At 73.4% G+C, this 112869-nt stretch carries 104 protein-coding genes (1 of these 104 only partly in view); 31 read left to right on the top strand and 73 right to left on the bottom strand.

The window, feature by feature from the left end; genetic code table 11:
- From AB0M99_RS23175 to AB0M99_RS23135, 9 genes are all read right to left on the bottom strand, one after another.
- Positions 1-1636, bottom strand: the 5' portion of a protein-coding gene (locus AB0M99_RS23175) for a phenylacetate--CoA ligase family protein (RefSeq protein WP_365923328.1). Its footprint begins 323 nt before the window's first position; the window shows 1636 of its 1959 coding nt (coding positions 1-1636); its start codon is at positions 1634-1636; the stop codon falls past the left edge of the window.
- A gap of 41 nt (positions 1637-1677) precedes the next feature.
- Positions 1678-2073: a hypothetical protein gene (locus AB0M99_RS23170; protein ID WP_365923326.1), complete on the bottom strand. Its 396-nt coding sequence runs from the start codon at positions 2071-2073 to the stop codon at positions 1678-1680.
- Positions 2074-2565: 492 nt separating this feature from the next.
- A complete protein-coding gene (locus tag AB0M99_RS23165) occupies positions 2566-3294 on the bottom strand; it encodes a hypothetical protein (protein ID WP_365923324.1) in 729 nt (242 codons plus the stop codon).
- Positions 3295-3322: 28 nt separating this feature from the next.
- On the bottom strand, positions 3323-4951 hold the full coding sequence (locus AB0M99_RS23160; RefSeq protein ID WP_365923323.1) for a PQQ-binding-like beta-propeller repeat protein: 1629 nt from the start codon (positions 4949-4951) through the stop codon (positions 3323-3325).
- 138 nt (positions 4952-5089) lie between these two features.
- The gene (locus AB0M99_RS23155) at positions 5090-6298 is read right to left on the bottom strand and encodes a cytochrome P450 (protein WP_365923321.1); all 1209 of its coding nucleotides are present in this window, start codon (positions 6296-6298) and stop codon (positions 5090-5092) included.
- 180 nt (positions 6299-6478) lie between these two features.
- Positions 6479-7525, bottom strand: coding sequence for a 3-oxoacyl-ACP synthase (locus AB0M99_RS23150; RefSeq protein ID WP_365923319.1), 1047 nt, complete (start codon positions 7523-7525; stop codon positions 6479-6481).
- A 153-nt stretch (positions 7526-7678) separates the two neighbouring features.
- Positions 7679-9352, bottom strand: coding sequence for a phospholipase D-like domain-containing protein (locus tag AB0M99_RS23145; protein WP_365923317.1), 1674 nt, complete (start codon positions 9350-9352; stop codon positions 7679-7681).
- Between the two features lie 192 nt (positions 9353-9544).
- Positions 9545-9757, bottom strand: coding sequence for a hypothetical protein (locus tag AB0M99_RS23140; protein ID WP_365923315.1), 213 nt, complete (start codon positions 9755-9757; stop codon positions 9545-9547).
- A gap of 192 nt (positions 9758-9949) precedes the next feature.
- Positions 9950-10339: a hypothetical protein gene (locus AB0M99_RS23135; protein ID WP_365923313.1), complete on the bottom strand. Its 390-nt coding sequence runs from the start codon at positions 10337-10339 to the stop codon at positions 9950-9952.
- Between the two features lie 177 nt (positions 10340-10516).
- On the opposite strand from AB0M99_RS23135, the gene AB0M99_RS23130 reads away from it, so the two are divergent.
- Both AB0M99_RS23130 and AB0M99_RS23125 read left to right on the top strand, forming a co-directional pair.
- Positions 10517-10678 carry a hypothetical protein gene (locus AB0M99_RS23130; RefSeq protein ID WP_365923311.1) on the top strand — a complete coding sequence of 54 codons (162 nt, stop codon included), beginning with the start codon at positions 10517-10519 and terminating at the stop codon, positions 10676-10678.
- 119 nt (positions 10679-10797) lie between these two features.
- Positions 10798-10950 carry a hypothetical protein gene (locus tag AB0M99_RS23125; protein WP_365923309.1) on the top strand — a complete coding sequence of 51 codons (153 nt, stop codon included), beginning with the start codon at positions 10798-10800 and terminating at the stop codon, positions 10948-10950.
- Here AB0M99_RS23125 and AB0M99_RS23120 read toward each other — a convergent pair whose 3' ends face one another.
- Together AB0M99_RS23120 and AB0M99_RS23115 are read right to left on the bottom strand one after the other, a co-directional pair.
- The gene (locus AB0M99_RS23120; RefSeq protein ID WP_365923307.1) at positions 10951-11178 is read right to left on the bottom strand and encodes a hypothetical protein; all 228 of its coding nucleotides are present in this window, start codon (positions 11176-11178) and stop codon (positions 10951-10953) included.
- Between the two features lie 52 nt (positions 11179-11230).
- The gene (locus AB0M99_RS23115) at positions 11231-11827 is read right to left on the bottom strand and encodes a hypothetical protein (RefSeq protein ID WP_365923305.1); all 597 of its coding nucleotides are present in this window, start codon (positions 11825-11827) and stop codon (positions 11231-11233) included.
- Positions 11828-11984: 157 nt separating this feature from the next.
- On the opposite strand from AB0M99_RS23115, the gene AB0M99_RS23110 reads away from it, so the two are divergent.
- The gene (locus tag AB0M99_RS23110; protein ID WP_365923303.1) at positions 11985-12365 is read left to right on the top strand and encodes a hypothetical protein; all 381 of its coding nucleotides are present in this window, start codon (positions 11985-11987) and stop codon (positions 12363-12365) included.
- A complete protein-coding gene (locus AB0M99_RS23105) occupies positions 12283-12678 on the top strand; it encodes a GNAT family N-acetyltransferase (protein WP_365923301.1) in 396 nt (131 codons plus the stop codon). The genes AB0M99_RS23110 and AB0M99_RS23105 overlap by 83 nt, the downstream gene beginning before the upstream one ends.
- A gap of 57 nt (positions 12679-12735) precedes the next feature.
- On the opposite strand, the gene AB0M99_RS23100 is transcribed toward AB0M99_RS23105, so the two are convergent.
- The 7 genes from AB0M99_RS23100 to AB0M99_RS23070 all read right to left on the bottom strand — a co-directional run bounded on the left by AB0M99_RS23100 (position 12736) and on the right by AB0M99_RS23070 (position 20264).
- Positions 12736-13605, bottom strand: a complete 870-nt coding sequence (locus tag AB0M99_RS23100; RefSeq protein ID WP_365923299.1) for an alpha/beta hydrolase — start codon at positions 13603-13605, stop codon at positions 12736-12738.
- 26 nt (positions 13606-13631) lie between these two features.
- A complete protein-coding gene (locus tag AB0M99_RS23095) occupies positions 13632-14471 on the bottom strand; it encodes an isocitrate lyase/phosphoenolpyruvate mutase family protein (RefSeq protein WP_365923297.1) in 840 nt (279 codons plus the stop codon).
- A 51-nt stretch (positions 14472-14522) separates the two neighbouring features.
- The gene (locus AB0M99_RS23090; RefSeq protein WP_365923295.1) at positions 14523-15485 is read right to left on the bottom strand and encodes a DMT family transporter; all 963 of its coding nucleotides are present in this window, start codon (positions 15483-15485) and stop codon (positions 14523-14525) included.
- A gap of 50 nt (positions 15486-15535) precedes the next feature.
- A complete protein-coding gene (locus AB0M99_RS23085) occupies positions 15536-16879 on the bottom strand; it encodes an AMP-binding protein (protein ID WP_365923293.1) in 1344 nt (447 codons plus the stop codon).
- A 108-nt stretch (positions 16880-16987) separates the two neighbouring features.
- On the bottom strand, positions 16988-18346 hold the full coding sequence (gene gdhA / locus AB0M99_RS23080) for an NADP-specific glutamate dehydrogenase (protein WP_365923291.1): 1359 nt from the start codon (positions 18344-18346) through the stop codon (positions 16988-16990).
- Between the two features lie 68 nt (positions 18347-18414).
- Positions 18415-18693, bottom strand: coding sequence for an acyl-CoA carboxylase epsilon subunit (locus AB0M99_RS23075; RefSeq protein ID WP_365923289.1), 279 nt, complete (start codon positions 18691-18693; stop codon positions 18415-18417).
- A complete protein-coding gene (locus tag AB0M99_RS23070; protein ID WP_365923287.1) occupies positions 18690-20264 on the bottom strand; it encodes an acyl-CoA carboxylase subunit beta in 1575 nt (524 codons plus the stop codon). Before AB0M99_RS23070 ends, AB0M99_RS23075 begins: the two co-directional genes overlap by 4 nt.
- 150 nt (positions 20265-20414) lie before the next feature.
- On the opposite strand from AB0M99_RS23070, the gene AB0M99_RS23065 reads away from it, so the two are divergent.
- Positions 20415-20900, top strand: a complete 486-nt coding sequence (locus AB0M99_RS23065; protein WP_365923285.1) for an anthrone oxygenase family protein — start codon at positions 20415-20417, stop codon at positions 20898-20900.
- Positions 20901-20937: 37 nt separating this feature from the next.
- On the opposite strand, the gene AB0M99_RS23060 is transcribed toward AB0M99_RS23065, so the two are convergent.
- Positions 20938-22107, bottom strand: a complete 1170-nt coding sequence (locus tag AB0M99_RS23060; RefSeq protein WP_365923283.1) for an aminotransferase class V-fold PLP-dependent enzyme — start codon at positions 22105-22107, stop codon at positions 20938-20940.
- Positions 22108-22487: 380 nt separating this feature from the next.
- Between AB0M99_RS23060 and AB0M99_RS23055 the strand changes: the two genes are divergently transcribed.
- Together AB0M99_RS23055 and AB0M99_RS23050 are read left to right on the top strand one after the other, a co-directional pair.
- The gene (locus tag AB0M99_RS23055; protein ID WP_365923281.1) at positions 22488-22691 is read left to right on the top strand and encodes a hypothetical protein; all 204 of its coding nucleotides are present in this window, start codon (positions 22488-22490) and stop codon (positions 22689-22691) included.
- A 146-nt stretch (positions 22692-22837) separates the two neighbouring features.
- Positions 22838-27790, top strand: a complete 4953-nt coding sequence (locus tag AB0M99_RS23050; protein ID WP_365923279.1) for an AMP-binding protein — start codon at positions 22838-22840, stop codon at positions 27788-27790.
- Positions 27791-27819: 29 nt separating this feature from the next.
- Here the strand turns inward: AB0M99_RS23050 and AB0M99_RS23045 are convergent, their stop codons facing one another.
- The 4 genes from AB0M99_RS23045 to AB0M99_RS23030 form a co-directional block, all read right to left on the bottom strand.
- Positions 27820-28692, bottom strand: coding sequence for a 4'-phosphopantetheinyl transferase superfamily protein (locus AB0M99_RS23045; RefSeq protein WP_365923277.1), 873 nt, complete (start codon positions 28690-28692; stop codon positions 27820-27822).
- Entirely contained in the window at positions 28689-29897 is a 1209-nt protein-coding gene (locus AB0M99_RS23040; RefSeq protein WP_365923275.1) for a hypothetical protein, read from the bottom strand. The genes AB0M99_RS23045 and AB0M99_RS23040 overlap by 4 nt, the downstream gene beginning before the upstream one ends.
- A gap of 20 nt (positions 29898-29917) precedes the next feature.
- Positions 29918-30886 (bottom strand): SRPBCC family protein, encoded by a 969-nt coding sequence (locus tag AB0M99_RS23035; RefSeq protein WP_365923273.1) that lies wholly within the window; start codon positions 30884-30886, stop codon positions 29918-29920.
- 83 nt (positions 30887-30969) lie between these two features.
- Positions 30970-32181: a helix-turn-helix transcriptional regulator gene (locus tag AB0M99_RS23030; RefSeq protein ID WP_365923271.1), complete on the bottom strand. Its 1212-nt coding sequence runs from the start codon at positions 32179-32181 to the stop codon at positions 30970-30972.
- 269 nt (positions 32182-32450) lie between these two features.
- On the opposite strand from AB0M99_RS23030, the gene AB0M99_RS23025 reads away from it, so the two are divergent.
- Positions 32451-32609 (top strand): hypothetical protein, encoded by a 159-nt coding sequence (locus tag AB0M99_RS23025; RefSeq protein WP_365923269.1) that lies wholly within the window; start codon positions 32451-32453, stop codon positions 32607-32609.
- Between the two features lie 58 nt (positions 32610-32667).
- Positions 32668-33153 (top strand): GNAT family N-acetyltransferase, encoded by a 486-nt coding sequence (locus AB0M99_RS23020; protein ID WP_365923267.1) that lies wholly within the window; start codon positions 32668-32670, stop codon positions 33151-33153.
- An 18-nt stretch (positions 33154-33171) separates the two neighbouring features.
- On the opposite strand, the gene AB0M99_RS23015 is transcribed toward AB0M99_RS23020, so the two are convergent.
- The 4 genes from AB0M99_RS23015 to AB0M99_RS23000 all read right to left on the bottom strand — a co-directional run bounded on the left by AB0M99_RS23015 (position 33172) and on the right by AB0M99_RS23000 (position 37215).
- Positions 33172-34077, bottom strand: a complete 906-nt coding sequence (locus AB0M99_RS23015) for an AraC family transcriptional regulator (protein ID WP_365923265.1) — start codon at positions 34075-34077, stop codon at positions 33172-33174.
- A 71-nt stretch (positions 34078-34148) separates the two neighbouring features.
- A complete protein-coding gene (locus tag AB0M99_RS23010) occupies positions 34149-34991 on the bottom strand; it encodes an NAD(P)H-binding protein (RefSeq protein WP_365923263.1) in 843 nt (280 codons plus the stop codon).
- 88 nt (positions 34992-35079) lie between these two features.
- Positions 35080-36858 carry an FAD-dependent oxidoreductase gene (locus tag AB0M99_RS23005; RefSeq protein WP_365923261.1) on the bottom strand — a complete coding sequence of 593 codons (1779 nt, stop codon included), beginning with the start codon at positions 36856-36858 and terminating at the stop codon, positions 35080-35082.
- 147 nt (positions 36859-37005) lie between these two features.
- Positions 37006-37215, bottom strand: coding sequence for a DUF4287 domain-containing protein (locus AB0M99_RS23000; RefSeq protein ID WP_365923259.1), 210 nt, complete (start codon positions 37213-37215; stop codon positions 37006-37008).
- Positions 37216-37366: 151 nt separating this feature from the next.
- Between AB0M99_RS23000 and AB0M99_RS22995 the strand changes: the two genes are divergently transcribed.
- The gene (locus tag AB0M99_RS22995; RefSeq protein WP_365923257.1) at positions 37367-37909 is read left to right on the top strand and encodes a flavoprotein; all 543 of its coding nucleotides are present in this window, start codon (positions 37367-37369) and stop codon (positions 37907-37909) included.
- A gap of 22 nt (positions 37910-37931) precedes the next feature.
- Here the strand turns inward: AB0M99_RS22995 and AB0M99_RS22990 are convergent, their stop codons facing one another.
- From AB0M99_RS22990 to AB0M99_RS22965, 6 genes are all read right to left on the bottom strand, one after another.
- The gene (locus tag AB0M99_RS22990; RefSeq protein ID WP_365923255.1) at positions 37932-38438 is read right to left on the bottom strand and encodes a DinB family protein; all 507 of its coding nucleotides are present in this window, start codon (positions 38436-38438) and stop codon (positions 37932-37934) included.
- A gap of 41 nt (positions 38439-38479) precedes the next feature.
- Positions 38480-39682, bottom strand: coding sequence for an epoxide hydrolase (locus AB0M99_RS22985; RefSeq protein ID WP_365923253.1), 1203 nt, complete (start codon positions 39680-39682; stop codon positions 38480-38482).
- 27 nt (positions 39683-39709) lie between these two features.
- Positions 39710-40531, bottom strand: a complete 822-nt coding sequence (locus AB0M99_RS22980; protein ID WP_365923251.1) for an AfsR/SARP family transcriptional regulator — start codon at positions 40529-40531, stop codon at positions 39710-39712.
- 382 nt (positions 40532-40913) lie between these two features.
- A complete protein-coding gene (locus AB0M99_RS22975; RefSeq protein WP_365923248.1) occupies positions 40914-41573 on the bottom strand; it encodes a ScbR family autoregulator-binding transcription factor in 660 nt (219 codons plus the stop codon).
- Between the two features lie 74 nt (positions 41574-41647).
- Positions 41648-42481 carry an AfsR/SARP family transcriptional regulator gene (locus AB0M99_RS22970; RefSeq protein WP_365923246.1) on the bottom strand — a complete coding sequence of 278 codons (834 nt, stop codon included), beginning with the start codon at positions 42479-42481 and terminating at the stop codon, positions 41648-41650.
- Positions 42482-42839: 358 nt separating this feature from the next.
- Positions 42840-43553: a ScbR family autoregulator-binding transcription factor gene (locus tag AB0M99_RS22965; RefSeq protein WP_365923244.1), complete on the bottom strand. Its 714-nt coding sequence runs from the start codon at positions 43551-43553 to the stop codon at positions 42840-42842.
- Between the two features lie 641 nt (positions 43554-44194).
- Between AB0M99_RS22965 and AB0M99_RS22960 the strand changes: the two genes are divergently transcribed.
- Positions 44195-45154, top strand: coding sequence for a ScbA/BarX family gamma-butyrolactone biosynthesis protein (locus tag AB0M99_RS22960; RefSeq protein ID WP_365923242.1), 960 nt, complete (start codon positions 44195-44197; stop codon positions 45152-45154).
- A gap of 84 nt (positions 45155-45238) precedes the next feature.
- Here AB0M99_RS22960 and AB0M99_RS22955 read toward each other — a convergent pair whose 3' ends face one another.
- Positions 45239-46174: an NAD-dependent epimerase/dehydratase family protein gene (locus tag AB0M99_RS22955; RefSeq protein ID WP_365923240.1), complete on the bottom strand. Its 936-nt coding sequence runs from the start codon at positions 46172-46174 to the stop codon at positions 45239-45241.
- 54 nt (positions 46175-46228) lie between these two features.
- Between AB0M99_RS22955 and AB0M99_RS22950 the strand changes: the two genes are divergently transcribed.
- Positions 46229-46987: a glucose 1-dehydrogenase gene (locus tag AB0M99_RS22950; protein WP_365923238.1), complete on the top strand. Its 759-nt coding sequence runs from the start codon at positions 46229-46231 to the stop codon at positions 46985-46987.
- Between the two features lie 84 nt (positions 46988-47071).
- Here AB0M99_RS22950 and AB0M99_RS22945 read toward each other — a convergent pair whose 3' ends face one another.
- Together AB0M99_RS22945 and AB0M99_RS22940 are read right to left on the bottom strand one after the other, a co-directional pair.
- Positions 47072-48316, bottom strand: a complete 1245-nt coding sequence (locus AB0M99_RS22945) for a cation:proton antiporter (protein WP_365923236.1) — start codon at positions 48314-48316, stop codon at positions 47072-47074.
- Positions 48317-48406: 90 nt separating this feature from the next.
- Positions 48407-49180 carry a TetR/AcrR family transcriptional regulator C-terminal domain-containing protein gene (locus AB0M99_RS22940; protein WP_365923234.1) on the bottom strand — a complete coding sequence of 258 codons (774 nt, stop codon included), beginning with the start codon at positions 49178-49180 and terminating at the stop codon, positions 48407-48409.
- A 209-nt stretch (positions 49181-49389) separates the two neighbouring features.
- On the opposite strand from AB0M99_RS22940, the gene AB0M99_RS22935 reads away from it, so the two are divergent.
- The 5 genes from AB0M99_RS22935 to AB0M99_RS22915 all read left to right on the top strand — a co-directional run bounded on the left by AB0M99_RS22935 (position 49390) and on the right by AB0M99_RS22915 (position 55502).
- On the top strand, positions 49390-50064 hold the full coding sequence (locus tag AB0M99_RS22935; protein ID WP_365923232.1) for a ScbR family autoregulator-binding transcription factor: 675 nt from the start codon (positions 49390-49392) through the stop codon (positions 50062-50064).
- A 103-nt stretch (positions 50065-50167) separates the two neighbouring features.
- Positions 50168-51481: a ParA family protein gene (locus tag AB0M99_RS22930; RefSeq protein WP_365923230.1), complete on the top strand. Its 1314-nt coding sequence runs from the start codon at positions 50168-50170 to the stop codon at positions 51479-51481.
- Entirely contained in the window at positions 51478-52419 is a 942-nt protein-coding gene (locus AB0M99_RS22925; RefSeq protein WP_365923228.1) for a ParB/RepB/Spo0J family partition protein, read from the top strand. The genes AB0M99_RS22930 and AB0M99_RS22925 overlap by 4 nt, the downstream gene beginning before the upstream one ends.
- Positions 52420-52541: 122 nt before the next feature.
- On the top strand, positions 52542-54938 hold the full coding sequence (locus AB0M99_RS22920) for a helix-turn-helix transcriptional regulator (protein WP_365923226.1): 2397 nt from the start codon (positions 52542-52544) through the stop codon (positions 54936-54938).
- 9 nt (positions 54939-54947) lie between these two features.
- On the top strand, positions 54948-55502 hold the full coding sequence (locus AB0M99_RS22915) for an XRE family transcriptional regulator (protein ID WP_365923224.1): 555 nt from the start codon (positions 54948-54950) through the stop codon (positions 55500-55502).
- Between the two features lie 144 nt (positions 55503-55646).
- On the opposite strand, the gene AB0M99_RS22910 is transcribed toward AB0M99_RS22915, so the two are convergent.
- A complete protein-coding gene (locus AB0M99_RS22910; protein WP_365923347.1) occupies positions 55647-57791 on the bottom strand; it encodes a condensation domain-containing protein in 2145 nt (714 codons plus the stop codon).
- A 367-nt stretch (positions 57792-58158) separates the two neighbouring features.
- Positions 58159-58980 (bottom strand): AfsR/SARP family transcriptional regulator, encoded by an 822-nt coding sequence (locus AB0M99_RS22905; RefSeq protein ID WP_365923222.1) that lies wholly within the window; start codon positions 58978-58980, stop codon positions 58159-58161.
- 261 nt (positions 58981-59241) lie between these two features.
- Here AB0M99_RS22905 and AB0M99_RS22900 point away from each other — a divergent pair, with 261 nt between their 5' ends.
- On the top strand, positions 59242-60099 hold the full coding sequence (locus tag AB0M99_RS22900) for an AfsR/SARP family transcriptional regulator (protein ID WP_365923220.1): 858 nt from the start codon (positions 59242-59244) through the stop codon (positions 60097-60099).
- Between the two features lie 12 nt (positions 60100-60111).
- Here the strand turns inward: AB0M99_RS22900 and AB0M99_RS22895 are convergent, their stop codons facing one another.
- Genes AB0M99_RS22895 through AB0M99_RS22885 form a run of 3 tightly spaced genes read right to left on the bottom strand, consistent with a single transcriptional unit; the run spans position 60112 to position 62004 of the window.
- Positions 60112-60396: an acyl carrier protein gene (locus AB0M99_RS22895; RefSeq protein ID WP_365923218.1), complete on the bottom strand. Its 285-nt coding sequence runs from the start codon at positions 60394-60396 to the stop codon at positions 60112-60114.
- Positions 60397-60437: 41 nt separating this feature from the next.
- Positions 60438-61133, bottom strand: a complete 696-nt coding sequence (locus AB0M99_RS22890; protein ID WP_365923216.1) for a ScbR family autoregulator-binding transcription factor — start codon at positions 61131-61133, stop codon at positions 60438-60440.
- 1 nt (position 61134) lies between these two features.
- Entirely contained in the window at positions 61135-62004 is an 870-nt protein-coding gene (locus AB0M99_RS22885; protein WP_365923214.1) for an AfsR/SARP family transcriptional regulator, read from the bottom strand.
- A 327-nt stretch (positions 62005-62331) separates the two neighbouring features.
- On the opposite strand from AB0M99_RS22885, the gene AB0M99_RS22880 reads away from it, so the two are divergent.
- A complete protein-coding gene (locus AB0M99_RS22880) occupies positions 62332-62790 on the top strand; it encodes a carboxymuconolactone decarboxylase family protein (RefSeq protein ID WP_365923212.1) in 459 nt (152 codons plus the stop codon).
- A gap of 22 nt (positions 62791-62812) precedes the next feature.
- On the opposite strand, the gene AB0M99_RS22875 is transcribed toward AB0M99_RS22880, so the two are convergent.
- The 15 genes from AB0M99_RS22875 to AB0M99_RS22805 all read right to left on the bottom strand — a co-directional run bounded on the left by AB0M99_RS22875 (position 62813) and on the right by AB0M99_RS22805 (position 81831).
- Positions 62813-64285 carry an adenylosuccinate lyase family protein gene (locus AB0M99_RS22875; protein ID WP_365923210.1) on the bottom strand — a complete coding sequence of 491 codons (1473 nt, stop codon included), beginning with the start codon at positions 64283-64285 and terminating at the stop codon, positions 62813-62815.
- Positions 64282-66240, bottom strand: coding sequence for an FAD/NAD(P)-binding protein (locus AB0M99_RS22870; protein WP_365923208.1), 1959 nt, complete (start codon positions 66238-66240; stop codon positions 64282-64284). Before AB0M99_RS22870 ends, AB0M99_RS22875 begins: the two co-directional genes overlap by 4 nt.
- A 280-nt stretch (positions 66241-66520) precedes the next feature.
- A complete protein-coding gene (locus AB0M99_RS22865) occupies positions 66521-68419 on the bottom strand; it encodes an FAD-dependent monooxygenase (protein WP_365923206.1) in 1899 nt (632 codons plus the stop codon).
- Between the two features lie 164 nt (positions 68420-68583).
- Positions 68584-69216 carry a hemerythrin domain-containing protein gene (locus AB0M99_RS22860; RefSeq protein ID WP_365923204.1) on the bottom strand — a complete coding sequence of 211 codons (633 nt, stop codon included), beginning with the start codon at positions 69214-69216 and terminating at the stop codon, positions 68584-68586.
- A gap of 189 nt (positions 69217-69405) precedes the next feature.
- Positions 69406-70923 (bottom strand): FAD-dependent monooxygenase, encoded by a 1518-nt coding sequence (locus AB0M99_RS22855; protein ID WP_365923202.1) that lies wholly within the window; start codon positions 70921-70923, stop codon positions 69406-69408.
- Between the two features lie 39 nt (positions 70924-70962).
- Positions 70963-71892, bottom strand: coding sequence for an alpha/beta hydrolase (locus AB0M99_RS22850; RefSeq protein WP_365923200.1), 930 nt, complete (start codon positions 71890-71892; stop codon positions 70963-70965).
- Between the two features lie 65 nt (positions 71893-71957).
- Positions 71958-72794, bottom strand: coding sequence for an NAD(P)H-binding protein (locus tag AB0M99_RS22845; protein ID WP_365923198.1), 837 nt, complete (start codon positions 72792-72794; stop codon positions 71958-71960).
- Between the two features lie 172 nt (positions 72795-72966).
- A complete protein-coding gene (locus AB0M99_RS22840) occupies positions 72967-74487 on the bottom strand; it encodes an FAD-dependent monooxygenase (RefSeq protein ID WP_365923196.1) in 1521 nt (506 codons plus the stop codon).
- Positions 74488-74542: 55 nt separating this feature from the next.
- Positions 74543-75946, bottom strand: a complete 1404-nt coding sequence (locus AB0M99_RS22835) for a nucleotide pyrophosphatase/phosphodiesterase family protein (protein ID WP_365923194.1) — start codon at positions 75944-75946, stop codon at positions 74543-74545.
- Positions 75943-77121, bottom strand: coding sequence for a metabolite traffic protein EboE (eboE, locus tag AB0M99_RS22830; protein ID WP_365923192.1), 1179 nt, complete (start codon positions 77119-77121; stop codon positions 75943-75945). Before eboE ends, AB0M99_RS22835 begins: the two co-directional genes overlap by 4 nt.
- 4 nt (positions 77122-77125) lie before the next feature.
- Positions 77126-77977: a TatD family hydrolase gene (locus AB0M99_RS22825; RefSeq protein ID WP_365923190.1), complete on the bottom strand. Its 852-nt coding sequence runs from the start codon at positions 77975-77977 to the stop codon at positions 77126-77128.
- Positions 77977-78585: an EboA domain-containing protein gene (locus AB0M99_RS22820; protein WP_365923188.1), complete on the bottom strand. Its 609-nt coding sequence runs from the start codon at positions 78583-78585 to the stop codon at positions 77977-77979. The genes AB0M99_RS22825 and AB0M99_RS22820 overlap by 1 nt, the downstream gene beginning before the upstream one ends.
- Positions 78582-79424: a sugar phosphate isomerase/epimerase family protein gene (locus AB0M99_RS22815; protein ID WP_365923186.1), complete on the bottom strand. Its 843-nt coding sequence runs from the start codon at positions 79422-79424 to the stop codon at positions 78582-78584. Before AB0M99_RS22815 ends, AB0M99_RS22820 begins: the two co-directional genes overlap by 4 nt.
- Positions 79421-80647, bottom strand: a complete 1227-nt coding sequence (locus tag AB0M99_RS22810; RefSeq protein WP_365923184.1) for an SCO3242 family prenyltransferase — start codon at positions 80645-80647, stop codon at positions 79421-79423. Before AB0M99_RS22810 ends, AB0M99_RS22815 begins: the two co-directional genes overlap by 4 nt.
- On the bottom strand, positions 80644-81831 hold the full coding sequence (locus AB0M99_RS22805) for an inositol-3-phosphate synthase (RefSeq protein WP_365923182.1): 1188 nt from the start codon (positions 81829-81831) through the stop codon (positions 80644-80646). The genes AB0M99_RS22810 and AB0M99_RS22805 overlap by 4 nt, the downstream gene beginning before the upstream one ends.
- A 221-nt stretch (positions 81832-82052) precedes the next feature.
- Between AB0M99_RS22805 and AB0M99_RS22800 the strand changes: the two genes are divergently transcribed.
- Positions 82053-83135, top strand: coding sequence for a methyltransferase (locus tag AB0M99_RS22800; protein ID WP_365923180.1), 1083 nt, complete (start codon positions 82053-82055; stop codon positions 83133-83135).
- Between the two features lie 50 nt (positions 83136-83185).
- Here the strand turns inward: AB0M99_RS22800 and AB0M99_RS22795 are convergent, their stop codons facing one another.
- The 12 genes from AB0M99_RS22795 to AB0M99_RS22740 all read right to left on the bottom strand — a co-directional run bounded on the left by AB0M99_RS22795 (position 83186) and on the right by AB0M99_RS22740 (position 95955).
- Positions 83186-84550, bottom strand: a complete 1365-nt coding sequence (locus AB0M99_RS22795) for an MFS transporter (protein WP_365923178.1) — start codon at positions 84548-84550, stop codon at positions 83186-83188.
- Positions 84551-84560: 10 nt separating this feature from the next.
- A complete protein-coding gene (locus tag AB0M99_RS22790; RefSeq protein WP_365923176.1) occupies positions 84561-85451 on the bottom strand; it encodes an alpha/beta fold hydrolase in 891 nt (296 codons plus the stop codon).
- Between the two features lie 57 nt (positions 85452-85508).
- Positions 85509-87014 carry an FAD-dependent monooxygenase gene (locus tag AB0M99_RS22785; RefSeq protein WP_365923174.1) on the bottom strand — a complete coding sequence of 502 codons (1506 nt, stop codon included), beginning with the start codon at positions 87012-87014 and terminating at the stop codon, positions 85509-85511.
- A gap of 53 nt (positions 87015-87067) precedes the next feature.
- Positions 87068-88564, bottom strand: coding sequence for an FAD-dependent oxidoreductase (locus AB0M99_RS22780; RefSeq protein WP_365923172.1), 1497 nt, complete (start codon positions 88562-88564; stop codon positions 87068-87070).
- A gap of 2 nt (positions 88565-88566) precedes the next feature.
- Positions 88567-89502: an aromatase/cyclase gene (locus AB0M99_RS22775; protein WP_365923170.1), complete on the bottom strand. Its 936-nt coding sequence runs from the start codon at positions 89500-89502 to the stop codon at positions 88567-88569.
- Between the two features lie 94 nt (positions 89503-89596).
- Complete coding sequence (gene fabG / locus AB0M99_RS22770) at positions 89597-90385, bottom strand: 3-oxoacyl-ACP reductase FabG (RefSeq protein ID WP_365923168.1); 789 nt, start codon at positions 90383-90385, stop codon at positions 89597-89599.
- A gap of 16 nt (positions 90386-90401) precedes the next feature.
- Positions 90402-90677: a phosphopantetheine-binding protein gene (locus AB0M99_RS22765; RefSeq protein ID WP_365923166.1), complete on the bottom strand. Its 276-nt coding sequence runs from the start codon at positions 90675-90677 to the stop codon at positions 90402-90404.
- 58 nt (positions 90678-90735) lie between these two features.
- Entirely contained in the window at positions 90736-91947 is a 1212-nt protein-coding gene (locus AB0M99_RS22760) for a ketosynthase chain-length factor (RefSeq protein ID WP_365923164.1), read from the bottom strand.
- Positions 91944-93215, bottom strand: a complete 1272-nt coding sequence (locus AB0M99_RS22755; protein ID WP_365923162.1) for a beta-ketoacyl-[acyl-carrier-protein] synthase family protein — start codon at positions 93213-93215, stop codon at positions 91944-91946. The genes AB0M99_RS22760 and AB0M99_RS22755 overlap by 4 nt, the downstream gene beginning before the upstream one ends.
- The gene (locus tag AB0M99_RS22750) at positions 93212-93541 is read right to left on the bottom strand and encodes a TcmI family type II polyketide cyclase (RefSeq protein ID WP_365923160.1); all 330 of its coding nucleotides are present in this window, start codon (positions 93539-93541) and stop codon (positions 93212-93214) included. Before AB0M99_RS22750 ends, AB0M99_RS22755 begins: the two co-directional genes overlap by 4 nt.
- Before the next feature lie 179 nt (positions 93542-93720).
- Entirely contained in the window at positions 93721-94419 is a 699-nt protein-coding gene (locus AB0M99_RS22745; protein ID WP_365923158.1) for an antibiotic biosynthesis monooxygenase family protein, read from the bottom strand.
- 60 nt (positions 94420-94479) lie between these two features.
- Positions 94480-95955, bottom strand: coding sequence for an FAD-dependent monooxygenase (locus tag AB0M99_RS22740; protein WP_365923156.1), 1476 nt, complete (start codon positions 95953-95955; stop codon positions 94480-94482).
- Positions 95956-96099: 144 nt separating this feature from the next.
- On the opposite strand from AB0M99_RS22740, the gene AB0M99_RS22735 reads away from it, so the two are divergent.
- Entirely contained in the window at positions 96100-96549 is a 450-nt protein-coding gene (locus AB0M99_RS22735) for a nuclear transport factor 2 family protein (RefSeq protein WP_365923154.1), read from the top strand.
- An 82-nt stretch (positions 96550-96631) separates the two neighbouring features.
- Here the strand turns inward: AB0M99_RS22735 and AB0M99_RS22730 are convergent, their stop codons facing one another.
- The 3 genes from AB0M99_RS22730 to AB0M99_RS22720 form a co-directional block, all read right to left on the bottom strand.
- On the bottom strand, positions 96632-97048 hold the full coding sequence (locus AB0M99_RS22730; RefSeq protein ID WP_365923152.1) for a TIGR03618 family F420-dependent PPOX class oxidoreductase: 417 nt from the start codon (positions 97046-97048) through the stop codon (positions 96632-96634).
- A 162-nt stretch (positions 97049-97210) separates the two neighbouring features.
- A complete protein-coding gene (locus tag AB0M99_RS22725) occupies positions 97211-98722 on the bottom strand; it encodes an MFS transporter (protein WP_365923150.1) in 1512 nt (503 codons plus the stop codon).
- A gap of 210 nt (positions 98723-98932) precedes the next feature.
- A complete protein-coding gene (locus AB0M99_RS22720; protein ID WP_365923148.1) occupies positions 98933-99064 on the bottom strand; it encodes a hypothetical protein in 132 nt (43 codons plus the stop codon).
- A gap of 185 nt (positions 99065-99249) precedes the next feature.
- Here AB0M99_RS22720 and AB0M99_RS22715 point away from each other — a divergent pair, with 185 nt between their 5' ends.
- Together AB0M99_RS22715 and AB0M99_RS22710 are read left to right on the top strand one after the other, a co-directional pair.
- Positions 99250-100188 (top strand): sigma-70 family RNA polymerase sigma factor, encoded by a 939-nt coding sequence (locus AB0M99_RS22715; protein ID WP_365923146.1) that lies wholly within the window; start codon positions 99250-99252, stop codon positions 100186-100188.
- 526 nt (positions 100189-100714) lie between these two features.
- Positions 100715-101809, top strand: a complete 1095-nt coding sequence (locus AB0M99_RS22710) for a ScyD/ScyE family protein (RefSeq protein ID WP_365923144.1) — start codon at positions 100715-100717, stop codon at positions 101807-101809.
- A gap of 228 nt (positions 101810-102037) precedes the next feature.
- On the opposite strand, the gene AB0M99_RS22705 is transcribed toward AB0M99_RS22710, so the two are convergent.
- Positions 102038-102742 carry a gamma-glutamyl-gamma-aminobutyrate hydrolase family protein gene (locus AB0M99_RS22705; RefSeq protein ID WP_365923142.1) on the bottom strand — a complete coding sequence of 235 codons (705 nt, stop codon included), beginning with the start codon at positions 102740-102742 and terminating at the stop codon, positions 102038-102040.
- Positions 102743-103119: 377 nt separating this feature from the next.
- On the opposite strand from AB0M99_RS22705, the gene AB0M99_RS22700 reads away from it, so the two are divergent.
- From AB0M99_RS22700 to AB0M99_RS22665, 8 genes are all read left to right on the top strand, one after another.
- Positions 103120-103449: a 4Fe-4S dicluster-binding protein gene (locus tag AB0M99_RS22700; protein ID WP_365923140.1), complete on the top strand. Its 330-nt coding sequence runs from the start codon at positions 103120-103122 to the stop codon at positions 103447-103449.
- Positions 103446-105383 (top strand): hypothetical protein, encoded by a 1938-nt coding sequence (locus AB0M99_RS22695; protein ID WP_365923138.1) that lies wholly within the window; start codon positions 103446-103448, stop codon positions 105381-105383. The genes AB0M99_RS22700 and AB0M99_RS22695 overlap by 4 nt, the downstream gene beginning before the upstream one ends.
- 64 nt (positions 105384-105447) lie before the next feature.
- Positions 105448-106821 carry an amidase family protein gene (locus tag AB0M99_RS22690; RefSeq protein ID WP_365923136.1) on the top strand — a complete coding sequence of 458 codons (1374 nt, stop codon included), beginning with the start codon at positions 105448-105450 and terminating at the stop codon, positions 106819-106821.
- Positions 106822-106838: 17 nt separating this feature from the next.
- Positions 106839-108359 carry a glutamine synthetase family protein gene (locus AB0M99_RS22685; RefSeq protein WP_365923134.1) on the top strand — a complete coding sequence of 507 codons (1521 nt, stop codon included), beginning with the start codon at positions 106839-106841 and terminating at the stop codon, positions 108357-108359.
- A gap of 41 nt (positions 108360-108400) precedes the next feature.
- Positions 108401-109681, top strand: coding sequence for an adenylosuccinate lyase (gene purB / locus AB0M99_RS22680; protein ID WP_365923132.1), 1281 nt, complete (start codon positions 108401-108403; stop codon positions 109679-109681).
- Positions 109665-110066 (top strand): GNAT family N-acetyltransferase, encoded by a 402-nt coding sequence (locus AB0M99_RS22675; protein ID WP_365923130.1) that lies wholly within the window; start codon positions 109665-109667, stop codon positions 110064-110066. The genes purB and AB0M99_RS22675 overlap by 17 nt, the downstream gene beginning before the upstream one ends.
- Positions 110067-110220: 154 nt before the next feature.
- Positions 110221-111006, top strand: a complete 786-nt coding sequence (locus AB0M99_RS22670) for a response regulator transcription factor (RefSeq protein ID WP_365923128.1) — start codon at positions 110221-110223, stop codon at positions 111004-111006.
- A 199-nt stretch (positions 111007-111205) separates the two neighbouring features.
- Entirely contained in the window at positions 111206-111832 is a 627-nt protein-coding gene (locus AB0M99_RS22665; RefSeq protein ID WP_365923126.1) for a carboxymuconolactone decarboxylase family protein, read from the top strand.
- A 17-nt stretch (positions 111833-111849) separates the two neighbouring features.
- Here AB0M99_RS22665 and AB0M99_RS22660 read toward each other — a convergent pair whose 3' ends face one another.
- Positions 111850-112491, bottom strand: a complete 642-nt coding sequence (locus tag AB0M99_RS22660; protein ID WP_365923124.1) for a ScbR family autoregulator-binding transcription factor — start codon at positions 112489-112491, stop codon at positions 111850-111852.
- Positions 112492-112869 lie beyond the last annotated feature (378 nt).

The following is a 112869-nucleotide window of genomic DNA, read 5'->3' as shown; positions in this document are numbered from 1 at the left end:
AGAACAGCTCCTCGTACAGGAGCGCCGCGCCCTTGATGCGGATCGCTCCGTCCGAGCGGCCGTGGTATTCGAGGGTGCGGCCGGAGATCCCGCAGGGGCAGTCGTGGTGGACGATGCGGCCGCGGTCGCCGATCCGGTAGCGGATCAGCGGGCCCTCGGTCTTCTGGAAGGTGGTGGTGAGCAGTTCGCCCGCCCGGCCGTCGGGGAGCGGGGCGCCGTGTTCGTCGACGACCTCGATGTAGTTGTAGTCGTCGTTGACGTGGTGGAGCATGCCGCCGAGCTCGGGGCACTGGTAGCCCAGCTGGGCGCCGTCGTTGGCGCAGAGCACGCTGGTGACGACGCGGGTGGCGAGGTTCTCGCGCAGCCAGCCGCGGTCGGCGGGGCTCATGGCCGTTCCCAGGTAGAGGACCTTGTCGAGGCGCAGCGACGGATCGGCTGCCTTGGCCCGGCGCAGCAGCGGCAGGATGAGGGTGGGTACGCCGATGAGCGCGTTGGCCCGGAAGCTGCGTACGAGCATGAGCAGGCTGTCCGGGGTCACGGCCTGGGCGGTGGTGCAGGTCTCGACGGGCATGCGGCTGAACTCGGTGACGGTGGTGGTGATGCCGCCGTAGAGGTCGCCGCAGAAGAGGGTGTTGACGAGGCGGTCGCCGGGCTCCAGCCCCATGGCGTAGAAGAGGGGGACGGCCTCGCGCACCATGTTGTTCCAGTCGGCGCGGGAGTACACGATGTAGCGCGGTGTGCCGGTGGTGGAGCCGCTGCGCAGGACCTCGCCGGTGGGTGTGGCGCCGCTGGCGAAGGCGCGGCTCGCGGGCAGCGAGTGCGCGGCGAGTGCCTCCTTGTCCAGCTGCGGGAGGCCGGGCAGGTCCTCCAGGGTGCGTACGTCGGGCAGTTCGCGGTAGTACGGGGACCTGCGCGCGCGGGCCGCGAGGTAGCGCAGCCGGGCGTCCAGCCGGCCGGTGCGGCGGTGGTCCTCGGCGGCGCGGGCGGCGGCGAGGGTGGTGCCGCGCAGGTGGGTGCGGTGCTGGAGGCGGCCGGTCCAGTCGGCGCGGCAGTCGGCGCGCAGGACGGACGCGGTGACGGTGTCCGGGTCGGGCAGGGGGCGGCCGGCCGGGAAGCGGGTCTCCAGGGCGTCCGGGCCGGCGGTGCCCGCGGTGGCGTACAGCGCGGGGTCCCAGGCGACGGCGGTGCCCGTGCCGGTGGGGAGCAGGTCCGGGACGCGCAGGAGGGTGCCCGGTGCGGGGGCGCCGGGGTCCGTGACGCGGGCCCCGGGGAGGGGGAAGCCGGGGCGGTGCAGGAGGTCGGCGAGGTCCCGCCAGAGGCCGGGGCGGGTGGTGCGCACGGTGACGTGGCTGCCGGTGGCCCAGGCCAGGAGCAGTCCGCGCAGGGTGTTGCCGGGCCGGTCGTCGTCGAGGACGACCTCGCCGAGGGGCCGGAACTCGTCCACGTCGTTGCTGTCGGTCAGCGGTGACCAGGGGTACTGGGCGAGGCCGCCGAAGAGTTCGTCCAGGCCCTCGGTGAGCTGGTCGACGTCCAGGAGCGGGCGCAGGGAGCCGAGGGCGGCGGCGGTCAGGAGCCCGTCCAGGCCGGGGGCGGCCGCTTCCAGGGCGAGGAGCAGGTCGGTGGGGTAGTGCCTCACGGGCCTCTCGCGCGTTGCAGACCTCTCGCGCCTCTCGTGTCTCATGCCACGCCCTCCGCCCGCACCGAGACGGTGTCGGCGCATTCGCGCAGGTAGTCGCGGAGCACGTCGGGGTCGGGGTGCGAGGCTTCGAGGGCGAGCGGCACGAGCCATTCCTGGTAGGTGATGTGGGCGGCCGGCGGGATCCCCGGAGCGAGGCTGTGGATCCGGTCGGCGCAGGGGTGCCGCAGCAGGTGCGGGGGCACGGTGACGGTGTGGCCGCGGCCGTGCGGGAGGTGGTGGCCGGGGAAGACGAGCCAGCCGTGGTAGCGGCCCGTGGGGGTGTCCGGGGCGGGGGCGCGGCGAACTCGCCGGGAAGCAGCTGCTGCTGCGCGGAGCCGCCGGCTGACGGCGCTCCGATAGCGACCGGGTAGCGGTCGGCCGCACTCTGCGGGCATCGGGGCAGGCGGCCCCGCTCGCAGGGAGGCGCCCCCATGCCCGGTCCCGTCAGTCCGGCCCCCTCGTACGACAGCGGCGAGAGGTATGGCGAGAGCCACGAGTACTCCGACGGCCGCGACGGCTACGAGGACGCGGCGCAGCTCTCCGTGTCGGCCGCGTGCGAGCTGGTGGTGCCCCGGGTCAGTTCCGCGACGGTCGTGGGCACGGGTCCGGCGGTCGCGGCGCATGTCGCCGGGCTCGCCCGCCGGATGCCCTGCCTCGGCAACATCACCGTGTACCCGGGGCCGGCGTACGGGCCCCCGCGCTGGCCCAGTGCCCGTATCGCCGCCCTCGCGGCCGAGCAGGGCATCGCCCTGCTCGGCGCCGACACCCTGGACCGGGCGCTGCTCGGCGCCGACCTGGTGGTGCTCACCGACGGGCCGCCGCGTCGGCGGGCTCCTCGGCCCGCCGCCGCGCGCTGCTGGCGCCGGACGCGGTGGTCGTGCGCGCGGTCACTGTTCCTTCGGCTTCGGGTCCCCTTCCAGGCGGACCGTGCTCATGATCCGCATGACCAGTTCGTCGCTGACGGCGCCGGGCACGCCGGTGCGGCCGTAGAAGTCCCAGGCGACGAAGTCGCCCTTGGAGTTCTTGAAGCCGAAGGCGACCGCCTTGCCGTCGCCCTCGCAGCGGTTGGGCGCCGGGGCGCCCTCGGAGCGGGCCTTGACGTAGCTCCCCCTGACTCCGGACTTCGTCGTGAACTCCACCGGCTTGTCCCACTTCACCAAGGACTTGTCCGGCTGGGTGTACGCGGCGTAGACCCAGGTCGGCGCGGTCTTCTCGGCGACCTCTTCGGTGGACTTGGCGCCGTCGGCGCCCTTGCTGCCGGTGGTGGCGAGCCTGGTGTCGGTGACCACGCCGTCGCCGTTGCCGTCGATGCTGCACCACTTGGACTTGTAGAACGCGGGTGCCGTGTGCCCGATGAGGTGCTTGTCCGGGTCGTTGTGGTCGGTGTAGCCGCTGAAGACGGTGGGCGAGACCACCTCCCAGTCCGGCGGGACGTCGAACGCGATGCCGTGCGCGGGGTTGACCACGGTCTTCCAGCCCGCCGTCGAGGTCGCGGCGGCGTCGGCGTCCTCGGCCCTGTGGACGATCACCAGGGCGCCGGCGACGGCGGCGGTGGCCGCCACCGCCGTCACCGCGTAGATCCCGATGACGGTTCTCCACCTCTCGGCGTCCTGCATGGTGTCCTTCCTGCTTCCGTGCGTCGGGTTACTTGCCGAAGGAGAGGAGCGCGCGGCTCTGCTTCCCGGGGGCCGGGCTGTAGGCCCTGCCGTTGAGCAGGAACATCCGCCCGCCCGCCCAGGCGAGCTGCAGGCCGGAGTTGTAGAAGACGCCCTCGGCGCCCGCGGCCGCGGCCGGGGTCCGCAGGAGCGGCTGCGCGCTGCCGTCGGCCGGCGCGAGGGAGACGACCGAGGCCGCCTCGACCTTGCCGGGCGAGACGTACACGACGACGCGGCCGCCCTCGACGGCGAGCGGCCACACGCTGCGGCCCTTGGACTGCTCGGCGGTGCGCCACTTCTCCTTGCCCGTGTTCAGATCGACGGCGACGACCTGGTTGGCGGCGTCCGCGTCGATGCCGAGCTCCTTGCCGGGCTTGCCCCCGGCGACGTAGAGGGTGTCGGCGTCGGCCGTGGAGGCGAGGCACTCCTGGAGGCCGTCCGCGGAGCCCCATCCGTTGCACCGGCCGGGGACCCCGAACGCCGGCTCGCTCTGCGAGCGGATCTTTCCGTCGGCGGCGAAGGCCGTGATGCTCCAGACCTTCCTCTCCGAGTGGTAGGCGGCGACGACGAGCGGGTCCATGGACAGGACGCGGCCGAGCTTCCAGCCCTTGTCGTACGTGTGGCTCCACTTGGGGGCGGCCGTCACCGGGTCCACTTCCTGGAGCATCACCTGTTCGGCGCCGGCGCAGCTGCGCTTGAGGAGCAGGCGCGAACCGCCGGCGAACTCGGACGGGTAGCAGCCGTTCTCGTTCGAGGTGCCGAAGAGCTTCCTGCCGTCGGTGACCGAGAAGCCGCTCATGCTGGTCGACCGGGCCACGGCGACGGTGTCACCGCTGATCGCCAGCGTGAACGGGCCCGTGGAGTCGAACTTGGTCTCCTGGGGCACCGCCGTCTTCCATCCGGCCTTGCCCGTGGTGAGGTCGATCTGCTGGAGGTCCGTGCAGTGCGAGGTCAGCGAGTCGCTCTCGTGGACGGCGACGACCAGTTTGCCGTTGGCGGAGGGGGCCGGCGGAACCCCGCACAGGGGCGTCGGCAGCGCCACCTTCCACTTCTCCTGGCCGTCGGCCACCGCGTAGGCGGTGACCTCCTTGAACATCGCCTTCACGACCACCTCGCCCACCCGCCACGGGCCGAACTGGTTGGTTCCCGCGCCCGCGACCTCGGTCTGGTTGTCGCGCAGCCAGACCCTGGCCTCGCCTGGCTTGATATCGCCGTTGGGGTCGTAGGTGTCGCGGCCGACGCCGGGGCCCTTGCCGTCGCCCTGGTCGACCGAGGGCGAACCGGAGGGCGCGGCCGGGTTCTTGCCGTCCTGCGCGGCGGGCGTGCCGCGGTCGGTGCGGACGGTGACGTACACGCCGGCGCCGATGGCGAGCAGGACGGCGACCAGCACGGCGAGCACGACGCTTCCGGGGCGGTCCGTGAACCGGCCGCCCGTACGGGCGGGCGCGGCGGCGGGGACGGGGACGGTCGCGGGCGTATCGGGTGCGACCTGCCAGGGCTGCGGCGGTGGCCCGAACGTGCCGTAGCCGCCGGGTCCGGGCGGGGGCCCGAAGCCGGCGGGTGCCGGGGGCCACTGCCCATCGGGATTCGGCTGTTCGCCGGAGGTGCGACCGGTCATGGGGAGAGTGTGCCGGTCAGGCAGGATTTCTAGAATAGATTTTTAGACTACTTCCTCGCCGGAGCGATCATCGCGCGCAGCTCGACCGGCTCGGGATGCGGTGGTCGCAGCCGGCCCACCGCATCACGAGCCAGGGCGTCACCAGCGGACGGGCAGCTGCCGTACGCCCCGGATCAGCATGCCGGGCAGCCAGGACAGCTCCGCCCCGTCGGTGTCGGCGGTGAGTTCCGGCAGGCGCTCCAGCAGCGAGCGGAGCGCGATGCGGCCCTCCAGCCGGGCCAGCGGCGCACCCAGGCAGTGGTGCAGGCCGTGCCCGAAGGCGATGTGGCCGCGGGCGTCGCGGCGGATGTCGAAACGGTCCGGGTCCTCGAAGCGGGCCGGGTCGCGGTCCGCGTCGGCCATGGAGATCAGGACGGTGGAGCCCGCCGGGATCACCACCCCGCCCATCTCCACGTCCTCCAGGGCGAGCCGCTCGGTGGAGGTCTCGACCGGGCCGTCGTAGCGGAGCATCTCCTCGATCGCACCGTCGAGGAGGCCGAGGTCCGCGCGCAGGTCGGCGAGCTGGTCGGGGTGGGCGAACAGGGCGCGCATCCCGTTGCCGATCAGGTTGACCGTGGTCTCGTGCCCGGCGATGAGCAGCAGGACGCTCATGCCGATGAGCTCCTCCGGCGAGAGCCGGTCGCCGCCCTCGTCGACGGCGTGGATCATCCCGCTGAGCAGGTCGTCGCCGGGTGCGGCGCGCTTGGCCTCGATGAGCCCGGTCAGGAACCGGGGCATCTCCGCGTACGCGGCAGCCTCGGCCTCCGGGCTGGTACGGGCGACCATCTCGCTGGACCAGGCGCGGAACGACTCGCGGTCCATCTCCGGCACGCCCAGCAACTCGCAGATGACGGTGATCGGCAGCGGGAACGCGAACAGGTCCACCAGGTCGCCCCGGCGCTCCTCCCTCGCCTCCATCGCGTCCAGCAGCTCGTCGGTGATCTGCTGGATGCGCGGCGCCAGCGCCTCGATGCGGCGCGGGGTGAACTCCCGGGACACCAGGCGGCGCAGCCGGGTGTGGTGCGGCGGCTCGGCCATCAGCATGTGCGCGAGCGAGGGGTCGTCCTGGCCGGTGTTGATGATCTGGCCGATGTCACCGGACCGGAGCCAGTCGCGGCTCAGCCGCGGGTCGGTGAAGGCGCTGCGGCAGGCCTCGTGTCCGACGACCAGCCAGGCTTCCCGGCCTTCCGGTGTGCGAACGAGGTGGACGGGTCCCTGTTCCCGGAGTTTCGCGTAGACCGGGTAAGGGTTGCTGACGAAGTCCGTGCCGAGTTCAGGCAGTTCCACGATGGCAGGCCTGAGCACCATTTCATTCCCCCTGGATCGAGCGCGCGTTGTGACGTCACGCTTGGCGGTGCGTAACTTCCCCACAGTAGCCGCGCCCGTCCGCCACGGGGTGGCCGGCCTCCCGTATTACCGCTGTTGACCTGGAATTCTTCCGCGAAGCGGAAGTACGGGAGGACCGGGCACCCCGGCTCTGCTGCGGGGTCAGGCCGCCTGGACCACGGCGCAGGACCAGGTGAAGCCGCCGCCTCCGCCGATCACCACCGCGAACTCGCCGGGCTCCAGGCCGTGGGAGGACGAGATGTGGGCCAGGTTGGCCAGCAGGTCCCCGGCCCCGAGGTGGCCGCTGCCCTCGCGCAGCTGGAGGATCTCCACGCCCAGGAGTTCGTCGAGGAGGGCGTGCGTGATGGACAGGACGTGCTCGCCGAGGCGGGGCAGCGCCACGCAGCGGATGCGCGGGTCGCCGGGCTCGACGCCCGACTCCGCGAGCGACTGCAGGAGGGTGGAGCGTACGGCGTCGGCCGCGGACTTCAGGAAGGGCCCCATCCCCCCGTGCTCCTCCAGGTACGCCTTCTTGGGCCGGCGGATGTCGATGGGGCTGCCGGCCTCGAGGGGCGCCTCGGTGAAGGGGTCCCGGCCCCGGTACATGGCCTCGTACTCCGCGGCGGTCGCGAAGGTGAGCGAGCGCAGCAGCAGGAGGGGCCGCGAGCGCTCCGCGTCGCGGCGGTCCGGGTCGTGGCGGTGCAGCAGGGCCGCGGTGCCGGCGTCGCCGTAGACGGCTCCGTAGTCCGCCGTCCAGCGGTTGAAGGCGGGCGGGACGAAGCGGTCGCCGGTGGTGACCAGCGCGGCTTCCACCTCGGGGTCGGCGATGAGCCGGTCCACGGCGACGCCGAGGGCGGCGACGCCGCCGTTCGACATCTGCCGTACGCCGAGCGGGAGCGCGTCGTGCGCGCCCACCTGGTCGGCGACGTAGTGCGGGGGCGACCAGAAGTCGTGACCCTGGTGGAAGAGCCAGGCGTGTGCCACCAGGCCGATCCTCGCGGGGTCGAACTCGGCTGCGGCCAGGGCGCGCTCCGCTGCGCGCACGGCCAGCTGCGGTCCCGGTATGTCGGACACCGGTACCTCGGTCAGGCCGAACTGCTCGGCTTCCGCCTCCGTGATGCCGCCCGACGCCAGGACGTCGGACACCCGTTCCCGTTCCTCGGGCAGCCAGGTGGCTGCCTCCAGAGCAAGAGGTTCGATGATTTTCATGGAGCCCCCGTACGTTTCTTGCCGTGCACTGTCCCTGTCGCAGCAGGGATCCGTCTCGTTCAAACCTAGGCACGGATCTCGACCACGGGTGGAACCCTGATCGACTGCGCCTTGCCCGGTGCACGACCGGGCAAGGCGGCGGGGGCCGGCGGGTCAGGCCTGGCAGATGCCGCGCTCGTAGTCGAACGTGGCGGTGGCCTGCGAGTACTGCCACTGCGGGGCCAGCAGCTGGGTGGTGAGCTGCTGGGCGGCCGCGGGGCTCTCGACGACGTAGCCGAAGTCCTGGAGCCAGGACGGGTAGAGGTTCTTCGAGCCGATGTAGAACGTCGAGTCGTCGACGGAGACCAGCTTGTGGTGCTGCGCGTACGGGCTGCCGTCGGCCCACTTCGGGCTCGCCGAGCTGCGGAAGGTGGCCAGCTGGAGGTTGGAGCACATCGCGGCGCGGGCGCGCTGCTGGTCGCCGGTGACGAGGGCGAGGCGGCCCCGCAGGGTGTCGCTGATCTCGGAGAGCGACTTGATCTGGGAGTAGCCGCCGCTGCCGACCGCGCCCCGGTTGGCGGGGTCGCTGACGACGATGCGGACCTTGACGCCGGCGGCGAGCTTGGCGGCGAGGGCGTCGTAGAGGCGGATGTCGTAGCGGGGCAGCGGCGGGCAGGTCGCGTTGACGTCCTGCTGGGAGATCTCGATGTGCGTCTTCGCGCTGGAGACGAGCGTGCGCAGGGCGCTCTCCTCCGGGTTGACCGTGTCGTAGTCGCGGTCGGCGTTGGTGTTGTCGTGCAGGCCGACGGTGCACTTGGTGTCGGGGGCGGTGGGGAGGGTGGGGCGGAAGGCGGAGGTGGGGTCGCTCTGCCTGATGCCGACGCCGAGGCCGCCGACGGCGATGACCGGGACGTTGCCCGGGGCGGTCCCGGTCCCGCTCCCGGTCCCGCTCCCGGTCCCGGGGGTGTTCGCCGGGGCGGCGGGGCCGGCCGCCGGGGCCAGGGCCGGCAGGCAGGGGGCGTTGTTGGAGGAGGCGAACCAGACGCTGGTGAAGCTGCTCTTGTTCTGGCAGGTCCAGGACCACAGCTGGTCGAGGTAGCGGCCGGCGGACGCGGCCGCGGGGCCCTTCAGCGCGAGGTCGACGTCGGCCACCGGGTGGGTGGTCTCCAGGTAGTCGTCCTTCCAGCTGTTGATGCCGCCGGTGACCACGGACTGGTTGTCGACCACGAGGAGCTTGGAGTGGTTCCAGGAGAACGCGGTCTTCGAGGTCGTCATCGACGCCACGTTGAGGGTGATCCGCGAGGCGTCCGGGCCGAGCTTCGCGACGAGTTCGTCGCGGTACTTCGAGGGCACCACGTTGAGGTGGTACAGGGGGGCCGCGCCGACGAGGACGCGTACCGTCAGCTTGTTGCCGCGCGCGGCCGAGTTCTTGAGGCCGGCGACGACGGCGTCCTGGAACGCGCCGTTGGGGAAGGGCGCGAGGGTCGATATGTCGACGGTGCTCGTCGCCGCCGAGATGTTCTCGGTGATCTTCGACAGCAGGCGCTGGGTGCCCGGCCGCGTGGCGCAGGTGTCATCGCCCCAGCAGCCGGGGGTCTGCAGCAGCCAGTCGCCGCCGCCGGGGGTCGAGGCGTCGAGGGTGTTGCCGGCGGTGCGCTCCCACACCTGGCCCTCCAGCCCGGGCGAGACCTGGCGCAGGGTCTGCTCGACCGCGTCGAGGTGGGGCGTCGCGGGCGTCTCGGCCGCGGCCGCCGGGAGGGCGGGCAGCAGCAGGGCGAGGAGGGCGGCCGGGGCGGCGGCGCGGGCGAGGAGGGCGACGGGCGCCCGGTGCGGTGCGTGGCGGTGCAATGTGACTTCCTTGTGCGAGGGGACCGCCGTCGGCGCGGTGCGGCGCAGCGACGGGCGGGATCGAGATCGATGTCAAGATCAACTCGCGGAAGCTATCAGCCGGGTGGAAGGGGCGGAAGTCGGGTATGCCGGAATCGGCCACCCCGCTTCCACACCCCGAACCGGGCGCCCCGTCCGCCCCCGGACGGGCCGTCAGGAGGCCCGGGCGCGCGGCGGGTCGTAGGCGGGAGCGGGGTGCCGCCGCAGCGGGACGGGCGCGGGCGCCTGGGGTTCGGACGGCGCCGGGGCCTGCGCCGGGGCCTGGAGCCGGGCGTTGAGGAATCCGGCGAGCACGGCGAGCTCCTCCATCGAGGGGGCGCCGTTGAGGATCCGGAGCGAGGCGAGGGTCAGTTCTGGATGCGTCATGGCGGCAGGCTTCCGTGGTTGCGGGCAGGGGGTGGTGCCGTGCCTTCTTCGCGCGGCGCGGCCCGTTGCGGGCGCGGGTGTCGTCGCCCGGGCCCGCCCTGCGCTCCGCCGCGCAGCCAGGGTGCACGAGCCCGGTCGCATCCCCCTCGACCTGCCCTGGACCAGCGGGATGGGCCGGGGCCCGGGTCCGGCCTACGGGATGGGTTCGGTGACGATGCCGGCGTCGATCTGCTTGTAGCGGTCAGCCTGGCGGGTCAGGACGGGGAGTCCGGAGCCGAGGGCGATGTACGCCGCGTGGGCGGTCGGCAGATCGGCGGCCCGTTCCCGGGCGAGCTGCGCGGCCGCCCAGCAGCCGGCCTCGTCCAGGGCGCGGAAGACGAAGCAGGGGGCGCAGAGCGCGTCCCGCAGCATCTGCGCCACGTCGCCCCGGGCGACTCCGGTGAGGCCTTCGGCGAGCGCGACGGCCGGCACGTACAGGGGCTGGACCTGCCGGACCGAGCGGAACACGCGGGCGGCCATGTACACGTCGCCGTGGGCCAGGGCCGCGATCGCGGTGTGGTCCAGGATGTAGCCGGTGTTCACGCGGCGCTCTGCCTGCTCCCGGCCCGACGCCGGGCCGACGGGGCCGGCCCGTTCTTCGCCATGCCGACACCATACGACTCGCCGGGCGGCGATCTGGCCGGTTTTCCGGGTTGGCACTCCCCCGGACGGGAACGGACATCCGAGAGGACCGATGGACGACCTGCGGAGTGCCCCGGCGTGAACCCTGAGATCGAACGCATGCGGCGCGCCGACCCCGCAGCCACCCGGTTCAAGGCGGCCACGGCCGGCATGTCCCTGCTGAGACTGGTGCTCCCCGACGGCCTCGTGGAACACCGCGAGCGGTTCCTGCGGGCCGCGGAGCGGTGCGGGCACGGGTGAAGCGGGGTCTTTCCGATACCTCGGCGCCGGGCGGATTCATCAAGGACCACGTGTGCCTGGCGGGTTACCGCATGCTCAACGAGCATGCGGAAGCCCGTCCGGGCGACCACGGCCTCCTGATGAGTTCGAAATGGCCGCTCCACCGCCTGGACCTGCTCCGGGAATCCGGGGTCGCCGCCCACCTCGGCGACGACCTCAGGCGGCCCGACGCGGAATTCACGGAGCGGGCGAGGGCGCTCGTACGGAAAAGGCTCGGACGTCCGGCGGAGTAGTCAGCGACCGGGCTCCTCGGCAGCGGCTCCGCTCACGCCGTCGTCCGGCGCCGGGGCGCTGTCCCGGCGGGCCCCGGGAACAGTGCTGCGGGAATCCCTGCCCCGCCCGAACGTCTCGGCCAGCTTGTCCGTCCAGCGGTCGGCCGGCTCCTCGGGGACGATCTTCATGCTCCTCCCCTTCTCGAAGCTCCCGTAGACGATCTTTTCGAGGGGCGCCTCGTACTTCATCCCGCTCGCTCGGATTTGGCGTGAGCAGCCTCCCGAAGAGCCGGTACGAGTCCTACGCCCGACGCCGCCCGGATCGCGCCACCGCCCCGGGCTCCTGGTCCGGAGCCTGCACCTGCACCTGCTGCCACGTCCGGGGCCAGTTCCCGGAGGGCGGAGGCGGCCCCGCGATCCCGAGGTCGCGCCGGGCGCACACGTAGAACGCGTCGCGGGCCCGGCTCACCTCCTTTTCCGCGCTGGCCCACCCGTCCGCGTCGTCCCTCAGCCCGCGCGCGTACAACTCGACGTTCCACACGGCCTCGTGCCAGGCGCGAGCGGCTCCGATGGCTTCGGCGTCCCCGACGAGCAGCACCGACTCCCACTCGGCCGCGCGCCGCGACTCGGCCTCGGCCAGCAGCGCAAGGCCTTCGACCGGCTCCAGGGGATCCGCCACGTTCTCGAAACCCCTGGCCGCCCCGATGCGCTGTGCGATGCGTATCTGTTCCTTCAGGGTGCTCGCGTAGTTCGCGTAGGTGAGGAACCTCTTCTCGTCCCAACACTCCGCCCGCGCCCGCCGCCAACGGCTCCGCTCGGTGAGGCCGGCCACGGCGTAAGAGCCGACGGCTCCGACGACGACGCCGATCAGCGCCGGAAGCTGGTCCAAGATCCCCATCGATCCCCCGTTCGAGAGCACACCGGACGACAGCACAATGCCGCGTCCGGGTGCCCCGGGGAAGGTGGCGCGGTTGAGTACGCGCACTCATGACCCGGCCGCGTTGTCGCCGGGAGGATGGGCCGTGGCCACACCGCCGAGCCGAGGAGCAGTCGCGATGAACGCGCCGTCGTACGGACCGCCGCGGGGGCGCGTCCGGCCCCACGTGGCCTGGTACGCGCTCCCCGCCGCGTCGCTGCTCGCCGCCCTGGCCTTCGCCGGGCTCGGCGTGGTCGCGGGGCTGTTCCTCACCGCGGGCAAGAGGTACGCCTGCGACGCCACCACCGCCTGCACGAAGACCCCGTACGAGGCCGGCTACCACGACCCGGCCTGGCCCCACTGGCCGTTCGTCACCGCGGCCGTCTGCGCGGCCGTCGCGGTCGCGGCGTTCGCCGCGATCCTGCTGGCCCGACGCCGTGCGCGGCGCGCCGCGCTACCCGCTCCGGTCCCGTCATGGGCGGCCGCGCCCCGGGGCCCTGGCGCAGGATGGACCGTATGACTTCCGCGTCGGCGACGCGCTGGTGGGCTGCACGACGGTGCGTCCGCCGGCGGACGACCCGACGGCCGCCACGGTGATCGCGCGGGTGCTGCCCGGGCACCGCGGCCGGGGCCTGGGCGGTGCGCTCTACGCCCACGGGCTGGAGCAGGCGCGGGCGCTCGGGGCCACGGTGATCGAGACGGTGGTCCTGGCCTCCACCACGGAGGGGCTGCACTTCGCCCGCCGCCGCGGCTTCGCCGAGGTCGACCGGTACGTTCTGCCGGGCCACACCGTGGCCTTCGTCGACCTGCGCCTGGAGCAGCACCACGGCTGAGGCGTGGGCGGGTGGGCGGGCAGGCGGGCTTCCCGTGCCCCGGGTGCCGACAGCGCCTCAGACGAGGCCGGCCAACAGATCCGCGAAGTCCCGCGGCCGGCTGAAGTAGCCGACGTGCGAGGCGTCGAGGGTGTGCACCTCGAAGGGGTTGTCCGGGGTCAGCGCGTCCGCTGTGCGGATCATGTGGTCCTGGACGGCCGGAGGGATGCTCCGGTCCGCGGCGAGCCGGACGAAGGTGTGCGGGACACGCCCCCAGCCGTCGGCCCGGACCACCGCACCCGGCTCCAGCATCGCGTAGTTCTCGTCCGGGTCCAGGGAGTCCAGCAGCAGCCGGAACTGGTGGTCGGTGGAGTCGGCCATGACCGCGGCCTTCAGCTCCGCGAACAGCTGCGGGTCGGCGTGCGCACTGCGCCAGTTCAGCCGGACCACGTCCTGGTCGGCCCCGTCCGCGCGGGGCACGGTGATGCGCGCGGCCAGGGCGTCGAGCAGGTTGTCGTCGACCACGTCCCACGGCTCGGTGAGCATGGCCGGGTCGCTGAGGCAGACCGCCGACAGGTAGACGGTGCGGTGGAGCAGTTCCGGTGCGGCGTTGGCGACGGCGCTGACCGTCAGACCGCCGAAGCTGTTGCCGACCAGGACGACGGGCCCCGCAGCGGCGAGGCGGCGTACGACGGTGAGCACGTGGCGCACGTTGTCCTGCAACGTGACACCTCGCATCGGCGACGGGTCGGCGGCCAGTGCGGTGACGTCCTGCGGCTGCCGGTAGTAGGCGGCCGGACCGTCGGCGAGGTCGCCGTGGCCGGGCAGGTCGACGGCGTGCGAACGGTGCCCGAGCAGGGCCAGTTCGTTCTGCAACGGGCCCCAGGCCCGGGCGTTGCTGGAGCCGCCGTGAACGAATACGAACGTAGGGCTCAAGGTTGCGCGCATGGTGAAGGTCCTCGCTGGTCACGGCACTAGGCGAGCCGGGTGTTGGCGTCGGCGTACGGGAGGGCGTCCGCGCCGAAGGTGAAGGTGCCGTGCTCGGTGATCTCCCGCGCGGCCCGGGTGAGGGCGCCCAGCGCCGCGCGGGACAGGGCGGAGCCGGTGCTGACGCGGCGCACGCCCAGGGCGCCGAGGTCGGCGACGGAGAGGTTCAGGGCGCCGCCCATCAGGACGTTGACGGGGCGGGAGAGCGCGGAGCAGACGGCGCGGACGGCCTCTGCGTCGGGCAGGGCGGGGGCGTAGAGCACGTCGGCGCCGGCCTCCTCGTAGGCCCGGAGGCGGCGGATGGTGTCGTCGAGGTCGGGGCGGCCCTGGAAGAAGTTCTCGGCGCGGGCGGTGACGGTGAAGGGGAAGTCCAGCCGCGCGGCCGCTTCGACGGCGGCCGCGACCCGTTCCACGGCTTCGCCGAGCGGGCGCACGGGGTCCTCGTCGCGGCCGGTGGAGTCCTCGATGGAGCCGCCGACCAGGCCGGCTCCGGCGGCGAGCCGGATGGTCTCGGCGACGTCCTCGGGGCGTTCGCCGAAGCCGCTCTCCAGGTCGGCGGTGACCGGCAGGCCCGTGGCGTCCACGATGACGCGGGCGTTGGCGAGGATCTCGGTACGGCTGACCCGGTTCGCGCCGTCGGGGCGGCCCAGGCTGTGGGCGAGGCCGGCCCCGGTGGTGGCGAGGGCGGCGAAGCCGAAGCCGGCCAGGAGGCGTGCGCTGCCCGCGTCCCAGGGGTTCGGTACGACGAAGGGGCCCGGGCCCGCGTGCAGGTCCCGGAAGGCGACGGCCCGCTGGTACTGGGCTTCGGCGGCGGCGGTGCGGTTCATGTCGTTCCTCGTGGGAGTGCGTCGGACGGGCTGACGGGCGCGCCGACGCCCTCAGTCGGCGGCGCGCACCGGCTGCTCGCCGCTCGGCAGGGCGGCCGGCAGGGCGGCCGACGGGGCAGCCGGCGGGGCAGCGGGGCGCCTGCGGGAGACGCCGACTCCGGCCAGGCAGATCGCCCCGCCCAGCAGGGTCAGCCAGCCGGGGATCTCGTCGAGGGCGGCCCAGGCGATCAGCACGACGGTGGCGGGCACCGCGTACGTGGTCGCGCCCATCTTCCCGGCGGTGGTCCGCGCGAGCGCGTACGTCCAGGTCGTGAAGGCCAGGGCGGTCGGGAAGAGCCCCAGGTAGAGCATGTTGAGGGTGGCGGAGAGCGGGGCGTCGGGCAGCTCGCCGGCGAGCTGCCAGGCGAAGGGCAGGGTGACGGCCGTGCCGACGAAGCAGCCGTACGTGGTCACCTGGATCGGGGTCGCGTACTTCAGCGCCGGCTTCTGCGAGACCACCCCGGCCCCGTAGGCGAGGGCCGCGACCAGGCAGAGCAGCACTCCGGACAGGGAGGCGGATTCACCGTTGGAGGTGGACACGCCCACGATGGCGGCGCCCGCGAAGGAGACCCCCATCCCCGCCAACAGCATGCGCGGGAAGCCCTCCTTGAGCAGCCAGCCGCTGAGCAGCGCGATCACGATCGGGCCGATGTTGACGATCATGGCCGCCGTCCCGGCGTCCACGAGCTGCTCGCCCCAGTTCAGCGTCACCATGTACAGGCCGAACCAGAGCACCCCCGAGGTCAGAATGCCGGGCCATGCCTGCCGCGCGGGCAGCGGTACGCGCTTGATGACCAGTACGAGCCCGAGCGCGGCCGAAGCCGTCAGCAGCCGTCCCAACGCCAGTGCCCCGGGGCTGAAGTGAGCGGCCGCGGAACGGATCGAGACGAAGGCCGAGGCCCACAGCGCGACGGTGACACATGCGGCTAGGAGGGCACGCCGATCAGTTCTGGCATCGCCAGCCGTTTGGTCCATGCGAGCAAGCTACTCACAGCGGTCCCGCCTGCACACTCGGTTTCTCCGCGTCATGGTCCCTCGTCCGTCAGCAGCAGCTTCTTCTGCGGCTTGCCCATCGCGTTGCGCGGCACCGCCTCGACGAAGCGGACCTCGCGGGGGCGCTTGTGCACCGACAGGTGCGCGGCGACGAAGTCGGTCAGTTCGGCTCCGGTGACCCCTTCGGCGACGACGAAGGCGACGATGCGCTGGCCGAGGTCGGCGTCCGGCACGCCGACCACGGCCGCCTCGGTGACCTTGGGGTGGTCCAGCAGGGCGTTCTCGATCTCGCCGGCGCCGATCCGGTAGCCCCCCGACTTGATCATGTCGATGGAGGCGCGGCCGACGATGCGGTGGACCCCGTCCGCCTCGTCGACGGCCGCGATGTCGCCCGTACGGAACCACCCGTCTTCCGTGTACGCGGCGGCCGTGGCTTCCGGGCGGCCCAGGTAGCCCGAGAACAGCGTCGGCCCGGTGAGCTGGAGTTCGCCGATCTCGGCGCCCGGCTCGGCGGCGATGCGGGTACGGATGCCGGGCAGCGGGGTGCCGACGGTGCCGGGGCGGACCGCGCCGCCCGCGCGGCCGCTGACGGTGATCAGGGTCTCGGTCATGCCGTAGCGCTCCACGGGCCGCAGGCCGGTGAGGCGTTCCAGGTCCCGGAAGACGGGCGCGGGCAGCGCGGCGCTGCCGGAGACGAGGAGCCGGGCGCCCGCGAGGGCGGCCGCCTCCCGCGGGGCGCGGGCGATGCGGGACCAGACGGTGGGGACTCCGAAGTAGAGGCTGCCGCCGGCCGCGGCGTAGGCCTCGGGGGTGGGGCGGCCGGTGTGGACCAGGCGGCTGCCGGTGCGCAGGGCGCCGAGGACGCCGAGGACGAGCCCGTGCACGTGGAACAGCGGCAGTCCGTGGACGAGGGTGTCCTCGGCGCTCCACTGCCAGGCTTCGGCGAGGGCGTCGAGGTCGGCGGTGACCGCCTCGGCGGACAGGACGACGCCCTTCGGGGGCCCGGTGGTGCCGGAGGTGTACAGGACGAGGGCCGGGTCCGCGGGCCCCGCGGCCGACGCGGGCGTCGCCCCGGAGCGCCGGGCGAAGTCGACGTCGAGGAGCTCGGCGCCCGAGTCCCGCAGGATGTGCTCGCGCTCCGCGGGCCCGGCGTCGGGCGGCAGCGGTACGAAGGGCACTCCGGCGAGCAGCGCGCCGACCGCGGCGGCGACGGTCTCCAGGGTGGGGGTCGCGGTGACGGCGAAGGCCGGGGCGCCGGCGACGTCCGCGGCCACGGCCCGGGCCGCGCCGAGCAGTTCCTCGTACGACGCGGCGCGCCCGGCCACGCTGATGGCGTCCGGGCGGTCTCCGTACGTGCCGGTGAGTGCGGTGAGCACGAGCGGCGTCCCCCTGCGGTGTGCGGCGCGGCTGATCGGTGGTCGGGGCCAGGGTACGGCGCGCACGCGCGCACCCCGGCCGCCGAGGTCCACGACGGCCGGCGGGCGTCAGATCACTCCCTGCGCCAGCATCGCGTCCGCCACCCGCTCGAAGCCGGCGATGTTCGCGCCCGTCACGTAGTCGCCCGGGGCGCCGTAGCGGGCGGCCGTCTCGTACGAGACCTCGTGGATGTCGCGCATGATCGAGGCGAGTTCGTCCTCGACGCGCTCCGCGCTCCAGGCCACGCGGCCCGCGTTCTGGCTCATCTCCAGGGCGCTGACCGCGACTCCGCCCGCGTTCGCCGCCTTGCCCGGGCCGAAGGCGACCCCGGCCTCCTGGAGCAGGCGGACGGCCTCGGGGGTGGTGGGCATGTTGGCGCCCTCCGAGACCGCGCGGACGCCGTTCGCGATCAGCAGGCGGGCGTCCTGCGCGTCCAGTTCGTTCTGGGTGGCCGACGGGAAGGCCACGTCCGCGGGGACCTCCCAGACCCGGCCGCCGGGGACGTAGCGGGCGGAGGAGCCGCGGCGCTGCGCGTACTCGCTCACCCGCCCCCGTTCGACCTCCTTGATCTGCTTCAGCAGGGCGAGGTCGATGCCCTTGTCGTCGATCACGTAGCCCCGGGAGTCGGACGCCGTCAGCGGGTTGGCGCCCAGCTGCTGGAGCTTCTCGATCGTGTGGACGGCCACGTTGCCGGAGCCGGAGACGACGGCGGTGAGGCCGTCCAGGGCGGCCCCGCGCCGCGCCAGCATCTCGGCGGCGAACAGCACGCTGCCGTAGCCGGTGGCCTGGGGGCGGATCGCCGAGCCGCCCCAGCCGCGGCCCTTGCCGGTCAGCACCCCGGCTTCCCAGCGGTTGGTGATGCGCCGGTACTGGCCGAAGAGGAAGCCGATCTCGCGGCCGCCGACGCCGATGTCGCCGGCCGGGACGTCGGTGTGCTCGCCGATGTGGCGGTGGAGCTCGGTCATGAAGGACTGGCAGAAGCGCATGACCTCGGAGTCCGACCTGCCGTGCGGGTCGAAGTCGCTGCCGCCCTTGCCGCCGCCGATGCCGAGGCCGGTCAGCGCGTTCTTGAAGATCTGCTCGAAGCCGAGGAACTTCACCACGCCGATGTCCACGGACGGGTGAAAGCGCAGGCCCCCCTTGTACGGTCCGAGCGCGCTGTTGAACTCGATGCGGTAGCCGCGGTTGACGTGGACGCGGCCGTGGTCGTCCTGCCACGGGACCCGGAAGATGATCTGCCGCTCGGGCTCCACGAGCCGCTCGACGAGACCCGCCTCGGCGTACTCGGGGCGCGCCGCGAACACGGGGGCCAGGGTGTCCAGGACCTCCCGTACCGCCTGGTGGAACTCGGGCTGGGCGGGGTTGCGGCGTTCGATGTCGGCCCGCAGCGCGTCCAGGCGGTCCTTCGGGTCCTTGGGGTCCTTCACGATCTGCTCCTCCTGGAGGTCGGGCCGGGGCCGGGGGGGCCGGGCCCGGGGGCCCGGCCGGGGCCGGCTCAGGCTGGTCTGCGCCAGCTCCCGGCATGGCGGAATTCGCTGTTCCGGGTGCGGTCCCAGCCGGAGGCTACCGTGCGCTGCTGCTCCGTTCCCGGGTCTTCGGACCTGCTCAGCAGGGCCGTCAGGACCGCCATCACGGCGGCCGTCTCCGCCGCGTCGGGATGCCCGCCGGTGATCCGCCACGGCTCCCCGGCCGCGGCCGGGACCTGCGCGACGTCCTGCGCGACGGCCTGCCCGGCGCCCTGCTCCGGGGCCCCGGCCCCCTCCGCGGCCGTCATACGGGCGGGTTGCCGTGCTTGCGCGACGGCAGGTCGGCGTACTTGGTACGGAGCATCGCGAGCGCCCCGACGAGCACCGAACGGGTCTCCGCCTGGTCGATGACGTCGTCGACGAGGCCGCGCTCGGCCGCGTAGTACGGGTGCATCAGCTCGGTCGTGTACTCCTTGATCTTCTGCGCGCGCATCGCGTCGGGGTCGTCGGCCCCGGCGATCTCGCGGCGGAAGATGACGTTCGCCGCGCCCTCGGCGCCCATCACCGCGATCTCGTTGGTGGGCCAGGCCAGCGCCAGGTCCGCGCCGATGGACCGGGAGTCCATGACGATGTACGCGCCGCCGTAGGCCTTGCGCAGCACGAGCGAGATGCGGGGCACCGTCGCGTTGCAGTAGGCGTAGAGCAGCTTGGCGCCGTGGCGGATGATGCCGCCGTGCTCCTGGTCGACGCCGGGCAGGAAGCCGGGCACGTCCACGAGGGTGACGATCGGGATGTTGAAGGCGTCGCAGAACTGCACGAAGCGCGCGGCCTTCTCCGAGGCGTGGATGTCCAGCACGCCCGCGTAGCTGGCGGGCTGGTTGGCGATGAAGCCGGTGACGTGGCCGTTCATCCGGGCCAGGGCGCAGATGATGTTGGTGGCCCAGGCCGACTGGACCTCGAAGTAGTCCCCGTCGTCGACGACCTCCTCGATGACCTTGCGGATGTCGTACGCCTGCTGCGGGTTGGCGGGGACGATGCCGCTGAGGGCCTCGGTGCGCCGGTCCGCGGGGTCGTCGGTCGGCTCGTGCGGCGCCATCTCGCGGTTGTTGGCGGGCAGCAGCGAGAGCAGGTGGCGCACCTCCTCCAGGCAGGTCTCCTCGTCGTCGTACGCGAAGGCGGCCACCCCGGAGGTGCCGGCGTGCACGTCGGCGCCGCCGAGGCCGTTCTGGGAGATCTCCTCGCCGGTGACGGCGCGTACGACGTCGGGGCCGGTGATGAACATCTGCGAGGTGTCGCGGACCATGAAGATGAAGTCCGTGAGCGCCGGGGAGTACGCGGCGCCGCCCGCACAGGGGCCGAGCATGACCGAGATCTGCGGGATGACGCCCGAGGCCTTGGTGTTGCGCTGGAAGATGCCGCCGTAGCCGGCCAGCGCGGAGACGCCCTCCTGGATGCGGGCGCCCGCGCCGTCGTTGAGCGAGACGAGCGGGGCGCCGGCCGCGAGGGCCATGTCCATGATCTTGTGGATCTTCGTGGCGTGGGCCTCGCCGAGCGCCCCGCCGAAGATCCGGAAGTCGTGCGCGTACACGAAGACCGTGCGGCCGTCCACCGTGCCCCAGCCGGTGATCACACCATCGGTGTAGGGGCGCTTGGCCTCCAGTCCGAATCCGGTCGCGCGGTGTCTGCGCAGGGCCTCGATCTCGTGGAACGAGTCCGGGTCGAGCAGCAGGTCGATGCGCTCGCGGGCGGTCAGCTTGCCCTTGGAGTGCTGGCGTTCGGTGGCCCGCTCGTCCGGCCCGGCGAGCACCTGGGCCTTGATCTCGGCCAGTTCTGCGGCACGGTCCTGGGCGGGTATGGGTGGCGCGTCGATGATGGTCATGTGGCTCCTCCAGGTCTGCGGCCGGATTCCAGCCACCGTCGCTGGCGGGGCTCAAGAGGCCTTGGAAACACGCTCGAATCCCACGCGATACCCGGTCCTGAAGCCCTTATGATCAGCGGACTTGACGTTCCGATGACCTTGGGGGCCGGCATGGGGATCGCAAGGCTCGTCTCGCTCGTCGCCGCCACCGTCACCACGGGCCTGATGGCAGGCCTGTTCTTCGCCTTCGACGTGTCGGTGATGCCCGCGCTGAAGCGGTCCGACGACCGGACCTTCGTCGCGGTGATGCAGCGGATCAACGTCGCGATCGTCAACGGCTGGTTCCTGCTGGCCTTCCTCGGCGCCCTCCTCTTCACGGGGCTGGCGCTGGCCCTGCACCTGCCCGCCGACGGGCACGACGTGCTGGCGCCCCTCATCGGGGCGTTCGTCGCCTACGCGCTCGCGCTGGCGGTGACGGGGCGGGTGAACATCCCGCTCAACAACGCCCTGGAGGCGGCCGGTCCGGCCGAGCGGACCGCCGACCCCGCCGCCGTGCGCCAGGCGTTCGAGAAGCGCTGGGTTCCCGCCAACCGGTGGCGCACCGTGCTGTGCACGGCGTCCCTCGGCTTCCTGGTGTGGGCCCTGCTGGCGCGCTGAGCGCCCGACGGGCACCCGGCACGCCGCGGGCGCGCCGCTACGGAGCCACCGCCGCGAGCGCCCGTGCCGCAGGGGCCGCCGCCCGCCCGGCGGCCGGCCTCTCCTCGCGCAGTACGTCCCGCAGCGCGAGCGCGAAGCGGTCGATGTCCGCGGGGGTGTTGTCGTAGTGGACGGAGGCGCCGACGGCCGTGTCGCCCCCGGCCGAGGCCGGGTGCAGCGGGGTCTCCTGCGCGACCGCCTTGCGGACCACCACCCCGCGCCGCGCCAGCCCGCGGCGGATGAGGGCGGCCGGCACCTCGTCGTGGCGGAAGCCCACGATCCCGGCCTGCTGCCGGCCCGGGGCCAGCAGCCGGATCCCGGGCAGCCGGCCCACGGCTGCGCGCAGCCGCGGCAGGAGGCTCTCGTACGGGCCGGACGTGTCCGCGTCGTGCCGGGCGAGGGCCTCGTACAGCGCGGCCACGGCCGCGGCGACGGGCGGCCGCGCGAGTGACTCCCCCAGGCCCGGGTCCACGTAGCCGAACCCGATGCCGTCCGGGCCGCGCAGGAACCGCCAGCCGTCGGCGGTGAGCAGGGCGCAGCCGATGCGCGCGGCGTCGACGGGGAGCTGGCCGACGGAGTGGGAGGCGTCGACGGCGTACAGCGCGCGGTGGCCGGCGAGGAGCGCGCCGACGGCCTCGACCGGGTTGACGGTTCCGCAGGCCTCGGAGACGTGGACGACGGAGACGAGCGCGACGTCCTCGTCGAGGTGGTCCCGCATCCAGTCGAGGTCGAGGTCGCCGTCCTCGCGCAGCGGCACGACTTCCAGGGTGCAGCGGGTGCGGTCGCGCAGGGCGACGAGCGTGGCCAGGCGGGCCACGCCCTCGTGCGGCGTGGTCCAGATCCGGTCGCGGGGGCCGAGGGGGAGGCGGGAGGCGAAGGAGTCGAAGCCGTCGGCCGCGCCGGTGAACAGGACGGTGTGGCGGGCCGGGACGCCGAGCAGGGCGCCGAGGCGCTCGTGGATCCCGGTGTCGAGGACGGGGCCGAGGCTCTCCTCCAGCACGTAGGGCCCGAAGCGGTCGTCGCGCGCCGTGCAGTCGGCGAGCACGGCGTGCACGGCGGCGGGCATCCGGCCCGTACCCGCGGTGTTCAGGTGGGCCGTCGGGGCCGTCGCCCGGGCCTTCGGGGCCGTCAGGGCCATCGGGGCGGGGTGCGACGTCTGCGCGTTCACTTCGGGGGCCTCCCCTCGCTGTTGGGGTGTACCAGATGTTGCCATCGTCTCTGGCAATACATTGCCCAGAAGCCCCGCGCATTGGCAACGTCCGCTCCGGCGAGACTCTAGTTCCGGAGGCCATCTCCTCTTGTGCCAAAAGAGGTTGGCAATAGTTGGCAAGGGTGTGTTCCGATCCTGCCAGAACTACTGTTTCCGCAGGTCAGATGGGGTTTATGGAAGGCGTGACAAAGGTCCGGGCAGGGCGAATCGAGCGTGTTTTCCAGGGGTGTTGAGCGCATCTCCACCGAATGACGAGTGAATCCCGAGGATTCGTTGCCAATCTTCTTGGCAGAGAGGTTGCCAAGCAGGAACACAACACTTGCCACGGAGGAGTCACCATGAAGAACATCGCCCGAGTCTTCGCCACCACCGCCCTCGTCGGCTTCGCGGTCCTGACCGCCGGCGGCGTCGCCCAGGCCGACGGCGGACCGGGCACCGACTGGCCGGTCGCCCCGGCCTCCGCGACCCCCGGACCTGGGACGGACTGGCCGATCGGCCCCAAGACCGACTGGCCGGTCGCCCCGAACACCGACTGGCCGTAACCACCCGAACACGGCGCCCCGGCAAGGTTTTGCCAGCCGCCGCACCGCACGGCACCACACGACACCACCGCTCGAAACAGCACGCACCGCACCGCACCGCAGCAGCCGAGTCGCCCAGCCAGTCGCTGTCGAAGGAGCACGCCCAGATGTCACTCTCCGGCCTCATCGAGCGGCACGCACTCGCGCGGCCCGAGGCGATCGCCGTGACCAGCCCCGCCCCCGACGGCGGCGGCGGACACTCGCTCTCCTACGGGGAGCTGAGCCGGTCGGCCGACCGACTCGCGGCCCACCTGACGGACCTGGGCGTCGTACCCGGCGACCGGGTGGTCACCGCACTGCGGCCCGGCCCGGAACTGGCGACCGCGCTCCTGGCGGTCCTGCGCGCCAAAGCCTCCTACGTCCCCGTCGACCCCGGCATCCCCGGCGACCTCCTGCGGACCGTCGTACGCGACAGCGCGGCGCGCGCCGTCGTCACCGACGCGGCCACCGCGGCGCGACACGCCGACGGCACCGCCGGCCCGGACACCGCGACCGTCCGGGTGGACACCGACGCCGCCCGCATCGCGGCGCGCCCCGCCGCGGCCCCGGCCCCCGCCGGCTCACGCGAGGCCGGCCCCAGACCTGACGACGCGGCGTACGTCCGCTGGATCCCCGGACCCGACGGCGCCCGCGAGGCCGTGGCCGTACCGCACCGGGCCCTGCTCGACCTCGTCGGCGCGGCCGATCCGGTACGGGTGACCCGCGACGACGTGGTGGCCCAGACCGCCGGCCCCGACTCCTCCGCCTTCGCCTTCGAGCTCTGGTCCACCCTCGCCGCCGGCGCCCGTCTGGTCGTCCTGGACCCCGGGACGGCGGCCGACCCGGCCCGCCTGGAGCACGCGCTGGCCGGGCACGGCGTGTCCGTTCTCTTCCTGGCCACCGCCCTGTTCCAGCGGCTCGCCCGCGAGCGGCCCGGCGCCCTCGCCCCGCTGCGCACCGTCCTGTTCGGCGGCGAGGCCTGCGACCCGCGCGCCGTGCGCCGGGTGCTGCGCGCCGGGGCGCCGGGGCGGCTCGTCCAGGTGTACGGGGCGGCCGGCTCCGCGCCCTTCGCCCTCTGGCACGAGGTGTCGGACGTCCCCGAGGACGCCCGCCGCATACCCGTCGGACGCCCCCGCGACGGCGTGCGCGCCGTGGTCGTGCGCGGCGACGGCGCACAGGCGGGCCCGGGCGACACCGGCGAACTCCTGCTGGGCGGACCGGCCGTACGCGGCTTCGCGGGTCTGGAGGACCGCTGGAGCGACAGCGCCGGCGCTACGGCGCTGCGGCGCACCGGCGACCTGGTGACCGTGCGCGAGGACGGCGCCCTGGAGTTCGCCGGCCGGTCCGCGGACCGGATCACCCTGCACGGGATGCCGGTGGAGATCGGTGCGGTCGAGTCGGCGCTGCGGGAGCACCCGGGCGTCGCCGAGGCGGTGGTCACCCCGGCCGGGGACCCCGACGGCGGAAGGCACCTGGTCGCGCACGTGGTGCCCGCGGCCGGTCCGCGGCCCGCCGTGGCGGACCCGGTGCGGATCGGCGAGTGGAAGGAGATCTACGCGGCCCTGTACGCCGACGCCCGCACCCGGGACCCGTACGCGCTGGAGGCGTTCGCCGACTCGATCGGCGCGTCCGGCCCCGCCGACGGCGCACCGGACGGGTCCCCGCCCGTGTCCGCGCGGGTGCTGCGCGAGCGGCGGGCGGCGACCGTCGAGTGCGTCCGCGAGCTGGGGCAGCGCCGGATCCTGGAGATCGGCGCCGGCACCGGCCTGCTCGCGGTGCCGCTGGCGGCCGGCGCGGACTGCGAGGAGTACTGGGCCACCGACTTCTGCGGCGCGGCCGTCGACGCGCTGCGCGCCCGGACCAACGCCGACGAGCGGCTGCGCGGCAAGGTCCGGCTCAGCTGCCGGGAGGCGCACGACACCGCGGGGCTGCCCTCCGGGTACTTCGACACCGTCGTCCTGAACTCGGTCGTGCAGCACTTCCCCGGCCTCGGCTACCTGCGCACCGTCCTCGCGCGCGCCCTGGACCTGCTCGCGCCGGGCGGCTCGATCCTGCTCGGGGACCTGCGCCTGCTCGACTGGAGCACCGGCCCCGATGCCCGACTGCGCGTCGCGCCCGCGCTGTTCACGGCGCTGGCCCGCGAGCTCCCGGCCGTGCGCAGGGTGGAGGTACGGGCCCTGCCGGGCGCCGGCGACCGCTACGACGTGGTCCTCGGGACCGCCGGGACGGCGGCCTCCGACGCCACCATCGCCGCCCTCTCCTCCCTCGGCTTCACCGCCGGGGAGTGCGTGAACACGCCGGCCGACTTCGCGGACACCGCCGGCCTGGAGGCCGTGCTGCGCGGGCACCTCCAGGCGCGGCTGGCCGACCACATGGTGCCCGCCGCGTTCGTGGTCCGCGGCGCGCTGCCGCTCGGCCCGGACAGCCGGACCGACCGGGCCGCGCTGGCCGCGTCCGCGACCGCGTCCGGCCCGGCGGCGGGGGTCCGGGAGCGGGCGGGCTTCCTGCCCGGCAACCGGCCCGGGACCCCGCTCCAGGCCATCGCCCGCGACCTGTTCGCCGAGGTGCTCGGCCTGCCGGCGCGCGTGGTGCACGCCGACTCCGACTTCTTCTCCCTCGGCGGCCACGCCCCGGCCGCGGCCCGGCTGGTGGCGCGGGCCCGCGAGGCGCTCGGCGCCCCGGTGGACCTGCGCGCCCTGTACGGGGCCCCGACCCCGGCCCGCCTCGCGTCGCTGGCCGGCGACGGGCCCGCCGCCGCCACCGGCCCCGGCCGGGGCGTCGCGCGCAGCGCCGTACTGCCGCTGCGGCTGCGCGGCGCCCTGGACGTGGCCGCGCTGGCGGCCGCCCTCGACGACCTGGGCCGCGGCCAGGGCGCCCTGCGCAACAGCCGGATCGGCTCGGCCGGGACCCGGCTGCGCGAACTCGCCGCCGACGACCACCTGCTGGAGCTGACCCTGCCGGGCGACGAGGTCGACCTCTTCTCGCACGCACCGCTGGCCGCGGCCCTCGCGGCGGCCTACGCGGCCCGGGCCGGCGGCGGCGCGCCCGCCCCCGCGGGAGCCCCGCCGCAGGGGGCTCCCCGGGCGGCCCGCGGCGACGCGGCCCCGACCGCCCCGCCGGGCAGCGCGCCGCTGGGCACCGAGGACACCTTCGGCACCCTGTCCCTGGACCTCGGCGCAGCCGCGCACGCGCGGCTCACCGCGCTGGCCGCGGAGCACGGCGCCACCCTGTTCATGGTGGTGCAGGCCGCGCTCGCCGCCCTGCTCGGCCGGCTGGGCGCGGAGGCCCGCGTCACCCTCGCCGCCCCCGTGGCCGCCCGGGACAGCGCGGCCCTGCGCGGCGCGGTCGGCGTGTACGGGCGGGTGCTCGCCCTGACGGTCGACACCTCCGGCGACCCGTCCTTCGGCGAGCTGGTGCGCCGGGTCCGCGCGGCCGCCCTGGCCGCCTACCGGCACCGGGACGCGGCCCTGGCGCAGCCGGGCGGCATCTCGCTGAGCGTGCTGCGCGAGAGCTACGGCGCGTTCCCGGCCGGGGCGCTGACCGTACGGCCCGAGTCGGAGCAGCTCCCGCTGCAGAACGCCGCGCTGGGGCTGACCCTGACCGAGCGGCACGGCCTTTCGGGCGCCCCGGCGGGGATCGGCGTCACCACCTCGTTCTCGTACGACGCGCTGGGCGAGCAGGCCGCCGCCCTGCTGACCGGGCAGTTGCTCGCGCTCCTCGACGCGGCCCTCGACGCGCCCCACGAGAGGATCGGCCGGCTGGGCCTGCCCGCCGCGGCGGGGGCGCCGGGCGGGGGCGGCCCGTGGAACGGTGCCCCGGGCGCCCGGCCGCAGGCGCCGCCGAGCATCGCGGCGATGCTGGCCGCGCAGGTGGCCCGCACCCCGGGCGCACCGGCCCTGGCCGGCCTGGACTACGCCGAGCTCGACGCCCGCTCCGACCTGCTGGCCCACGCCCTGATTGCCCATCAGGCGGGTCCCGGGACCTCGGTGGCCACCGCCATCGCCTCGCCGACCGGCTTCGCGGTGGCCGCGCTGGCCATCGCCAAGACGGGCGCGGCCTGCTTGCCGGTGGATCCGGCGCGCGGGCTGCCCGTCGGGGCGCGGCCCGCCGTACTGCTGCTGGACTCGGCCGCCGACCGGCTGCTGCCGCTGACCCCCGGGCCCGTGCGCCTGGTGCGCGACCCGGCCGCGGACCTGCTGCCGGCCGGTGCGAGCTGGCCGGTGCGCGAGGGCGACCGGACGCGGCCGCTGGACCCCGGCGGTCCGGTGGTGCTGGCGGTCGCGCCCCGCGGCAGCGTCGCGGTGGGCGGCGAGGCCCTCGCCGCGGCCTGCCTGGGCCGGGCCCGCGACACCGCCTGGCTGCTGAACGGCTATCCCGACGCGGAGGTCGCGATGGGGCTGCTGTCCGCGCTGGTGTGCGGGTCCCAAGTGCACCTGCCCGACCCGTCACTGGCGTACGGGACGCCGCCCGAGGTGCTGGGCTGGCTGCGCGAGACGGGGGCCTCGGCGATCCTGGGCCCGTCCGACGACGTACTGGTCGCGCTCGCCCGCGCCGAGGACACGGAGCTGACGATCAGCGCGGGCTGGCCCGAGGGGCGGCTGCTGGTCGAGCAGATGCCGGGCGGCCCGGCGCGGCCCGCGCCGGGGTACCACGCCTACGTACTGGACGCGCGGATGCGGCCGGTACCCGCCGGGGCAGTCGGCGCGCTGTACGTCGCCGGGGTCGGGGTGGCCCAGGGCTACCCGGGGCTGCCGGGCGCGACCGGGGAGCGGTTCCTGCCGGACCCGCTGGTGTGCGCGCAGGGCGGGGCCGCGCGGATGTGGCGGACCGGGCACGCCGCACGGGTCGCGGAGAACGGCAGCCTGCACGTCTTCGACCACCCGTGGGACGAGGACCCGTTCGCGGACGAGTTCGGCACGTTCGTCGTCGTCACGGACCCGGCGGGCCACCGCGCGCTGTGGCCCGCCGCGGTGCCCGTGCCGCAGCTGTGGCGCCGCACCCACGGCGAGGACCTGTACGAGCTGTGCCTGGACCACCTGGACGAGCAGCCCGCGGGCGACCGCCTGGGAGACCACCCGTGAGGGGCGGCGCGGTGGCGGTGGGCCCGGTGTCAGGCGGTGGAGCCGGGCAGGGTCCGGTGGGCCACGCTGACCACGTAGCACTCGCCGAGCGGGTGGGTGACGAAGTCCCAGCCCACGTCGCCCGCGTCGCCGCCGCCCGGCAGGTCGGCCAGGACCACGCGGCCCTCGGCGTCGCGGTCGAACCCGAAGGCGGAGAAGCGGCGGCGCAGCCCGTGGCCGAGGGCCTTGGTGTAGGCCTCCTTCAGGGTCCACAGCCGCAGCAGCCGGGCGCGGCGCTCGTCCTCGGGCAGCGCGGCCAGTTCCTCGCCCTCGCGCGGGGTGCAGACCTGGTCGCGCAGCAGCTCGAAGGAGATGTCGCGGTCGGCGGGCTCGGCGTCCACACCGATCGGGCCGGTGCGGCTGACGCCGACCAGGATCAGCTCGTCGGTGTGCGCGAGGCTGACCTCCAGTTCGCCGCCGAGCCCGCGCAGTACGGGCCGGCCGCCCAGCTGGTAGCCGAGGTCGAGGCTGCCCGGGCTCACGCCCAGGGCGAGCGCGGCGGTGTGCTTCATGACGAAGCGGGACACGGCGAAGCGCAGCCGGCCCGAGGCGACCGGCGTCTGGCGGTAGCGCGGCCAGTCCTGGCCGAGCAGGGGGCGCAGTTCGGGGTCGAGCAGGGCGGAGGTGAGCCACTGGCCCCACCGGGTGCAGACGACCGCCTGGCCGGTGGCGTCGAGCCGTTCCTCGACCGCGTCCCAGGGGCCGTCGGAGCCGGGGATGTACACGGGTGCGTCGAGCGCGTCGAGGGTGGCGAGCGCGGCCAGAGCTTCGCCGAGGGCGCCGGGCGGGCCGGCCGCGCCGAGCGCGCTGTGGGCGTCGGGCCCCGCGTCCCGCAGGCCGGGGACGTGCCGCCGGCCGGTCACCGCGCACGCCCGGTGGCCCGGATGTCGCAGCCGATGCCCTCGCGGTGGCGTTCGGCCAGCTCGGCCCAGATCCGGTCCCGCGCCTCGACGGACGCGGGCGTGCCCGGCCCGTCGGGTGCGATCCCGAGCCGTTCGGTGATCCGGGCGCTCGCGTGCAGCGCCCAGTGCGGGCTGCCGAGGAAGGGGTCGCGGCCGGTTTCGGCGGCGACGCCCTGGACCCCGAGCACGGCGGCGGCGAGCAGCACCATCGCCTGCCGGTCGGCGAAGGCCCGCATCCGCGGGTCGCCCGGGTCCGCGCCCTCGGCGAGGCGGCTCTGGCGGACCAGGGCGCGCTGCTCGCTCAGCAGCCGGCCCGCGACCCGGGCCAGCGCGGGGTGGACGGTGTCGCCCGCGCCGACGTCGGCGGCCGCGGCGATGCGGGTGAAGCGGGCGTGGGCGGCGGTGAGGGCGCTGACCAGGGTGTCGTCGCTGCCCGGCTCCGGCGGGATGATCCGCGCGGGCATCCGCTCGTCGAGGCGGAACAGCACCGAGGAGCACGGGGTGGCCGTGGCGCCGGGGCCGCCCGGGCCGCCCGCGTCCCAGCGCCGCCCGAACGCGGCCGCCAGGGCGGGCAGTTCCCGTACGACATCGGCCTGCCGGGCCAGGGCGTCCGCGCGGCCGGTCCCGGGCCGCTCCAGGCGGTCGACCAGCTCGGCCAGCATCCGCCGCTCGGGGCCGTCGTGGGCGGCGAGCCGGCTCTCGGTCATGACGAGCTGCAGCTCGTCCAGTACGTCGGCCACCACGATCGGCACCGTGTAGCCGGCGGCCGCGCGCACGCCCGGGCCGCTGCCCTGGGGCAGCCCGCAGGCGCGCAGCCCCACCGTCACCAGGGCCTCGCACGCGAGCAGATCGGCGAACGCGGCGGCCAGGGGCGCCTTCCAGCGGCGGCCGGCCCGGCCGCCGCCGGTGGCCTGCCCGGCGACCAGCGCGACGGTGGCGCGCAGGACCGCGCTCGCGGCGCCGGTCAGCGCCTGGGCCCCCAGCAGGGCGTCGCGCTGCTCCGCCCGCAGCACCGACCGGGCGTACCCGCTCGGCGCGGGCGGCGCGGCGGGCGGCCGGGCCGCCGCCTCCGGTTTCGCGGGCATGACGGAAACGGCGGCCGCGACGGACCCTGTGGTCCTCGTGTCGCGGCCGTCCTGGAGCAGACCCGGCCGGGTCGGGGCCATCGACGGCCTCCCTCTCGTCCTCATCGAAGCCGGCGCACGCTGCTGTTCAAGGCGTGCCAGGTGGCCAGCCGCAGGGTCTCGGCGCTCGCGCGTCCCAGCCACTCCCGCACGTACCGGCGGGCCTCGGCGAGATCGGTACCGCCGCCCAGGACCGGTTCGACGGCTTCTTCCCGCAGCATGACCTGCTGGGCGCAGACGACCCGTACGCCGTCCTCGTGCGGTTCGAGGGACCACTCTCCGCTGTGCGCGGCGACCAGTTCGGGGGAGGCGAGCTCCTTGTAGACGATCCGGGCGGCCGCGGGGAAGCAGAGCCGGACCGTGCGCGTGGTGACGCTCAGGCCGCCGGGTTCGGCGAAGGTGTCCACGGCGGCCACCTGCACGCCGGGCACGTCCTCGATGACGCGGGCGGCGTCCACGTGCGGGACCAGCTGCGCCCAGTCCTCGATGCGGTAGAGGAAGTCGTAGACCAGCTCGGCGGGTCCGGCGACGTCCACGCTGTCCTCGAAGGACAGCAGCAGCTCGTCCAGCCGCTCCCAGCGCTCGGCGATCTCCTTGACCTGGGCCAGCTGCGCCCCGGTCTCCTCTTCCCACTCCCGGCGGGCCCGCGCGCCGGTGTCCCCGGGCAGCCCTTCCAGGGTGCGCTCCTGGCGCAGCGTCAGCAGGGTCTCGGTGTCGTCGCGCGCCTCGACCGTCCAGCAGCCGGTGGTGGGCACGCCCAGCCGGAAGGTGTCCTCCAGCTCGAAGGCGACGGTGCGGGTGTGCGGGTTCAGGACGCGGCGCATGTGGAAGGAGCGGACCCGGTCGCCGGCCACGTCCCACAGGCGCAGCCGCTCGTGGGTGCCGTCGAAGTCCATCCGTTCCACGTGGACGGGGGACGGCAGCAGCAGCGGCCAGCGCACGGCGTCGGCGAGCAGTCCGTAGACCACGCCGGCCGGGGCGGCCACCTCGGCCGTCCGCTCGCTCGCGTGGACACGCTGCGAAGAAGACATGGAACGGCCTCCCCTCCGAGTGGGTGCAGATGTGCTCAAGCCTGCCCGGGGCCACTCGAACTTCGCTCAAGCCGGGACGGCCCTCAAGCGTGGGTCGTCTGCGTGAGCGCCTCCGCGAGCATCCGCCAGATCTCCGCGGCGAGGTCGATGTTGACGTCGTCCTGGGCCTGCTGGGCCAGCTCGCGCAGGCCCTGTACGCCGGCCGGGTCCCCGTCCAGGATCTGGAGCTGGTGGTGCAGGATCGACAGGCGCACCTGGTCGCGGTGGGTCATCCTCGGCTGGTCCCCGACCGCGTCGGCGAGCAGGGTGCGCGCGTCCTCGTACCGGGCGTCGGCGAAGGCGAGTTCGGCCTTGAGCGCCGCCTGGTACTGGCGCAGCGAGGGCGTGCCGACGAAGACGAGGGCGGCTTCGGCCTCGGTGATGCGGCGCTGCGCCTGCGCGGGGTCGGCGGGCCGCATCTGCAGGTGCAGGCGGGCGGCGGCCTGCCGCAGGCGCAGCCACAGCACGAGGTCCTCGTGGCTGCTGAAGCGTTCCAGGGCCGCCTCCAGGCAGGCCAGCGCGCCGTGGTGGTCGGCCTGGCGCATGCGGACGGCGGCGGCGGTCCACATGGCCTCGGCCCACAGCGCGTCGGTGCGGCCCTCGACGAGCACGGTCAGCTCGTCGGCGTGCAGGCGCGCGTCGCCGGTACGGCCCGCCTCCGCCTGCACGGATACGAGGGCGAGCAGCACGGTGGCCCGGTCCTCGACGCCCAGGCGCTCGCTCTGGGCGAGCTGGTGGGCCTCGAAGGCCGCGTCGAGGGCGGGCATGATCTCGCCGAGCGAGCGCAGGCAGCGGGCGAAGCGGGTCAGTCCCCGTACGCGCAGCTCGCTGACGCCGACCTCGTCGCCGAGCCCGACGAGTTCGGCGAGCTGGGCCCGCTCCGTGACGTGGTCGCCCTGGAGCCGGGAGGCCTGCGCGAGGAGCCACAGCGCCTGCCAGCGCAGGACCGCGCTCTCGTGGCCCTCGGCCGCCAGGGCCTGGCGGAGCGAGTCGATGGCGTCGGGGGAGCCGGTGGACGCGGCGAGGGTGAGTGCGTGGGCGAGGGAGCCGGTGGCGGGCTCCTCGAAGTCGGCGGGCTCCAGGCCGAGGCGGCCGGCCAGGTAGGTCACGGCCCGGTCGGTGGGCTGGCGGGCCCCGGACTCCAGCCGGGAGAGGTAGCCGGTGGACATGCCCTCGCCGGCCAGCGCGGTCTGTGACAGCCCCTTGGCCGTCCGCAGTTTCCTCAGGCGGTGTCCGAAGGCGGGCTGTCGCAGCATGAGCACCCCAGGGGTCGGCGGCAAAACTCTGTCGGGAACCGTCAACGAGCGTAGGCCGCCCGGCAATTCGCGGGCAAACCTTTGCCAGGCGAACCGCCCCCTTCTCGTGCGGATCTCGTACGGACGCAGAGCGGTCGTGGGGTGTTCCTCGACCGGTCCTCCACCGGATCGAGGCATGCTCTCCAGGACCCGGCCTTCGCACCGGCCAGGGCCTGCCCTTTTCTGAATCGAGCGCCTGGGAGTCGACGATGAGGCCATCGGTGTGCGCATTGAGCGATTCATGCACCCCCGCCTGTCACCAGGCCGGTGATCTGACCGCGGCGCACACCTCCGCTCACCACATCCCGGCGGCGCACGCCGCCGCCGCCCAGCAGACGGAGGTGGTCCAGGACGCGATGCCCGACGACGACATCGGCTGGCCGCGCTAGCCGGCTCTCGGCGCCCCGTGGCTGCGGCGGGCCGCGGCGCCGCTTGTACGCTGCGCGGATGAGCACTTCCGCACTCCGCCTGGAACCGGTCACCGCCGACAACTTCGACGCCGTCTGCGCGATATCGGTCCGTCCCGACCAGCAGCACCTGGTCTCACCGGTGGTCAAGTCGCTGGCCGAGGCCTACGTGCACGGCGAGACCGCCTGGCCGCGGGCGATCGTGGACGGCGACGAGGTCGTCGGCTTCGTGATGGCCTTCTTCGACATCGCCTGGAACCCGGCGAAGGATCCCGCGGACGTCCGCTCGGGCCTCTGGCGCCTGAACGTCCGCGCCGAAGCACAGGCCAAGGGCTACGGCCGCTTCGCGGTGCGGGCGGTGGCCGCCGAGCTGCGCGAGCGCGGCGCCGCCCGCGCCTACGTGACGTGGCACCCGGGCGCGGACGGCCCCGAGCCGTTCTACCTGGGGCTGGGCTTCCGCCTCACGGGCGAGCTGAGCGGCGACCAGACGGTCGGCGTGCTCGACCTGGCCGCCGACGGCGCGTAGCCGGCCGATACCCGGCCGCTACCCGGCCGCGCGGAACTCCCTTGGGCTCAGGCCCCGTACCCGCTTGAAGGCCGTCGACAGCGCGAAGGCGCTGCTGTAGCCGACCCGGCGGGCGACCGTGGCGACGGTGGCGTCCGGTTCGCGCAGCAGATCGGCCGCGAGCGCCAGGCGCCAGCCCGTCAGGTAGGACATCGGGGGTTCGCCCACGAGGTCGGTAAAGCGCCGCGCCAGCGCGGCGCGCGAGACGCCGACCTTCGAGGCGAGTTCCGCGACCGTCCAGCCGTACGCCGGGTTCTCGTGCAGCAGCCGCAGCGCCGGCCCGACGACCGGGTCGCCGTCGGCGCCGCCGCGGTCCGCGATCCAGTTGCGTACGACGCCGATCAGCAGCAGGTCCAGCAGCCGGTCCAGGACGAGTTCCTGGGCCGGTTCGCTACGGGATATCTCCTCGGCCAGCAGGGAGATCAGGGCGGTGTCCGTGGCCGAGGACGGGTGGACCAGAACGGCCGGCAGCGCGTCCAGCAGGCGGCGCCCGATCGCGCCGGGCTCCTGGTAGGTGCCGCTCAGCATCACCGCCGACCCGTCGGCCTCGCCCCAGGTCCGCACGCCCAGCAGCATCGACTGCGACACGTCGGCGCCCTCCAGGCTGCACCGCTGGTCCTCGTCGACGGTGATCTGCACCGGCGTGTCCGGGGCGTCCGCGACCGTGTACGGGACGGGGCCGCGCATGACGGCCACGTCGCCGGGGCCGACCGCCACCGGCTCGCCCCCGTCGGGCAGCAGCCACGCCGAGCCGCGCACCATCGTCATCACCGACAGCGGTGCCCGGTCCTCGATCCGCAGCGCCCAGGGCGGGTTGAACACCGATTTCTGCAGGAACGCGCCCCGGGCCTTGGGGCCTTCCAGAAGTCCGGTCAGCGTGTCCATCCGACCATCATCCGCCCACCGGCCCGCTGCTCGCCCGCCCGTTCGTCCACCCGTTCGTCCGCCCGCTGTCCTCAGGCGTTCCAGACGCCCGTCGCCGCCGCCTCGCGAGCGAAGTCCGCGAAGTCCCTGGGCGCCCGGCCCAGTGCCTCCTCGACCCCGTTCGTCAGGTGCGCGTTGCGGCCGTCCAGGATCAGCTCGAAGAGGTCGGCGATCTCCTCGGGCAGGCCGTTCTCTCGCAGCACCGCCCGGTACTCCTCCGTCGAGACCGGTACGTACGAGATCCCGCGCCCCGTCGCCTTGGACAGTTCGGCGGCGACGTCGGCGAAGCTCAGCAGGCGCGGGCCGGTCAGGTCATGGGTCCGCCCGATGTGCCGGTCGTCGGTCAGCGCGGCCACCACCACGTCGGCGATGTCGTCGGTGTCGATGAAGGGCTCGACGGCGCCGGCGGTCGGCAGGGCGATCTCGCCGGCCAGCACGGGCCCCACGAAGAAGCTCTCGTCGAAGTTCTGGTTGAACCAGGCGCAGCGCACGATCGTCCAGTCGGCACCGGAGTCCTTCAGGTTCTGCTCGCTGAGCTCCGCGGCCTCCTCGCCGCGGCCCGACAGCAGCACCAGGCGGCGCACCCCGGCGGCGACGGCCGCCTCGGCGAACGCGCCCACCTGCTCGGCGGCGCCGGGGAAGGCGAGGTCGGGGTAGTAGGTGACGTAAGCCCGGTCGACGCCCTCCAGGGCGGGCCCCCAGGTCGCGGGCTCGTTCCAGTCGAAGGGCGGCTCGCCGGTGCGCGATCCGATCCGGACCGGGCGGCCCAGGGCGGTGAGCTTGTCGGCGACGCGGCGGCCGGTCTTGCCGGTGCCGCCGATCACGAGGGTGGCCGGGGCGGTCCCGGTCTGCGTCTGCTGCGTTGTCTGCGTCATGTGACCAGTCAACGTCCCGGGAATGAGACGCGACATCGCCGAGAAGCTCAGGAACATACGCGTGCGTCCAAGGCGGGCTGTCGCGGGATCAGACGACCCGGCGCATCCCCCGCGCCTCCCGCTCCCGCAGCACCTCCAGCAGCGGCGCCGGGCGCGGGTCGGCCGGTGCCAGCGCCGCCGCGAGCGCGGCCCCGGTGAGCTCGGGGCCGCCGCCCGCCGTGTAGCCGTCGGGGCGCACCAGCAGCCAGCTGCCCGCCGACATGCCCAGCGCCTGGCGCAGCCGGCCGCCCGGGTCCGCCAGCAGTCGCGGCCCGGAGCGCGAGCGCGCCCGGTCCGGTGCGACGGTGCGGACCGACAGCCAGGCCCCGTACCGCTCCAGCGCGGCCTGCGCCGCCTCCCGCGCCTCGCCGGTGGCCTCGGGCACGTACAGCAGGGACCAGCGCACGTCGCGCAGTTCGGCCCGCAGCCCTTCCGTCCCCGGGTCGCCGGGGAAGCGGGCCGCGGCCCCCGCCGCCCGCGACCCGGCGGGCAGTCCCGGACCGCCGGGGCCGCCGGGGCCGCCGGGGCCGCCGGGCCCGTGCGGGCCGCCGCCGGGTCCCGGCGGCGGGGTGCTCAGCGGGCTCTGCGGGTAGCCCAGGCCCAGCCCGGCCGTGCCGCAGAGCATCCGGCGCCGCACCGCCTCGCGCACGAAGGGCCGTACGGCACGGTCCAGCAGCCAGGTGCGGCGCACCAGGCCGAGCAGCGCCGGCAGCGCCAGGCCCGCGAGCACGTGTGCGAACCGCGCGAGCAGGCTCTCGCGGCCCGGCTCCAGCAGCGCCCGGCCGACCGGGACCCGCTCCTGTCCGTAGGTGTCGAGCAGTTCGCGCCCCGCCCAGCCGTGTTCCACCATCGCGAGCTTCCAGCCGAGGTTGTACGCCTCCTGGATCCCGGTGTTCATGCCCTGCCCCGAGCCGGGGCTGTCCCCGTGCGCGGCCTCCCCGGCGATGAAGCACCGGCCCTCGTGCATCCGCTCGGCCGTGCGCAGCTTGAAGGTGCGCACGCAGGCCCATTCGGGCTCGCCGACCCGTACCGGGCGCCCGAGCCCGGCCGACAGCAGCGCGGAGTACCGCTCGTGCGCGGGCCGGGGGTCGTCGTCCGGGCCGGCCGGGTCGCCCGCGAGCAGCCGCCAGCGGCCTTCGCACGCGTACGGCAGCATCAGGAGCGAGCGCCCGCCGCCGGTGTGCACCCAGTGGACGGTGTCCTGCGGCAGGTCCCCGGCCGCGACGTGCACGTCCGCGAGTTCCCAGCGCTCGGTGCCGGATCCGCGCAGCGGCAGCCGCAGCCGTTCGCGGACGGTGCTGTGCCGGCCGTCGCAGCCGACCAGCCACGGGACCTCGTACGCCTCGTCCTGCTGCGTCCCGTCCCGGCGCAGCCGGACCCGGACCCGATCGGCGTCCTGGGTCAGCCCGGTCAGCCGGACCCCCCATTCGACGCTGACGCCGAGGCGGCCCAGCGCCTCGCGCAGCAGGTCCTCGGTGCAGCTCTGCTCGATGACCACGGTGTACGGGAACCGGGTGGGCGGGCGGTCCGGGCCCGCGTCGCCGGTGTCCAGGCGCAGGATGGGGCGGCCGCCCGCGGAGACGGTGAACGCGCTGTTGCTGCGGCCGTGTTCGAGGAGCCTGCGGGCGAGGCCCATCTGGTCGAGGGTCTCCAGGGTGCGCGGGTGCACGGCGACGGCCCCGCCGGCGCGGCGGGGCCCGGCCGCGGCGTCGATCAGCCGCACCCGCAGGCCCCGGCGGGCCAGCTCGTGGGCGGTGGTGAGCCCGGCCGGCCCGGCGCCGACGACGAGTACCTGAGCCTGGGCCGGTTGCGGCCGCGCGGTCACCACGATGCAACTCCCAGGGCTGTCGGAGCGGGGGCAAGGGCCCTCCACGGTCTCCAGCACGGCTCGAAGTGGATCGGAAGGACGCTCAAATCCGGCAGAAAGGCCGGTAGTCGCTGTTACCGGCGGCTACCCCCGGAGCTGCTCCGGCGGCTACTGGCGCCCCTCCTTGAGGGTGTGCGCGACGAGGGCGTTGGCGTGGCCGTGGCCCAGCCCGTGCTCGGTCTTGAGCCAGGAGACGAGCTCCATGTGCCCGGTCAGGGACGAGGAGCGGATCAGATCCTTCCAGTGCCCGACCGGGTGGCCGTACTTCTTCTCGATGGAAGGGAAGTAGCTTGCGGGGCCCTTCACCGGCTCGCTCATGGCGTCCTCTTCTCCTCGTCGCGCACGGCGTCCGGCCGCCGTGTCACAGGGGTAGACCGCGGCCGCGGCCAGAACTCATCGCCCGCGCCTGAGAATCTTCCGGTCGTCTCCGGATGACCGGCCGGTTCGGGCGATGTGATCACATTGCCGTATGACCACGACGAAGACCCTGTACCTGCTCTGTTCCGCCGCACCGCCCGTTTTCGACGTGGCCCGCGTGATCGAGGACGCCCAGGCCCGCGGCTGGGACGTCTGTCTCGGCCTCACCCCCACCGCCGCGCACTGGCTCTCCGGGAGCCTCGACGGGCTCGCCGCCCTCACGGGGCACCCGGTGCGGTGGCAGTACAAGTTCCCCGGGGAGGCCGACGTATGGCCGGCCGCCGACGCGCTGCTCTTCGCCCCGGCGACCTTCAACTCCCTCAACGCCTGGGCGCTCGGCCTGACCGACCGCTTCGCCGTCGGCGTGGCCGCCGAGGCGCTCGGCAAGGAGGACGTGCCCGTCGTCGCCATGCCCTGCCTGAACTCCGCCCTCGCCGCCCACCCGCAGTTCGACCAGTCCCTGGCCGTCCTGCGCGGCGCCGGCGTCACCGTCCTGTACGGCGAGGACGGCTTCACCCCCGGCCCGGCCGGCCCGGACGCCCCGCCGCACTTCCCGTGGCAGGCGGCCCTGGACGCGGTGCCGGCGGGCCGCTGAGCGGCCCGGGCCGGCGGCGCCGCTACTCGCCCGTCGTCCCGTCGATCGCCTCGCGCAGCAGGTCGGCGTGCCCGTTGTGCCGGGCGTACTCCTCGATCATGTGGGCCAGGACGTAGTGCAGGGAGTACGCCTGGTCGCCGTGGTGCCCGGTCACGTCCAGGGACTCGGCCGCGTCCACGATCGCCCGCGAGCGCGCGCAGGTCTCCTCCCAGATCCTGAACGCCTCGGCCGGGTCCGCGTCCTCGACCTCGAAGTCCGCCCACTCCCCCGCTTCGTTCTCCGGGAAGTAGCCGCGCACGTCCTCGCCTCCGATGACGTTGCGGAACCAGCCGCGCTCGACTTCCGCCACATGCCGCACCAGCCCGAGCAGGCTCAGCCCGGAGGGGGCGACGGCCCTGCGCCGCAGCTGCTCGTCGGTCAGCCCCGAGCACTTCATCATCAAGGTGTCCCGCTGCCACTGGAGCACGCTGGTCAGGGTGGCGCGCTCGTCGCCCACCAGGACGGGCCGGGTCCGCTGTTCGTCGATCATCGGGTGATGATCACAGAGGTACGGAGCTCCGGCGCGCCATTTCACATGCCGGACGCCTGGCCCGCCCGGAGCCGCCCGAGCTCCCGGAAGAACGCGCGTACGTCCCCCACCAGCAGGTCCGGCACCTCCATCGCGGGGAAGTGCCCTCCCCTGTCGTACGAGGTCCAGCGCACGACGGAGTCGGTGCGCGCGGCGACGTGCCGCAGCGGGATGAAGTTGTCCCGGGGGAAGTCGGCGAGCGCGGTCGGGGTGCGGGAGACCTCGGTCGGCTGCCCGAAGTAGTCGGCGTGGGCCCGCTCGTGGTAGATCCGCGCGGCCGAGCCGGCCGTACCGGTCAGCCAGTACAGCATCACGTTGGTCAGCACCTGGTCCCGGTCGGGCGGGCACCGGGGGTCGCTCCACTCGGCGAACTTCTCCCCGATCCAGGCCAGCAGCCCGACGGGGGAGTCGTTGAGCGCGTAGGCGAGGGTCTGCGGGCGGGTCGCCTGGATGTCGGCGTAGCCCTGCCGCTCGCGCGCCCAGACCCGGTACCGCTCCCAGGAGGCCCGCGTACGCTCCCGCTCGGCCGGCGTCAGCGGCGCCAGCTCCTGCTCGGTGGGCTCCGCGGTGGCCCCGCCGCCCGGCAGCAGGTTGAGGTGTACGCCGCTGACCCGCTCGGGGTGGATCCGGCCCAGCTCCCGGGAGACCGCGGCTCCCCAGTCGCCGCCCTGGACCCCGTAGCGCCCGTACCCGAGCCGCTCCATCAGTACGGCGAAGGCCCGCGCGACCCGCTTGAACTCCCAGCCCCGCTCGGTGGTCGGCCCGGACAGGGTGAAGCCGGGGATCGACGGGAGCACCAGGTGGAAGGCGTCGGCCGGGTCCCCGCCGTGCGCCCGGGGGTCCGTCAGGGGGCCGGCGACGCGCTGGAACTCGACGAGGGAGCCGGGCCAGCCGTGGGTCATCAGCAGCGGCCGGGCGTCCGGTTCGGGCGAGCGCAGGTGCGCGAAGTGCACCCGGGCCCCGTCGATGACGGTGGTGTACTGCGGCCAGGAGTTCAGCCGCGCCTCGGCGGCCCGCCAGTCGTACCCGTCGCGCCAGTGGCGGGCGAGCTCGCACACCTCGCCGAGCGGCATGCCGTACGCCCGGCCCGCGTCCGGCAGCTCGTCGGGCCAGCGGGCCCGGTCCAGCCGTCCGGCCAGGTCGTCCAGCTCGCGCTGCGGCACGTCGAGCCGGAACGGCCGCGCCCACTCACCAAGATCGCTCATGCCTTGGAGGGTAGGCGAGGCCCCTGCTCACGCCGCGTACAGGTCGAAGGTCGACCCCCGCTTCGGTCCGGCCGCCACGTCGAGCGCCGGGTCCACGGTCAGCATCGCCTGGTGCAGCCGCTGTAACTGCGGGGACGGCTCCACGCCCAGGTCCTCGATCAGCCGGCCGCGCAGCCTGCGGTACACGTCCAGGGCCGTGGCCTGGCGCCCCGAGCGGTAGAGCGCGACCATCGCCTGCGAGTGCAGCCCCTCGTGCTGCGGGTGCCGGGCGATCAGCTCGGTGAGTTCCGCGAGCAGTTCGGTGTGGCGCCCGAGCCGCAGGTCCACGTCGATCCGCCGCTCCACGGTGACCAGCCGGCTCTCCTCCAGCCGCATCACCTCGATCTCCAGGATCGGCCCCACCCGTACGTCGACCAGGGCCGGCCCCTGCCACAGCGCCAGCGCGGCGCGCAGCAGGTCCGCCGCGCCCTCGTCGTCACCGCCCTCGAAGGCCTTCTGGCCCTGGGCGACGAGGCTCTCGTACTCGTGCACGTCCACCGACTCCGGCGGGATCTGCAGCAGGTAGCCGCCGTGCCGGGTGGCCAGCACGTCCTTGGCGCCGCCGGGTTCGCCGGGACCCATGGCGGTGCCGAGTCTGCGGCGCAGCTGGAGTATGTACGTCTGCAGGGTGGTCAGCGCGCTCTGGGGCAGGTCGGTGCCCCAGATCTCCTCCATGAGCGTGGGCACCGGCATCACCCGCCCCGGGTACAGGGCGAGGAGCGTCAGGATCTGCCGCGGCTTGCGGGCGGTGGGGACGATGGAGCCCCCGTTGACCTCGGCACTCAACGGACCCAGAACCTGAATTTTCACGGTCTCCTCCGTAAGTCGTCGAATTCGCTGAGTTCTCCTCGAATTTCGGCCTTCGACTGAGGCACGGTAGCCGGGCCCTGCGCAACGTCTCCGAATTCTCGAGGCTCTTTTGAGCCCCTCTCCACGGGTCAAACCGCCGGTCGGCGGCCCTGTCGGTCCCGTGTCCCGCCCACCTCCCGTGCCGGGGCCAGTGGTGGCGTCAACCGCCGTGGGCCGAATTCACCCGCGGAAATCCTGGTCTCCTGCCGGGTGTTCTCGGCGGCGATTTCCGCCGACTGCGTCATGTCCGGTCGCGGTGCGGGACGGATCTGCACCCGATCGGACCTCTCCGGTCGCCCGTACAGCGGCGCCTCCCACAGGGGGAGCACCGTGCCCGCGCCTCTCACTGCCCGGTCCCCAGGCTCCCCAGGACCCCGGCGGCGGCCACCGACCGCGCGTCCGTGCGGTACTCCCGCGCGCGGCCCTCCGCCACCAGGCTCGGCAGCAGCAGCGCCCACAGATCGGAGACCCTCCGCTGCAGTTCCGCGGCCGACATCCCCGTACCGGACATGGCCTCGATCCCGCACGCGGCGGCCGCGACCAGTGCCTCCGCGCTCTCCCACCGCCGCTCCGCGGACAGTTCGCCCGCGTCTCGCGCGAACCGCAGCAGCGCGCACACGGCCGCCAGCCACGTCGCGTGGAAGTCGACGACCTGCGGCTGCTGCCCCACGCACTCCTTGGTGATCCGGAAGCTCGCCGGGATCGCCGAGTCCTCGTGCAGCGTCCGCGCCAGCCAGTGCGTGGTGTCGATCAACACCTGCAAGGGCGAGGCCCCGGTACCGCGCTGTTCCTTGACCGCGTTGCGCAGCAGAGTGCATCCCTGCTGCTGCACGGCTTCCGCGAGCTCGTCCTTGGAGCCGAAGTGGAAGTACAGCGCGCCCTTCGTGACTCCGGCCGCACCTGCGATATCGGCCAGGGTGGCGTGGGCGTATCCGTGTCGGTGGAACATGTCCGCACCGGCACGGACAAGCCGCCTGCGGGTCCGCTCCGACCTCTCCTGCACCGAGCAGTCTCCTTTCCCCGCCCCGTACCAGCCCCTGCTCGGGCACACTTTCGCGCTCACATGCCGGCCGGCCGTCAGACCTGCACGAGGCGTTCGCCGCCGGCCTCGGCCAGGCTCTCCGGCCCGGCCATCAGGATGGAGCGCTGCAACCGCCGCAGTCCGGCGGAGGGCTCCAGCCCGAGTTCTCGTACGAGGGTGGCGCGCAGTCGCTGGTAGACGTCCAGGGCCTCGCCGCGGCGCCCGGAGCGGTGCAGGGCGAGCATGAACTGCCCGTGCAGGTTCTCGTGGGTGCGGTAGCGGCTCACCAGCACGGTCAGCTCGGCCAGCAGCTCGCGGTGGCGCCCCAGACGCAAGTCCGCCTCGATCCGCTGGTCCAGAGCGCACAGCCGGGTCTCCTCCAGCCGCAGCGTCTCCATGTCCAGCTGGACCCCGCCCTGTACATCGGCGAAGGCCGAGCCGGACCAGAGCGCCAGGGCCTCGCGCAGTAAGCGCGCGGCGCCGGGGAAGTCCCCGGCGTCCATGGCCCGGTAGCCGCTGCCGGCCAGGCGGTCGAACTCCCGCACGTCCAGCGTGCCTCCGCCGCTGTTCAGCAGATAGCCGCCGGGCAGCGTGACGAGCACGTCCTTGGCGGTCCGCACGGGGGGCTCGGTGTCCTCCGCGCTTCTCTCGCCCGCCTCCAGCGCGGTCGCGATGAGCGCGCGCAGCTGGAGGACGTACGTCTGGAGCGTGGTGCGGGCGCTGCGAGGCGGTTCATCGCCCCACAGCTCCTCTATGAGCGCCGCCACGGGCACCACCTGGTCGGCGTGCAGGGCAAGCAGCGCCAGGACCTGCCGGGGCTTGGGGGCGGTCGGCGCGATGGAGATCCCGTTCTCCCGCACAGCCAGTGCGCCCAGTACTTCGATATTCACGCCGTACTCCCCTGTCCTGGATGAGTCACAACGTCAGTAGAAAACAGGACGAGCGGTTTGTCAATATGAAACCGATCCGGCTGTTCTGGAGCCCAGCCATACCCCAACCTCACTCAAGAAACGGCTCTGAGCTGCGACTTCACGCGCCCTCGGGTGCCCCAAACCGACCCAGCACGCCTCAATCCCACCTCAACACGGGACACAGGGCGAGTGCGAGAGACCCTGATAAGAGACCGCACGGTCGGTACAGTGTGCAACTCGGGGCTTGCGGACGACCCGTGCCACCGGACCCATGAAAGGCGCCCCGCCTCAACCGGAGACGGGGCGCACAGGGACATCGCCGGGAACACCCGGCAGTTCAGGGGCGGGCCGGCTCCAGCTTGCCCGCATCGCCAGCCCCTTCGGCCTCATCGGCCTCTTCCGCCGCATCTGCGTTCAGCAGCGCCATCTCCGCGAGCACCCGGCGCCCGCGGTCCTCGGTGATGTCGAGCCGGCCGAGGGTCGCCGGGGTCGCGATGCCGGGGAGAACGTGCTGGTAGAGGTCGGCCACCCGCTCCTCGATGTCCGAGCGGTCGGTGAGGGTCTGCGAGTAGATCTGCACACCCGTCCAGCTGGCGGAGAGCACCCAGGCCGTCTCGGCGGGATCCACGTGCGGCAGGAGTTCACCCTGCCCCTTCGCCTCGCTCAACAGCATCCGGGTGAGGTCGATCCACTCCGGCACCGCGCCGCCGCCGAAGACCTCCCGCATCTCCGGGCCGAGCGAGAGCCGGGCCCCGGCACTGAGCATCGGCTCGTGCTTCATCCGGTACGCCAGCACCATCGCGACGTCCACGAGCTCCTGCAGCTTGCTGTCGCGGGAAGGTACGCCGCCCTCGCCGATCTGCGCGTCGAGCACGCCCTGGGCCAGCTCCCGCTTCGAGGCGAAGTGGAAGTACAGGGCCCCCTTGGTGACGCCCGCACGGGAAAGGATGTCCGCGATGGTGGCGGCGTCATAGCCGCGCTCGTCGAAGACGGCCGCCGCGGCATCCAAGATCGCGCGGCGCGTACGGACTGCACGCTCCTGTCGCACCACGAGTGCCTCCGATGTCCAGGGAATCGTACCGGCGGATTCGTATACAAGACCCGCCGCTCGACAGAAACCAACCAGAAGGTCCGTATTTTATCAAGCCACTCTCTGCTGCGACTTGATCGAGTCTCCCACTTCTTCACCTGGTCACCCACACACCCCCTCCCCCCGACGCCCCGGATCTACACCCTTTGCGCCGGTCCGCGACAGGCTGCGGTTAGAGGTTGACGCTCTGCTCAAAAATACCACCCATACGGTTTTTAACTCGCTCTTTCTGCCCCGCGTCACGGAAGGCGTCCCAGCGGCCGCCGACTGCGGACCGGGCGCCCGCCCGCCCGACGCCCGCTCAACGATGGCTTGAATTCCCCTCACCGAATCCGGCGCAGCAACACCCCACCGGACCGGGGCATATGACCGGAAGACCGGCTCTCACTTGGGGCTCGCGGTTCGCACCGCCCCGCCTATACGGGGACCGGAACGCCGCTGGTGGGGGTGGTCCGCAGGCCGACATGTGACACAAAGAGCCCGCCATGCACGTCACAAGGACACGATTTGAGCACCTTGAAACAAAACCGGAGAGTACGTATCTTGCGAGGCGCGTGCGCCACTTGTCCCATCAGTCGAACTGGCTCTGCGGGGAGAGTTCCATGACCATGCTGACGATCCGGAAGAACGCGCCCGCCCTTCCTCTTCCGAGGACGGGAGACCCATGGGCGCGGTGCAACGTCGTACCGGGGTTGACCACCACGGTGCCCAGGGAGTACGTCCACCGCAGCTCGCTCGCGGAGGTCTTCCTGACGGGGTGCGACGAGGCGGGGCCGGACCTGTTCCGCCTCACGGGGCAGTGGCCCCGTGCCCACACCTTCTTCACCAGTGCCGATGGCATCAGCCACGACCCGGTGCAGGCGGGCGAGACCGTAAGACAAGTGGGGCTCTACCTGTGCCACGCCGTGTACGGGGTGCCGCTCGGCTACAACGTGCTGCTCTGGAGCCTGGACTTCGAGACCCAGCCCGAGCAGCTGCGCATCGGCCGCGGCCCCAGTGACCTCCAGATCACGGCCGTGTGCAACGACTTCGCCTGGAAGGGCAACCGCTTCTCCGGGTTCCTCGAAGTCGACATACACCGCGACGGCGAACTCACCGCCACTGGCAATGCCCGCTTCACCTTCGTCCACCCGAACACCTACGACAGGCTGCGCGGCGACCGCGGCACGATCGGCTTAGAGAAGGCGCTGGCACGTCGTACGCCCGTGGCCGCTGCCTCCGCGGGCAGGGTGCTGCCTTTCGACGTCGTCCTTGCGCCCGCCGAACGGCCGGGGCGGTGGGAACTCAGCGCGGACCTCAACCACCCCATCCTCTTCGAGCACGCCAACGACCACGTTCCCGGCATGGTGCTCGTCGAGGCCGCCCGCCAGGCGGCCTACGGAATGCACCCGGCCGACACCTTCACCCCCACGGCCGTGTCCACGGAGTTCCTCAACTACGTCGAGCTGGACTCGCCGTGCTGGGTGGACGCGAACGTCACCGGCCCCGGCCGGGTGGAGGTCGTCGGCCGCCAGGGAGGCGCCGCCGCCTTCCGGGCCACGGTGACCGGTACGGTCGCCTGACGCTCCAGACCGGCCCGTCCGGCCCTGCCCGTCCTGCCTTGCCCGTCGCCCCGACCCCACACGGGGAGACGTGCGCGAGGCCCCTCAGCCCTGTTGGCCCTGGTACTCCCGGTACCAGGCGCTGTAGCGTCCGAACTCCACGGAGAACCCCGGCCCGGGAGATGCCGTGAGCTGGTTCCACAGGCGCTGGCTGTCGTACCAGTGGTCCACCGCCAGGAACGACACCCGCCTTCGCAGCACCGGATCCCCCCGCCCGCCGAGCAGTTCCAAGGCACCGGCCATGTCCACGTCGTCCGTCGGCAGTGCCGTGAGCCCGAGCTCCCGTACGACCGTCTCCACGAGTTCCCGCACGCTGACCGGTTCGGGGTGACCGGCGTGCAGCACCTGCCCCGCGCCACCCACGTTGTGCCGGACGGCGAGTTCCGCCAATGCGCCGGCCAGGGCGTCCACCGAGACCATGGACGTCCTGGCCCGGCCGCCGTTCACCCAGTACGGAACCCGCTCCAGCAGGCGCACCAGCGAGGGCACCACCCAGCGGTCGCCCCGCCCGTACACCAGATGGGGCCGCAGGACCGTTCCGCCGGCCGCCAGCACGAGGCGCTCGCCGGCCAGCCGGGTCACACTCGTCACCGACTCCGGCTCCTCGGCGAGTTCACCTTCCCGCGCACCGCGATGGGCACCCTCCTGGTAGACGGCCGCCGTCCCCAGCTGGACGGTCCGCCGCACCCCGGACCGCACCGCTTCGGCCAGCAACGCCCGGGTCCCCTCCACGTTGACCGCCCGGCACTGCTCCTCGGTGCCGCTGATCCGGGCGGCCAAATGCAGCACGGTGTCGACGCCCTCGCACAGCCCGCGCAGCGACTCGGGCCGCGTCAGATCCCCTCGTACGACCTCCGCTCCGGGCACGTCGGCCTCGTGCGCGAGCGCCCGCACGGGCACCCCGGACCGGACCAGCCGCTCCACCACACCAGACCCGACGAACCCGGCCCCACCCGTTACCAATACCCTGTGACTCGTCATGGCATTGATCATTACACCGTGTTACTGTCTCGCGATGACGCTGGAGACAGACAAGTGAAACTTCTTTCGGGAAAATCGGCACTGATCACCGGAGCGAGCTCCGGCATCGGGGCGGCCGCCGCCCGCGTGTTCTGCCGCGAAGGCGCCGCGCTGACACTCCTGGCCCGCCGTGAGCGCGAACTGGCCGCGCTCACTGAGGAACTGCGCGCCGACGGACATCAAGTGCAGTACGTAGTCGCCGATGTAAACGACACCGAGGCCGTGGCCCGCGCGGTCGCAACGGCGGTCTCCGCGTTTGGACGACTGGACGCGGCCTTCAACAACGCGGGCATCGGCACGGAGCCCAAGCCGCTGCATCTCCTCGGCGAGGACGCCTACGACAGCGTCATGGACACCAACGTGCGCGGCGTCTGGAACTGCCTGCGCCACGAGATCCGCGCCATGCTGGCCACCGGCGGCGGCTCGATCGTCAACAACAGCAGCACCGCCGGCCTGGTGGCTACGCCGGTGGCAGCCTCCTACATCGCGTCGAAGCACGCGGTCGTGGGCCTGACGAAGGCTGCCGCCAGCGAGTACGCGGCCCAAAACATCCGGGTCAACGTCCTGGCCACCGGATCCACGCGCAGCGAGATGATCGACGAGTGGCTCAAGGAGCATCCGGAGATGGAGGAAATCCTCCTCCAGTCGGCCCTCCTCCCCCGCATCGCGGCCCCCGACGAGATCGCCGAAGCCGCCGCCTGGCTCTGCAGCGACCGCTCCTCCTTCGTCGTCGGTGCGACCGTGCCCGTGGACGGCGGCTGGACCGTCCGCTGATCGGGGCAGCAGCCTTGTCGCGGTGTTAACGGCGTTAACACCCCGGGCTCGCGCGGTGGTCGAGCGTTAACGGCGTTAACGCCGTTAACGGTCCGGGACTTCGGCGAGCCGGTACGGGGCCGCCGTGCGGCGGACCGTCGGGGCCGTCAGGGCGGTGGTGGTCAGGGCCATCATGACGAGCACGGTGAACAGCCGCGGGCCGATCACGCCGAGGCCGAGGCCGATGTTCAGCACCACCAGCTCCGTCACGCCCCGGCAGTTCATCAGCGCCCCGAGCGTCACCGCTTCCCGTACCGGGCGCCCCGCCAGCAGCGCCGCCCCGGTGCCCGCGCCCCACTTCGCGGCGACCGCCACCGCCAGGACCGCCGCCGCCCAGAGCCAGCCGGCCGCGTCCGCGCCCAGCAGCCCGATGTCCGTCCGCAGCCCGCTCCCGACGAAGAACAGCGGCAGCAGCACCGGCGCGGCGAACTCCCGCATCCGCTCGGCCGCCCGCCGGGCCGGCTCCGAGTCCCTCGGCACCACCGCGCCGAACAGGAAGGCACCGAACAGCGCGTGGACCCCGATGGCATCGGTCGCCCAGGCCGCCAGGCAGACTCCGGCGAACAGCCCGGCCACCCCGCCGGGGGCGCCCCACCGCGCGAGCAGCGGCCCTACGCCCCACCACATCGCGGCCAGGAACGCCGCGGCCGCGGCCACCGTCAGCAGCACCCGCTCGGCCCCGCCGTCACCGGCGACCGCGACGACCACCGCCAGCAGGCACCACGCCACCACGTCGGCCACCGCCGCGCAGGCCATGGCCAGTGCCCCGACCGGTGTGGCGTACAGGCCCTCCTCGGTGAGGATCCGCGCGAGCACGGGGAACGCGGTCAGGCTCAGCGCCACCGCCACGAACAGCACGAACTCCGTCCGGCCCACCCCGGCGGGTGCGAAGGACCCGTACATCGCGAGCGCCAGCAGCGCCCCGAGTCCCAGCGGTACGGCCACGGTCGCCTGGCTCACCAGGACCACGGCCCGGCCGCTGCCCCGCAGCAGCCCGAGGTCGAGCTCCAGTCCCACCAGGAACATGAAGACGACGAGCCCTACGTTCCCCAACACCCCCAGGTACGCCACCACCTCGCCCGGCAGCAGCCACCGCTCCCCCGCCGGCCAGAGCCACCCGAGCAGCGTCGGCCCGAGCAGGATGCCCACCGCGATCTCCCCGACGACGGCCGTCTGCCCGAGGCCGCGCATCACCGCGGCGCCCGCCCGGCACGCGAGGACGACCACCGCGGCGGCCATCAGCACCCCCGGCAGGGGGTCGCGCAACGCCCCGATCGCCACGGACATCATGGGCGTCACCCTCCCCCGGGCGGGCGGATCCGGAAACGGGCCGGGCGCACACTTCCGGGGGTCGCTCGCCCCCTGCGCCCCGCCCGTCTCCTACGCCCCGGCAGCCCGTCGGGCCACCAGGAGGCCGAGTCCGTCAAGGATGCGGTCCAGCCCGAATCCCAGGGCCTGGTCCTGCCCCCCGTCGGCGGCGACCGAAGCCAGCGCGGCGGTGAGCGCCGGGTAGCGCTCGCCGTGCACCCGCATCACCTCGCCGAGCGCCGTCGCCAACTGCGCGTCGGGGCCCTCGACCGGTCCACCGCCCCGGCCGGCACCGCCCCCGCCGGCACCGCCGCCTCCCCCGCCCATGGCCCGCTCCTGCTCGACGATCCCCCGGACGTGCCCGGACAGCAGCACCACCGCGTCGATCGCCTCGGCCCCGCTCAGCCCGCACCCGTCCAGCGCGGACAGGGCCCGCTCCATCCACCCGGTCTCCCGCGGCCCCATCACCCGCGCCCCGACCGTCGCCTCCAGGAGCCACGGGTGGGCGCGGAACCCCGCGTACAGTTCCCGGGCCCAGAGCGCGAGCCGCTCGCGCCAGCCCTCCCCCGCCGCGTCCAGGGCGGGCGGTTCCGGGACGGCCGCCTCCACCATCAGCGAGACCAGTTCGGCCTTGCCGGGGACGTACCGGTACAGCGCCATCTTCGTGACCGCCAGTTCCCCGGCCACCGCCTGCATCGATACGCCGGCCAGCCCCTCGGCGTCGGCGATCCGGACCCCGGCTCCGGCGATACCCTCCAGCGTGAGCCCGCGCCTGGGTCCGCGCGCGGGGGTGACCGGCGGCCCCCAGAGCAGCCGCACGGCCGCGCCCCACTGCTCGTCCGTCATCGGATCCCTCACTCTTCCCGCCCGTCCCACCAAACTGTGTCGACCGTACACGTTAACGGCGTTAACGCCGTTAATGATCCACTTCCCCGAAAGTACCGATCGGCTGGTTTCCCCAAGAAGTTGCGGGCTACATAGACCTCGAACGGGACACAGAGAACAGCCAGCCTGACGCCTGGACGCCCGGTCACACACCCACGAGGAGCGGGCACATGGCAAGGACCAGGCAGACACGCGCGGAGAACACCCGGCAGGCGATCCTCGACAGCGCGGCGAGCGCCTTCGACCGGGCCGGCTTCGCCGCCACCAGCCTCAGCGACGTGGTCCGGGACGCCGGCGTCACCAAGGGCGCCCTGTACTTCCACTTCCCCTCCAAGGAAGCGCTCGCCCGCGCCCTGCTGGAGGAGCAGCACCGGGTCTCCCAGGCAGTGACCGCCGTCCGGGAGCCGGGCCTCCAGACGGTCATCGACCTCACGCACCGGACGGCCTTCGGGCTGCGCACCGACGTCCGGATCCGCGCCGGGATCCGTCTGGTCATCGAGCTCCGCTCCGCCACGGACCCGGACCCGAGCCCGTACGACGGCTGGATCGACACCTGCCACCGCTGTCTGACGCCGGCCCAGGAGCGGGGCGAGTTGCTGCCCTCGCTCGACGTGTACGACCTCTCGACGATGATCGTCGGCGCGTTCGCCGGCATCCAGGTCGCCTCGCAGGCGCGCACCCACCGCGCGGATCTGCACGCGCGCGTCGTCGACCTGTGGAACTTCCTGCTCCCGGGCATGGTGCCCGCCGGCCACATCTCCCTGTTCGACCCCGCGGGTTCGCCCGGGTGCCGGGCCGAGCTGGGTCTGGCGGCGCTGGACTCCCCGCCGGTCCCGGTCGGCTGACGGCGGGTCCGGGGGAGGATCCGCCGGGGATCCACACCACTTCGTTAGCAAAACTCAAGCGTGGTGCCCACATCCACCGGCGAACGTTAGTAAAGTCCCTCTCATGACTTCGCCCTCGTCTCAGAGCGACCGAGAGAAGGTCGTCTCCAAACTCCCCCCGTGGCTGCGCCAGGAGTTGAAGATCCGCACCGCCCAACTGCGGGTGGACATCCAGGACGCCGTCCACCAGGGCATCGCCCACTGGAGCGCGCTCGCCTCTTCCCCCTCCCCCGTCGACACCTCCGGCGCCGAGTCCTTCTCCACCTGGCTCCCCGCCGGGCAGTGGGAGTCCTTCCGCGCCGATTCCAAGGACCGCGGGGTCTCCCTCATCCAGGGTCTCGCCCAAGCCGTCCGCCTCTGGCTGGAGATGAACCCGGCTCCCACGGTCAAGCGGCCGTCCGTCGTCCGCCGCATCGTCGTGTGCAACCAGAAGGGCGGAGTCGGCAAGACCGCCATCACCGCCGGTACCGCCGAGGCCCTCGCCGAGGACCCCGCCAGCCTCCACCCCGTCCGCGTCGCCCGCCAGCTCGCCCGGCTCTCGGCGGCCGAAGCCGCGGGCGCCGCCGCCGGCACCGGCACCGACGGCGACGCGGGGGACTCCCACGGCACGGAGCAGCGCCTCGCCGAGGTCGTCCCCCTGGACCTGGAGGACCTCCCGGGCCTCGGGATGCGCGTACTGATCGTCGACTTCGACCCGCAGGGCCACCTCACCAAGCAGCTCGGCCACCAGCCGCTGCCCATCGGCGGCGACAGCCTCACCTGCCACATGGCCGGCGAGGCCAAGGGCCCCCTGGCCGACCTGATCGTGCCCGTCGCGGACGAGCGCTTCGGCGACCGGCTGCACATCCTGCCCGCGTGCACGGACGCGTTCCTCCTCGACGTCCGCCTCTCCACGGTGCGCGCCCGCGAGGCCGCGCTGGAGCGGGCCCTGTCCCCCGTCGAGTCCGACTACGACGTCATCCTCATCGACTGCCCGCCGAGCCTGGGCCTGAGCATGGACGCGGCCATCTACTACGGGCGCCGCCGCGACACCGAACAGCCGGGCGCCTCGGGCGCGCTGATCGTCGTACAGGCGGAGGACTCCTCGGCCGACGCGTACGACCTCCTCACCTCTCAGATCAACGATCTGCGCGACGACCTCAGCCTGGAGATCGACTACCTCGGGCTCGTCGTGAACCTCTACGACGGCCGGCGCGGGTACATCGCGACCTCCTCGCTCCAGGCCTGGATGGACATAAAGGATCCGCGCGTCGTGGCCGTCGTACCCGACCTGAAGGAACAGCGCGAGGCCGTCCGCGTGAAGCAGCCGCTGTTCGTCTACGCACCCAAGGGCGACCAGGCGATCGCGCTGCGCGCCCTCGCAAGGGAGATCTCATGAGCAAGGCCGACAAACTCGGAGTCTCGGCTTCCTTCGCCCGGGCCCAGCCGGCCGGGGTCAGCTCGCGCCGCGCGGCCATCGCGGAGGCCACCGGCGCCCCGACCTCCGGGGTGGTGCCGCCGTCGGAGGTGCCGATCGAGGCGCTGGCCCACAACCCGTTCAACCTCCGCGAGGAGCTCACCGAGCTGGAGGAGATGGCGCAGTCCCTCTCGGTCCGCGGCCAGCTCCAGCCCCTCGCCGTGGCCACCCGGATGGCCTTCATGGAGGCCCACCCGGGACAGACCGACGGCCTGGGCCGCGCCCCGTACGTGGTCATCGACGGCAACCGGCGGCTCGCCGCAGCCCAGCTGGCCGGGCTGAAGACGATGCACATCCACGTGAACGACTCCCTGGCCACCTCGGCGGCCGACATCCTGGAGTCGGCGCTGATCGCCAACATCCACCGGGTCGACGTGGCGCCGATGGACCAGGCGCGGGCCCTTCAGGAGCTGGTCGACGTGCACGGCTCGCAGGCGCAGGTCGCCAAGCGGCTGGGCAAGACGGCGGCGTGGGTCTCGCAGCGGCTGACCCTCCTTCACCTGACCCCGGAGCTCCAGGACAAGGTGGAGACGGGCGAGCTCAAGGTGGAGCCGGCCCGGCGGATCGGGCGCCTCCCCCAGGGCGAGCAGGCGGCCGCGGCGGAGGAGACCATTAACGCCGTTAATCCCCCGCGCCAGCGCACGCGCCCGACGGCGGGGCCGGCGGCCGGGGCATCGGCGAGCGTCAACGGCGTTAACGGCGTTAACGGCGTTAATGATCGCGAGGACCGGCCGGCCCCCGCGCCCCGCCGGATCACGATCGCGGTGGACTCCCCCGAGACCATCGCGGACGCCCTGACCGCACACCTCACGCCCGACGACCTGAAGGCCGTCACCGAGCTGCTGCTGACCCGGATCTGAGACCGGATCGGCGGCCGCACCCACGACGGGGGCGCTGACGGCATTAACGCCGTTAACGCCCCCACGTGTGTTTCATGTGCGTTCTGAGGTGCGCTTCGCATAGGCTGCGACCGGAGGTACCGATGCTCAACGCACACGAGAACGAACAGACCAGCCTCTTCGCGGCGGTGGACGCACTGCTCGCGGAGGCCGCGGCGAAGGACGCCCTCCCGCACCCGGACGAGCGCAAGCGGCTGCGCGAGGCGGCGGGGCTGAGCCAGGACCAGATCGCCAAGGCGCTGTCCGTCCGCCGTGAGACGGTCACCTCCTGGGAGACGGGCCGGACCGCTCCCCGCCCTCCCAAGCGCGCGGCCTACGCCCGCCTCCTGGAGGGCCTCTCGGACCTCCACCCGGCCGACGCCGCCAACGGCGTTAACGGCGTTAACGGCGTTAACGGCGTTAACGGCGTTAACGCCTCCGATGCCTCCGATGCCGCCGACGGCCCCGCCCCGGACGAGACCGCGAAGTCGATCATTAACGCCGTTAATGCCGTTAACGCCGTTAACGCCCCGACCCCGGACGAGGCTCCGGAGCCGGCTCCGCAAACGATCATTAACGGCGTTAACGCCCCCGCCTCGGACGAGACTCCGGAACCCGCTCCACAAACGATCATTAACGGCGTTAACGCCGCCGCTCCGGACGGGCCCCCGGAACAGGGCACGAAGTCGATCATTAACGCCGTTAACGCTCCGGCCCCGGCACCCGCCCCGGCACCCGCCCCGGCGCGGCCCAAGAAGTCGATCATTAACGGCGTTAACGCCGTTAACGCCCCCGCCCGGCAACCCGCCCCCCGGACCACCCGGACCACCCCCCTGGAAGGGAACGGCCCGCTCGCCGTGCTCGACGGCGCCGGCCGCGCCCACGCCGCCGGCGGGGTGGTCCTGGAGTACCCCGCCGCCGGTCTCCCCGCCCTCATCTCCTGGGCCCTCGGCCCCGACGCCGACCTCCGCTCCCCCCGCCTGCACCGCAACGGCAAGGACGGCGACCCCCTCCTCGTCCTCACCCCCGAGGCCACCGAGGCGCTCGGCCTCCCCCTGGTCCTGGAGGACCGCCGCGGCCTGCGCCTCCCCGACGACCACCCCGTCGTCCGGCAGCTCGCCAAGGCCAAGTGGCAGCTGACCCGCCGCGGCTTCGGCCCGTGGGCCCGCGTCTACCGCCCGGCCACCCCCACCACCGGCCGCCAGTGCGTCCAGCTCGCGGTACTGCCCTGGGGCGCCCTCGACCCCCGCGCCTGGGGTGAGGACACGGCGGGACTGCCCGCCCCGGACCTCGCCGAGCTGCTCACCTCGTACGCCGCCCGGGTGCTCACCCCCCGCGGCTCGACGGCGGTCTCGGGCCTGGAGCTGATGACCTCCCTGCGTCCGCCCACCCGCGCCGCCCGCGACGAGGCGACCGGCACCTGGGTCTCGGCCCCCGTCGCCGGCTCCCTCACCCGCCCCGTCGACCCCGCTCCCCCGGAGGCCCCCGACGAGCACCCGGTGGTCGCGGCCCTCTACCCCCGCGCCCACCAGCGCACCCCGGACCAGGTCCTCGACGAGGAGGCGTACGACTGGATCCGCGATCCGCAGCTCCTGAGCGACGCCGAGTGCACCCGTACCCACGCGGTCGGCATCGACGTGAACATGGCCTTCGCCGCCGCGGCCAACCGCCTCGTCGTCGGCATCGGCCCCGCCGTCCACACCGATCGTCCGCGCTTCGACCCCAAGATCCCCGGCTGCTGGCTGGCGGACCTCTCGGACCTCGAACTCGACCCGCGGCTGCCCAGCCCCTTCACCCCGCACGGCCGGGCCCCGGACGGCCCCGCCTGGTACGCGACCCCCACCCTCGCCTACGCCCAGGAGCTCGGCCACCCCGTCCAGCCGGCCGAGGCCTGGCTGCGCCCGGACCACGGGCCGTACCTCGACGCCTGGTACACCCGCCTGCGCGACGCGTACATGGCCACGATGGCGGAGCTCGGCGTGCACCCCGGCCTCACCGAGCCCGAGTTCCTCACCGCGATGGCGCACCACAAGGAGCACGACCCGGCCCAGGCCGCGGTGCTCTCCGCGATCAAGTCCACCGTCAAGGGCGGCATCGGCAAGCTCCGCGAACGGCCGCAGGGCGCCGGCTACCGTCCGGGCGAACCCTGGCCCGCCCTCGAACGCCCCACCTGGCGGCCCGACATCCGGGCGGCGGTCATCGCCACGGCCCGCGTCAACATGCACCGCAAGATGCGCAAGCTGGCCGAGGCGGGGGAGTACCCCATCGCCGTCCTCTCCGACTGCGCGGTCTACCTGTCCGACGGGCCCAGCCCGCTCGACTTCCTGCCCCGCACCCCCGACGGCAAGCCGCTGCCCGGCGGCTTCCGCCTCGGCGTCAGCCCCGGCATGGTCAAGCACGAGGGCACCCAGCCCCTGCTCTGGGCCGTGCAGCTGCTCGACGAACGCCACAACCCCGCCCGGCACGTCAAGGGCCACGACGCCGCGGCCGACGGAGAGTAGCCACCAACCATGCCCGAGATCAGCGACAGCCTCGACCGCGCCGACGAGCAGCACTTCACCCGCCCGATCCCCAAGTCCGCGGGCGCCCAGGTGCGTTTCCTGGTGAAGCAGCTCAAGTCCACCAAGGCCGTGGCGGAGCTCCTCGCCATTTCCCAGCGCACGGTCGAGCGCTATGTGAAGGACCAGATCAAGCAGCCCAAGCCGGCACTCGCCACCCGTCTGGCGACCGAGGTGCGCCGCCGCTGGCAGCCGCTGGTGCGCAAGCGGGCCCGCGCCAAGGCGGCGAAGACCACCGGCTTGGTCATCGAGACCCGGGCCCGGTTCGGTTTCAGCGCCGCGCCCGGCACCACCGACGACGGCCGGATGCGCCGGATCACCCAGCACCTGCCGGCGGACTACGCCGAGCGGCTCTTCGCCGCGCAGGCGGCCGGTGCCGCCGAGAGCCGGCTGCGGCAGATCGCCGCCGAGGGGCTCCAGGAGATCTACTTCAAGGACCACGGCGCCCGCGCCCAGGGGCTCCTCGTGGAGTTCACCGACATCGACTACGTCGACTTCACTTTCTAGGCTTTACTCCCGAATCCGACAAAAGCGACCCACAGAACCGGGGTCGTACGGGCCGATCTCCCACCTCCGTATGGGATATGACTCTGGATCACCCGATAGGCCGTCAGGCGGCCGTACAGCGGTTTTCGACCGCTGTACGGGGCCTCATGACCGGCGCTGGACCGCCGCCATGAGGGTACGGGCGAGCTCGCGCACCGCATCGGCGCCCCCGTCGGGGGTTCCCGCGACGGCGACCAGCGGCGGCTGCCAGCCCTGCTCCGCGATGCGCCCGGCGACCTCGGCGGCGAGCGCCGCCGCGCCGGAGAAGCAGCCCAGCACCAGGGGCGGCCCCGCGGCCAGCGCCGGACGCAGCGCGGCGAGGCAGGCCGCCGCATCGGCCGGGGCCCCGTCCGACAGGGTGGTCAGGGCCTGCGGCCCGGGGTAGGCCTGCGCCATGGCGTCGTAGCAGCCGGGCGGCGCGCCCGGCGGCGGGATCAGGCAGACGGTGCCCGCTCCGGGGTGGGCCGGCGCCCGCAGGGTGCGCAGCGGCGCGGACGGCCGGGCCGCCGTATGCGGTACGGGGGCGCCGTCGAGCAGCGCGAGCGCCTCGGCGACGGTGGTGGACTCCCGTGCGGCGGCGGGCAGTTCGCGCATCAGCCGGGCGGTCTGCGCGAGGATCTCGGCGGCGTCGCAGTCGCTGATCCGGGCCCGGTCGTGGACGGCGGTGAGCATCAGGCCGCCTTCACCGTCGTGCCCGGCGCTGAGGCTGAACGGCGCCCCGGTGTACGGTCCGACGGCCTCGACGGGGTCGACGCGTACGCCCTCCTCCGCGAGGGCCTCGCTCAGCGACTCCCGGTTGGCGCGGGCGGTGTGCGGCCGCTCGCTGCCGGCCGGGGGCTCGAAGGCGAGGAGGGACTCGGTGAGTTCGGCCTCGAAGGGGGCGCGGCCGGCCCAGGCATGGATCTGCCCGGGGGAGACCCACTCGTAGGCGGCGGCGTCCAGCGCGCTTCCGGTCAGGTCGGCGAGCAGCCCGGTGACCAGCCCGCGCGGCTCGACGACCGCATGCCGGGGGAGTGCCACCTGGAGCGGGCCCGGGAGCCGTTCGACGCTGTCGAGGGCGATGCCCCGCCCGGAGGAGGCCACGGCGAAGGCGACGTGCCGCTCCCCGGTGGCCCGGTGCAGCAGGAGCGCCCAGACGGCGTGCAGGGCGGTGCTCTCGGCGGCGCCGTGGCTCGCGGCCCAGTCCCGCAGGCGCGCGGCCTCGTAGGGGGTCAGGCGCCGTCGGCCCACCCCGTGCCCCTCCCCGCCGGTAGGACGGGTGCCGGGGCGCGCGGGCAGGGTGGCGGCGCCGCGCGGGGGAGTGGCCCGGGCCCAGTAGGCGCGGGCCGGCGCCAAGTCCCGGGAGGAGAGCCACTGGAGGTGGTCGCGCAGGTCCGGGCGGCGCTCACCGCCCATCGGGCGCCCGTCGGCGAGGTACGCGCGGTAGAAGGCGTCGAGCAGCAGGCGCATGCTGCGGCCGTCGACGAAGGCCTGGTGGTGGGTGACGAGGATCCGGATGCAGGCGCCCTCGTCGACCAGGGCGATGCGCAGCGGCCCGGGCCGGGACACGTCGAACTCGCGCCGCCGCTCGCTCGCCAGCAGCGCGGGCCAGTCGGCGCTGCCGGCCGGGTGCCACACGATCTCGGGGGCCGCGTGGGCGTGCACGAAGACGGCGGGTGCCGCACCGGGCGCGGCGCCGGTCCCCGCTCCCGCCCGGGTCCCGGCCGCGGCCCCCGGCCCGCGCCCCGGCCCGAGGGCCGCCCGCAGGACGGCCTCGGAGCCGAAGACGTACTGCCAGGCCTCGGCGAACCGTTCGGTGTCCAGCGGCCCGCGCCAGCGCCAGTGCACCTGTCCTACGTGCAGGCCGTGTCCGGGATGCGCCACCGTGTCGAGCAACAGGTCGTGCTGGACGGGCGTGACCGGACCGGCCGCCGGGCGCGTGGCGCCACCGGCCGCCGGGGCCGCGGGGCTACCCGCGGCGGGACCGGGACGGGCGTCGCCGACTGTCGGCCGGGCGTCGTCGCCCGCCGCCGGCCGGACCGTCAGGACACCGGCGGCGGGCTGCTGGGGGAGCGAGGTGAGCAGATCGACCAGCGGCCCGGCCGGGAAGGGGGGCGGCGGCAGGGTCAGGCTGTGGTGCGTCGCGCTGTGCCGGCGCAGGGCCGGGGTGAACGGCGGGAACAGCGACAGCGCCGCCTGCAGGGCCGTCGAGGTCAGCGGCCCGTGCAGGTCGAGGGAAGGCGGTGGCCCGGGAGCGATGACCACGCTCATCTGCGTCACGGTCCATCAGCTCCTCCCTGGCTGGGAACACAGACGTGGACAGGGAGCGATTGTGCATGCCGCCGCCACAAAACGCTGACACGGCGCTGACACGGCGCCCCGCGGGCGTCGCGTACACGGCCGTTCTACGAATTATGGATGATCGCGCCAGAATTCAGAAAGGATTAAGCCTAGATCCTCCCGGGGCAACGCACGGGGATTCCGGCGCGACTCCGGCGGGACTCCGATCGAATCCCGCCGAGATTCCGTCCGGCCTCCGACCGGAATCCGGCCGGACTCCGGCAGGATTCCGGTGGAGAATGATCAGAATTCCACGGGCCCTCGATCGTACGGTGTTATCCGGGCAACTCGGCGCGGTTTATGCCGCGTAGAGGTCGAACGTCGACGTGCGCCGCGGTCCGGCGGTCACGTCGAGCGCGGGGTCGACCGCGAGCATGGCCTGGTGCAGCCGCTGGAGCTGCGGGGAGGGCTCCACGCCCAGTTCGTCGATCAGCCGCGTCCGCAGCCGCCGGAACACGTCCAGCGCGCTCGCCTGACGGCCCGAGCGGTAGAGCGCCACCATCGCCTGGGCGTGCAGCCCCTCGTGCTGCCGGTGGCGGGCTATGAGCTCGGTCAGCTCCGCCAGCACCTCCGTGTGCCGGCCCAGGCGCAGATCGACGTCGATCCGCCGCTCGACCGTCACCAGCCGGCTCTCCTCCAGGCGCATCACCTCGATCTCCAGGATCGGACCCACCCGTACGTCGACCAGCGCGGGCCCCTGCCACAGGCCCAGCGCGGAGCGCAGCAGGCCGGCCGCGCGCTCGTCGTCGCCGTCCTCGAACGCCGACTGGCCCCCCGCGACCAGCCGCTCGAACCCGTGGACGTCCACGCTCTCCGGTGCGACCTGGAGCACGTAGCCCCCGTGCCGGGTCGCGAGCACCTCTTTCGCGCCTCCGGGGGCGGCCGGGCCGAGTGCGGCGCCGAGGCGCCGGCGCAGCTGCAGGATGTACGTCTGCAGCGTCGTGAGCGCGCTCTGCGGCAGCCCCGAACCCCAGATCTCCTCCATCAGCGTCGGCACCGGCACCACACGGCCCGGGTACAACGCGAGCAGCGCGAGCACCTGTCGCGGCTTTCCCGCCGACGGAACGACCGAACCCCCGTTGACCTCCGCACTCAACGGACCCAGTACCTGAATCTCCACGGCTTCCCTCCGGACGTAGCCGAGTTCTCATCGATTTTCGGACGTCGACTCAGGCAAGGTAACCGCGACTCGAACCGTACCGGTGAATTCTTGAGCGAGTATCCACCACGCTTCGCGATCAGGCATTTGCGTGTAGACACCAAGCTGCTAGATTCCGCCCGGGGGATTAAGTCCGGAACACGTATCCGGACACCGTTGGGGGCGTCGATGGAATTCGTCGTGGCAGACGGCGGGCCGGGGGATTTCCGCATTCTGGGACCGGTGCAGGCGCGCGAGCGCCGGACGGGCGCATGGTGCGAGCCGCAGGGGTCCAAGCAGCGCACGCTGCTGGCGAGCCTGCTCGTACGGGCCGGCGAGGTGCTCTCCGCCGACCGGCTCATCCACGAACTGTGGGGTGACGCCCCGCCCGCGGGCGCGGCCAACGCGCTGCAGGCCCATGTGGCCCGGCTGCGCCGCCGGCTGCGCGGCCCCGGGGACGGCGGACCCGAGCGGATCAGCACCCACGCCACGGGCTATGTACTGCACCTGGGCTCCGCCACCACCGACGCCCAGCACTTCCTGCGGCTCTCCGCGCGGGGCCGCGCCGCGGCCGACGCCGATCCCGCGCACGCCGCCGAGGTGCTGCGCCGGGCCCTGGAGCTGTGGCGGGGGCCCGCGCTGGAGGGCTGCGGCCGCGGCCCGCTCTGCGGGCGCGAGGCGGACCGGCTGGAGGAGGTGCGGCTGGACACGCTGGAGGCGTTCCACGAGGCGGGCCTGCGCGCCCCCGGCGGCGCGGCGCACCGCGCGCGGATCGCGGCGGAGCTGGAGCGGCTGACGGCCGAACACCCGCTGCGGGAGCGGTTCTACGACCTGCTGATGACCGCCCTGCACGGGTGCGGCCGCCGCACGGAGGCCCTCGGCGTGTACGAGCGGGCCCGCCGGCACCTGCTGGCCGAGCTGGGCGTGGAGCCGGGGCCCGCCCTGCGCGGCCGCCTGGAGACGGTCCTGCACCGCCCCGAGGACCTGGGCGGTGAGGTGGCCCGGCTGCGCGAGCGCGTGGAGACCCTGTCGCGGGCCCAGGAGGAGCTGACCCGCCGGATCGTCCGCCTCACCCGCGCCGCGGGCGCCCGGGCCGACTGAACCGCACGCGGGTCAGGGGGTGTGGACCGCCTCGCAGGAGACCAGGTCGGCGAAGGCCGCCGGGGTCGGGTACTCGTACAGGTCTGTGGGCTCCACCCCGGCCCCGTACCGCTGGTTGACCATCGCGACGAACTGCGCGGTCAGCAGCGAGTCCAGGCCCAGTGAGCGGAAGCTCTGTCCGGGGTCGATCCGGTCCGTAGCGATCCTCAGTACCTCGCCGAGCACCCCGAGGAGGTCTGCGAGCACCTCGTCGGGCGCCGCGGGCGACTGCTGCGGATCACGGGGGTCACTCGTCATCGGTGGCTCCTTCGACAAACCGGTGGTGCGGTGGGTCACGTTCACGTCCAGGGCGCACTCAGCGCCGACTCGACGTCCGCGACCGAAGTACGGTACTGCGCTTCCCGCCCCGCGGGCACGAGGCTGGGCAGCAGCAGGAGCCACAACGCGCTCACCCTGCGCCGGAGTTCCGGGTAGGGCATGCCGATGCCGGCCATCACCTCGATGCCGCAGGCGGCCGCGGCCACCGCCGACTCGATGCCCTCCCAGTGGTCGGCGCGCAGCTCGCCCGCGTCGCGCGCCTCCCGCAGCAGCTCGCACACCGTGCTCAGCCACGCGCGGTGGAAGTCGGTGACCGGCGGCTCGCTCCCCGCGCACTCCTTGGTGATCCGGAAGCTCGCGGGCAGGGCCGGCTCCTCGTGCAGGGTCCTGGCCAGCCAGTGGGTGAGGTCCACCAGGGCCTGCAGCGGCGCGACGCCGCGCAGGCGCAGCGCACGCGCCTCCTCGCGGAGCATGGCGCCGCCGCGTTCCTGCACCGCCTCGGCCAGTTCGTCCTTGGAGGCGAAGTGGAAGTACAGCGCGCCCTTGGTGACCCCCGCCGCGCCGGCGATGTCGCCGAGCGTCGCGTTCGCGTAGCCGTTGCGCCGGAACAGCTCGGCTCCCGCGCGCACCAGCCTGCGGCGGGTCCGCTCGGAGCGCTCCTGCACCGACTTGCGGCCGCGCGCCGCCGGGCCGGTGGTGCTCCGTGCAGGCGCCACGTCAGCCGACGCGGGCGAGTCGGGTGTCCGACGGGTCGGCGGCGGGTTTCACGGGGTGCTCGGGGCCTGCCATGAGGATGGAGCGCTGCAGGGCCCGCAGGGCGGTGGAGGGCTCCAGGCCCTGTTCCCTTACGAGGGTGGCGCGCAGCCGCTGGTAGACGTCCAGGGCCTCGCCGCGGCGCCCGGAGCGGTGCAGGGCGAGCATGAACTGCCCGTGCAGGTTCTCGTGGGTGCGGTAGCGGCTGGCCAGGACCGTCAGCTCGGCGAGCAGCTCGCGGTGGCGGCCGAGCCGGATGTCGGCGTCGATGCGCTGGTCGAGCGCGCACAGCCGGCTCTCCTCCAGCCGCCGGGTCTCCATCTCCAGCTGGGCCCCGCCCTGTACGTCGGCGAAGGCGGGCCCCTGCCACAGGGCGAGGGCCTCGCGCAGCAGGCGGGCGGCGCCGGGGAAGTCCCCGGCGTCCATGGCCCGGTAGCCCGTGCCCGCGAGCCGGTCGAACTCGCGGATGTCGCTGGCCGCGCCACCGCTGTTGAGGAGGTAGCCGCCGGGGAGCGTGACCAGCACGTCCTTCGCGGTCCGCCCGGGCGCCGCGCCCTCGGCGCCCTCGCCACCCTCGGTGCCCTCGGCGCCGTCGCCCTGGCCCAGGGCGGTGGAGATCATGGCCCGCAGCTGCAGCACGTACGTCTGCAGGGTGGTGCGGGCGCTGCGCGGCGGCTTGCCCGCCCACAGCTCTTCGGTGAGGGCCGAGACCGGGACCACCTGGTCCGCGTGCAGGGCCAGCAGTGCCAGAACCTGGCGGGGCTTGGGAGCGGTCGGCGTGATCGAGACCCCGTTCACCCGCACCTCAAGCGCGCCCAGAACCTTGATGTCCACGCCCTACTCCCCTGTCCGTGGATGAAGCCATCGCCAGTAGAAAACAGCACGGCCGGTTTGTCAATACCAAACCGGTCGTACTGTTTTCGAGCTGAACTCTCCATCATCACCCTGACCAGCAACGGGAGTTGACCGGACACCTCCCGGCGGCCCAGGGATTCCCTACGCCTCCCCCTCCATTCCCCTGCCAGAAACAGTCCAAGCGGTTGTTTTTGAGACCGTGCCGAAACCGCTCCCCGCGCGTTGTCACATCGCCAGGGTCCGTTCCGTCATAGCGGTACGGAACGAAACGGGGCACCGAGCCCCCCACCTCGAAGGAGTCCCCTGATGAACGCACGCATGGGCAACCCGGCCATGGTCGTCCCCGGCGCGATGCAGGCCCTGCAGGCCATGGGCAAGGCGGTCACCGCCACCGGCATCAGCGAGCGCACCCTGGAACTCGCCCACATCCGGGCCAGCCAGATCAACGCGTGCGGGGTCTGCCTCGACATGCACCCCAAGATCGCGAAGAAGCTCGGCGAGACCGACGAGCGCCTCCACGCGGTCGCCGGCTGGCGCGACACCCCGTACTTCGACGACGCGGAGCGCGCCGCCCTGGCCCTCGCCGAGGCCGTCACCCGCGTCGCGGACACCAGCAACGCGGTCCCCGACGAGGTCTACGACGAGGCCGCCAAGCACTACGACGAGCAGCAGCTCGCGGCGCTCATCCTCTCCATCTCCACGGTGAACGTCTGGAACCGCATCAACGTCGCCACCCGCCAGGTGGCCGGCGCGGCCTGGGGCTGAGCCGGACCGCGCCGACGGCGGATCAGCCGCCCGCGGCGCTGCGCACCGACGCGGAGCCCGCAGGAACCCGGTCCGCCGGCACCCGGTCCGCCGGCACGGCATCCGCCAGTACCGCATCCGTCAGCACCCCGGCCGCGCCCGTGTAGCCGGCCGGATCCAGCAGGGCCGCGAGCGCCTCGGCGCCGTAGTGCCGGGCGAGCACCCCGGACGCGGCCAGGACCTCCGCCAGCGGGCGGCCCGAGGCCGCGGCCTCGGCCGACGCCCCGCTCATCAGCTCCTTGGCCTCGGCCTTCCCCAGCACCGGCGCCAGAACCGCCGCCAGCCGCTCGCTGACGATCTGGCCCCCGGTCAGCGCCAGGTTCGCCCGCATCCGCTCCGGGTGGACCCGCAGCCCCAGGGCCAGTTCCCGGGCCGTCGCGGCGGCGCCGCCGGCCAGCCTCAGGCACTCGCGCAGCGGCTGCCACTCCGCGTGCCAGGCCCCCGCGGACCGCTCGTCCTCCGAGAGCATGGCCTGCGTGATCACACTCGCGTACGCGGGCACCTGGACGGCCGCCGAGCGGATCAGCGTGGCCAGCACGGGATTGCGCTTGTGCGGCATCGCCGAGGAGATCCCGCGGCCCGCCACCGCCGGCTCGGCCACCTCCCCGACCTCGGTGCGCGCCATCGACTGGACGTCCACCGCGATCTTTCCCAGGACCCCGGTGGCCAGGGCCAGTTCCGCGGCCAGCGCCGCGACCGGCGTACGGGCTGTGTGCCACGGCAGCAGCGGCGCGCTCAGCCCGCACTCGGCGGCGTACCGCTCGACCAGGCGGGGCGCGTACCCCTGCGGGTCCGCCACCGCGTACGGGCCGCTGCGCGCGTACTCGACGTACCCGGCCAGCGTCCCGGCCGCGCCGCCCAGCTGGACGAAGAGCCCCTCGGCCCGCAGCCGCCGCAGCCGGCCGGCCGCCTGCTCCACCGGCACCAGCCACCCCGCGGCCTTCAGGCCGAAGGTGGTCGGCACCGCGTGCAGGCCCAGGGTGCGACCGGCCAGCGCCGTGTCGCGGTGCTCGGCGGCGAGCGCCCGCAGGGCGGCCGCCACCGCGTCCAGGTCGGCCGTGATCAGGTCCACGACGCTGGCGGAGACGAGCATGAGCGCGGTGTCGAAGATGTCCTGGCTGGTGGAGCCGCGGTGCACGAACTCGGCCGCCTCGGGGGAGTGCGCGGCCACCACGGCCGTGAACTCCCGCACCAGCCCCACCACCGCGTTGGCGGTCTCGCGGCTGCCGCGGGCGACGGCGGCCAGGTCCAGGTGCTCGCTCCTGGCCAGTTCGGAGATGACCCGGGCCGCTTCCTTCGGCACGGTGCCCAGATCGGCCTGCGAGCGCACCAGGGCCGCCTCGGCGTCGAGCATCGCCTGCAGCCAGGCCTCGTCGGCGGTCGCCGCCTCGGCCGCCGTGCCCACCCGTACGGGGCTCAGCAGACCGCTGTCGGTACCGGGGGGCGACAGGCTCAACGGGCCAGCTCCTTGACCGGCGCGAGGACGCTCTCGGTGTCCTGCAACAGGCCCAGGACCGCGTCGGCGATGGCGTCCGAGTCCTGGAGGGTCACGGAGTCCACGCCGGGGCGGATGCCCGCCGCGGTGACCCAGTGCACCCATTCCGTGGGCACCCCGTAGGCGTAGCGGCGCGGATGCGGCCGGCCCGCCGCGTCGACGACGTGGAACGGCGCACGGGTCACGTCCAGCCCGCCCGTCTCGTGCGTCTCGTCACCGGGTCCGGGGATCCGGTACGGGCGGCACTGGCCGGTGCCGATCAGGTGGAGCAGCAGCGGATCGGCGGTGGAGCGCAGGTCGATCTCCGGCAGACGCGCCTCGATGAGGGTGCCCGCCCGGACCAGGGAGCCCGGCACCAGGGCGGATTCCACGGTGAAGGCGCCCTCCGCGTCGCTGAGCGGCAGCAGCCGGGCCTCGGGGCCGAGCACGTCCAGGACGCCCGCCTCGATCAGGGCGATGGCCTCCTCGATCCGGCTCGCGGGCGGTCCGATGGAGAGGAAGGCGTTGAGCGGGGTGTACCAGCCGTCCAGGTCCCGGTGGTACGAACCGCCCGTCAGCCCGGCGTGGTCGATGATCTCGCGGATCTCGTTGCGCAGGTCGCGCAGTACGTCCAGGGCAGCCTTCAGCGGCCCGTCGACATTGCCCTCGCGGGCCGCGGCCAGGTCCTCGCGCAGGTGGTCCAGGAGCCAGCCCCGGAAGTCCTCGGGAGCGGAGAAGACCTCCCCGTCGTACGGCTTCGCGATGCGGGCCCAGTCCCACCGCCGGTCGGCGGCGATGCCGAACCGGTCCAGGATCTCCTCCTCGCGCGAACTGCCCGGGGAGGCCCCCAGATAGGCGGTGCGCAGCGCCCCGGCCTCGGTGTGCCGGCCCTCGGCGGCCAGCAGCGCGGTGTAGTAGACCGTCTCGGTCTCCCGGGCGACCAGCGGCCACAGGTCGCGGCGGAAGTCCAGCCCGCCCTCCCGGCGCGACCTGCTCTGCAGGGCGCGGACCGTGTCCGGCGTCAGTACGAGCGGGATGTGGCGGCCGTGGGCGCCCTTCTGGTTCTCGCCGCGCGAGTGGAAGGGCATCCCGCGCCGGGACCCGGCGACGAGCTTGGGCTCCCGCCCGGAGGGCAGGTAGACCAGGCGCTCGCCCTGCCGCTCGAAGCGGCCGCCGCGGCCGTGGGTGAACAGCGCCATGTAGTCGAAGAAGTTGAGGCCCAGGCCCAGCAGCGCCACCGTCTCGCCGGGACGGACCGCCGTGAGGTCCGCCTCCGCCGGGTTCACGGGTGTGACGTAGTGCAGTCCGTTGCGGCGGGCGAAGGCGGCGCGCTCGCGCTGGGTCCGGGAGTCCCGTACCGGCACGTGCCCCTGGGCGAGCACCACGGCGTGCAGCCCGTCGAGGCGGGTGCCGTCGGCGAGCCGTACGCTCTGCGTGCCCGTGCCCGGGTCGTCGTCGAGAGCTACCGCTCCGGAGCCGTGCACGACGGTGCGGACCCGGTCCGGGGCCGTCTTGACGACCCGTCTGAACACCCATTCCAGGTAGTGGCCGTAGAAGGCGCGGGTGGGGTAGGAGTCGGGGCCCAGCGCGCGCGCCTCGGCCATCACCGACTCGGGGTGGTTCCAGTCGTCGACCGGACCCATGAGCGTCAGGAACCGCGCCCATTCGTAGAGGCTGGGGCCGGGGGACAGCGGGCCCTTCAGCGTCACGCTCTCGTCGGTGAACAGCGTGACCTGGCTGGCCACCGTGTTCATGAGCAGGTGCTGCGACTGGTCCGTTCGCCACACCTGTCCGGGGCCGGGGGGGCAGCGGTCGACCACGTGGACGGTGATGGGTTCCTCACCCCCTTCGGCGGCCTGCGCGCAGATCCGTTCGAGAACGGAGAGCCCGCGGGGTCCGGCGCCGATGAGGCAGACGTCGAGCTGCCGGCTGGTCATGGTCACTCTCCACTGGTCCGTGTATCCGGTGTGCCATCCACGTCGGTCGGAGCTCGGGGCAGTTCCCCCGAACGGCCCGGTCGGAGCCGTTCCGTTCCGAAACCCAGGCTGGATCAGGCTGCTAGAGGCGCTCAGGAGCCGCTCAAGAGCGGCTCAGGAGCCGGGCCGGAGGAGGACGACCTCCGCACGAAGCCCCCCAGGTCCGTGACCTGGGGGGCTTCGTGCGGAGCGGTCCGCGGCGGAGGGCCGGCGGGGACGTCAGGGGCGGCGGCGCCGGGGGTCAGCGGGCACCCAGACCGAGGTCCCGGACCACCTGCCGGTACTGCTCGATGAGCTGGGGCCGGGCCGCGTGGACGGCCGGCGGGAAGTTCTCCACCAGCAGGTCGTAGCCGCGGGCGAGGACGGGGTCCTCCAGCAGGCCGAAGACCATGTGCCCGCCGCCCTGGGGGCCGCCCGCGAGGATGGCCTTGCGCAGCCGGTCGATCTCGCTGCCGCTGACGCCCGGGAAGAGGTCCCGTACGACCGGCTCCTCGGTGTCGAGGTGGGCGGCGAGCACCTTCTGCACCCGGCGCGCGGCCGCCGCGCCCTCGCGGGCCGGCCGGCCCGCGGAGGCGAGGGTCGCGAGCGGGCCCAGCGCGGCGAGCTCGTCGACGGCCGCCTGCAGGGCGTCCAGTTCCGCGTTCAGTTCCTCGTGCTCGTCCTTGAGGGTGTCGAAGTGCGCGCCGGCCTGCGGGTACAGCTCGCGCAGCACGGGCCAGAACAGGTCGTCCTCGCTCGTGTGGTGGTGGTGGGTCAGCTCCACCAGCCAGCCGGCCGTCCACACCAGGACGGGGATGTCGACGGCCGCGCCGTCGGTCAGGCACTGGAAGGAGTCGGCGACCAGTTCCGTGCCCCGGCGCAGGATGTCGTGGGCCGAGAGGAACTCCTGGTACATGCGGGCGCCCGCGTTGAGTTCGGCCGAGGCCGCCTCGGTCACCGCCGCCACGACGTCGTAGCGCTGGACCCGGTCCACCGCGTCCAGCGCCTGCGCCGCGTCCACCGCCGCGTCCGTCGACGCCTGCGGCGTCTGCGGGGCCTGCGCGCCGCTCCTGCCGGTCCGCTGCGGGGCGCCCGCCCGGGCGTCCTCGGCCACCGCGGCGGTGTAGGGCCGCCGCAGTTCCTCGTAGCGGCGCAGGGCGGCGGCGACCCGGCCGGGACCGGCCTGCTCGCGCCGCAGGAAGCCCGCCAGCGCCACCGCGTCCTCGATGGCCTGGCTCGCGCCCTGGCCGTGGTCGGGGAGCATCGGATGGGCCGCGTCCCCGAGCAGGGTGGTGCGCGAGGTGCTCCAACGGGCCAGCGGCCCGCGGTCGTACAGCGACCAGTGGCCGGTCTCGGCCACGGCCCCGACCAGTTCCCGTACGGCCGGCTCCCAGCCCGCGAAGGCCTCCGCGAGCCCGCGGCCGTCGCCCCGCCGGGTCCAGGAGTCCCCGCGGTCGGCGGCGTCGGCCACCACGGCGACGAAGGACAGCTCGCGCCCGGAGCGCACCGGGGCGGCGAGCAGCCGCTCCCGCGCGCCGGTCCAGGCGTACATCGTCTCCGCGGCCTGTCCGCCCAGGGCGGGCAGCCGTTCCAGGGGCACCACCCCGTGGATCGCGGCGGTGCCGGACCACACCGGGGTTTCGGCTCCGGCGATCTTGCGGCGCACCACGGAGTGCACGCCGTCGGCGGCGACCAGCAGATCGGCCCGCCCGCTGCGGCCGTCCTCGAAGTCCAGGCGGACCCCGTCCGCGTCCTCCTCGTACCCGACGAGGCGCCGGCCCAGGTGCACCGTCCCGCCCGGGAGCTGGTCGGCGAGGATCCGTTGCAGGTCCGCGCGGTGGACGGTGTAGTGCGGGCCGCCGTACTCGGCCTCCCGGGCGGCTCCCATCGGCTGCCGCTCCACCGCCAGGCCGCTGTCCCAGAGCCGGACCTCCCGGGCCTGCGGGCGCACCGCGACCTCCCGCAGCCGCTCCTGGAGCCCGAACCGGTGCAGCAGCCGGGCCCCGTTGGGCGCCAGGTGCAGTCCGGCCCCGACCTGCGAGAGCTCCGGGGCCTGCTCGTACACGTCCACGTCCAGGCCCGCCCGGCGCAGCGCCATCGCCGCGGCCAGGCCGCCGATGCCCGCGCCGACCACCGCCACGCGCAGGGTCTCATCGCTCATCCGGATCTCCTCACTCGGGTACTCGGGGTACCAGGGGATGCGTGCTGGACTGGAACTGTCTGGAACTGTCCCGAGCGCAGCCGCCCCGGACAGACCGAGGGGCGGCCAGGTCACCGCGGTGAGCTCGGTGATCTGGCCGCCCTTCGGATGGCGCCCGGTGCCGGTCAGATGCTCCAGCGGTTGATCTTGGAGTACGCCGGCACCCACGCGTTCTCGTACGCGGCGCGGGCCGGCTCCGGCAGCACCCGCAGCACGGTCGCGCTGTCCGACTCGGAGGCGCCGTCGAGCAGCCACGGCAGGTACCGCGGGTTGTCGGGGCCGATCCGCTGCGCGTGGGCCTGGCCGAAGCCCATGAGCAGCGGCGGGGTCGCGACGTCGTCGATGACCGGCAGCCCCTCGTCCTCCTCGTGCTTGAAGTGCCCGCCGAGGCCCGTGACGAGGGCGTCGACCAGGTCGCCGAGGCTCCCGTGCTGCGCCGGGTCGATCAGCGCGGCATCGATCGCGTCCAGCATCGGGTCGATGGTCAGGTGCTCGGCCTCCAGCGCCTCGACGACCGCGAGGTCGTCGGGGCGGCCGGCGAGCGCCTCCCGGATGCCCGGCCACAGCGCGTCGTCCTCGGCGCCGTGGTGCACGTGCAGGTAGGTCTTGAACATCTCCCAGCCGGCGGCGGTCCGCAGGATGGTGACGGGGTCGTCGCTGGTGCGGGCGGCGACCTTGGCCAGGTGCTCCAGCTCCCGCCTCAGGGCGTCGTGGATGACGAACATCATGGTCATGTCGTGCTTGAAAGTGGCGCTCATGGCAATTCCTTCCGAGGTCCCCGTGCCCGCCGCATCACGGCGGGCACTCCCGGCTCACCGGGCGGCGCAGCTCGGGGGAAGTGCCAGGCAAGTCCGGGGGAAGGAGGTGTCCGCGCGCTCAGTTCCCCCTCACGCCGTACCTCGCGCCTGACCCCCGCCGGTCCTCGCCACCCAGCGGGCCCGTGCATTTCACAGTACGGCGCCCCGCTCGGCCCCGGCCGCGCTCTCCACCGTCTCTCGAGCGGTCCCGAACCAGGCCTCGAGCGCCGCCCGGAGGCTGCCGCCGTCCGGCGCGGCCCACGCGACGTGACCGTCGGGACGCAGCAGCACGGCCTCGGGCAACCGCAGCCCGCCGGGCGTCAGCTCCGGGTCCCAGCGCCCCTCGACCACGTCGACCCGGTCCGACCAGGCCGCGGCGGTCTCCTTGAGCCCGTCGTCCCCGGCGCCGCCGGTGACGACGAGCACGCCGCGGGCCGCGTGCAGCAGTTCGGCGACCCGGATACGGGTGCCGTCGGCGCGCTCCAGCTCGTGGTCGGGCAGCCGCAGCCCGGCCAGCGGGTGCCCCGGGGCGCCCATGTCGTAGCGGACGTCGATCCCGCTGACCAGCCCCGCCAGGTGCCGGGCCACCTCCGGGATCTCCACCAGCTCGCGCATGACGGCGCGCAGCGGCTCCATCTCCTCACCGCTCAGGTAGAGGCGGGTCTGGGCGCGGGTGTTGCGCATCAGGCCCTCGCCCACCGGGTGCCGCTCGGACTGGAAGGTGTCCAGCAGGCCCTCGGGGGCCCAGCCCTTGACCGTCGCGGCCAGCTTCCAGCCGAGGTTCGCGGCGTCCTGGACGCCCACGCTCATGCCCTGCGCGCCGGCCGGCATGTGGATGTGGGTGGCGTCCCCGACGAGGAACACCCGTCCGCTGCGGTACTCGGAGGCCTGGCGCGTGGTGTCGGTGAAGGAGCTCACCCACCGGGCGTCCGCACCGTGCACGTCCTCGCCCGTCATCCGCTGCCAGGCGTCGGCGATCTCGGCGAAGGTCAGCTTGCTCTTGTCCTCGTGCGGACGCAGGTTCTCGTCGTGGATGACGATGCGGTCGACGCCGTCCTCCAGGTTGAAGGCCATCACCATGCCGCCGGGGACCTGCTCCCCGATCGGCCGCTGGCGGATGTTCGCCCCGACCAGGTCGGCCATGTACATCCCGCGGGTGGCCTCCCAGCCGGGGAAGTCGATGCCGGCCAGCTTGCGCACGATGCTGCGCGCCCCGTCACAGCCCACCAGGTACGAGGCGCTCTCCTCGCCCCGCCCACCCGGGCCCTCGTACTCGACGACGACGCCGTCCGCGCTCTCCCGGAAGCCGGTCACCTCGTGCTCGCGGCGGATGGTGACCCCGAGCTCGGTGACCCAGGCCTCCAGCAGGGACTCGGTGCGGAACTGCGGGATCCCGCGCACGCTGTAGTGGTTGTCGTCGAGCTTGCTGAAGTCGATGCGCACGCCGCCGAAGTGGCCCTGCGCGTACTCGACGTCGCCGAACCGGGCCAGCAGCCCGCGCTGGTCGAACACCTCGGCCGCACGCTTGGTGAAGCCGACGCCGCGTGACTCGCCGCTCGGCGCGGGCAGCTTCTCGAAGACGACGACGTCCGCGCCGCCGAGCCGGATCTCGCCGGCGAGCATCAGCCCGACCGGACCCGCGCCGACGACTATTACGTCCTTGCCCATGGCTTCGTTCTCCTCGTGCAGCAGATGGATGAAGGTCGGTCAGACGAAGAATTCCGACAGCAGCCGGATGACCGGCTCGGGCTGCTCCTCGGGGAGCCAGTGCAGGGTCTTGTACAGCTTCACCACCCGTACGTCGGGGGCCAGCGAGGGGAGCACCTGCTCGAACTCCTTGTGGCTCACCGGGGACGCGATCCCGAGCAGCGGCACGGTGAGCTTGCCGTACGTCGCCATGTCCTCGATGTCCTGCGGGAACGCCCGGTACCAGCCGTTGGTCGCCCGGATCTGCTCGGGCGTGTCGTAGGCGCGGGCGAAGATGGCCCGGTCGCGCGGGCTGACCGAGGCCTGGTCGAAGAGAGAGTTCTCGAACAGCCAGTCGACGACGTGCCGCATCCGGCCGGCGATCAGCTTCTCCGGCAGGCCCTGCGCCTGGTTGAAGCCCCACCACCACATGGAGACGCCGGTGCCCGGGCGGCGCAGCAGCGGCATCGAGTACTTGCTCTCGCCGGGGTGCATGACGTCGAGCAGGGCGAGCTTGCGGACGGCCTCGGGGTGGTTGACGGCGAAGCTGAAGGCCACCATGGCGCCGATGTCGTGGCCGGCCAGGTTGACGCTCTGGTAGCCCAGGTGGTGGACGAGGGCGCGGATGTCCGCGGCCATCGACTTCTTGTCGTAGCCGCCCTCGGGACGGCTGGAGCCGCCCATCCCGCGCAGGTCGACCGCGATGACGCGGTAGCGGCGGGCGAGCTCGGGCATGATCTTCCGGAACTCCCACCACGTCTGCGGCCAGCCGGGCAGCAGGACCAGCGGCTCGCCCTCGCCGCCGGCCACGTAGTGCAGCCGTACGCCGTCCAGATCCGCGTACATGCTTCTGAAGTCGCCCGGAAGCGATCTCGCCAGTTCCTCGTCGGTCGGGCCGTCCAGCCCGATCACGTCATCGACCGAGCCCGCGTGCTCGTCCACCGTCGTCATGTCGTGCCTTTCCTTGCTCGTTCCGTGCTGTGCTGTTCCATGGCGTTCGGTGCCGTCGGCGGCGGTCAGCCGCGGAAGGCCGGCGCGTTCTCCTCGGCCCACAGGGCGAAGGTGCGGCCCGGGTGACCGGTCAGCTCCTCGATGTCGCCGGTGAGCGGCAGGGGTTCGGTGTCCTTGGCCCACAGGACGAGCAGCTCGTCGGCGATGTCCGAGGGGATGTAGCCGGCGCGGCCGGCCTTCCACTCCGCGGGCGTCACGACGCGGACCGGGACGGAGCGGCCGATGGCCTCCTCGACGGTCTTGACCTGCTCGGCGAAGGTGAGCGCCTGGGGGCCGGTGAGGTGGTACGAGCGGCCCTGGAACCGGGGTTCGGTCAGGGCGGCCAGCGCCGCCTCGGCGATGTCCTTCTCGTTGACCGGGTCGGCGTAGCTGTCGGGGAAGGGCAGGCTGACGAAGCCCGCGCCCTTCAGCGCCCACGCCCAGGGCAGGCAGTTGCCCGCGAGGGCGCCGCAGCGGAAGGCGGTCGCCGTGATGGTGGAGGCCTCCAGCGCCTTCTCCACGACCAGGTGCGGGGCGGCGATGCAGTTGTCGGCGGCGTCCGGGAGCAGGCACGCGTCCGAGGACATGATCACCACGTGCCGGACCCCGGCGGCCTCGGCCTCCTTGACGAACTCGTCGATCTGGCTGGGCTCGCAGTACAGGAAGACCGACTCGACGCCCTTGAGGGCGGTACGGAAGCCGGACGCGTCGTCCAGGGACAGCGGAACGGACTCCACGCCCTCGGGCAGCGTCAGCTTGGACGGGTCGGCGGAGCCGGCCCGGACGGCGATGCCGCGGGCGTGCAGGAGGCCGATGAGGTGGGAGCCGACCTTGCCGCGGCTTCCGGTGACGAGGATGGTCATGACGTGGGTCCCTCCGGGACGCTCGGGTGACGGCGGCGCGCTGCTCTGCGGGGCAGCCGGGACGGCGGAACGGACCCGGTCCTCGCTCGACCGGGCCCGTCCGCCGCGTACGGGGATGGTGTGTTCGGGGGTGTCCGCGCCCCTGGCGCGGGCGCGAAGGGGGTTGGGGGGATCAGGCCGGGCCGAACCAGCCCTTGAGCGCGTCCGACAGGTCGCCGCCGTCCGGGGCCGCCCAGACGGCGTACCCGTCGGGCCGGATCAGGACCGCGCCCGGCACCGGGGTGCCGCCCGCGGTCTCCGTACGAGTCCAGGTACCGGTGACGATGTCGATCCGGTCGGCCCACCCGGCGGCGGTCTCGCGCTCCTGCGCGAACTCACCGGTGGTGACGAGCACGCCCCGGGCCGGGTGCAGCAGTTCGGCCACCGTCGTACGGGTGCCGTCCGCGCGCTCCAGCTCCAGGTTCGGCTCCACGCGCAGGCCCAGCAGCGGGTGGCCCGTCGCGCCGACCTCGTAGCGGATGTCGAGCCCGCTGACCTCGCCGGCCAGGTGGCGCGCGGCCTCGGGGATCTGCACCAGCTCGCGCATGACGGCGCGCAGCGGCTCCATCTCCTCGCCGCTCAGGTACAGCAGCGACTGGGCGAGGGTGTTGCGCAGCAGCTTGACGCCCACGGGGTGGCGCTCGGACTGGTAGGTGTCCAGCAGGCCCTCGGGGGCCCAGCCCTTGACCGTCGCGGCCAGCTTCCAGCCGAGGTTGACGGCGTCCTGGAGGCCCACGCTGACGCCCTGCGCGCCCATCGGGGCGTGGTCGTGCGCCGCGTCGCCGGCGAGGAAGACCCGGCCGCGCCGGTACACCTCGGCCTGGCCCTGCGCGTTGGTGAGCGCGCACATCCAGCTGGCCGAGGCCCCGTGGATGTCCTCGCCCGTCACCCGCTGCCAGGCGTCGGCGAGCTCGGCGAACTCCAGCTCGCCCTCGCCGTGGTGCGGGCGCACGCCCGGCTCGTGGACGACGATGCGGTCGGTGCCCGGCTTGGTGGAGACCGACAGGACCATGCCGCCGCCGGGGATGCGCTCGCCGATGGGGCGCGGGCGGATGCTCGCGCCGACGACGTCGGCCAGGTACATGCCGCGCGTGGCCTCCTCGCCGGGGAAGGCGATGCCGGCCAGCTCGCGCAGGGTGCTCTTGCCGCCGTCACAGCCCACCAGGTAGGAGGCGCTCTCCTCGACGCGGCCGTCGGGCCCCTCGAACTCGACGACGACCGAGTCGCCCGCCTCGCGGTAGCCGACCAGCTCGTGCCCGCGTACGACGGGTACGCCGAGCTCCTCCAGCCAGTCGCCGAGCATCGACTCGGTACGGGACTGGGCCAGGCCCATCACCCCGTAGTGGCTCTCCTCCAGCGAGTCGAAGTTGATCCGCACTCCGCCGAAGTGCCCGTGCTGGCCCCAGCGGAACTCCCCGATCCGCGAGAGCAGGCCGCGCTGCGCGAACACCTCGGCCGTGCGTCCGGTGAAGCCCAGCCCGCGGGACTCGCCGCTGGGCGCGGGAAGCTTGTCGTACAGGACCACGTCCACGCCACCGAGCCGGAGTTCACCGGCCAGCATCAGTCCGACCGGACCCGCGCCGACGACTATGACGTCCTTGCCCATGGGTTCGCTCTCCTCGTGCAGACTCGTGCGTTCGGTGGAATGGCTCATCCAGAATCCTGGTCAGTTCTGGTGGAGCCCTGGCTGAATCCCACCTGCGGGCGCCTCAGCCGGGCAGCCCCGCCAGGCGCAGCAGCAGCGGCTTGACCCCGGTCGCCTCCAGCGGGCCGCCGACACCGCCGGGCAGCGAGCACAGGATCAGCGGGGCGTCGTCCTCGCCCGCGGGCAGCCGCCCGTGGCTGCCGCGCACGGGGGAGGGGTCGAGGGGGACGACGGCCATCCGGTAGCGCAGGCCGAGCTTCTTGCGGGCGAGCGCCCGGGCCGCCTTCACCTTGACGTAGGGGTCCTCGGGGTCCATGAACAGCTCGGCCGGGTCGTAGCCGGGCTTGCGGTGGATCTCCACCTGCCGGGCGAAGTCGGGGGCGCGGGCGTCGTCGAGCCAGTAGTAGTACGTGAACCACGCGTCCGGCTCCGCGACGGCGACGAGCTCCCCGGAGCGCGGGTGGTCCAGCCCGTGCTCCTTCTTGCCCCGGTCGTCGAGGAGTTCGCCGAGGCCGGGCAGGTCCCGCAGCGCCTCCCGGGTGGCGTCCACGTCCTCGGGGCGCGCCACGTAGACGTGGGCGACCTGGTGGTCGGCGACGGCGAAGGCCCGCGACGCCCCCGGGTCGAGGTACTCCATCCCGTCCTGGACGTGGACCTCCAGCAGCCCCGCCCGGCGCAGGGCGCGGTTGATGTCGACGGGCCGGCTGACCGGGGTGATGCCGTACTCGGACAGGACGACGACGGTGCGGCCCGCGCGGCGGGCGTCGTCCAGCAGCGGGGCCAGCGTCCGGTCGAGGTCGGCGGCGGCCCGGTGGGAGCGGGGGTCCTCGGGGCCGAAGCGCTGGAGGTCGTAGTCGAGGTGGGGCAGGTAGCACAGGGCCAGGTCGGGGCTGCGGGTGGCGAGCACGTGCCGGGTGGCGTCGACGATCCACCGGGAGGAGGCGAGGCCGGCGCCGGGCCCCCAGTAGTGGAACAGCGGGAAGGTGCCCAGGCGCTCGGTGAGCTCGTCGTGCAGCTGCGCCGGGCGGGTGTAGCAGTCGGGTTCCTTGCGGCCGTCGGAGTAGTAGACGGGGCGGGGGGTGACGGTGATGTCGGTGTCGGCGCCCATCGCGTACCACCAGCAGATGTTGGCGACGGTGTAGCCGGGGTGGGAGCGGCGGGCCGCGTCCCAGATCTTCTCCCCGCCGACCAGGCCGTTGTGCTGGCGCCACAGCAGCACCTCGCCGAGGTCGCGGAAGTACCAGCCGTTGCCGACGATGCCGTGCTCGCTGGGCGGCGCGCCGGTCAGGAAGGTGGCCTGGGCCGAGCAGGTCACCGCGGGCAGCACGGTGCCCAGCGGGGCCCGCGAGCCGGCGGCCGCCAGCTCGGCCAGGCGCGGCATGTGCTCCAGCAGCCGGGGGGTCAGGCCGACCACGTCCACGACGAGCAGGGGCGTGGGTCCGGTGGTGGGCTCGGTGGTGTCCGTCATGGCAGCTCCGTCAGTCCCAGGTCGGTGAGCAGGTCGCGGGCGAGGGCGAGTTCGGCGGCGATGCCGTCGGCGAGCGTGGCCGGGCCGTCGGGCCGCAGCCCGGCCGGCAGGGCCTGCCAGGTGTACGTCTCCACCTCCAGGTGGTGCGTACGGGCCTCGCCCGGGCCGAGCAGCCCGGCCAGCGCCTCGCGCAGCACGGGCAGGGTGGAGGTGAGCGGCGGCTGCGGATCCGCGTGCAGCGGCAGGTGGAAGTGGGCCCGCCAGGGCCCGGTCCGGGGCAGCGCGCCGCCGGACAGGGCCTCGCCGAGGTCGTCGGCGCCGTGCAGCCGGCCGTCGCGGTCCAGGGTGCGCGTCTGGTGCAGGAAGCGGGGCTCGGCGTACGCGGCGAGCGCGGCGCGCACCTCGGGCAGGTGCGGGTGCTCGGCGTGCAGGGCCGCCGACAGCTGCGCCTTGACCACGGGGATGCCGGCCTCGGCCAGCGCTTCGAGCGCGGGCTTGGGCTCCTCGAAGGAGGTGGCGAGGTGGCAGGTGTCCAGGCACAGCCCGATCCGCTCCCCGGCGGCCCCCGCCAGCGCGGCGACGGCGTCGGCGGTGGTCTCCACGGTGCAGCCGGGCTCGGGTTCCAGGCCCACCCGGATGGACCGCCCGGTCCGGTCCTGGAGCTCGTCCAGGTGCGCGGTGAGCCGCAGCAGCGCCGCCCGGGCGGCGGCCGCGGCCCGCGGGTCGCCCTCGTACGGGGTGCGCCAGGCCAGCGGCAGCGTGGAGATCGACCCGTGCCCGGCGTCCTCGGGCAGCAGGGCGGCGAGCACCGCCGCGAGGTCCTCGGTGTAGGCGAGGCGCTCGGGCTCGGTCCAGTCGGGCCGGTACACGCGGTACTTGACGTGCCCGGCGCCGAAGCCCTCGTACGGGAACCCGTTGAGGGTGACGACCTCCAGGCCGCGCCGTTCCAGCTCGGCGCGCAGCCGGCCGAGCGCCGCCGGGTCGGCGGTCAGGGTGCGGGCGGCGTCCCGGGCCAGCCACAGGCCGATGCCGAGGCGCTCGCGGCCCAGCCGCAGCCGGACCGGCTCGCAGTTGTCGCGGAGCTGGGCCAGGACCCCCTCCAGGGTCTCCGCGGGGTGCACGTTCGTGCAGTAGGCGAGGTGGACGGTCGACCCGTCCGGGTGCGCGAAACGCATCGGCTCATTCCCCGCCGCGGAGTATGGAGTTGCCGGCGTGCAGGGCCGCCGCGGGCTGCGGGAGCGCCAGGTTCAGGCGCCCGCTGAGCCCGTAGAAGGCGACGGGGTTGCGCCACAGCACCAGGTCGACGGTGTCCTCGTCGAAGCCGGCCGCCAGCATGGCGTCGCCGACGCTGCGGGTCTTGAGCGGGTCGCTCCTGCCCCAGTCGGCGGCCGAGTTGACCAGGACCTTCTCCGGGCCGTACTCGCGCAGCAGCGCGACCATGCGGTCCTCGTCCATCTTGGTGTCGGGGTAGACGGAGAAGCCGAGCCAGCAGCCGGCGTCCTTGGCCTCCTTCACCGTCGTCTCGTTCAGGTGGTCGAGCACCACCCGGTCGGGTGCCAGCACCGACTCGCGCACCACGTCGACGGTGCGGCGCAGCCCCTCCAGCTTGTCCCGGTGCGGGGTGTGCACCAGCGCCGGCAGCTCGTGCTCGGCGGCCAGCTGGAGCTGGGCGGCGAGCGCGGCGTCCTCCTCGGGGGTCATCGAGTCGTAGCCGATCTCCCCGACGGCGACGACGTTGTCCTTGACGAGGTAGCGGGGCAGCTCGGCGAGGACCGGCGTACAGCGCGGGTCGTTCGCCTCCTTGGGGTTGAGCCCGATGGTGCAGTGGTGCGCGATGCCGTACTGGGCCGCGCGGAAGGGCTCCCAGCCCAGCAGCGCGTCGAAGTAGTCGTAGAAGGAGGCCGGCGAGGTGCGCGGCTGGCCCAGCCAGAACGCCGGCTCGACGAGGGCGCGCACCCCGGCCGCGTACATCGCCTCGTAGTCGTCGGTGGTGCGCGAGGACATGTGGATGTGCGGGTCGAAGATGCGCATCAGAGCGAAGCTGCCTCTCGGGTCAGGGCGAGTACGAGACGGAGGTCCCCGGGGACGGTGCGGCCCGCGGCCGTACGCTCGGCCTCCTGGCCCCGGAGCATGCGGGCGAGTTCGCCGTCGCCGGCGGCGCGGCGGGCGAGGTCGGCGACCGAGGCCACGGGCACCGAGGTGAACAGGCACTTCAGGACGGCGTGCCGCCAGGCGTGCGCGTCCAGGTGCTCGGCCGCGTACGGGCCGACCGCGGCCGCCACCAGGCGGGTGTCGTTGGTGCGCAGCGCGTCCTCGACCAGCGGCAGCCCGTCGGCGGGGGGCAGCGACAGCCGCGGCAGCGCCAGGAGCACGGCGCGCCGCTCGGCCGCGGTGCCCTGCCGGTAGAGCCGTACGACGGTGGCCGCGTCGGGGCGGGCGGCCTCCAGGAGCTGGACGCGGGCCAGGTCGGCTCCCTCGTCGGTGCCGCAGCGGCGGCCCGCCTCGGCGAAGCGCAGCTCCCACGCGGGCAGCCCGGCGGGGGAGGCTGCGCCGCGGTGCTCGCGGGCGGCGTCCAGGGCGGCGACGAGCCAGGCCCTGCCCGGGGCGGGGATCCTGGACTCCATCTGGGGGATCGTCACGGGGTGCCTCCGTCGCGCAGGAATCGCAGGGACCGGGCGGCCTGTTCGGGGCCGGCGTGGGAGTGGCGGGGCAGCTCGACGACGGTCAGCCCCCGGTAGCCGACCTCCTCCAGGGCCGCCAGCACGGGCGGGAAGTCGATCTCGCCGTCGCCGAAGGGGAGGTGTTCGTGGACCCCGCGGCGCATGTCCTCGATCTGGACGTGCCGCAGCCAGGGCGCGACGGCGCGCACGCAGTCGGCGGGCGGGCGCGGCTCCAGGCACTGGCAGTGCCCGATGTCGAGGGTGATGCCGAGGGACCGCGGGCTGCCGAGTTCGGTGCGCAGCCGGTGGAAGTCGTCGAGGGTGGCGAGCAGATGGCCCGGCTCGGGCTCGACGGCGAGCGGTACGCCGGCGCTGTCGGCCGCGTCGAGGACGGGTCCCAGGGTGTGCGCGAGCGTCTTCCACGCGGTGTCGGGGTCGGTCCCCTCGGGCCGGATGCCGCTGAAGCAGTGCACGGCGTTCGCACCGAGGTCGGCGGCGACGCGCACGGCCCGTACGAGCAGGTCCGCGCGGGCCGCCCGCTGGGCGGGGTCCGGGTCGAGGAGCGAGGGGCCGTGTTTGCGGCGCGGGTCGAGGACGTAGCGGGCGCCGGTCTCCACGGTCACGTCGAGCCCGAGCCGGTCGAGGCGGCGGGCCACGTGCCGGGTGCGGGCGGCGAGGCCGGGGGCCATCGGGTCCAGGTGCATGTGGTCGAGCGTCAGGCCGACGCCGTCGTAGCCCAGGTCGGCCAGCAGGGCGAGGGCGTCGTCCAGGCGCAGGTCGGTCAGGCCGTTGGTGCCGTAGCCCAGGCGCAGGCTCATGTGGGGCTCACCTTCCGTGCGAGGCGCCGGGCCACGGGGACGAGGCCGGCGAGGGCGAGTGCGGTCCCGGGCGACCCGGCCCGCGCGGCGAGGGCCGCCTGCAGCGGGATCATGGCCCGGATGCCGCCGCCGACGGCCCGTTGGGTGAGCGGCGGCGAGGGGTTCAGCGCGGCGTGCAGGAGCGGCCGCCCGGCAGTGGCCGCGTACATCCCGGCCATCGCGGCCCCGGCCACCGCCCGCAGGCCGCCCCGGTCGCCCGCGGCGAGCGCCCGCAGGCCGCCCCGGTCGCCCGCGGCGAGCGCCCGCAGGCCGCCCACGATCCCCCCGGCCAGCCCGCCCGCGGCGACCAGCCGCAGCCCGGCCGCCAGGGCGCCGCCGGCCGTGTCCCGCGCCGTGCCCGGCGACCGGTCGGCGCCGGGTCCCGCCGGGGCGGCTCCGGCCAGGGCCCACAGGACGTCCGCCGGGCCGCGGCCGGCCAGGGCCGCCACCGGTCCGTGCTCGGCCGGCAGCCGGGGGCGCGACGCGGCCGGCGCCACCGCGCAGAGCACGCCGGAACCGCCGCCGGTGAGCACCGCCAGCACCGCCGTGCCCGCCAGCGCGGCCAGCGCCGTCGCCGGCGCCCCGCCCTGCGTCTCGCGCCGCGACACCGCGGTGACGGCGTAGGTGTGCACGCCCAGCATCCCCGCGGAGGCGAGCGCGCGCCGCAGCCCCGCACCCGCCGCGCCGGACGCTGCCGCACCGGAGGCCGCCGCGCTGGAGGCAGCTCCGCTGGAGGCCGCCGCGCCCAGCAGCAGGTCCAGGGAGCGGGCCGCGGCCATCGCGGCCGGGCCCGCCGGAGTGTGCTTCAGCCCCAGGTCGTACGCCCACACCGTGCCCGCCAGCGCTCCCGCGACCGCCGCCGGCCGGCGCCCCGCACAGGCCGCCAGCGCCACCCCGGCGGCCGTCAGCGCGCCGGCCGCGGCCAGCGCCGCACCCGGCCGGATCCGCCCCGACGGGATCGGCCGGCCCGGACGCTCCACGGCGTCCTCCTCCCGGTCGGCCCAGTCGTTGAGCGCCATGCCCGCCGAGTACAGGCACAGCGACGAGCCGACGGCCAGCGCGGTCCGCGGGCCGGGCCGCACCCCGGCCGCCGCGGCTCCCGCGAGCGCGTCCCCCGGGACGGTGAACAGCGCGGAGATCCGCAGCAGTTCCGCCCAGGCCCCGAGCCCCTGGCGTCCCGTCACTTCGCGCCGCCCAGCCGTGCGCCGAAGGCCAGCAGGTCGTCGTACTGCCGCGACAGGGCGGCCTCGTCGCCGTCGGGGTCCTTGAAGTAGAAGCCCAGTTCCGGCCGCGGCCCGGCCAGCCCCACCTCGTGCGCCCGCGCCAGCAGCCGGGCCAGGTCCAGCACCAGCGGCGCGGCGAGCGCCGAGTCGCAGCCCTGCCAGGTCGTCTGGAGGGTCATCCGGGTGCCGAGGAACCCCTCGAAGGCGATGTGGTCCCAGGCCGTCTTCCAGTCGCCGAGCGCCGGCACGTCGTCGATGTGCGTCTCGCCCTCGGGCAGCGTGCCCAGTGCGTCCTGCAGCACCCGGGCCTTGCCCGCGTTCTTGGCGGCGGCCGCGGCCGGGTTGCCGCCGAGGGCCGCGCCGTCGCCGCCGCCCAGCAGGTTCGTACCCGACCAGGCCAGCACGCCCAGCTCGCGCTGCGCGAACATCGGCGCCAGCACCGAGCGCAGCAGCGTCTGGCCCGTCTTGCCGTCCCGTCCCGCGTACGGCAGCCCCGACGCGGCGGCCTCCGCCTCGGCCGCCGGGTGGCGCAGTCCCGCCGAGGGAGTGAAGTTGACGTACGGGCAGCCCGCCCGCAGGGCCGCCCGCGCGTAGAGGGTGCTGGCCGGCAGCCGTCCCCCGCCGAACACCGCAACCGGCTCGGTGGAGGCCACGTTGACCACGACCGTACGGGCCGTCCCGCGGCGGCGGGAGAAGTCGGCGATGTCCGCCGCGAAGGCGGCCACCAGTTCCTCGTCGGAGCGGCGGTCTCCCGCGAGCGGCCCGCCGGTGCGTATCTCCGCTTCCGCGTCGGCCAGTTCGCGGTGGACCGCCGACGCCAGCCCGTACGGCAGCACCCCGCCCCCGGACAGTTCCTCGGCCCGCTTGGGCAGCGACCCGGCGGCCACGTCGTGCCCGCCGAAGACCAGCGAGCCCAGCGGCGGCACCCCGCTGCCGGCGAACGCGGCGCTCTCGGTGACCAGTCCGGCCGCCGGCCACAGCCCGGCGGCCAGCGCGGCGCCGCCCGCGACCACCGTGGTGGCCACGGAGCCGCGCGCACCGATCAGCCACACTCCGGTCGTGGGACCGGGAGCGGCCGCGGGCGGATCGGCGGCGGGGCCGGCGGCGAGGGCGGTTTCGGTGTCGGTGTCGGTGGGATGCGGCATGGCCGGCCTCCAGAGCACATCGGCGCTTGTCGTCCGCAGGTCCTGGCTGGAATTGAATTGGACCTGCGGGACAAAAACGTAGCTCCGGGCTCTTGAGCCCACATCGAAAGCGGCGCGTTCTCAAGCCGACGTCGAGACCGGCCCGAGCCGGTCTCGTGCGGCCGGCCCCACTCTGTCGTCCAGGATTCCAGGATCGATTGCCGGCCCTCCGGAGGAGACTCATGCCCGCATTGCCGCCCCCGCGCGTCGTCCGCACCGTAGAAGGGGTGCGGTCGGGTCTTCAGCGACTGACCCGGAAGCTCGCGCCCGCGCCGTTCGCCCTGCTCGAACTCGCCCAGGGCTCGATGGTCACCCAGGCCATCTACGCCGCCGCCGAACTGAACGTCGCCGACGCGCTGGCCGACGGCCCGCTGACCGTCGACGAGCTCGCCGTCCGCGTCGAGGCCCACCCCGAGTCCCTCTACCGGCTGCTGCGCCTGCTCGCCAGCTACTCGATATTCACCGAGCAGAAGGACGGCCGCTTCGCCCTCACCCCGATGGGCAGCGCGCTGCGCTCGGACGTCGAGATGTCCATGCGCGACACCGCGCTGCTGATGGGCCACCCCACCCACTGGGAGGACTGGGCCTTCCTCGTGGACTCCGTCCGCACCGGCGAGGCCAGCCTGCCCAAGCACCGCGGGATGGGCGCCTTCGAGTACCTGGAGTTCGACAAGGAGTACGGCGAGGTCTTCACCAACGGCATGGGCGGCATGTCCGTGACCGAGACGCTCCCGATCGTCTCCGCCTACGACTTCTCGCGCTACGCCACCATCGTCGACTTCTGCGGCGGCCAGGGCGGTCTGCTGGCCGGCATCCTGGAGCGCGCGAAGAACAGCCGCGGCATCCTGGTCGACCCCCGCATCGAGACCAACGGGGCCCACGAGTTCCTCGCCGACGCCGGGGTCGCCGACCGCGTCACCGTCGAGAACCGCGGACTGTTCGACGTCCCGCCGTCCGGCGGCGACGCGTACATCCTCAAGCACATCGTCCACGACTGGCCCGAGCACCAGGCACTGGAGATCCTGCGCAACGTCCGCGAGGCGATCAGCGCCGACGGGCGGATCCTGCTCATGGAGATGGTGCCCACCCCGGGCAACTCGGCGCACTCCGCCAAGCTGATCGACCTGTGGCTGATGCTGCTGGTCGGCGGCAAGGAGCGCACCGAGGAGCAGTACCGGGAGCTGCTGGCCACCGCCGGATTCGAGCTCACCGGCGTCCACCAGACCGCCGCGGCCATCTCCATCATCGAGGCGCGGCCCGTCTGACCGGGCGGCTCACACCTCCGCCACCCACCACCGCCACCGCGCGGCGGCCCTCAGGGCCGCCGCGCACTCTCGTGCGCCCACCCGCCGCCCGGCCCCGTCGGCCCGGTGGCCCCGGTGACACCCACCGGCCCGGCCGCACCCGCCGCACCCGTGATGCCGGCCGCACCCGCCGCGCCCTTCGGTCCGGCGGAGGGCGCCGTCCGGTTGCGGACGCTGCGCGCGGCGGCGGCCGCGGCCACCAGGGCCGCCGCCACCGAGGCGAAGCCGCCGAGGAACAGCCCCGAGCGGGCGCCCGCGTGTTCGGCGAGCGCGCCGACCAGCAGGCTGCCGAGCGGCGTACTGCCCTGGAGGATCAGCGTGTACAGGGCCATCACGCGCCCCCGGTACGCGGGATCGCTGCCCAGCTGGATGCGGTGGTTGGCCGCCTGCGCGAAGTACAGCGCGGCGAAGCCCGTCACGAACAGCAGCACCAGCGCCGAGTTGAAGTTCGGCGCCAGGCCGGCGGCGATCTCCGCCACGCCGAGCCCCAGCGCCGCCAGGATGACCGTACGGGCCGAGGGGCGGCTGCGCCGGGAGGTGGTGACCAGCGCGGACAGCAGCGCGCCGCCCGCGTACGCCGTGGTCATCAGCCCGAAGGAGTTCACCCCGGCGTCGAACACGGTCTTGGCGAGCAGCGGCAGCAGCAGCTGGAAGTTGAGCGAGAACAGCCCGATCGCGCCGACCAGCAGCACCGGCATCGACAGGTCGGGGCGCTCGCGCACGTAGCGCAGCCCGTCCGAGACCTTCACGGGCCCGGCCGCCCGCTCCCCGCGCAGCAGTTCCCCGGGCCGCATCATCCGCAGCGCGGCCACGGTCGCCAGATAGGTGGCCGCGTTGACCACCATCACCCAGCCGGTGCCGAGCAGCGTGATGAGCAGACCGGCCAGCGCCGGCCCGGCCACCCGGGCGATGTTGAAGTACGCCCCGCTGAGCGCGGACGCGTTGGGCAGCAGCTCGGGGCCGACCAGCTCGCTGACGAAGGCCATCCGGGTCGGGATCTCGACGGCGTTGACCATGCCGAGGCCGAAGGCGCACACCCAGATGTGCCACAGCTGTACGGAGCCGGCGAGCGCGAGCACGGCCAGGACCAGGGCCAGCGCCCCGGAGGCCAGGTTGGCGACGGTCAGCAGCATCCGCTTGTCGTGGCGGTCGGCGAGCCGGCCCCCGTACAGCGTGAGCAGCAGCGGGGTGAACTGCAGCGCGGTGACCACGCCCAGGGCGGTGCCCGAGCCGCCGGTCAGGCCCAGGACCAGCCAGTCCTGGGCCACGACCATCATCCAGGTGCCGGCGGCGGAGACCACCTGGCCGCCGGCGAACAGGCGGAAGTTGCGTACGGACAGCGAGCGGAACGCGTGCGCGATGCGGCTGTGGCTCATGGGCGGGCGGTCACGCCCCGCGCCCGGTCCGGGTCACGCAGTCCTCCAGGAAGGCCAGGGCCCGCAGGTGGTACGAGCGGGCCGCCCAGCCGAGGCTGATGTTGTGCCCGGCGTCGGGCTGCCGGTCGATCTGGACCCGGGGCGCGGCCGTCAGCCGGCTCGCCAGGTCGGCGAGGTCCTGCTCGCCGTGGTGCCACCACGCCTCGTGCTCGGCGAAGGTCAGCCGGATCGGGACCCGGATGCGCGGGGCCAGCGAGGCGAACAGCTCGGTCCAGTGGCCGAGTTCGCCCTGCTCGCGCGGCGGCATCGGGGCCACGACCTTCGAGCTGTGGCGGAAGGTCCGCGGCGGGTAGAGGCGCAGCGGACCCCACTGGCGCCGGTTGTCCTTGAGCCCCTCCACCGGGTCGCCCGGGGCGAAGCGGTGGCCGCAGCCGGAGATGTCCAGGCCCAGCAGCCCGTCCGCCCCGGTCAGCCCGGCGGCGGTGGACATGACCAGCTTGCCGCCGTAGGAGTGGGCGAGCAGGAACAGGCCCGCCCCCGCGGGGTAGCGGGAGGTGAAATCGGCGAGGGCCGCACGCAGCAGCACCGCCTGCCCGGCGAGCGCGAGCCCGTCGGGGAACAGTGCGGCGGAGTCCCCGTACCCGGGCCGGTCCACGGCGAGGACGGTGTAGCCCAGGCTCGCCCCGAGGGTGAGCAGGGAGGTCTCCGGGTGGGCCTGGCCGTCGAAGTAGCCGGCGTTCATCCCGCCGCCGTGCACGGCGATCACCGTGGCCCGGGGCTCGATGTGTTCGGGCATGCTGAGCAGCGCGGACAGGGTCACTCCCGCCGCGTCCAGGGTGATCCGGCGCACGCCGGGGGAGAGGCCCTCGGCTGTGGCCGGGACCGTCACTGTGGTGTCCATCGGTTACCCCCGTGGTGCGCCGGCCGCCGGGCCCGCGGTGCGGGCCCGGCGGCGTGGTCAGTGCGCTGCGCCGAACCAGCGGCTCAGGGCGTGGTCGAGTTCCTCGGCGCTGTCCCCGGCCCAGGCGACGTGCCCGTCGGGACGGATGAGCAGTGCCGCCGTGCCGTGCAGCGGATCGTCGCCGTCGACCGGCTTGGCCGTGGCGGTGGTGATGCTGATCTGGTGGCCCCGGCCGGCCGCGGCCGCGCGCAGCGCGGGGCTGTCGGCGAGGTCGAGGAGGACGGGCCGGCCGCTGTGCAGCAGCCGGGTGGTGGTGGTCTCCGCGCCCTCGGCGGTGATGAGGGAGCGCTGCGGCATCCGGGCGCCCTGGAGCGGGTGGCCGCCCTCGCCGAAGTCGTAGGCGATGTCGAGGCCGGAGACGATGCCGGCCAGGTGGCGCTTGACGTCGTCGTAGCCGATGAGCTCGGCGAACAGCGCCCGCAGCGGGTCGGATTCGGCGCCGCCGAGGAACACCGTGCCCTGGGCGCTGGTGTTCATCAGCAGCCGCTCGCCGACCGGGTGCCGCTCGCCGTGGTACGTGTCGAGCAGGTCCTCGGGGGCGCCGCCCGCGACGACCGCGGCCAGCTTCCAGCCCAGGTTGGCGGCGTCCTGCACACCGGTGCTCAGCCCCTGGCCGCCGGCCGGGAGATGGATGTGCGCCGCGTCCCCGACGAGCAGGACCCGGCCGCGCCGGTAGTCGGTGGCCAGGCGGGCGGCGTCGGTGAAGTAGCTGACCCACTCCGCCCCGCCGGACCGGATGTCCTCGCCCGTGATGTGCTCCCAGGCGTCCGCGACCTCGGCGAAGGTCACCGGCTGGGCGTCGCGCCCGCGCGCCGGGACCCCGTCGGGGCAGACGATGATGCGGTCCACGCCCGGGGCCAGCGGCGCGGCCATGACCATGCCGTTGGGCTGGCGTTCGCCGAGGAACCGCGGGCGCAGCGAGCAGCCGGTGACGTCGGCGAGGAACATCGCGCGGGTGGCCGCGCTGCCGGGGAAACCTATCCCGGCCGCCTTGCGGACACTGCTCTGCCCGCCGTCGCAGCCCACCAGGTAGGAGGCCCGCAGCTGCTGCACCCCGTCCGGGGTGGACACGGTGATCTCGACGCCGTCGCCGTCCAGGAAGCCCTCGGACAGGTCCAGGAAGTCCCAGCCGCGCCGGATGTCCGCGCCCAGTTCGGTGGCCCAGTCCTCCAGCACGCCCTCGGTGATGTTCTGCGGGATGCCGCGGGCCCCGAAGTGGGCGCCGGGCAGCACCGTGTAGTCGAACTGCACCCCGCCGAAGTGGCCCAGCGGGCTGGTCTCCAGCGTCTCGCCCTGGCCGAACCGCGGGAGCAGCCCCCGCTGGTCGAACACCTCCATGGCACGGGCGGTGAAGCCGAGGCCCCGGGACTGGCCGGTGGGCTGGTTGAGGCGCTCGGTGACGATGACGCTCGCCCCGCCCAGGCGCAGCTCGCCGGCGAGCATCAGCCCGGTCGGGCCGGCGCCGACGATGATGACGTCCGCGTCCACGGCAGTCCCTTCCATGGTGGTCCTCTTCTCTGGCTTCTCGGTTGAGTCTTCAGGGCGCGGGGCCCGGTTCAGCGCGCCGCGCCGAACCAGCGCTCCAGGGCAGTCCGCAGTCCGCCGCCCGGGCCCGCCGGGCCGGCCCAGACCACATGGCCGTCCGGGCGTACGAGGACGCAGGCGGCCCCGTCCAGCGGTCCGCCCGGCTCGGCGGGACGGGCCACGGTGACCGCGACCCGGTCGGCCCAGGCCCCGCGCAGCGCGGCCGGCACCTCACCGCCGCCCAGGTCCAGCAGCAGGCCGCGGCCGGTGCGCAGCAGTTCGGCGGTGGTGAGCGGGCCCTCGGCGGACACCAGCCGCAGCAGCGGCAGCCGGGCGCCGAGCAGCGGATGGCGGTCCGCGTCACCGCCCACGTCGTAGCGGACGTCGAGCCCGCTGATCATTCCGGCCAGGTGGGCCCGTACCGGTTCGAGGCCCATCAGCTCGGTCAGCACCGACCGCAGCGGCTCCACCTCCGGGCCGCCGAGCAGCAGCCCGGCCTGCGCCTCGATGTTGGCCAGCACCCGCCGGCCGACCGCGTGCCGCTCGGTGTGGTAGCTGTCCAGCAGCCCCTCGGGGGCCCGGCCGGTGACCTCGGCGGCCAGTTTCCAGCCCAGGTTGAAGGCGTCCTGCACGCCCAGGTTCAGGGCCTGCCCGCCGATGGGCATCTGCTTGTGCGCCGCGTCGCCCGCGAACAGCACGCGGCCGTGGCGGTAGCTCTCCAGCTGGCGGCTGGCGTCCCCGAAGGCGTTGACCCACAGCGGGGTTCCCCCGCTGATGTCCTCCCCGGTGACCCGCTTCCAGACGTCGGCGACCTCCACGAACTCGGCGTCCCGGGTACGGGGCCGCGCGGTGGAGCCGAACTCGTGCACCATCACCCGGGTCACCCCGTCCGGCCGGCGCGCGGCGATGGCCAGGCCGTGCTCCAGCCGCTCGAAGCGCCGGTTGGGGACCTCGATGCCCGCGACGTCGGCGCGGATCAGCTCCCGGCCCGCGTCGTGGCCGGGGAAGGCCGCGCCGACGAGCCGGCGCACCGTGCTGTCCTCGCCGTCACAGGCCACGAGGTAGCGGGCCCTCACCCGTACCGCGGTGCCGTCACGGCGCACGGCCTGCGCCTCGACGTACTCGGTGTCCGAGCCGTCCTCGCCGCCGGACAGCGCGAGCAGCTCGTGCCCGCACCGGATGTCGACGCCGAGGAACAGCGCCCACTCCTCCAGCAGCGCCTCGGTCCTGGTCTGCAGGACCTTCCACTGGCCCGGGTAGGGCCCGGGCAGCGTCAGGTCCAGGGGGATGCCGCCGAAGTGGCCGCGCGGCTCGTTCGGCGGGCTGCCGAACTCCTCGATCTGGCCGCGGATGTCGAGGATCTCCATGGTGCGGGCGTGCAGCGTGGAGGCCCTCGACTCCCTGCTGGCCGCGTGCCGCCGCTCCAGCACGACCACGTCGGCGCCGCCGAGGCGCAGCTCCGCGGCGAGCATCAGCCCGACCGGGCCGGCCCCGACGACAACGACCTGGGTGTCCAGCAGGTCCGCCATGGTCAGCTCTTCTGCTCGGCGTAGGCCTTGGCGTGGTTGAGCGTCGCCGTGCTGTTGGTGCTCAGCGCGGTGTGCACGTACTCGCGGGCGTCCGCCACCGTGGCTTCGTCGCCGAGGATCCTGGCGATGTTGGCCGTGTTGAGGGTGACCGTGTGCTGCGAGGAGGCGGCGGTGACGCCGTCCTTCTCCACGAAGGTCCACTCACCGGTGTGCAGGGTCATCAGCGCGGGCAGCGTGACCTGCTTGTAGGCGATCTTGTGGTCGGGGAAGACGACCCGGTACGACTTGGTGGTGTGCACCGAGCCGTCCTTGGCGCGGGTGTCCATCTCCAGCGTCTGCAGGCCCGGGACGTCCTCGGTGAGCCGTACGACGGCCACGTGCGGCAGGCGCTCGGCCCACCGGTCGGCCTCGTTGATGAAGTCGAAGGCGTCCTTCGCCGACCCGTTGATCTCCACGGTGTCGGTGAAGGAGAAGGTCAGGTCCTCGGCCGCGTGGGCCGCTTCGACGTTCTCCTTGAGGGCGGCCAGCTCGGAGGTGCTGTTCTTGTCCACCGCCCGCTCGATCCACAGCAGGTCGTGCGGGTCGTCGCCGATCGCGCTGTAGTCGTGCAGCAGCCGCACCCGGGTCTCGGACTCGCCGAGGGGCTCCAGGATCCAGGTCCCGCCCATGGCGGCCACCGGCGGCGCCGGGATCTCCTGGCGGAAGGTGATGCGCAGGCCCTCGGGGTCGAGGGTGCGGCGCGAGGTCCAGTTCTTGGCGTCGCCGTTGGCGGTGGCCCAGATCCGGATCCGCTCCTCGGATCCCTCGGCCTCCACCCGGTCGACGTGGATGGTGGGCGGGAAGATCCGCGGCCAGTTGGTCACCTCGGCCAGCAGCCGGTAGACGGCACCGGCCGGGGCGCTGATGGTGATCTCGTGCTCAACCTCACGGGTCGTCATCTTCGATTCCTTAAGGTTCTTCGGTCAGGGCCTCCGGGCCCGCGTGCCCGGAGGCCCTGGGAGGGGTCCGCGAATGTGCCCGCCTGGCGGCGGATCAGAAGTTGCCGAGCCCGCCGCAGACGTTGAGCGCCTGCGCGGTGATCGAGGCCGCCGTGTCCGAGGCCAGGTAGCCGACCAGGCCGGCGACCTCCTGCGGCGTGGAGTAGCGCCCGAGCGGGATCTTCGACTGGAACTTCTCGAGGATGGCGTCCTCGGAGGTGTCGTAGGCGGCCGCGTAGCCCTGGCGCACCTTCGCCGCCATCGGCGTCTCGACGTACCCCGGGCAGACGGCGTTGACCGTGATGCCGGTGGGGGCGAGCTCGTTGCCGAGCGCCTTGGTGAAGCCGACCACCCCGTGCTTGGAGGCCGAGTACGGGGCGCCGAGGACGACGCCCTGCTTGCCGGCGGTGGAGGCGATGGAGATGATCCGGCCGCGGCTCTTGTGCCGCATCCCGCCGGTGGTCAGCACCTCGCGGGTCAGCCGGAAGACGCTGTTGAGGTTCGTCTCGATGACGTCGTTCCACAGCTCGTCCGCGATGTCCGCGGTCACACCGCCGCCGGACCGGCCGGCGTTGTTGACCAGGACGTCGACCGTCCCGAAGCGGTCCACCGCGGCCTGGACGAACGCCGTCACCGACGCCCCGTCACGGACGTCGAGGACGCCGCCGTCCACCTCCAGGCCCTCGTCCTGGAGCTCCTTGACCGTGGCGGCCACGTTCTCGGCGCTGCGCGCGCCGATGAACACCCGGTGCCCCTGCTGAGCCAGCAGCCGGGCCGACTCCAGCCCGATCCCGCTCGTCGCGCCCGAAACCAGCGCGACCCGTGCCGTCGTGTTCTGCGTCATCGTGAAATCAGCCCCTTCACGCGGCCACGGCGGAGGAGGAGTCGATCAGCGCGTTGACGACGTCTATCAGCGCACGCGGGGTGAGGGTGTCGTCCACCGCCTCCTCGTCGAGCGAGATGTCGTACTCGCGCTCGATGAGGCTGCCCGCCTCCAGGAGCGCGAGGGACTCGTACTGGAGCGTGGCGAACGTGGTGTCCAGGATGTCGCCTTCGAGGTCGACGCCCTCCGCCACACCCGCGGCATCGATGATGATGCGCTTGAGATCCTCGAGGGTGAAAGACTTGCTGGCCATGTCGTTCCCTTCATCGGTACGGCATGCCGCTACGGCATGCCCAAGCGGTGGTGAGCGGCTAGACGGCGCGGACGACCATCGCGGAGTTGAAGCCGCCGTGGCCCCGGGCCAGCACCAGCGCGGTGCGTACGGAGGCCGGGCGCGGCTGGTCCAGGACGAGGTCGAGCTCGTATTCGGCACACGGGTCGACGTTGATGGTCGGCGGGATGACCCCGTCGCGCATCGCCAGGAAGGCCGCCGCCAGGTCGAGCGGGGCCGCGCCCGCGTACAGGCGGCCCGTCATCGTCTTGGGAAGGGTGACCGGCACCGCCCGGGCGCCGAACACCGCGTTGATCGCGTCGGCCTCGGTACGGTCCAGGCGCGGGTCCGCGGCTCCGTCGGCGAAGACCACGTCCACCTCGCCCGGCGCCGCGCCGGCGTCGGCGAGCGCCGTCTCGATGGCCTTGCGCAGGGCCGGACCGCGGTCGCTGCCGGGCTTCGGGTCGATGGTCGCCCCGTACCCGGAGATCTCGCCGTAGACCTCGGCGCCGCGCTCGCGGGCCGACTCGGCGGACTCCATGATCAGGATCGCGCCGCCCTCGCCCGGAACGAAGCCCTGGGAGTCGCGGCCGAACGGCACGTACGCCTGGCCGGGCTCCTCCGAGGTGCTCAGCCGGCCGCTGGCCAGCTGCGCCACCCAGCCCCACTGGCAGATCGAGGCGTCGATGGCACCGGAGACGATGATGCGGGTGCCCTTGCGGATCTGCCGGCGGGCCTGCGCCACGGCGTCGAGGCCGCCCGCCTGGTCGCTGACGACGACCCCGGCCGGGCCCTTCATGCCGTTGCGGATCGAGATCTGGCCGCTGTTGACGGCGTAGAACCAGGCGAAGGACTGGTACGCCGACACGTACTGGCTGCCCTTGGCCCACAGCCGCTGGAGCTCGCCCTGGCCGAACTCGAAGCCGCCGGCCGCACTCGCGGTCACGACGCCCATGTCGAAGCCCTCGAGCTCCGCGGGCCGTATCCCCGCGTCCTCCAGCGCCCAGTCCGCGGCGACGAGCGCGAGCCGCGTCACCCGGTCCGTCTGCGGGAGCAGCCGGCTCGGCAGCGCGTCGTCCGCGGCCGTGCCGGGGATCTGCCCGGCCAGCTTGGCCGGGTAGTCGGAGGGGTCGAAGCGGGTGATCCGCCCGATGCCGCTCTTGCCGGCCAGAGTGGCCGACCAGTAGTCCTCTGCGCCCAGCCCGTTGGGGGCTGCCACACCGAGGCCGGTCACGACGACCGAGGCGCTCATACGAGGCTCCTCTCGGGATTGGCCAGCACCATGGCGCTCTGGAAGCCGCCGAAGCCGCTGCCCACGGTCAGGACCGCGTCGGTCAGCTGCTCGCGCGCGGTGAGGGGGACGTAGTCGAGGTCGCACTCCGGGTCCGGAGTGTGCAGGTTGGCCGTCGGCGGGACCACGTTGTGCTCCATGGCCAGCGCCGAGGCCGCGATCTCGATGGAGCCGATGGCGCCCAGCGAGTGCCCCACCATCGACTTGATGGAGCTGACCGGCGTGCGGTACGCGTGCTCGCCCAGGCTCCGCTTGAACGCCGCCGTCTCGTGGCGGTCGTTCTGCTTGGTGCCGCTGCCGTGCGCGTTGATGTAGTCGATCTCGTCGCCGTTCATCCGCGCCTCGTCGAGGGCCAGGCGGATCGCCTCGGCCATCTCCACGCCGTCCGGACGCAGTCCGGTCATGTGGTAGGCGTTGCTGCGGGACGAGTAGCCGGCGATCTCGGCGTAGATGTGCGCGCCGCGCCGCTGCGCGCTCTCCAGCTCCTCCAGGACGAAGAAGGCCGCGCCCTCGCCGAGGACGAACCCGTTGCGCGTGCCGTCGAAGGGCCGCGAGGCGTGCTCCGGGTCGTCGTAGCGCGGGGTCGTGGCCTTGATCGCGTCGAAACAGGCCATGGTGATCGGGGAGATCGGGGCGTCCGAGGAACCGGCGATCATGACGTCGGCGGTGCCCTCGCGCAGCAGCTCCACCGCGTACCCGACGGAGTCGATGCCGGAGGTGCAGCCGGTGGAGACCACCGTGCTGGCGCCCTCCGCGCCGATGCCCCAGGCGACCTCGGCCGCGAACGAGCTCGGCACCATGTGGTTGTACAGGTGCGGGGAGGCGTAGCGGTGGTCGACGTTGTCGAGCCGGCCGCCGTCGCTGACGACCCGGTACTCCTCGTCGAGCGCCATCGTGGCGCCGACCGCGCTGCCCACCGTCACGCCGACCCGGTAGGGGTCGAGCGAGGAGATGTCCAGCCCGCTGTCGGCGACCGCGCCGCGCGAGGCGACGACCGCGAACTGCCCGGCGCGGTCCATGCGCCGGACCTCCTGCGGGGACAGGCCGTGGGCGTACGGGTCGAAGTCGACCTCGGCGGCCACCCGCGAGCGGAACGGCGCCGGGTCGAAGAAGGTGATGCCGCGCGTGGCCGTACGGCCGTCGCTCAGCAGGTTCCAGAAGTTCTCACGGCCGACACCTCCGGGCGCGAGCACCTCCATGCCGGTGATGACGACGCGTCGCCCGGTCACGCCCGTCCCTCCCAGTTGTAGAAGCGGGTGGCCATCGCGTCCGCGGGGGAGCGCCACGTCTTCGGGTCGTAGGCCTCGATGAACGGCTTGAGGTCCTCGCTGATCCCGATGAAGCGCGGGTCGCTCTTGGCGCCCTCGATGAGCTCGCCGCCGTTGTCGGTGTCGAAGTCCTGGAGGTGGAAGTACAGGCCCCGGTACGAGAACAGCTGGCGCCGTCGCGTTCCCATCAGGTGGGGCATCTCCGTCGCGTCGAAATCGGCGAACAGCCGGGCCACGTCCGCACTTGATCCGGGGTCCATCCGGGCGACGATCAGCGTGCTGTGCATACGGTTCGCTCCTCAGAAGTTGCGGTTGTTGCGGTACTCCCCGGCGGCCGCTCCCGCGTCGTCCCGGGCGGGGGGCGGGTGCCGGCGGAAGGCGCTTCGAGGAGCGCCCGGGAACGCCCGGCTCCCGGAGGGGAGCCGGGCGTTCCGTGTCCTTCCGGGGACGGGAAGCGGGGGGCTTCTTACTCCCCGGCAGAACGGGTGTGGACGACGCGGTAGGTGTTGATGTCCGGGATCCCGGCCACGACGGCGCGGCAGCGGCCCTCGGCGGCGACCCGGCCGGCCGGCTTCTGGTCCTGCGGCACGGCCTTGTAGGCGTCGTACGCCTCCTTGCTCTCCCACTGGGAGTAGGAGACGACGAAGGAGCCCTCGAGGCCGCGGGCGCGCAGGCCGCGCAGCACCACGTGCGAGCGGAAGCCCGGCGTCTCCAGGAAGAACCCCTGGCCGGGGCCGAGGGCGTCGATCAGCTCTTCCTGGTTCTCCTTCAGGACGGGGAACACCGCGATCGCGGTGTAGTCGTCACGGTGCGGGCCGATCTCGATGGAGCCGCCCAGCGACGGGTGCTCCTGGGTGAAGGCCACCTCGTTCTGCAGGAGCTTGATCGAGGTGGTGATCTCACCGAAGACCGGCATGGTGCGGTGGTTGAACTCGTCGCCCTTGTAGCGCTCTTCCAGGTCCTCGCCGCTGCGCCACTGGATGAAGTTGGCGGTGCCCGGCGCGTCGACGCCCGCGTGGACGGTGCTGGACATCCAGCCCTCGTAGGTGGCGGCGTCGACGATCTTCCGCATCTCCTGGATGAGCTTGTCCTGGTTCTCCGGGACATCCGTGGTGAACAGGTTGAGGACGGTGAGGTGCTTGTCCTCGGTGGAGATCTTGGGCATGTCTCTTCGCTTCCTCAAGGGGGAACAGGTGAACTGGACAGATGGCTTGCGGGGGCCGGGTCAGCCTCGGGCGGGCTCGCCGAACCAGCGGGTGAGCGCCTGCGTGAGGCCCTCGGTGGGCGCGCCCAGCGGCGGGGCCCAGGCGACGTAGCCGTCGGGACGGATCAGCAGGCCGTCCAGCGGCGCGTCACAGTCGAAGTTGGCGACGGTGAGGATGTCGACCCGGTCGGACCAGCCCTCGGCGGCCTGGCGCAGCGCGGCGTTGTCGTGCAGGTCCAGCAGCACGCCGCGGCCGCCGTGCAGGAGTTCGAGGCTGCTCTTCTTGTCGCCGCCGACCAGCACCTCGCGGTCGGGCAGGCGCCGGCCGAGCAGCGGGTGCTCGCCCTCGCCGACGTCGTGGCGGATGTCCAGCCCGGTCACCATGCCGATGAGGTGGCGCTGGACCGCGGGGAAGTCCACCAGCTCGGCGAAGACCTCCAGCATCGGGGTGATCTCGTCGCCGCCGAGGTAGAGGATGCGCTGGGCCAGCGTGTTGGTCAGGATCCGGGCCGCGACGGGCCGGCGCTCGCTCTCGTACGAGTCGAGCAGCCCCTCGGGAGCCCGGCCCTGGATGTCCAGGGCGAGCTTCCAGCCGAGGTTGACCGCGTCCTGCACGCCCGAGCTCATGCCCTGGGCGCCGATCGGCAGGTGGATGTGGGCCGCGTCGCCCGCGAGGAAGACGCGCCCGCGCCGGTACTCGGCGGCCTGGCGGCTGGTGTCGGTGGTCGAGCTGACCCACAGCGGCGTCCCGCCGCTGATGTCCTCGCCGGTCAGCCGCAGGAACGCCGCGGAGACCTCGTCGAAGGTGATCGGCTCGGTGCTCTTGCGCAGCGGCTCCGAGCGGTCGAAGTAGATGACCCGGCTGCGGTCGGGACCGATCGGCAGGACCATCACCATGCCGCCGGGCACCCGCTCACCGCTGAACCGGGGCCGCAGCGGCACGCCGGCCACGTCGGCGAAGCGCAGCTCGATGGCCGCGTCGGTGCCCTCGAAGGCGATTCCGGCCAGGCGCCGCACCGCACTGCGGCTGCCGTCACAGCCCACCACGTAGCGGGCGCGCAGCGTGCCCGGGCCGTCGGGGGTGGTGACCTGGAGGGTCACGCCGTCCTCGTCGTTCTCCAGGCCGGTGACCTCGACGCCGCGGCGCACCTGGGCGCCCTTTTCCGCGGCCCAGCCTGCCAGCATTCCCTCGGTGCGGGACTGGGGTATTCCTCGAGCCCCGTACGAGCCACCCTCGAGCAAGCGATAGTCGATGGGTACTCCACCGAAATGCCCGAAGGGAATGACGTCGACCTCACCCAGACGGGAAAGGAGTCCGCGCTGGTCGAATTCCTCGATCGTCCGCGCCGAGAATCCGAGGGCGCGAGACTGCTTCATCGGCTCCGCGAGCCGCTCGACGACAGTGGCAGAGACTCCGTTCAGACCCAGCTCACCTGCGAGCATGAGTCCGGTGGGGCCGGCTCCCACGATGATTACGTCCGCGTCAAAGGTGTCCATCTGCCCTCTTCCGACTGGTGTTTTCCCAGTATTGCGAGGTGCTACCAGGACAGTAAATAGCCGCTAGTACAGGTCTTCCACAAGAACGTCATATCCTTTACAGGAAGGGTTGGCCGCCAGCCTGATTCGCGCACATCCTCAGGCATGACATCAAGCCATTCGACCGCCGAAGTCGCCGCACTCCTCGACAAATACCTGATCTCCCTCGACGACGAAATACTCGACGCGGGATGGGCCAAGGGGCTGTTCACCGACGACGCGGTGATCGAGTTCCCGAACGCCCGGCACGAGGGGGCCGACGGCCTCCCGGGCTTCCACCAGAAGTCCCTGGACGCCTTCGCCCGCCACCAGCACCTGGGCTCGCCCGCCGTGGTCGCGCTCGACGGGGACGACCGGGCGACGCTGCGGGCCAACGTCATCGCCACCCACGTCCACCACCTGCCGGCCGGGGCCCCCGAGGGCACGGCCGCGGAACGCTTCGCGGCCGGCACCTTCGTCAACGGTGCGGCGCGCCGCACCCCCGACGGCTGGCGGATCAGCTCGCTGTCGTTCCGCGTCGTGTGGACCGAGGGCAACCCGCCCGGGGCGAACTGAGCGCCCACCGCCCCCGCCACGACGTGTGCGGTGGTGCCGGAGCAGCCCGGCACCACCGCACACGCCTCTGCGCCGGCCGGCGTCAGACGTTGAGGCTCACGACGCGGTCGACCACTATCTCGATGACGACCCGCCCCGGCGGGTTCGGCGGCGCGGACCAGTAGCGCTTGGCGTAGCGCCGCGCCCCCTCCTCCACCCGGCCGGCCTGGTCGACGACCCGGGCCGTGCCCTCCAGCGTGACCCAGGTGAAGTCCGACACCTGGCACAGCGCGGCACGGCTGCCCGGCGCGGCGAGCAGGTTGCGGGCCTTGCGCGAGGAGACGACGGTCATGATCCGGGCCAGTCCCGCCTCCCGGTCCCAGGTGAACCGTACGGGCGCCACGTGCGGCGATCCGTCGGGCCTGAGCGTGGTCAGCGTGGCGATGTGCGGTTCGGTCAGAAAGGCGTCGGCCTGCGCCGACACGGCGAGTTCGGCGGCGCGGGCTGTGGGCTGCGACACGAGTACGTCCTTCTGCGGTGCGGTGGAGGGGGGCCCTTGCGCCGCGGCGCCCCCCGGGTTCGGTCCGGGGGGCGCCGCGGGCGGGGACTGCCCCGTCTGACTGAGCTCCGACTGAGCTCTGACTGGTGCTCTTTCACCGGGCCGGGGCCCGGCGGGGGAGCGTCAGTGCGCGATCACCTTCTGCGGGGTCTCGACGGCCGCCTCGCCGTCGGCCGCCGGGGCGGCCGCCTGCGGCTTGGCGTTCGGGAAGAAGAAGGCCGCGATGAACAGCGCGACCGCCGCGAAGCAGGCCGCCGCGAGGAAGGCGGTGTGGTTCGCCGACTCCTGCACGGACACGACCTGGGCGGCGTCGCCGCCGGCCTTGGTCAGCTTCTCGGCGAGACCGTTGTAGGCGATGGTCACGATGACGGCGAGACCGAGCGCGCCGCCGGCCTCCTGGCTGGTGTTGATGAGACCCGCGGCCACACCGGCCTCGGAGTCGGCGATGCCGGCGAACGCGGCGATCTGCAGCGTCACGAAGCACATGCCGCAGCCGATGCCGAGGAGGATGAAGGCGGGCAGCAGGTCGACCGCGTACGAACCGCCGGCCGGGGACCGCGTCAGGAGCAGCAGACCGCCGATGGTGGCGGCGAGGCCGATCAGGAGCACGATGCGGGCGGCGACCTTGGCGATCATCCCCGAGGCGATGCCCGCGCCGGCCGCGACGCAGAAGGCGAGGGGCACGTACGCGAAGCCCGCCTTCATCGGCGAGAACCCGTACACCTGCTGCATGAAGATGCTGGCGAAGAAGAACAGGGCGGAGAAGGCACCGAAGACCGACACGGCCGCGATGTTCGCGGTGCTGACCGACTTCAGGCGGAAGACGCGCAGCGGCATCACGGGCGCCTCGACCTTGGTCTCGATCACCAGGAACGTCGCGAGCAGGACCGCCACGATGCCGAAGGAGACGAGCGTGCGGGTGTCGCCCCAGCCGCGGTGCGTGGCCTCACCCAGGGTGAAGATCAGCAGCAGCAGGGCGCTGGTGAGCGTCGCGGCACCGAAGATGTCGAAGCGGGTGCGCGGGCCGTCGGCCTTGGAGTCCGGGACGACGCGCGCCGCGAACAGGGCGGCGAGCAGGCCGATCGGCACGTTGATGTAGAAGATGTACTCCCAGCCGGGACCGTCGGCGAGCACACCGCCGAGGATCACGCCCACGATCGAGGCGATGCCGGAGAGGGAACCCCACAGGCCGAGCGCCTTGTTGCGCTCGGGACCCTCGGGGAAGGTGTTGGTCAGGATCGACAGCGCCGCGGGCGCGATCATCGCGGAACCCAGGCCCTGGACGGCACGCGCGCTGATCAGCACGTTGCCGCTCTCGGACAGGGCCGCCACGAGCGAGGCCAGGGCGAAAACGGTCAGACCGGTCTGCAGGACCCGGCGGCGGCCGTAGCGGTCGGCGAGCCGGCCGCCGAGCAGCAGGAAGCCGCCCAGCACGGTCGCGTACGCCGTGACCACGTACTCCAGGCTGACGTCGGACATGCCGAGCCCGTCCTGAATGGACGGAAGTGCAAGATTCACGATCGACACGTCGAGGAAGACCATGAACTGGGCCATGCAGACAAAGGCAAGGATCGCGCCGGCCTTGTAGCCCGCACCCGTGCCCTTCCCGCTCGTGACCACGTCGGGGGCAGTCATTGGGTAACTCCTCAGCTATGCAGAATCGAGTGTGTGAGAGCGGTCGCCGACGATGCCGGGACTGAGCCACCGGGCCACCCCGATCGCGGGCCGCGGCGCGCGCCGGTCCTCGGCTTCATCGCCCCACCTTCCGCTTGGCAGTTCCGCTGCTCAGCAGCGTGCCCGGGGCCTCTCGACTCCGCCTTGAGTCCCGCCGGACCGGCCGTCCATTCAGTCGATGCCGCGCACGATGTGCGGGTCGGCCCGTTCCTCTTCCTCCTCCACCCCGGCGAGCCACAGCGGCGGGGCCCCCATGACGAGGTTGTAAGAACGCCAGTCGAGTTCCTCTTGGATGTCGTGCACCAGCTCCTCCTCTGCTTTCCGATCGGGCCACACTGTCAAGATCTGCTGGAAAGCCGCTCAGGAAAGACTTGAGAACCGCTCGGCACGCGCCCTACCCGACACGGAACTGACACAATTACCTTCCGCATAAGAACCGATGACCGTCCGTCAGCTTGTCGGCGGACGCGGAAGGCAAGGACGGGACAGTGGACGAGCACGACTGGCTGGCGAAGCGCTTCGAGGACGAACGGACCCGTCTTCGGGCAGTGGCCTACCGGATACTCGGCTCGCTCAGCGAAGCGGAGGACGCCGTCCAGGAGGCCTGGCTGCGGCTCAGCCGCTCCGACTCCGCGGAGATCGAGAACCTGGGCGGCTGGCTGACGACCGTGGTCGGCCGGGTCTGCCTGGACATGCTGCGCACGCGCGCATCCCGGCGCGAGGAGCCCCTGGAGGTCCGGCCGGTGGAGCCGGCCCCCGCCGACGCGGCGCGGGCGGCGCGCCCCAGCGACCCCCAGGCCGAGGCCCTGCTCGCCGACTCGGTCGGCGCGGCCATGCTCGTGGTCCTGGACAAGCTGACCCCCGCCGAGCGGCTCGCGTTCGTCCTGCACGACCTGTTCGCCGTGCCGTTCGAGGACATCGCCGCCATCACGGAGCGCACCCCGGCCTCGGCCCGCCAGCTGGCCAGCCGGGCCCGCCGCCGGGTCCGGGGCGCGGAGACCCTGCCCCAGCCGGACCTCGGCCGACAGCGCCGGATCGTCAACGCCTTCCTCAGCGCCGCGCGCGGCGGGGACTTCGAGGCTCTGCTGGAGGTGCTCGACCCCGATGTGGTGGCGCGCTCCGACAACGGCATGGCCGGCGCCCTGTCGGCGGTGCGCGGAGCGGCCCTGGTGGCCCGCCAGGCCGCGACGTTCGCGCAGTTCGCGCAGAGCGCCCAGGTGGCGCTCGTGGGCGGCGGCATGGGCGTCGTCGCTCGCGTCGACGGCCGCTTCCGCGTCATGGTGTTCACCATCGTCGAGGACCGGATCACCCAGGTCTCGGTGGTCATGGCCCCGGCCGAGGTGGCCCGCCTCGACATCCTGGTCCCCGACACGGGCCCGGACGCGGACGCCGCGGACGCCGTGGCCGGAGTGGACGCCGTGGACTAGGACGGTCCTGCCGACGGGTTCGAGGGGGTCGCCATCCCGGCTCCACCCCCGCTCGTCCCGGACCTCCCACGATGGGACCGCGCCCGAGCCGTGCGGCTCCCCCCTGCACGCCGGTACGGACGCACGCCGGCGTGCCGCCGTGGTTCCCGGTCCCCCGCCCACGGCGGCACCCGCCCGGACCGTTCGACGTACGAGCCACATTTCCCGCACGACGCGAGGGCCCTGCCGAATTCTCCCGGCAGGGCCCTCGCGCTTTCCGGCCGAAAACTCGCGGACCCCTCGCGCGCGGCTCGGCTTCCGGCCCTTCCAGGGATTTGCGAAAACACCCTAAAACGATGCCCCGGATTCCGCTCCGAGCGCCGGTGCACGGCTTCCCGTACACCTTCCCTGCAATATCCCCGGAGACCTGCTGGAGTCCGGGCCCCCCATATCCGGCAAGGGGTTATACCGGCCAACTCGACTGCCTATCGTGGCACGGGATTTCGAATCGCTCCTCTGACGGGGGCGTCCACGACTTAGGAGAGAAATGTCGACTTCAGTCAGGTCTTGGAGGACCGCCTTCCTGACCGCTGCGGCCCTGGCCGGCGTCACGGCCCCGCTCGTCGCGACCCCCGCCCAGGCGGCCCCGGCCCGGACCCGGGCCGCCGCCACCCTGGAGGTGCTCGCGACCGGGCTGGTCAACGCCCGCGACGTCACCGCCCTGCGGGACGGACGCGTCCTGGTCGCCGAAGCCGGCGACGGCAAGGCGGACTGCGCGGCGGACGCCCACTGCGTCGGCCAGAGCGGCGCCGTCTACCAGGTCCGGGGCACCCAGAAGGGCCGCGTCCTGACGGGCCTGGCCTCCGCCGGCAAGGGCTCCACGGCCACCGGCGGCGCCCAGGAGGTCAGCGGCCCCACCAGCGTGGAGCCCGCCGCCGGCGGCGGCTACGTGGTCCTGAGCGGCCTCGGCGGCACCGCCGAGACCCGCGCCGCCCTCGGCCCGGCGGCGTCCACGCTCGGCACCCTCTACCGGACCCGGGACGGGAAGATCCTCGCCGACCTGGCCGACATCGAGACCCGGCTGAACCCGGACGGCGGCGACGTGCACGCCAACCCGTGGCGCTTCATCAAGAACGGCAGCGGCTACCTGACCACCGACGCGGGCGGCAACACCCTGATCGCCTCCAACTGCGTCGGCACCACCAGCACGCGGTTCGTCTTCCCCAAGAACGAAACCTCCACGGGTCTCGCCGAAGCCGTGCCCACCGGCATCGTCCGGGGCGGCGACGGCACCGTATACATCTCCGACATGAGCGGGGTCCGCAAGGACGCCTCCCGCATCTGGAAGATCGCGCCGGGCGGCCAGCCCGAGGTCGTCGTCACCGGCCTGACGAACCTCGTCGACATCGCGCTGGACGGCAAGGGCAACCTGTACGCGCTGTCCTTCACGGACGGGTTCCAGCAGGGCCCGCCGAAGGACGGCCGCCTGTCCAAGATCAACCTCTCCACCAAGGCGATAACCGACGTCCCCACCACCGAGCCGCTGAACCAGCCGACCGGCCTGGACATCGGCCCGCAGGGCCAGATCTACGTGGTCGCCGGGAACAGCATCAACAGCAAGCTGCTGCGCGTCCGCCCGTAACGGCAGACGCCACGGCCCGCACACCGACGGCCCGGCCACCGCGCAGTACCGCGGTGGCCGGGCCGTCGGCCGTTCCCGTACGGCTTCGCGTACGCCCTTCTGTCACACCGTTCTGTCACGCCGTTCTGTCACACCGTCCGCTCACGCGCCGCCCGCCCGCGCAGTTCCCGGCCGGCCCCCACGACCGGCCCCCGCGCCCAGCCCCCGCGCGCGGCCCGCAGCCGCCGGTCAGCGCCGCGGACCGCGCCTCGCCGCCTCGATGAAGGCCTCGAAGAGCGGGTCGGTGTCCTCGCCCAACTCCCCGTGCGCCTGCAGCCCGACGAGGAACGGCGCCTGCGGATCCGCCGCCTCCGCCCCCTCGACGACCCCGTCCGCCGACCACGCGGTGGCCACCAGGCCCTCGCCGAGCTTGTCGATGCCCTGGTGGTGGTGGCAGTACACGGTCGCGCTCGCCCCCAGCGTGGAGCCGAGCACCGAACCGGGCTCCACCCGGATGGGCCGCTCGTCGTACCGGCCCGGCACCCTCGGCGCGTGCTCGGGCAGGTGCTGGTCCAGGGTGCCGCCGCGCACGACGGAGATCAGCTGCAGACCGCGGCAGATCCCCAGCACGGGTATCCCGCGCTCCTGAGCCACGGCCAGCGCCGCCAGCTCGGCGGCCTCGCGCACCTTGTCCGGGGGACGGGTGAACTTCCCCGGCTCCTCCCCGTACAGAGCCGGATCCACATCCTCGCCGCCGGTCATCAGCAGCGCGTCCACACGCTCCATGACGGGGCGGACGGCGTCCACCATCGGCGGCAGGAGCAGCGGGGCGCCGCCCGCCCGCGCCACCCTCTCCTGGTACGTCACGGGCAGCAGGCAGGACTCCACCTCACCCCAGATGCTCCATTGGATCGAAGCCGAGGCGGCGGTCAACGCCACTACTGGTCGATTCATCGCAAGTCGTCCTTCTGCTCATCGGCTTCTTCCGAAAACCGGGCAAGAAGCCGGGCGAGTCTGGAATTGGGGCGCGGAAACAGCCCTCCCAGGTCCAGACATGGTGCCCGTCGCGGGTACGGAAAGTCATCCGCTCCACGCAGCCCACAGCGAAACAAACCCCGCAAACCCCTGAGCACCACCAGAGTTCCAGCGGAATACGAGCGCCCATCCTGGACGCCTCGACTCCCGGTGCACCGCACCCCGCTGCAATGTAGGCGGGTTGTGGAGCCACTTGGGAGCGGACGGCGAATGCCCTGCGGGCATCTCCACGGATCGGCACTGGACCACACGCTCATACGCGGGTACTTGCGAAGACGCCATAAGGAGAGCACCTCATGCTCAAGGTAAGCGAAACCCCGGCGGAGGCGTCCGGGCGGGCCGAGCGGATCGCCTCGCGATCGCGCACCGAATGGAAGAAGCCGCCGCGCCGCATCGAGAAGTCGGAGTGCATCACCTGCGACACCTGCCTGCGCGCCTGCCCCGCCGAGTTCGGGGCGATCTTCGACCGCGGGATCGACGTCGTGATCATCCCCGAACTGTGCTCGGGCTGCCCTGTGTGCGTCCTCGAGTGCCCGGTCGACTGCATCTACGTCGACGAGGACTGGACCCCGACCGACGAGTCGATGTGGAACCACATCGAGCTGACCGCCGGAGGCACCGCGTGAGCGCGCTCCCCGACCGCTCCGGCACCTCCCGCCGGGCCCTCAACGCCAAGAAGCGGCAGAGCCGCCGCCCCAGCCGCCTCGGCCTGCCCGCCGGCGCCACCGCCAAACCGGACCACGTCAGAGAGGAGGACGCCGGCTTCCCCGGCCTCCTCCAGCGGGTCTGGCAGCAGGCGTCCGAGGCCCCCGACCTCACCACCGCCGTCGGCATCCTCGCCTCCCTCGACGGCTTCGTCCCCGCCGACGTCCAGCTGCGCGCCCTGCGCACCGCCGACGAGGCCGCGCTCAAGGTGCTGTGCGGCGTGACCTGGCGCGAGGACGACCCGTACGAGTACCAGGGCGCCACGGCGCCCGCCGCCGGCGAGCCGGTGTTCCTCGGCGAGATCGGACTCACCACCAGCGGCCGCATCGTCGTCCGCGTCCCGGGCCAGTCCCCGCTGTCGGTCACCGCCAAGCTCGTCGCCGGCGTCCTGCGCGTGCCGTGGTCGGCCCGCGCCGTCGCCGACTACCAGGCCGAGGTCAGCCGCGCCGCGGACCGCTTCGAGCAGTCGGTCGCCGACTGCCGCGACTGGCTGCGGACCCTGGGCCCGCAGGGCCGCGACGAGGCCCTGGCGGCCCTGAAGGAGGCCGCCCAGCGCACCGCCCCCTTCATGCTCTACCAGGAGGACCGCCAGTACACGAACTTCCGCGACGGCAACACCGTCACCGGCAAGACGCTGTGGCCCGGCCACCCCGACTGCTTCCTGAGCGCCCTCCAGGGCCTGCCCCTGGAACTGTGGCCCGACAGCGACGCCGTGATGGTCACCTGCCTCACCCTCCTCATCCGTTCCGCGGGCTACGCCCGCATCGAGGAGGCCAACGGCACGCAGCTGTCCCTGGAGCACGTCGCGTACCAGCTGGAGCAGAACCGCCGCCACTACAACGACGTACCCGGCGGCGAGGAGGTCGCGCGCCCCGCCACGGCGAGCGTCGCGGACCTCGACACCCTGGCCCGCGCCCTGTTCGAGCGCCGCAAGGGCGTCCTGGCCGACGCCCAGCTCTACCGCGAGATCCACGGCGCGCTCGTCCACAAGATCGAGCGGGTCGCCGAGCCCTACGGCGACGAGGCCCGCGCCCGCGAGGCCGCCGTCACCGCCCGCCTCACCGCCCGCCTGCCGCTGGCCGGCGCCGACCTCGACGAGCTCGGCGACGCGCTCGCCGCCTCCCCCCAGTGGCTGGCCGAGCCGCACGGCGAGTTCGGCACCGGACTCGAATCCCTCGTCTACGAGGCCGTCGCCGCCGCCACCGACGCCTTCGAGGCCGACTTCTCCATGAGCCGCGGCCTGCGCTCGCTGCCCCGCCTCATCGACGCGCTGCGCGAGGAGAACTGGGCCGAGATCGTCGACTGGGGCATCACCGAGTTCTTCTGCTGCGTCGTCCCGCGCCCCGAGGCCCGCTCCTACTTCGCGGACTCCAGCGCCCGGCTCGCCGACACCGCCTGGGCCATGTCCTCGCGCATGCAGTACAACTCCTGGCACTTCATCGCCGGCAACCTCCCCAGGACGGCCGACATCGAGGCGCGCGACCACTTCGTCCCGCCCACCATCCCCGACATCGCCTTCTACTCCGACCAGCACCACCACGGCCACGTCAACAACATGGTCCGCTTCACCGTCCGCAGCCCGCACACGGTGGAGGTGCTGGACCGCAAGTTCAACGGGTTCATGGACCTGCGCCTGCTGCGCTGCGAAGGCGAGCCCTTCACCACCCAGGACATGCTCGCCGCCCACCGCACCTCGGCGTTCATCGCCAGGGCGTCCAGCCTCGCCGCCTCGCTCGCCGCCGCCGGCACCGAAGTCGAGGTCACCTCCTTCGACTCCCAGTGGCACTGGGACAACGTCATGGCATCCGCCCCCGACGCCCCCGAACAGTCCGACTCGTCAGACCAGGTGGCCTGAGCCCCGGAGCCGGACCCGGCCCCGACCCGGCTCGGCCCACCGGCCGTTCCCTCTAGGAGATCCGTTGACCTCTATCGGCGTTGGCGAAACCAAGGAGATCCTCCGCCTGCGAGACGTCTCCGTCCTCGAGCACGTCCAGTCGGTCCTGAGCCGGATCCACAAGCACGACGGCGAACTCGGAGCCTACGTCTCCGTCGCCGGCGAAGAGGCCCTCCAGGCCGCCGAACAGGCCGACGCCCGCATCCGCGAGCTCGGCACGGCGGCCTGGCAGGACCGCCCCCTGCTGGGGGTGACCGTGTCCGTCAAGGACCTCATCCAGACCTCCGACCTGCCCACCACCCGCGGATCCCTGCTGCCCAACGGCCGCGCGCAGGCCGACACCCCGGCCGTGTCGCGGCTGCGCGCCGCCGGCGCCATCATCGTCGGCAAGACCACCACCTCCGAGTACGGCTGGAGCGCCAGCACCGTCTGCCGGGTGGCCCCGCCCACCCGCAACCCCCGCGACCTCAGCCTCACCGCCGGCGGCTCCAGCGGAGGAGCCGCCGCCGCGGTCGCGGCCGGCATGTGCGCCGGCGCGCTCGGCACCGACGGCGCCGGCTCCATCCGCATCCCCTCCGCGTTCTGCGGCACCGTCGGCTACAAACCCTCCTTCGGGCGAGTGCCCTACGTCCCCGCCGGCGCCGAGCGCCTCGCCCACCTCGGGCCCATCGCCAAGAACGTCCCCGACGTCATCGAACTGGCCGCCGTGCTCGCCGGACCCGACAGCCTCGACCCCGACTCCAGCCTCGGCTCCCTCGACGCCCGCCGCGAAGCCCGCTCCCTGCGGATCGGCTGGGTCGAATACCCCGGCACCACCGAGGAGATCCGCCGCATCACCGAACAGGCCTGGCCCCTGCTCACCGCGCAGGGACACCACGTCCAGCGCGTCGAGGTCCGCTGCGGCGGCATCTACCCCGCCCTCGTCGACATCGTCGCCGCCACCGAGGCCGCCGGCACCGACCCCGACGACGACGAGTGGATCGACCAGGGCCGCCTGGAGATCGTCCGATACGGCCGCACCCTCAGCGGCGCCGCCGTGATGCGGGCCGAAGGGGTGCGCCACGAACTGCGCTCCACCCTGCGGTCGGTGATGGACCGCTTCGACCTCCTCGTCATGGCCACCGTCCCCATCGAACCGTTCTCCGCCGAGGCCATCGGACCTTCCTGGGCATCCGATCCCAGGGATCTACTGTGGCTCGACTGGGCCCCTGCCTCGTACCCCTTCAATATGACCGGTCAGCCGGCGGTGTCCCTGCCGGCCGGACTCACCCGGGCCGGGCTCCCCGTGGGCCTCCAGCTCGTCGGGCCCGTGGGCGCCGACGACCTCGTCCTCTCCACCGCCCTGCGGATCGAAGCAGAGCTCGGGCCCCTGCCCGCCATACCGGATCGTGTGTCATAGAAGGAGTGCGGTAGCCCATGTATGCACGCTCGTGGTCTCGCCCGTACGGGGAAGGCGGCGTCGGCCGCTCGTCGTTCGTCGCCGAATTCGGCCTCTGGAACGACGAGCAGACCGCCGCGGCCGAACAGATCGAAGCCGGCCTGCGCGACATCGACCTCGTACGCGTCGCGTTCTGCGACCCCCACGGGCTCGCCCGCTCCAAGACCCTGACCGCCGAGGTCTTCGAGGGCGTCCTGCGCAACGGCATGGACTTCAGCCCCGGCCCGTTCATCTTCGACACCGGCCACGCCGTCGCCATCGACTTCCAGTCCGGCGACCCGGGCATCGGCGTCTCCGAGATCGCCGGCGCCGGCAACTTCGTCCTCGTCCCGGACCCGCTCACCTTCCAGGTCCTGCCCGGCGACGGCCCGCGCACCGCCTGGATCCAGGGCGACGAGTACCTGCGCGACGGCACCCCGCACCCGCTGTCCACCCGGCACGTGCTCAAGAAGATCGCCGCCCGGTACGCCGAGCGCAACCTCACCCCCATCGTCGGCCTCGAAGCCGAGTGGTACCTCACCCGCCGCCTCGACGCAGCGCCCGGCAACTCCGGCAACGGCTTCGGACTGCAGGGCCCGGCCCCCGCCGTGGAAGCCGTCAACTCCGGCTACCAGTTCAACGGCGACAGCGCCTACGCCTCCGTCGCCGCGATCACCAACCCCATCGCCCTGGACCTGGTCGCCCTCGGCCTGCCCCTGCGCTCCATGGAACACGAATCGGGCCCCGGCCAGATCGAGACCACCTTCAGCCCCATGACCGCGCTGGACACCGCCGACGCGATGCTCTTCTTCCGCACCTTCGTCAAGCAGTCCTGCGCGCGCCGCGGCTACCACGCCTCGTTCATGTCGCTGCCCCGCGTCGACAGCTTCGACCCCAGCGGCTGGCACCTGAACCAGTCCGTCGTCGACGACACCACGGGCCGCAACATCTTCGCCGCCGAGGGCCCCGCCGCTGGCATCTCCACCGCCGGCAAGTCCTACGCCGAAGGCCTCATGGACCGGGCCCGCGCCTACTGCCTGCTCTCGGTCCCCACCGTCAACGGCTACCGCCGCCTGGGCGCCGAGCACTCGCTCTCCCCGACCCGCATCGGCTGGAGCTTCGAGGACCGCGGCGCGATGATCCGCGTCGTCGGCGCCGGCAGCTCCACCCACATCGAGAACCGCGTCGGCGAACCCAGCGCCAACCCCTACCTCAACATCGCCGCCCAGCTCCACGCAGGCCTCGAAGGCCTCGACGGACTGCCCGGCACCACCGAGCCCGTCCGCGTCGGCTCGGCACCCGACCCCCGCGCCGAAACCCTGCCGCAGTCGCTGCCCGAGGCCCTGGAAGCGTTCCGCGCCGGCCCCGCCGCCGACCTCCTCGGCAAGCCGCTCGCCGCCTGCCTGACCAAGCTCAAGGAGAGCGAGGCCGCCCGGTACGACGCCTGGGCCGCCGAGGCCCGGCCCACCGGCACGGCCACCACGGAATGGGAACAGCGCGAGTACTTCGAGCACTTCTGACCGCGCTGCCGCCATCCCCTGCGACCGAAAGTCGAGCAGAGATGATCCCCCGCTACACGCTGCCTGAGATGGCCGCCCTGTGCCAATCGCGCTACGAGATCTGGGTACGCGTAGAGATCCTCGCCTCCGAGGCGCAGGCGAAACTCGGCGTCATACCGCAGAGCGCGGTCGAGGACATGCGCCGCGCCCCCGTGCCGGACATCAGCCGCGTCTCCGAGATCGAGCTGGACCGCGACCACGAGGTCCTCTCCTTCCTCGCCGCGTTCTGCGAGGGCATCCCCGAGGACTCCGCCCGCTACGTCCACCTCGGCATGACCAGCTACGACCTGGTGGACACGGCCCTCGGCCACATCCTCGCCACCGCCACCGACCACCTGCTGACCGCCGGCCGCCGGCTGCGCCGCGTCCTGGCCGAACGCGCCGCCGAGCACTGGAACACCCCGATCATCGGACGCACCCACGGCGTCCACGCCGAGCCGACCACCTTCGGCCACAAGCTCGCCGGCTTCGCCTTCGCCGTCGACCGCTCCCTGGGCCGCCTCAAGGCCGCCCGCGAAGCGGTCGCCGTCGGCACGATCTCCGGCGCGGTCGGCACGTACGCGCTCATCGACCCGTACGTCGAGCAGTACGTGTGCCAGGCCCTCGGCCTCGGCGTCGAATCCTCACCCAGCCAGGTCGTCGCCCGCGACCGGCACGCCCAGCTCCTCCAGGCCGTCGCGACCATGGGCGCCTGCGTCGAGCACCTCGCCCTGGAACTGCGCCTCCTGCAGCGCACCGAGGTGCGCGAGGTCGAGGAGCGGCGCACCGCCGGCTACCAGGGCTCCAGCGCCATGCCCCACAAGCGCAACCCCACCAGCAGCGAGCGCCTCAACGGGCTCGCCCGCCTCCTGCGCGGCTACGCGAACTCGGCGGTGGAGAACGTCGCCCTGTGGCACGAACGCGACCTGGCCCACCAGTCCGTCGAGCGGGTCATCCTGCCCGACAGCCTCTGCGTCGGCCACTTCCAGGCGACGAAGGCCGCGGAGCTCGTCGAGAACCTCAACGTCTTCCCGGAGCGGATGGCCGCGAACATCGACCAGACCAACGGCCTCGTCTACAGCTCGACCGTCCTCGCCGACCTCCTGCAGGGCGGCATGGAACGCGAGAAGGCCTACCGCGCCGTCCAGGCCGCCGCCAACAACACCATCGCCTCCGGCGAGCACTTCACGCATACCCTCGCCAAGGAGGGCATCGACCCGGGCACGCTCACCCCGGACCGCTTCCTGCGCAACCACGACGTCATCCGCAACCGATTGGAGCAGCTCCGTGAACTGGAAGATTGAGCGCGTCGAGGGCGCCTCCCTGGACCTCGACGAAGTCCTCGAGGTGTACCGCGCCTCCGGCCTGGGCGAGCGCCGCCCCATCGAGGACACCGCCCGCTTCCGGGCCATGCTCGACAACGCCAACCTCGTCCTCGTCGCCCGCGACGGCGACAAGCTCATCGGCATCGCCCGCAGCGTCAGCGACTTCAGCTACGTCACGTACCTCTCCGACATCGCCGTCGACCGCACCCACCAGCGCGGCGGCATCGGCCGCGCGCTGATCGAGGCGACCCAGAAGGAGACGCCGGGAGTCAAGATCGTCCTGCTGTCGGCGCCGGCCGCGGCCGAGTACTACCCCCACATCGGCTTCACCCAGCACGGCTCGGCCTGGGTCCTCAACCCGTAGCGGCTCGCAGCGGGCTCGCAGGCGACCGGAGAGCCGTTCGACCGGCCTCCCTGTCCACTTCAGTTCACCGGCACCGCTCGGTAGGTTTTCCGGCGAGCCCAGCACGAGCTCCCACGGACGTGTCGCCGTGGGATGCGTGAGTCGCGGGGGAGTAATGAACCAGATTTCCTCAGGGGCCCTTCTGGAGCCCCACATACCGGCGCCGCACGGCCTCGCGGAGCCCCACCCGGTCGAAGAACACCCGACCGGCCCGGGGCCCCGCGCGGCCGGCCCGTGCGGCCACCTGCGGATCCTTGTCGTCGACAGCGCCGCCGACGGCACGGACCCCCTCGTAGAACGACTGCGCCGGCACGGCCACGAAACCGTGTGCGCACAGAAGGGCACCGCCGCCCTGCGGGTCCACGAGGACGTCGACCTCGTCCTCCTCGACCTCGACCTCCCCGACCTCGACGGCCTGGAGGTCTGCCGCGTCATCCGCTCCACCAGCCGCGTCCCGGTCATCATCGTGACCTCCCGCGGCTCCGAACTCGACTGCGTCCTCGGCCTGCAGGCCGGCGCGGACGACTACGTGGTGCGCCCCTACGGCTTCCGCGAGCTGATGGCCCGCATCGAAGCCGTCATGCGCCGCTCCCAATGGGAGCCGGCCACCACCGCGGCAGCCGTCGAACACGGCCCGCTGCGCATCGACGTCAACTCCCGCGAGGTCACCCTCGCGGGCGACGAGGTCAGGCTGACCCGCAAGGAGTTCGACCTCCTGCTCCTGCTGGCCTCCCACCCCGAGACGGTCGTCTCCCGCAAGCGCCTGCTCCAGCAGGTCTGGGGCGACTCCTGGTCCCGCCGCACGGTCGACACCCATGTCAGCAGCCTGCGCGGCAAACTCGGTGCCAACAGCTGGATCATCACCATCCGCGGCGTGGGCTTCAAACTCGGCCACCCCTGACCCGCCCGCCGGCCCCGCAGGACCCTGCCTCCGGGCGTCCCCACCGCCCGGGGGTTTCCGGCTGCCAGAAACCCCTTCCACTTCCCGGCCGTCATCCCGTCACGTTTCCCACGGCTCCTCCGTCATACCGATGACAGACACCGACCGCCCCTCACCCCGTGCGGCGACGGCGCTCTGTACGGCTCTGAGGAGGACAGCCATGCAGACTCGACTGGTTGGTCCGGCAATCATCGCCCCGGGTGCGACCAAGGCACTCGCAGCACTTGCCGCATCCGCGGCCATCGCCGGCGTCTCACCCGCCACGCAGTGCCTGGTCCACCTGCGCGCCAGCCAGCTCATCGGCTGCGCCGCCTGCACCCGGATGCACGGCCGCGCCCTCAAGCGCAAGGGCGAGAGCAACGAGCGCCTCGGCTCCGTGGCGGACTGGCGCAACTCCGACCCGGCCTGCTTCACCGACGCCGAGCGCGCCGCCCTCTCCCTCACCGAGGCCGTCACCCACGCCGCCGGCGACACCGCGCACGACCGCGTACCGGACGAGGTGTGGGCCGAGGCCTCCCGCCACTACGGCGAACGCGCCCTCACGGCCCTCTTCGCCACCGTCACCACCAGCGACGCCTGGCACCGCTTCCACCCCGCCACCGCGAGGCCCGCGACCCCCGCGCCCCGCCGGCCCGACCAGGCGGACCAGCAGACCACCGCCAGGACCCCGGCCCCGCGTTGGACCCCGTCCCGCCCCCCGCGCCCGGCGGCCGCCGCCACCCCGGCCCCCTGGACCCAGCCCCGCCCCGGCCCCGCCCGCCGCGAGGTACCGCGACTCGGCTGGTAGCCGCCCCGGGAACGGCCCTACGAGCCGCACATGTACGGGTCCGTTCCCACCCCGCCGGCCGTGAGCCGCTCCAGCTCCTCCGGCGAGGCCAGCCTCGGCAGCAGCAGCTCCCAGAACTCCGTCACGACCCCCCGCGAGACCCATCCCGGCTCGGCCGCCCCGAGGACCTCGAACCCCACGGTCGCCGCGACCACCGCGTGCGCCGCACGGTCCGGCTCGACCCCGGCGGCCAGCCGGTTCTCCCGCGCCGCGGCCGCGAAGACCTCCTCGATCCACCGCCGCCACTGCCCCCGCAGGTCCGCGACGCTGTCCCGGGCCAGGTCCGCGCAGAGCCCGAACCCCGCCCGTACGACCGGATCCTGCGACAACAGGGCCGCCAGGTCGTGCGTCGAGTCCACCATCAGCTGCAGCGCGTCCCGGTCCGCGTCCCGTCCGCGGCCCCAGGTGATCCGGCGCACCGCGTCCGCCGCCCGGCCCTCCACGGCCTCGGCGAGCAACGGCTTGCTCCCGAAGTGGAAGTGCAGTCCGCCCGCACTGACACCGGCCCGTCTGGCGATGGCGGCGATGGAGGCGGTGACGAAGCCCTCCTCGGCGAACACCTCGGCTGCGGCTCGGACGAGAGTTTCACGCGTGCGGGCAGCACGCTCCTGCTTCACCATGGAGTCTCCACAAACCGCGAACACGGTTTGCCAACGGGGCACATGTTTCCGGTCCCATGATCTGTACTCCGCCCCCAGGCCCGGTGGAGAACGGCCGGATCCCCGACCCGCACCTGCAAGACCCATCACCTCTGGCTCACGTCACTTCGGGATGACCGACACCACCCATGACGTAACCCGGCCGGAAAGTGTGACAACCCCCCAGCCGCCCTCCCAAGCCCCTCAAAAACCCAAAGGGCCCCAGGGGATCCCCGAGGCCCTCCCAAGCCCCTGAGCACCCCTCAGAAGCCGTATCTCAACCGAACGTGATCGCTTGATTTCCGCTGGTCAGGCATGGTCCAGCTCGGAATGAGGGAGGCATGCGGCGTCTTGTTTCGG

The sequence above is a fragment of the Streptomyces sp. NPDC051183 genome (assembly GCF_040682455.1).
Taxonomy (GTDB): Bacteria; Actinomycetota; Actinomycetes; order Streptomycetales; family Streptomycetaceae; genus Streptomyces.
The sequence above is the reverse complement of the archived record's forward strand: the minus strand, read 5'-3'. Positions and strand labels throughout refer to the sequence as shown.

Excerpts from the sequence above, each read along its gene's own strand:
- AB0M99_RS23170 (WP_365923326.1), bottom strand. The coding sequence starts at position 2,073 with ATGCCCGCAGAGTGCGGCCGACCGCTACCCGGTCGCTATCGGAGCGCC.
- AB0M99_RS23165 (WP_365923324.1), bottom strand. The coding sequence starts at position 3,294 with ATGCAGGACGCCGAGAGGTGGAGAACCGTCATCGGGATCTACGCGGTG.
- AB0M99_RS23160 (WP_365923323.1), bottom strand. The coding sequence starts at position 4,951 with ATGACCGGTCGCACCTCCGGCGAACAGCCGAATCCCGATGGGCAGTGG.
- AB0M99_RS23155 (WP_365923321.1), bottom strand. The coding sequence starts at position 6,298 with ATGGTGCTCAGGCCTGCCATCGTGGAACTGCCTGAACTCGGCACGGAC.
- AB0M99_RS23150 (WP_365923319.1), bottom strand. The coding sequence starts at position 7,525 with ATGAAAATCATCGAACCTCTTGCTCTGGAGGCAGCCACCTGGCTGCCC.
- AB0M99_RS23140 (WP_365923315.1), bottom strand. The coding sequence starts at position 9,757 with ATGACGCATCCAGAACTGACCCTCGCCTCGCTCCGGATCCTCAACGGC.
- AB0M99_RS23125 (WP_365923309.1), top strand. The coding sequence starts at position 10,798 with ATGAGTTCGAAATGGCCGCTCCACCGCCTGGACCTGCTCCGGGAATCC.
- AB0M99_RS23120 (WP_365923307.1), bottom strand. The coding sequence starts at position 11,178 with ATGAAGTACGAGGCGCCCCTCGAAAAGATCGTCTACGGGAGCTTCGAG.
- AB0M99_RS23115 (WP_365923305.1), bottom strand. The coding sequence starts at position 11,827 with ATGGGGATCTTGGACCAGCTTCCGGCGCTGATCGGCGTCGTCGTCGGA.
- AB0M99_RS23110 (WP_365923303.1), top strand. The coding sequence starts at position 11,985 with ATGAACGCGCCGTCGTACGGACCGCCGCGGGGGCGCGTCCGGCCCCAC.
- AB0M99_RS23100 (WP_365923299.1), bottom strand. The coding sequence starts at position 13,605 with ATGCGCGCAACCTTGAGCCCTACGTTCGTATTCGTTCACGGCGGCTCC.
- AB0M99_RS23095 (WP_365923297.1), bottom strand. The coding sequence starts at position 14,471 with ATGAACCGCACCGCCGCCGCCGAAGCCCAGTACCAGCGGGCCGTCGCC.
- AB0M99_RS23090 (WP_365923295.1), bottom strand. The coding sequence starts at position 15,485 with ATGGACCAAACGGCTGGCGATGCCAGAACTGATCGGCGTGCCCTCCTA.
- AB0M99_RS23075 (WP_365923289.1), bottom strand. The coding sequence starts at position 18,693 with ATGACGGCCGCGGAGGGGGCCGGGGCCCCGGAGCAGGGCGCCGGGCAG.
- AB0M99_RS23070 (WP_365923287.1), bottom strand. The coding sequence starts at position 20,264 with ATGACCATCATCGACGCGCCACCCATACCCGCCCAGGACCGTGCCGCA.
- AB0M99_RS23065 (WP_365923285.1), top strand. The coding sequence starts at position 20,415 with ATGGGGATCGCAAGGCTCGTCTCGCTCGTCGCCGCCACCGTCACCACG.
- AB0M99_RS23055 (WP_365923281.1), top strand. The coding sequence starts at position 22,488 with ATGAAGAACATCGCCCGAGTCTTCGCCACCACCGCCCTCGTCGGCTTC.
- AB0M99_RS23050 (WP_365923279.1), top strand. The coding sequence starts at position 22,838 with ATGTCACTCTCCGGCCTCATCGAGCGGCACGCACTCGCGCGGCCCGAG.
- AB0M99_RS23040 (WP_365923275.1), bottom strand. The coding sequence starts at position 29,897 with ATGGCCCCGACCCGGCCGGGTCTGCTCCAGGACGGCCGCGACACGAGG.
- AB0M99_RS23035 (WP_365923273.1), bottom strand. The coding sequence starts at position 30,886 with ATGTCTTCTTCGCAGCGTGTCCACGCGAGCGAGCGGACGGCCGAGGTG.
- AB0M99_RS23030 (WP_365923271.1), bottom strand. The coding sequence starts at position 32,181 with ATGCTGCGACAGCCCGCCTTCGGACACCGCCTGAGGAAACTGCGGACG.
- AB0M99_RS23020 (WP_365923267.1), top strand. The coding sequence starts at position 32,668 with ATGAGCACTTCCGCACTCCGCCTGGAACCGGTCACCGCCGACAACTTC.
- AB0M99_RS23015 (WP_365923265.1), bottom strand. The coding sequence starts at position 34,077 with ATGGACACGCTGACCGGACTTCTGGAAGGCCCCAAGGCCCGGGGCGCG.
- AB0M99_RS23010 (WP_365923263.1), bottom strand. The coding sequence starts at position 34,991 with ATGACGCAGACAACGCAGCAGACGCAGACCGGGACCGCCCCGGCCACC.
- AB0M99_RS23000 (WP_365923259.1), bottom strand. The coding sequence starts at position 37,215 with ATGAGCGAGCCGGTGAAGGGCCCCGCAAGCTACTTCCCTTCCATCGAG.
- AB0M99_RS22995 (WP_365923257.1), top strand. The coding sequence starts at position 37,367 with ATGACCACGACGAAGACCCTGTACCTGCTCTGTTCCGCCGCACCGCCC.
- AB0M99_RS22990 (WP_365923255.1), bottom strand. The coding sequence starts at position 38,438 with ATGATCGACGAACAGCGGACCCGGCCCGTCCTGGTGGGCGACGAGCGC.
- AB0M99_RS22985 (WP_365923253.1), bottom strand. The coding sequence starts at position 39,682 with ATGAGCGATCTTGGTGAGTGGGCGCGGCCGTTCCGGCTCGACGTGCCG.
- AB0M99_RS22960 (WP_365923242.1), top strand. The coding sequence starts at position 44,195 with ATGACCATGCTGACGATCCGGAAGAACGCGCCCGCCCTTCCTCTTCCG.
- AB0M99_RS22955 (WP_365923240.1), bottom strand. The coding sequence starts at position 46,174 with ATGACGAGTCACAGGGTATTGGTAACGGGTGGGGCCGGGTTCGTCGGG.
- AB0M99_RS22945 (WP_365923236.1), bottom strand. The coding sequence starts at position 48,316 with ATGATGTCCGTGGCGATCGGGGCGTTGCGCGACCCCCTGCCGGGGGTG.
- AB0M99_RS22940 (WP_365923234.1), bottom strand. The coding sequence starts at position 49,180 with ATGACGGACGAGCAGTGGGGCGCGGCCGTGCGGCTGCTCTGGGGGCCG.
- AB0M99_RS22935 (WP_365923232.1), top strand. The coding sequence starts at position 49,390 with ATGGCAAGGACCAGGCAGACACGCGCGGAGAACACCCGGCAGGCGATC.
- AB0M99_RS22930 (WP_365923230.1), top strand. The coding sequence starts at position 50,168 with ATGACTTCGCCCTCGTCTCAGAGCGACCGAGAGAAGGTCGTCTCCAAA.
- AB0M99_RS22925 (WP_365923228.1), top strand. The coding sequence starts at position 51,478 with ATGAGCAAGGCCGACAAACTCGGAGTCTCGGCTTCCTTCGCCCGGGCC.
- AB0M99_RS22920 (WP_365923226.1), top strand. The coding sequence starts at position 52,542 with ATGCTCAACGCACACGAGAACGAACAGACCAGCCTCTTCGCGGCGGTG.
- AB0M99_RS22915 (WP_365923224.1), top strand. The coding sequence starts at position 54,948 with ATGCCCGAGATCAGCGACAGCCTCGACCGCGCCGACGAGCAGCACTTC.
- AB0M99_RS22910 (WP_365923347.1), bottom strand. The coding sequence starts at position 57,791 with ATGAGCGTGGTCATCGCTCCCGGGCCACCGCCTTCCCTCGACCTGCAC.
- AB0M99_RS22895 (WP_365923218.1), bottom strand. The coding sequence starts at position 60,396 with ATGACGAGTGACCCCCGTGATCCGCAGCAGTCGCCCGCGGCGCCCGAC.
- AB0M99_RS22880 (WP_365923212.1), top strand. The coding sequence starts at position 62,332 with ATGAACGCACGCATGGGCAACCCGGCCATGGTCGTCCCCGGCGCGATG.
- AB0M99_RS22870 (WP_365923208.1), bottom strand. The coding sequence starts at position 66,240 with ATGACCAGCCGGCAGCTCGACGTCTGCCTCATCGGCGCCGGACCCCGC.
- AB0M99_RS22865 (WP_365923206.1), bottom strand. The coding sequence starts at position 68,419 with ATGAGCGATGAGACCCTGCGCGTGGCGGTGGTCGGCGCGGGCATCGGC.
- AB0M99_RS22860 (WP_365923204.1), bottom strand. The coding sequence starts at position 69,216 with ATGAGCGCCACTTTCAAGCACGACATGACCATGATGTTCGTCATCCAC.
- AB0M99_RS22855 (WP_365923202.1), bottom strand. The coding sequence starts at position 70,923 with ATGGGCAAGGACGTAATAGTCGTCGGCGCGGGTCCGGTCGGGCTGATG.
- AB0M99_RS22850 (WP_365923200.1), bottom strand. The coding sequence starts at position 71,892 with ATGACGACGGTGGACGAGCACGCGGGCTCGGTCGATGACGTGATCGGG.
- AB0M99_RS22845 (WP_365923198.1), bottom strand. The coding sequence starts at position 72,794 with ATGACCATCCTCGTCACCGGAAGCCGCGGCAAGGTCGGCTCCCACCTC.
- AB0M99_RS22840 (WP_365923196.1), bottom strand. The coding sequence starts at position 74,487 with ATGAGCCATTCCACCGAACGCACGAGTCTGCACGAGGAGAGCGAACCC.
- AB0M99_RS22835 (WP_365923194.1), bottom strand. The coding sequence starts at position 75,946 with ATGACGGACACCACCGAGCCCACCACCGGACCCACGCCCCTGCTCGTC.
- eboE (WP_365923192.1), bottom strand. The coding sequence starts at position 77,121 with ATGCGTTTCGCGCACCCGGACGGGTCGACCGTCCACCTCGCCTACTGC.
- AB0M99_RS22825 (WP_365923190.1), bottom strand. The coding sequence starts at position 77,977 with ATGCGCATCTTCGACCCGCACATCCACATGTCCTCGCGCACCACCGAC.
- AB0M99_RS22815 (WP_365923186.1), bottom strand. The coding sequence starts at position 79,424 with ATGAGCCTGCGCCTGGGCTACGGCACCAACGGCCTGACCGACCTGCGC.
- AB0M99_RS22805 (WP_365923182.1), bottom strand. The coding sequence starts at position 81,831 with ATGCCGCATCCCACCGACACCGACACCGAAACCGCCCTCGCCGCCGGC.
- AB0M99_RS22800 (WP_365923180.1), top strand. The coding sequence starts at position 82,053 with ATGCCCGCATTGCCGCCCCCGCGCGTCGTCCGCACCGTAGAAGGGGTG.
- AB0M99_RS22795 (WP_365923178.1), bottom strand. The coding sequence starts at position 84,550 with ATGAGCCACAGCCGCATCGCGCACGCGTTCCGCTCGCTGTCCGTACGC.
- AB0M99_RS22790 (WP_365923176.1), bottom strand. The coding sequence starts at position 85,451 with ATGGACACCACAGTGACGGTCCCGGCCACAGCCGAGGGCCTCTCCCCC.
- AB0M99_RS22785 (WP_365923174.1), bottom strand. The coding sequence starts at position 87,014 with ATGGAAGGGACTGCCGTGGACGCGGACGTCATCATCGTCGGCGCCGGC.
- AB0M99_RS22780 (WP_365923172.1), bottom strand. The coding sequence starts at position 88,564 with ATGGCGGACCTGCTGGACACCCAGGTCGTTGTCGTCGGGGCCGGCCCG.
- AB0M99_RS22775 (WP_365923170.1), bottom strand. The coding sequence starts at position 89,502 with ATGACGACCCGTGAGGTTGAGCACGAGATCACCATCAGCGCCCCGGCC.
- fabG (WP_365923168.1), bottom strand. The coding sequence starts at position 90,385 with ATGACGCAGAACACGACGGCACGGGTCGCGCTGGTTTCGGGCGCGACG.
- AB0M99_RS22765 (WP_365923166.1), bottom strand. The coding sequence starts at position 90,677 with ATGGCCAGCAAGTCTTTCACCCTCGAGGATCTCAAGCGCATCATCATC.
- AB0M99_RS22760 (WP_365923164.1), bottom strand. The coding sequence starts at position 91,947 with ATGAGCGCCTCGGTCGTCGTGACCGGCCTCGGTGTGGCAGCCCCCAAC.
- AB0M99_RS22750 (WP_365923160.1), bottom strand. The coding sequence starts at position 93,541 with ATGCACAGCACGCTGATCGTCGCCCGGATGGACCCCGGATCAAGTGCG.
- AB0M99_RS22745 (WP_365923158.1), bottom strand. The coding sequence starts at position 94,419 with ATGCCCAAGATCTCCACCGAGGACAAGCACCTCACCGTCCTCAACCTG.
- AB0M99_RS22740 (WP_365923156.1), bottom strand. The coding sequence starts at position 95,955 with ATGGACACCTTTGACGCGGACGTAATCATCGTGGGAGCCGGCCCCACC.
- AB0M99_RS22735 (WP_365923154.1), top strand. The coding sequence starts at position 96,100 with ATGACATCAAGCCATTCGACCGCCGAAGTCGCCGCACTCCTCGACAAA.
- AB0M99_RS22725 (WP_365923150.1), bottom strand. The coding sequence starts at position 98,722 with ATGACTGCCCCCGACGTGGTCACGAGCGGGAAGGGCACGGGTGCGGGC.
- AB0M99_RS22710 (WP_365923144.1), top strand. The coding sequence starts at position 100,715 with ATGTCGACTTCAGTCAGGTCTTGGAGGACCGCCTTCCTGACCGCTGCG.
- AB0M99_RS22705 (WP_365923142.1), bottom strand. The coding sequence starts at position 102,742 with ATGAATCGACCAGTAGTGGCGTTGACCGCCGCCTCGGCTTCGATCCAA.
- AB0M99_RS22700 (WP_365923140.1), top strand. The coding sequence starts at position 103,120 with ATGCTCAAGGTAAGCGAAACCCCGGCGGAGGCGTCCGGGCGGGCCGAG.
- AB0M99_RS22685 (WP_365923134.1), top strand. The coding sequence starts at position 106,839 with ATGTATGCACGCTCGTGGTCTCGCCCGTACGGGGAAGGCGGCGTCGGC.
- purB (WP_365923132.1), top strand. The coding sequence starts at position 108,401 with ATGATCCCCCGCTACACGCTGCCTGAGATGGCCGCCCTGTGCCAATCG.
- AB0M99_RS22670 (WP_365923128.1), top strand. The coding sequence starts at position 110,221 with ATGAACCAGATTTCCTCAGGGGCCCTTCTGGAGCCCCACATACCGGCG.
- AB0M99_RS22665 (WP_365923126.1), top strand. The coding sequence starts at position 111,206 with ATGCAGACTCGACTGGTTGGTCCGGCAATCATCGCCCCGGGTGCGACC.
- AB0M99_RS22660 (WP_365923124.1), bottom strand. The coding sequence starts at position 112,491 with ATGGTGAAGCAGGAGCGTGCTGCCCGCACGCGTGAAACTCTCGTCCGA.